The organism is Exiguobacterium undae DSM 14481, assembly GCF_000620805.1.
Taxonomy (GTDB): Bacteria; Bacillota; Bacilli; order Exiguobacteriales; family Exiguobacteriaceae; genus Exiguobacterium_A; species Exiguobacterium_A undae.
Map to the genome: position 1 here is coordinate 1,641,194 of NZ_KK211187.1, position 111,726 is coordinate 1,752,919.

Annotated in this window: 128 protein-coding genes and 1 pseudogene (2 of these 129 only partly in view); 55 read left to right on the top strand and 74 right to left on the bottom strand. The window is 48.0% G+C overall.

Annotation, left to right across the window (positions count from 1 at the left end):
• Positions 1-391, bottom strand: partial view of a hypothetical protein gene (locus P397_RS0109080; RefSeq protein ID WP_028106275.1) — the 5' portion only. Its footprint begins 86 nt before the window's first position; the window shows 391 of its 477 coding nt (coding positions 1-391); its start codon is at positions 389-391; its stop codon lies off the left edge, out of view.
• 15 nt (positions 392-406) lie between these two features.
• Positions 407-562: a hypothetical protein gene (locus tag P397_RS17980; RefSeq protein ID WP_167331057.1), complete on the bottom strand. Its 156-nt coding sequence runs from the start codon at positions 560-562 to the stop codon at positions 407-409.
• Between the two features lie 181 nt (positions 563-743).
• Between P397_RS17980 and P397_RS18080 the strand changes: the two genes are divergently transcribed.
• The 5 genes from P397_RS18080 (at position 744) to P397_RS0109105 (ending at position 11,545) form a co-directional block, all read left to right on the top strand.
• Complete coding sequence (locus P397_RS18080) at positions 744-2,111, top strand: sensor domain-containing diguanylate cyclase (RefSeq protein ID WP_051523951.1); 1,368 nt, start codon at positions 744-746, stop codon at positions 2,109-2,111.
• Positions 2,062-3,075, top strand: coding sequence for a putative bifunctional diguanylate cyclase/phosphodiesterase (locus P397_RS18085; protein ID WP_051523952.1), 1,014 nt, complete (start codon positions 2,062-2,064; stop codon positions 3,073-3,075). The genes P397_RS18080 and P397_RS18085 overlap by 50 nt, the downstream gene beginning before the upstream one ends.
• Positions 3,076-3,384: 309 nt before the next feature.
• The gene (locus P397_RS0109095) at positions 3,385-3,996 is read left to right on the top strand and encodes a hypothetical protein (protein ID WP_026832980.1); all 612 of its coding nucleotides are present in this window, start codon (positions 3,385-3,387) and stop codon (positions 3,994-3,996) included.
• Positions 3,997-4,070: 74 nt separating this feature from the next.
• On the top strand, positions 4,071-7,832 hold the full coding sequence (locus tag P397_RS0109100) for an FtsX-like permease family protein (protein ID WP_028106276.1): 3,762 nt from the start codon (positions 4,071-4,073) through the stop codon (positions 7,830-7,832).
• A 17-nt stretch (positions 7,833-7,849) separates the two neighbouring features.
• Positions 7,850-11,545 carry an ABC transporter permease gene (locus P397_RS0109105; protein WP_028106277.1) on the top strand — a complete coding sequence of 1,232 codons (3,696 nt, stop codon included), beginning with the start codon at positions 7,850-7,852 and terminating at the stop codon, positions 11,543-11,545.
• 39 nt (positions 11,546-11,584) lie between these two features.
• Here P397_RS0109105 and P397_RS0109110 read toward each other — a convergent pair whose 3' ends face one another.
• The 3 genes from P397_RS0109110 to P397_RS0109120 form a co-directional block, all read right to left on the bottom strand.
• Positions 11,585-12,547, bottom strand: a complete 963-nt coding sequence (locus tag P397_RS0109110) for a DMT family transporter (RefSeq protein ID WP_081776967.1) — start codon at positions 12,545-12,547, stop codon at positions 11,585-11,587.
• Positions 12,548-12,653: 106 nt separating this feature from the next.
• Positions 12,654-13,103 carry a hypothetical protein gene (locus P397_RS0109115; protein WP_028106279.1) on the bottom strand — a complete coding sequence of 150 codons (450 nt, stop codon included), beginning with the start codon at positions 13,101-13,103 and terminating at the stop codon, positions 12,654-12,656.
• Positions 13,104-13,163: 60 nt separating this feature from the next.
• Positions 13,164-13,466, bottom strand: coding sequence for a putative quinol monooxygenase (locus P397_RS0109120; protein WP_028106280.1), 303 nt, complete (start codon positions 13,464-13,466; stop codon positions 13,164-13,166).
• A 117-nt stretch (positions 13,467-13,583) separates the two neighbouring features.
• Between P397_RS0109120 and P397_RS0109125 the strand changes: the two genes are divergently transcribed.
• On the top strand, positions 13,584-13,931 hold the full coding sequence (locus P397_RS0109125; RefSeq protein ID WP_028106281.1) for a hypothetical protein: 348 nt from the start codon (positions 13,584-13,586) through the stop codon (positions 13,929-13,931).
• Between the two features lie 10 nt (positions 13,932-13,941).
• Here P397_RS0109125 and P397_RS0109130 read toward each other — a convergent pair whose 3' ends face one another.
• From P397_RS0109130 to P397_RS0109145, 3 genes are all read right to left on the bottom strand, one after another.
• The gene (locus tag P397_RS0109130; protein WP_028106282.1) at positions 13,942-14,262 is read right to left on the bottom strand and encodes a hypothetical protein; all 321 of its coding nucleotides are present in this window, start codon (positions 14,260-14,262) and stop codon (positions 13,942-13,944) included.
• Positions 14,263-14,597: 335 nt separating this feature from the next.
• Complete coding sequence (locus P397_RS0109140) at positions 14,598-17,066, bottom strand: FtsX-like permease family protein (RefSeq protein ID WP_028106283.1); 2,469 nt, start codon at positions 17,064-17,066, stop codon at positions 14,598-14,600.
• Positions 17,063-17,809, bottom strand: coding sequence for an ABC transporter ATP-binding protein (locus P397_RS0109145; protein WP_028106284.1), 747 nt, complete (start codon positions 17,807-17,809; stop codon positions 17,063-17,065). Before P397_RS0109145 ends, P397_RS0109140 begins: the two co-directional genes overlap by 4 nt.
• 243 nt (positions 17,810-18,052) lie before the next feature.
• Here P397_RS0109145 and P397_RS0109150 point away from each other — a divergent pair, with 243 nt between their 5' ends.
• Complete coding sequence (locus P397_RS0109150; RefSeq protein WP_028106285.1) at positions 18,053-18,670, top strand: CPBP family glutamic-type intramembrane protease; 618 nt, start codon at positions 18,053-18,055, stop codon at positions 18,668-18,670.
• Between the two features lie 114 nt (positions 18,671-18,784).
• Here P397_RS0109150 and P397_RS0109155 read toward each other — a convergent pair whose 3' ends face one another.
• The 5 genes from P397_RS0109155 to P397_RS0109180 all read right to left on the bottom strand — a co-directional run bounded on the left by P397_RS0109155 (position 18,785) and on the right by P397_RS0109180 (position 21,913).
• Complete coding sequence (locus P397_RS0109155) at positions 18,785-19,555, bottom strand: ABC transporter permease (protein ID WP_026832990.1); 771 nt, start codon at positions 19,553-19,555, stop codon at positions 18,785-18,787.
• The gene (locus tag P397_RS0109160) at positions 19,552-20,256 is read right to left on the bottom strand and encodes an ABC transporter ATP-binding protein (RefSeq protein WP_028106286.1); all 705 of its coding nucleotides are present in this window, start codon (positions 20,254-20,256) and stop codon (positions 19,552-19,554) included. The genes P397_RS0109155 and P397_RS0109160 overlap by 4 nt, the downstream gene beginning before the upstream one ends.
• Positions 20,257-20,364: 108 nt before the next feature.
• Positions 20,365-20,739: a YciI family protein gene (locus tag P397_RS0109165; protein WP_028106287.1), complete on the bottom strand. Its 375-nt coding sequence runs from the start codon at positions 20,737-20,739 to the stop codon at positions 20,365-20,367.
• A gap of 257 nt (positions 20,740-20,996) precedes the next feature.
• On the bottom strand, positions 20,997-21,461 hold the full coding sequence (locus P397_RS0109175) for a GNAT family N-acetyltransferase (RefSeq protein WP_028106288.1): 465 nt from the start codon (positions 21,459-21,461) through the stop codon (positions 20,997-20,999).
• Positions 21,462-21,475: 14 nt separating this feature from the next.
• The gene (locus P397_RS0109180; RefSeq protein ID WP_035414136.1) at positions 21,476-21,913 is read right to left on the bottom strand and encodes an NUDIX domain-containing protein; all 438 of its coding nucleotides are present in this window, start codon (positions 21,911-21,913) and stop codon (positions 21,476-21,478) included.
• Between the two features lie 159 nt (positions 21,914-22,072).
• Here P397_RS0109180 and P397_RS0109185 point away from each other — a divergent pair, with 159 nt between their 5' ends.
• The 4 genes from P397_RS0109185 (at position 22,073) to P397_RS0109205 (ending at position 24,960) form a co-directional block, all read left to right on the top strand.
• Complete coding sequence (locus P397_RS0109185) at positions 22,073-22,543, top strand: GNAT family N-acetyltransferase (RefSeq protein ID WP_028106290.1); 471 nt, start codon at positions 22,073-22,075, stop codon at positions 22,541-22,543.
• A gap of 21 nt (positions 22,544-22,564) precedes the next feature.
• Positions 22,565-23,134 (top strand): hypothetical protein, encoded by a 570-nt coding sequence (locus P397_RS0109190; protein WP_152539594.1) that lies wholly within the window; start codon positions 22,565-22,567, stop codon positions 23,132-23,134.
• Positions 23,135-23,371: 237 nt separating this feature from the next.
• Positions 23,372-24,055: an ABC transporter permease gene (locus tag P397_RS0109200; RefSeq protein ID WP_028106292.1), complete on the top strand. Its 684-nt coding sequence runs from the start codon at positions 23,372-23,374 to the stop codon at positions 24,053-24,055.
• Positions 24,056-24,057: 2 nt separating this feature from the next.
• Positions 24,058-24,960, top strand: a complete 903-nt coding sequence (locus tag P397_RS0109205; protein WP_028106293.1) for an ABC transporter ATP-binding protein — start codon at positions 24,058-24,060, stop codon at positions 24,958-24,960.
• Between the two features lie 120 nt (positions 24,961-25,080).
• Here the strand turns inward: P397_RS0109205 and P397_RS0109210 are convergent, their stop codons facing one another.
• Positions 25,081-26,730 carry a M3 family oligoendopeptidase gene (locus P397_RS0109210; protein WP_028106294.1) on the bottom strand — a complete coding sequence of 550 codons (1,650 nt, stop codon included), beginning with the start codon at positions 26,728-26,730 and terminating at the stop codon, positions 25,081-25,083.
• Positions 26,731-26,977: 247 nt separating this feature from the next.
• Here P397_RS0109210 and P397_RS0109215 point away from each other — a divergent pair, with 247 nt between their 5' ends.
• The 4 genes from P397_RS0109215 to P397_RS0109230 are packed head-to-tail and all read left to right on the top strand — an operon-like array spanning position 26,978 to position 28,642.
• The gene (locus P397_RS0109215; protein ID WP_028106295.1) at positions 26,978-27,184 is read left to right on the top strand and encodes a helix-turn-helix transcriptional regulator; all 207 of its coding nucleotides are present in this window, start codon (positions 26,978-26,980) and stop codon (positions 27,182-27,184) included.
• Complete coding sequence (locus P397_RS0109220; RefSeq protein ID WP_035414138.1) at positions 27,181-27,876, top strand: DUF3169 family protein; 696 nt, start codon at positions 27,181-27,183, stop codon at positions 27,874-27,876. Before P397_RS0109215 ends, P397_RS0109220 begins: the two co-directional genes overlap by 4 nt.
• Positions 27,877-27,893: 17 nt before the next feature.
• Positions 27,894-28,205, top strand: coding sequence for a hypothetical protein (locus P397_RS0109225; RefSeq protein WP_028106297.1), 312 nt, complete (start codon positions 27,894-27,896; stop codon positions 28,203-28,205).
• A complete protein-coding gene (locus tag P397_RS0109230; protein WP_235183968.1) occupies positions 28,199-28,642 on the top strand; it encodes a hypothetical protein in 444 nt (147 codons plus the stop codon). The genes P397_RS0109225 and P397_RS0109230 overlap by 7 nt, the downstream gene beginning before the upstream one ends.
• Before the next feature lie 34 nt (positions 28,643-28,676).
• Here P397_RS0109230 and P397_RS0109235 read toward each other — a convergent pair whose 3' ends face one another.
• On the bottom strand, positions 28,677-29,189 hold the full coding sequence (locus P397_RS0109235; protein ID WP_028106299.1) for a GNAT family N-acetyltransferase: 513 nt from the start codon (positions 29,187-29,189) through the stop codon (positions 28,677-28,679).
• Positions 29,190-29,303: 114 nt separating this feature from the next.
• On the opposite strand from P397_RS0109235, the gene P397_RS0109240 reads away from it, so the two are divergent.
• Positions 29,304-30,509, top strand: a complete 1,206-nt coding sequence (locus P397_RS0109240; protein WP_028106300.1) for an MFS transporter — start codon at positions 29,304-29,306, stop codon at positions 30,507-30,509.
• A 45-nt stretch (positions 30,510-30,554) separates the two neighbouring features.
• Here P397_RS0109240 and P397_RS0109245 read toward each other — a convergent pair whose 3' ends face one another.
• Positions 30,555-30,734: a hypothetical protein gene (locus P397_RS0109245; RefSeq protein WP_028106301.1), complete on the bottom strand. Its 180-nt coding sequence runs from the start codon at positions 30,732-30,734 to the stop codon at positions 30,555-30,557.
• An 85-nt stretch (positions 30,735-30,819) separates the two neighbouring features.
• Here P397_RS0109245 and P397_RS0109250 point away from each other — a divergent pair, with 85 nt between their 5' ends.
• Positions 30,820-31,308: a hypothetical protein gene (locus P397_RS0109250; RefSeq protein ID WP_051523958.1), complete on the top strand. Its 489-nt coding sequence runs from the start codon at positions 30,820-30,822 to the stop codon at positions 31,306-31,308.
• 41 nt (positions 31,309-31,349) lie between these two features.
• Here P397_RS0109250 and P397_RS0109255 read toward each other — a convergent pair whose 3' ends face one another.
• Positions 31,350-31,997 carry a hypothetical protein gene (locus P397_RS0109255; protein ID WP_028106303.1) on the bottom strand — a complete coding sequence of 216 codons (648 nt, stop codon included), beginning with the start codon at positions 31,995-31,997 and terminating at the stop codon, positions 31,350-31,352.
• A 151-nt stretch (positions 31,998-32,148) separates the two neighbouring features.
• Between P397_RS0109255 and P397_RS0109260 the strand changes: the two genes are divergently transcribed.
• Positions 32,149-32,442, top strand: a complete 294-nt coding sequence (locus P397_RS0109260) for a hypothetical protein (RefSeq protein WP_028106304.1) — start codon at positions 32,149-32,151, stop codon at positions 32,440-32,442.
• 22 nt (positions 32,443-32,464) lie between these two features.
• Positions 32,465-33,352, top strand: coding sequence for an NAD-dependent epimerase/dehydratase family protein (locus tag P397_RS0109265; RefSeq protein WP_028106305.1), 888 nt, complete (start codon positions 32,465-32,467; stop codon positions 33,350-33,352).
• A gap of 31 nt (positions 33,353-33,383) precedes the next feature.
• Here the strand turns inward: P397_RS0109265 and P397_RS0109270 are convergent, their stop codons facing one another.
• Both P397_RS0109270 and P397_RS0109275 read right to left on the bottom strand, forming a co-directional pair.
• On the bottom strand, positions 33,384-33,731 hold the full coding sequence (locus P397_RS0109270) for a DUF3147 family protein (RefSeq protein ID WP_035414141.1): 348 nt from the start codon (positions 33,729-33,731) through the stop codon (positions 33,384-33,386).
• Positions 33,712-34,122 carry a MarR family winged helix-turn-helix transcriptional regulator gene (locus P397_RS0109275; RefSeq protein ID WP_028106307.1) on the bottom strand — a complete coding sequence of 137 codons (411 nt, stop codon included), beginning with the start codon at positions 34,120-34,122 and terminating at the stop codon, positions 33,712-33,714. The genes P397_RS0109270 and P397_RS0109275 overlap by 20 nt, the downstream gene beginning before the upstream one ends.
• 88 nt (positions 34,123-34,210) lie before the next feature.
• Here P397_RS0109275 and P397_RS0109280 point away from each other — a divergent pair, with 88 nt between their 5' ends.
• Both P397_RS0109280 and P397_RS0109285 read left to right on the top strand, forming a co-directional pair.
• Positions 34,211-34,579 (top strand): hypothetical protein, encoded by a 369-nt coding sequence (locus tag P397_RS0109280; protein WP_028106308.1) that lies wholly within the window; start codon positions 34,211-34,213, stop codon positions 34,577-34,579.
• 114 nt (positions 34,580-34,693) lie between these two features.
• Positions 34,694-35,335 (top strand): hypothetical protein, encoded by a 642-nt coding sequence (locus P397_RS0109285; RefSeq protein ID WP_028106309.1) that lies wholly within the window; start codon positions 34,694-34,696, stop codon positions 35,333-35,335.
• A 45-nt stretch (positions 35,336-35,380) separates the two neighbouring features.
• Here the strand turns inward: P397_RS0109285 and P397_RS0109290 are convergent, their stop codons facing one another.
• The 4 genes from P397_RS0109290 to P397_RS0109305 form a co-directional block, all read right to left on the bottom strand.
• On the bottom strand, positions 35,381-35,815 hold the full coding sequence (locus tag P397_RS0109290; protein ID WP_028106310.1) for a DUF4362 domain-containing protein: 435 nt from the start codon (positions 35,813-35,815) through the stop codon (positions 35,381-35,383).
• Between the two features lie 13 nt (positions 35,816-35,828).
• Positions 35,829-37,121, bottom strand: a complete 1,293-nt coding sequence (locus tag P397_RS0109295) for a globin-coupled sensor protein (RefSeq protein WP_028106311.1) — start codon at positions 37,119-37,121, stop codon at positions 35,829-35,831.
• A 172-nt stretch (positions 37,122-37,293) separates the two neighbouring features.
• Complete coding sequence (locus P397_RS0109300) at positions 37,294-37,806, bottom strand: SRPBCC family protein (protein WP_028106312.1); 513 nt, start codon at positions 37,804-37,806, stop codon at positions 37,294-37,296.
• A complete protein-coding gene (locus P397_RS0109305) occupies positions 37,796-38,152 on the bottom strand; it encodes an ArsR/SmtB family transcription factor (RefSeq protein WP_028106313.1) in 357 nt (118 codons plus the stop codon). Before P397_RS0109305 ends, P397_RS0109300 begins: the two co-directional genes overlap by 11 nt.
• A gap of 142 nt (positions 38,153-38,294) precedes the next feature.
• On the opposite strand from P397_RS0109305, the gene P397_RS0109310 reads away from it, so the two are divergent.
• Positions 38,295-39,161, top strand: a complete 867-nt coding sequence (locus tag P397_RS0109310; protein WP_028106314.1) for a LysR family transcriptional regulator — start codon at positions 38,295-38,297, stop codon at positions 39,159-39,161.
• Here P397_RS0109310 and P397_RS0109315 read toward each other — a convergent pair.
• Positions 39,143-39,769, bottom strand: a complete 627-nt coding sequence (locus P397_RS0109315) for a hypothetical protein (RefSeq protein ID WP_028106315.1) — start codon at positions 39,767-39,769, stop codon at positions 39,143-39,145. The two genes, P397_RS0109310 and P397_RS0109315, sit on opposite strands and share 19 nt — an antisense overlap.
• Positions 39,770-39,889: 120 nt before the next feature.
• Between P397_RS0109315 and P397_RS0109320 the strand changes: the two genes are divergently transcribed.
• Complete coding sequence (locus P397_RS0109320; protein WP_028106316.1) at positions 39,890-40,657, top strand: SDR family NAD(P)-dependent oxidoreductase; 768 nt, start codon at positions 39,890-39,892, stop codon at positions 40,655-40,657.
• Between the two features lie 85 nt (positions 40,658-40,742).
• On the top strand, positions 40,743-41,555 hold the full coding sequence (locus tag P397_RS0109325; RefSeq protein ID WP_028106317.1) for an SDR family NAD(P)-dependent oxidoreductase: 813 nt from the start codon (positions 40,743-40,745) through the stop codon (positions 41,553-41,555).
• A gap of 70 nt (positions 41,556-41,625) precedes the next feature.
• Here the strand turns inward: P397_RS0109325 and P397_RS0109330 are convergent, their stop codons facing one another.
• From P397_RS0109330 to P397_RS0109340, 3 genes are read right to left on the bottom strand one after another with little or no spacing between them, the layout of a single operon-like run.
• Complete coding sequence (locus P397_RS0109330) at positions 41,626-42,744, bottom strand: ABC transporter permease subunit (protein ID WP_028106318.1); 1,119 nt, start codon at positions 42,742-42,744, stop codon at positions 41,626-41,628.
• Positions 42,741-43,862, bottom strand: a complete 1,122-nt coding sequence (locus P397_RS0109335; RefSeq protein ID WP_028106319.1) for an ABC transporter permease — start codon at positions 43,860-43,862, stop codon at positions 42,741-42,743. The genes P397_RS0109330 and P397_RS0109335 overlap by 4 nt, the downstream gene beginning before the upstream one ends.
• The gene (locus tag P397_RS0109340; RefSeq protein WP_028106320.1) at positions 43,859-44,740 is read right to left on the bottom strand and encodes an ABC transporter ATP-binding protein; all 882 of its coding nucleotides are present in this window, start codon (positions 44,738-44,740) and stop codon (positions 43,859-43,861) included. The genes P397_RS0109335 and P397_RS0109340 overlap by 4 nt, the downstream gene beginning before the upstream one ends.
• A gap of 155 nt (positions 44,741-44,895) precedes the next feature.
• On the opposite strand from P397_RS0109340, the gene P397_RS0109345 reads away from it, so the two are divergent.
• The gene (locus P397_RS0109345) at positions 44,896-45,945 is read left to right on the top strand and encodes a phosphotransferase (protein WP_028106321.1); all 1,050 of its coding nucleotides are present in this window, start codon (positions 44,896-44,898) and stop codon (positions 45,943-45,945) included.
• Between the two features lie 31 nt (positions 45,946-45,976).
• On the opposite strand, the gene P397_RS0109350 is transcribed toward P397_RS0109345, so the two are convergent.
• Both P397_RS0109350 and P397_RS0109355 read right to left on the bottom strand, forming a co-directional pair.
• Positions 45,977-46,966, bottom strand: a complete 990-nt coding sequence (locus P397_RS0109350; RefSeq protein WP_028106322.1) for a hypothetical protein — start codon at positions 46,964-46,966, stop codon at positions 45,977-45,979.
• 24 nt (positions 46,967-46,990) lie between these two features.
• Positions 46,991-47,977: a hypothetical protein gene (locus P397_RS0109355; protein WP_051523959.1), complete on the bottom strand. Its 987-nt coding sequence runs from the start codon at positions 47,975-47,977 to the stop codon at positions 46,991-46,993.
• A gap of 274 nt (positions 47,978-48,251) precedes the next feature.
• Here P397_RS0109355 and P397_RS0109360 point away from each other — a divergent pair, with 274 nt between their 5' ends.
• Entirely contained in the window at positions 48,252-48,599 is a 348-nt protein-coding gene (locus tag P397_RS0109360; protein WP_028106324.1) for a hypothetical protein, read from the top strand.
• A gap of 121 nt (positions 48,600-48,720) precedes the next feature.
• Positions 48,721-49,233 (top strand): GNAT family N-acetyltransferase, encoded by a 513-nt coding sequence (locus tag P397_RS0109365; RefSeq protein ID WP_028106325.1) that lies wholly within the window; start codon positions 48,721-48,723, stop codon positions 49,231-49,233.
• A gap of 119 nt (positions 49,234-49,352) precedes the next feature.
• On the opposite strand, the gene P397_RS0109370 is transcribed toward P397_RS0109365, so the two are convergent.
• Entirely contained in the window at positions 49,353-50,615 is a 1,263-nt protein-coding gene (locus P397_RS0109370) for a polysaccharide deacetylase family protein (protein ID WP_035414143.1), read from the bottom strand.
• Between the two features lie 189 nt (positions 50,616-50,804).
• Between P397_RS0109370 and P397_RS0109375 the strand changes: the two genes are divergently transcribed.
• Positions 50,805-52,220, top strand: coding sequence for an NAD-dependent succinate-semialdehyde dehydrogenase (locus P397_RS0109375; RefSeq protein WP_028106327.1), 1,416 nt, complete (start codon positions 50,805-50,807; stop codon positions 52,218-52,220).
• A gap of 608 nt (positions 52,221-52,828) precedes the next feature.
• Here the strand turns inward: P397_RS0109375 and P397_RS17610 are convergent.
• From P397_RS17610 to P397_RS0109395, 5 genes and pseudogenes are all read right to left on the bottom strand, one after another.
• Positions 52,829-53,350 (bottom strand): winged helix-turn-helix domain-containing protein, encoded by a 522-nt coding sequence (locus tag P397_RS17610; RefSeq protein ID WP_051523961.1) that lies wholly within the window; start codon positions 53,348-53,350, stop codon positions 52,829-52,831.
• Positions 53,351-53,355: 5 nt separating this feature from the next.
• Entirely contained in the window at positions 53,356-54,591 is a 1,236-nt protein-coding gene (locus P397_RS0109385; protein ID WP_028106328.1) for an MFS transporter, read from the bottom strand.
• 269 nt (positions 54,592-54,860) lie between these two features.
• Positions 54,861-55,079: pseudogene (locus P397_RS18180) on the bottom strand (transposase); the annotation flags it as partial.
• 352 nt (positions 55,080-55,431) lie between these two features.
• Positions 55,432-57,444 (bottom strand): Na+/H+ antiporter, encoded by a 2,013-nt coding sequence (locus P397_RS0109390; RefSeq protein ID WP_026833030.1) that lies wholly within the window; start codon positions 57,442-57,444, stop codon positions 55,432-55,434.
• Positions 57,445-57,526: 82 nt separating this feature from the next.
• Entirely contained in the window at positions 57,527-58,414 is an 888-nt protein-coding gene (locus P397_RS0109395; RefSeq protein WP_028106329.1) for a helix-turn-helix transcriptional regulator, read from the bottom strand.
• 84 nt (positions 58,415-58,498) lie between these two features.
• Between P397_RS0109395 and P397_RS17255 the strand changes: the two genes are divergently transcribed.
• Positions 58,499-59,020, top strand: coding sequence for a dihydrofolate reductase family protein (locus P397_RS17255; RefSeq protein WP_035414146.1), 522 nt, complete (start codon positions 58,499-58,501; stop codon positions 59,018-59,020).
• A gap of 94 nt (positions 59,021-59,114) precedes the next feature.
• Here P397_RS17255 and P397_RS0109405 read toward each other — a convergent pair whose 3' ends face one another.
• The 4 genes from P397_RS0109405 to P397_RS0109420 form a co-directional block, all read right to left on the bottom strand.
• Positions 59,115-60,038: an NAD(P)-dependent alcohol dehydrogenase gene (locus P397_RS0109405; protein WP_028106330.1), complete on the bottom strand. Its 924-nt coding sequence runs from the start codon at positions 60,036-60,038 to the stop codon at positions 59,115-59,117.
• A 101-nt stretch (positions 60,039-60,139) separates the two neighbouring features.
• Positions 60,140-61,360, bottom strand: coding sequence for a cation:proton antiporter (locus P397_RS0109410; RefSeq protein ID WP_028106331.1), 1,221 nt, complete (start codon positions 61,358-61,360; stop codon positions 60,140-60,142).
• Between the two features lie 3 nt (positions 61,361-61,363).
• Positions 61,364-61,864, bottom strand: coding sequence for a cation:proton antiporter regulatory subunit (locus tag P397_RS0109415; protein ID WP_026833034.1), 501 nt, complete (start codon positions 61,862-61,864; stop codon positions 61,364-61,366).
• Positions 61,865-61,900: 36 nt separating this feature from the next.
• The gene (locus P397_RS0109420) at positions 61,901-62,119 is read right to left on the bottom strand and encodes an AbrB/MazE/SpoVT family DNA-binding domain-containing protein (protein WP_026833035.1); all 219 of its coding nucleotides are present in this window, start codon (positions 62,117-62,119) and stop codon (positions 61,901-61,903) included.
• Between the two features lie 201 nt (positions 62,120-62,320).
• Between P397_RS0109420 and P397_RS0109425 the strand changes: the two genes are divergently transcribed.
• From P397_RS0109425 to P397_RS0109435, 3 genes are all read left to right on the top strand, one after another.
• Positions 62,321-62,779, top strand: coding sequence for a DUF2975 domain-containing protein (locus P397_RS0109425; RefSeq protein WP_028106332.1), 459 nt, complete (start codon positions 62,321-62,323; stop codon positions 62,777-62,779).
• A 96-nt stretch (positions 62,780-62,875) separates the two neighbouring features.
• Complete coding sequence (locus P397_RS0109430; protein ID WP_028106333.1) at positions 62,876-64,087, top strand: MFS transporter; 1,212 nt, start codon at positions 62,876-62,878, stop codon at positions 64,085-64,087.
• A gap of 32 nt (positions 64,088-64,119) precedes the next feature.
• Positions 64,120-64,782: a hypothetical protein gene (locus P397_RS0109435; RefSeq protein WP_028106334.1), complete on the top strand. Its 663-nt coding sequence runs from the start codon at positions 64,120-64,122 to the stop codon at positions 64,780-64,782.
• Between the two features lie 44 nt (positions 64,783-64,826).
• On the opposite strand, the gene P397_RS0109440 is transcribed toward P397_RS0109435, so the two are convergent.
• Positions 64,827-65,432, bottom strand: a complete 606-nt coding sequence (locus tag P397_RS0109440) for a GNAT family N-acetyltransferase (protein WP_028106335.1) — start codon at positions 65,430-65,432, stop codon at positions 64,827-64,829.
• Positions 65,433-65,523: 91 nt separating this feature from the next.
• Here P397_RS0109440 and P397_RS0109445 point away from each other — a divergent pair, with 91 nt between their 5' ends.
• The 4 genes from P397_RS0109445 to P397_RS0109460 are packed head-to-tail and all read left to right on the top strand — an operon-like array spanning position 65,524 to position 66,599.
• Positions 65,524-65,727: a hypothetical protein gene (locus tag P397_RS0109445; protein WP_051523965.1), complete on the top strand. Its 204-nt coding sequence runs from the start codon at positions 65,524-65,526 to the stop codon at positions 65,725-65,727.
• Positions 65,728-65,740: 13 nt separating this feature from the next.
• The gene (locus P397_RS17925) at positions 65,741-65,914 is read left to right on the top strand and encodes a hypothetical protein (RefSeq protein WP_156508408.1); all 174 of its coding nucleotides are present in this window, start codon (positions 65,741-65,743) and stop codon (positions 65,912-65,914) included.
• 13 nt (positions 65,915-65,927) lie between these two features.
• The gene (locus tag P397_RS0109455) at positions 65,928-66,116 is read left to right on the top strand and encodes a hypothetical protein (RefSeq protein ID WP_028106337.1); all 189 of its coding nucleotides are present in this window, start codon (positions 65,928-65,930) and stop codon (positions 66,114-66,116) included.
• A gap of 12 nt (positions 66,117-66,128) precedes the next feature.
• Entirely contained in the window at positions 66,129-66,599 is a 471-nt protein-coding gene (locus tag P397_RS0109460) for a GNAT family N-acetyltransferase (protein ID WP_028106338.1), read from the top strand.
• Between the two features lie 38 nt (positions 66,600-66,637).
• On the opposite strand, the gene P397_RS17615 is transcribed toward P397_RS0109460, so the two are convergent.
• The 6 genes from P397_RS17615 to P397_RS0109485 all read right to left on the bottom strand — a co-directional run bounded on the left by P397_RS17615 (position 66,638) and on the right by P397_RS0109485 (position 71,936).
• Positions 66,638-66,940 (bottom strand): hypothetical protein, encoded by a 303-nt coding sequence (locus tag P397_RS17615; RefSeq protein WP_051523966.1) that lies wholly within the window; start codon positions 66,938-66,940, stop codon positions 66,638-66,640.
• Between the two features lie 84 nt (positions 66,941-67,024).
• Positions 67,025-67,171, bottom strand: coding sequence for a hypothetical protein (locus tag P397_RS17930; protein ID WP_156508409.1), 147 nt, complete (start codon positions 67,169-67,171; stop codon positions 67,025-67,027).
• 12 nt (positions 67,172-67,183) lie between these two features.
• Positions 67,184-67,855 carry a 5'-methylthioadenosine/S-adenosylhomocysteine nucleosidase family protein gene (locus P397_RS0109470; RefSeq protein ID WP_028106339.1) on the bottom strand — a complete coding sequence of 224 codons (672 nt, stop codon included), beginning with the start codon at positions 67,853-67,855 and terminating at the stop codon, positions 67,184-67,186.
• Positions 67,856-67,884: 29 nt separating this feature from the next.
• Positions 67,885-68,382 (bottom strand): hypothetical protein, encoded by a 498-nt coding sequence (locus P397_RS0109475; RefSeq protein ID WP_028106340.1) that lies wholly within the window; start codon positions 68,380-68,382, stop codon positions 67,885-67,887.
• Between the two features lie 168 nt (positions 68,383-68,550).
• Complete coding sequence (gene bglA, locus P397_RS0109480) at positions 68,551-70,011, bottom strand: 6-phospho-beta-glucosidase BglA (protein ID WP_028106341.1); 1,461 nt, start codon at positions 70,009-70,011, stop codon at positions 68,551-68,553.
• Positions 70,012-70,037: 26 nt separating this feature from the next.
• Positions 70,038-71,936 carry a beta-glucoside-specific PTS transporter subunit IIABC gene (locus tag P397_RS0109485; RefSeq protein ID WP_028106342.1) on the bottom strand — a complete coding sequence of 633 codons (1,899 nt, stop codon included), beginning with the start codon at positions 71,934-71,936 and terminating at the stop codon, positions 70,038-70,040.
• 168 nt (positions 71,937-72,104) lie between these two features.
• On the opposite strand from P397_RS0109485, the gene P397_RS0109490 reads away from it, so the two are divergent.
• The 3 genes from P397_RS0109490 to P397_RS0109500 are packed head-to-tail and all read left to right on the top strand — an operon-like array spanning position 72,105 to position 73,740.
• A complete protein-coding gene (locus P397_RS0109490) occupies positions 72,105-72,815 on the top strand; it encodes a GntR family transcriptional regulator (RefSeq protein WP_028106343.1) in 711 nt (236 codons plus the stop codon).
• A 13-nt stretch (positions 72,816-72,828) separates the two neighbouring features.
• Positions 72,829-73,275, top strand: coding sequence for a hypothetical protein (locus P397_RS0109495; RefSeq protein WP_028106344.1), 447 nt, complete (start codon positions 72,829-72,831; stop codon positions 73,273-73,275).
• A gap of 24 nt (positions 73,276-73,299) precedes the next feature.
• Positions 73,300-73,740, top strand: a complete 441-nt coding sequence (locus tag P397_RS0109500; protein ID WP_028106345.1) for a hypothetical protein — start codon at positions 73,300-73,302, stop codon at positions 73,738-73,740.
• A 45-nt stretch (positions 73,741-73,785) separates the two neighbouring features.
• On the opposite strand, the gene P397_RS0109505 is transcribed toward P397_RS0109500, so the two are convergent.
• Positions 73,786-74,139 (bottom strand): hypothetical protein, encoded by a 354-nt coding sequence (locus P397_RS0109505; RefSeq protein WP_152539595.1) that lies wholly within the window; start codon positions 74,137-74,139, stop codon positions 73,786-73,788.
• 330 nt (positions 74,140-74,469) lie between these two features.
• Between P397_RS0109505 and P397_RS0109510 the strand changes: the two genes are divergently transcribed.
• Complete coding sequence (locus tag P397_RS0109510) at positions 74,470-75,855, top strand: MFS transporter (RefSeq protein ID WP_026833053.1); 1,386 nt, start codon at positions 74,470-74,472, stop codon at positions 75,853-75,855.
• A gap of 56 nt (positions 75,856-75,911) precedes the next feature.
• Here the strand turns inward: P397_RS0109510 and P397_RS0109515 are convergent, their stop codons facing one another.
• Positions 75,912-77,216 carry a hemolysin family protein gene (locus tag P397_RS0109515; protein WP_026833054.1) on the bottom strand — a complete coding sequence of 435 codons (1,305 nt, stop codon included), beginning with the start codon at positions 77,214-77,216 and terminating at the stop codon, positions 75,912-75,914.
• Positions 77,217-77,554: 338 nt separating this feature from the next.
• On the opposite strand from P397_RS0109515, the gene P397_RS0109520 reads away from it, so the two are divergent.
• From P397_RS0109520 to P397_RS0109530, 3 genes are all read left to right on the top strand, one after another.
• The gene (locus P397_RS0109520) at positions 77,555-78,607 is read left to right on the top strand and encodes a TIGR04086 family membrane protein (protein WP_028106347.1); all 1,053 of its coding nucleotides are present in this window, start codon (positions 77,555-77,557) and stop codon (positions 78,605-78,607) included.
• Between the two features lie 103 nt (positions 78,608-78,710).
• Positions 78,711-79,289, top strand: coding sequence for a TetR/AcrR family transcriptional regulator (locus tag P397_RS0109525; RefSeq protein ID WP_028106348.1), 579 nt, complete (start codon positions 78,711-78,713; stop codon positions 79,287-79,289).
• Positions 79,290-79,319: 30 nt separating this feature from the next.
• Entirely contained in the window at positions 79,320-80,504 is a 1,185-nt protein-coding gene (locus P397_RS0109530; protein ID WP_028106349.1) for an MFS transporter, read from the top strand.
• Between the two features lie 65 nt (positions 80,505-80,569).
• Here P397_RS0109530 and P397_RS0109535 read toward each other — a convergent pair whose 3' ends face one another.
• The 5 genes from P397_RS0109535 to P397_RS17985 all read right to left on the bottom strand — a co-directional run bounded on the left by P397_RS0109535 (position 80,570) and on the right by P397_RS17985 (position 83,982).
• Positions 80,570-81,184: an HAD-IA family hydrolase gene (locus tag P397_RS0109535; RefSeq protein ID WP_028106350.1), complete on the bottom strand. Its 615-nt coding sequence runs from the start codon at positions 81,182-81,184 to the stop codon at positions 80,570-80,572.
• Positions 81,169-81,684 carry an NUDIX hydrolase gene (locus P397_RS0109540; RefSeq protein ID WP_235183971.1) on the bottom strand — a complete coding sequence of 172 codons (516 nt, stop codon included), beginning with the start codon at positions 81,682-81,684 and terminating at the stop codon, positions 81,169-81,171. Before P397_RS0109540 ends, P397_RS0109535 begins: the two co-directional genes overlap by 16 nt.
• A gap of 16 nt (positions 81,685-81,700) precedes the next feature.
• Entirely contained in the window at positions 81,701-82,588 is an 888-nt protein-coding gene (locus P397_RS0109545) for a PhzF family phenazine biosynthesis protein (protein WP_028106352.1), read from the bottom strand.
• A 23-nt stretch (positions 82,589-82,611) separates the two neighbouring features.
• Complete coding sequence (locus tag P397_RS0109550; protein WP_028106353.1) at positions 82,612-83,682, bottom strand: flavin monoamine oxidase family protein; 1,071 nt, start codon at positions 83,680-83,682, stop codon at positions 82,612-82,614.
• Between the two features lie 123 nt (positions 83,683-83,805).
• Complete coding sequence (locus P397_RS17985) at positions 83,806-83,982, bottom strand: hypothetical protein (protein ID WP_167331058.1); 177 nt, start codon at positions 83,980-83,982, stop codon at positions 83,806-83,808.
• A 202-nt stretch (positions 83,983-84,184) separates the two neighbouring features.
• Between P397_RS17985 and P397_RS17265 the strand changes: the two genes are divergently transcribed.
• From P397_RS17265 to P397_RS0109575, 3 genes are all read left to right on the top strand, one after another.
• Positions 84,185-84,793: a Pr6Pr family membrane protein gene (locus P397_RS17265; protein ID WP_051523968.1), complete on the top strand. Its 609-nt coding sequence runs from the start codon at positions 84,185-84,187 to the stop codon at positions 84,791-84,793.
• Between the two features lie 133 nt (positions 84,794-84,926).
• Positions 84,927-85,136 carry a helix-turn-helix transcriptional regulator gene (locus P397_RS0109570; protein WP_026833061.1) on the top strand — a complete coding sequence of 70 codons (210 nt, stop codon included), beginning with the start codon at positions 84,927-84,929 and terminating at the stop codon, positions 85,134-85,136.
• Positions 85,133-85,609 carry a hypothetical protein gene (locus P397_RS0109575; protein WP_028106354.1) on the top strand — a complete coding sequence of 159 codons (477 nt, stop codon included), beginning with the start codon at positions 85,133-85,135 and terminating at the stop codon, positions 85,607-85,609. Before P397_RS0109570 ends, P397_RS0109575 begins: the two co-directional genes overlap by 4 nt.
• Here P397_RS0109575 and P397_RS0109580 read toward each other — a convergent pair.
• Entirely contained in the window at positions 85,600-86,034 is a 435-nt protein-coding gene (locus P397_RS0109580; protein WP_028106355.1) for a GNAT family N-acetyltransferase, read from the bottom strand. The genes P397_RS0109575 and P397_RS0109580 overlap by 10 nt on opposite strands.
• 83 nt (positions 86,035-86,117) lie before the next feature.
• Here P397_RS0109580 and P397_RS0109585 point away from each other — a divergent pair, with 83 nt between their 5' ends.
• Complete coding sequence (locus P397_RS0109585; protein WP_028106356.1) at positions 86,118-86,654, top strand: GNAT family N-acetyltransferase; 537 nt, start codon at positions 86,118-86,120, stop codon at positions 86,652-86,654.
• Positions 86,655-86,680: 26 nt separating this feature from the next.
• Here P397_RS0109585 and P397_RS0109590 read toward each other — a convergent pair whose 3' ends face one another.
• From P397_RS0109590 to P397_RS0109625, 8 genes are all read right to left on the bottom strand, one after another.
• Positions 86,681-87,202: a YusW family protein gene (locus P397_RS0109590; RefSeq protein ID WP_051523970.1), complete on the bottom strand. Its 522-nt coding sequence runs from the start codon at positions 87,200-87,202 to the stop codon at positions 86,681-86,683.
• Between the two features lie 72 nt (positions 87,203-87,274).
• Entirely contained in the window at positions 87,275-87,694 is a 420-nt protein-coding gene (locus P397_RS0109595; protein ID WP_028106358.1) for a universal stress protein, read from the bottom strand.
• A 17-nt stretch (positions 87,695-87,711) separates the two neighbouring features.
• A complete protein-coding gene (locus tag P397_RS0109600) occupies positions 87,712-89,175 on the bottom strand; it encodes a SulP family inorganic anion transporter (protein ID WP_028106359.1) in 1,464 nt (487 codons plus the stop codon).
• 196 nt (positions 89,176-89,371) lie between these two features.
• Positions 89,372-91,033, bottom strand: coding sequence for an FAD-dependent oxidoreductase (locus P397_RS0109605; RefSeq protein ID WP_028106360.1), 1,662 nt, complete (start codon positions 91,031-91,033; stop codon positions 89,372-89,374).
• 19 nt (positions 91,034-91,052) lie between these two features.
• A complete protein-coding gene (locus tag P397_RS0109610) occupies positions 91,053-92,357 on the bottom strand; it encodes an arsenic transporter (protein ID WP_028106361.1) in 1,305 nt (434 codons plus the stop codon).
• Between the two features lie 104 nt (positions 92,358-92,461).
• Positions 92,462-92,779 (bottom strand): ArsR/SmtB family transcription factor, encoded by a 318-nt coding sequence (locus P397_RS0109615; RefSeq protein ID WP_028106362.1) that lies wholly within the window; start codon positions 92,777-92,779, stop codon positions 92,462-92,464.
• Positions 92,780-92,799: 20 nt separating this feature from the next.
• Positions 92,800-93,222: an arsenate reductase (thioredoxin) gene (gene arsC / locus P397_RS0109620; RefSeq protein WP_028106363.1), complete on the bottom strand. Its 423-nt coding sequence runs from the start codon at positions 93,220-93,222 to the stop codon at positions 92,800-92,802.
• 63 nt (positions 93,223-93,285) lie between these two features.
• Complete coding sequence (locus tag P397_RS0109625) at positions 93,286-93,768, bottom strand: GNAT family N-acetyltransferase (RefSeq protein WP_028106364.1); 483 nt, start codon at positions 93,766-93,768, stop codon at positions 93,286-93,288.
• Between the two features lie 111 nt (positions 93,769-93,879).
• Here P397_RS0109625 and P397_RS0109630 point away from each other — a divergent pair, with 111 nt between their 5' ends.
• Together P397_RS0109630 and P397_RS17270 are read left to right on the top strand one after the other, a co-directional pair.
• A complete protein-coding gene (locus P397_RS0109630; RefSeq protein ID WP_028106365.1) occupies positions 93,880-94,326 on the top strand; it encodes a MarR family winged helix-turn-helix transcriptional regulator in 447 nt (148 codons plus the stop codon).
• Positions 94,327-94,359: 33 nt separating this feature from the next.
• Positions 94,360-95,622 (top strand): NAD(P)-binding domain-containing protein, encoded by a 1,263-nt coding sequence (locus P397_RS17270; protein WP_035414149.1) that lies wholly within the window; start codon positions 94,360-94,362, stop codon positions 95,620-95,622.
• A 113-nt stretch (positions 95,623-95,735) separates the two neighbouring features.
• Here the strand turns inward: P397_RS17270 and P397_RS0109640 are convergent, their stop codons facing one another.
• Together P397_RS0109640 and P397_RS0109645 are read right to left on the bottom strand one after the other, a co-directional pair.
• Positions 95,736-95,993 (bottom strand): hypothetical protein, encoded by a 258-nt coding sequence (locus P397_RS0109640; protein WP_028106366.1) that lies wholly within the window; start codon positions 95,991-95,993, stop codon positions 95,736-95,738.
• Complete coding sequence (locus tag P397_RS0109645; RefSeq protein ID WP_028106367.1) at positions 95,983-96,558, bottom strand: GNAT family N-acetyltransferase; 576 nt, start codon at positions 96,556-96,558, stop codon at positions 95,983-95,985. The genes P397_RS0109640 and P397_RS0109645 overlap by 11 nt, the downstream gene beginning before the upstream one ends.
• A gap of 175 nt (positions 96,559-96,733) precedes the next feature.
• On the opposite strand from P397_RS0109645, the gene P397_RS0109650 reads away from it, so the two are divergent.
• Positions 96,734-97,492 (top strand): bacteriorhodopsin-like, encoded by a 759-nt coding sequence (locus P397_RS0109650; protein ID WP_028106368.1) that lies wholly within the window; start codon positions 96,734-96,736, stop codon positions 97,490-97,492.
• A 54-nt stretch (positions 97,493-97,546) separates the two neighbouring features.
• On the opposite strand, the gene P397_RS0109655 is transcribed toward P397_RS0109650, so the two are convergent.
• Together P397_RS0109655 and P397_RS0109660 are read right to left on the bottom strand one after the other, a co-directional pair.
• A complete protein-coding gene (locus P397_RS0109655) occupies positions 97,547-97,984 on the bottom strand; it encodes a hypothetical protein (protein WP_028106369.1) in 438 nt (145 codons plus the stop codon).
• A 109-nt stretch (positions 97,985-98,093) separates the two neighbouring features.
• Positions 98,094-99,800 carry a methyl-accepting chemotaxis protein gene (locus P397_RS0109660; protein WP_028106370.1) on the bottom strand — a complete coding sequence of 569 codons (1,707 nt, stop codon included), beginning with the start codon at positions 99,798-99,800 and terminating at the stop codon, positions 98,094-98,096.
• A gap of 170 nt (positions 99,801-99,970) precedes the next feature.
• Here P397_RS0109660 and P397_RS0109665 point away from each other — a divergent pair, with 170 nt between their 5' ends.
• Positions 99,971-101,023 (top strand): C45 family autoproteolytic acyltransferase/hydolase, encoded by a 1,053-nt coding sequence (locus P397_RS0109665; protein ID WP_028106371.1) that lies wholly within the window; start codon positions 99,971-99,973, stop codon positions 101,021-101,023.
• Positions 101,024-101,075: 52 nt separating this feature from the next.
• Here P397_RS0109665 and P397_RS0109670 read toward each other — a convergent pair whose 3' ends face one another.
• Genes P397_RS0109670 through P397_RS0109700 form a run of 7 tightly spaced genes read right to left on the bottom strand, consistent with a single transcriptional unit; the run spans position 101,076 to position 107,065 of the window.
• Entirely contained in the window at positions 101,076-101,549 is a 474-nt protein-coding gene (locus P397_RS0109670) for a GNAT family N-acetyltransferase (RefSeq protein ID WP_028106372.1), read from the bottom strand.
• Positions 101,550-101,567: 18 nt separating this feature from the next.
• Positions 101,568-102,155, bottom strand: a complete 588-nt coding sequence (locus P397_RS0109675) for a GNAT family N-acetyltransferase (RefSeq protein WP_028106373.1) — start codon at positions 102,153-102,155, stop codon at positions 101,568-101,570.
• 51 nt (positions 102,156-102,206) lie between these two features.
• Positions 102,207-102,959, bottom strand: a complete 753-nt coding sequence (locus P397_RS0109680; RefSeq protein WP_026833087.1) for a VLRF1 family aeRF1-type release factor — start codon at positions 102,957-102,959, stop codon at positions 102,207-102,209.
• 14 nt (positions 102,960-102,973) lie between these two features.
• Complete coding sequence (locus P397_RS0109685) at positions 102,974-104,143, bottom strand: hypothetical protein (protein WP_028106374.1); 1,170 nt, start codon at positions 104,141-104,143, stop codon at positions 102,974-102,976.
• A 15-nt stretch (positions 104,144-104,158) separates the two neighbouring features.
• Positions 104,159-104,995: a YitT family protein gene (locus P397_RS0109690; protein ID WP_028106375.1), complete on the bottom strand. Its 837-nt coding sequence runs from the start codon at positions 104,993-104,995 to the stop codon at positions 104,159-104,161.
• 12 nt (positions 104,996-105,007) lie between these two features.
• Complete coding sequence (locus P397_RS0109695; protein ID WP_028106376.1) at positions 105,008-106,138, bottom strand: M20/M25/M40 family metallo-hydrolase; 1,131 nt, start codon at positions 106,136-106,138, stop codon at positions 105,008-105,010.
• Between the two features lie 15 nt (positions 106,139-106,153).
• Complete coding sequence (locus tag P397_RS0109700) at positions 106,154-107,065, bottom strand: cation transporter (RefSeq protein WP_235184024.1); 912 nt, start codon at positions 107,063-107,065, stop codon at positions 106,154-106,156.
• Positions 107,066-107,298: 233 nt separating this feature from the next.
• On the opposite strand from P397_RS0109700, the gene P397_RS0109705 reads away from it, so the two are divergent.
• Positions 107,299-108,441 carry an AI-2E family transporter gene (locus P397_RS0109705; RefSeq protein WP_028106378.1) on the top strand — a complete coding sequence of 381 codons (1,143 nt, stop codon included), beginning with the start codon at positions 107,299-107,301 and terminating at the stop codon, positions 108,439-108,441.
• Here the strand turns inward: P397_RS0109705 and P397_RS0109710 are convergent.
• Positions 108,391-108,957, bottom strand: a complete 567-nt coding sequence (locus tag P397_RS0109710; RefSeq protein ID WP_028106379.1) for a DedA family protein — start codon at positions 108,955-108,957, stop codon at positions 108,391-108,393. The two genes, P397_RS0109705 and P397_RS0109710, sit on opposite strands and share 51 nt — an antisense overlap.
• Before the next feature lie 54 nt (positions 108,958-109,011).
• Between P397_RS0109710 and cls the strand changes: the two genes are divergently transcribed.
• From cls to P397_RS0109730, 3 genes are all read left to right on the top strand, one after another.
• A complete protein-coding gene (cls, locus tag P397_RS0109715; RefSeq protein ID WP_028106380.1) occupies positions 109,012-110,451 on the top strand; it encodes a cardiolipin synthase in 1,440 nt (479 codons plus the stop codon).
• A gap of 437 nt (positions 110,452-110,888) precedes the next feature.
• Entirely contained in the window at positions 110,889-111,434 is a 546-nt protein-coding gene (locus P397_RS0109725) for an HAD-IIIA family hydrolase (protein WP_028106381.1), read from the top strand.
• Between the two features lie 58 nt (positions 111,435-111,492).
• Positions 111,493-111,726: the 5' portion of an NUDIX hydrolase gene (locus tag P397_RS0109730; protein ID WP_028106382.1), read on the top strand. It continues 168 nt past the right edge of the window; only the first 234 of its 402 coding nucleotides appear in the window; the start codon lies at positions 111,493-111,495; its stop codon lies beyond the right edge, outside the window.

A 111,726-nucleotide genomic window follows, 5' to 3' on the forward strand; every position in this document is an offset into this window, starting at 1 on the left:
GTTCAAGGATCGAATCGGTCATCAAGAGTGCGACGGCGAGTACAAGATAAATGCCGATGCTGGTGAAAAACGGCAGACCGAGATTCAAGACGACCGGCAGGAACAGACCGACCAATACGATGAAACAATAATCAATCACGTATTGAACTTGAATGATCCGCTTCATGTTCCGATGTTCCGTCAGTGCCATATCCCGGTTCACTTCTTGTGAGTGGAGCCGGGCAATCAGTACCAAGGCAACGACGAGCACGGCAAACGGCCAGTAGGCACCTCGGTTGGCGACGACCAATACGATACTTATCCCGTACAATAAGGCACTCAGCAACCGTTGTTTCATCAGTCGGCGTTTTGCTTCCTGAATAAAGCGGGTGCGTTCTTGTTTATTTTTCATACCTCGTTTCTCCTCTCACCAGGACGGCGGGTCATTTCGATGATGGATGTCCAGTTCGTGGTCGTTCGAAGTGTACTCCCGGTCGTCCAATGTCCGTTCACGATAACCGCGTCTTGCTGCTAAAATCGTGACGGCAACTCCAACTACAGCGAAAATTCCAATAAAGATCATCTTTATTCCCCCTTTTTGGATATCATCTCCTTAGCATTTTATTCGATTTCACTGATTGATTTTCCTTTATTTGTTTATTTCGTCAATGAATTGAATAAATAAGTTTTCAAGAATAACTTAAAGGGTAATTTGAATATATCTTTAATTCAAATTACATACTGACGAGGTGATTCTATCCGTTATGTCCAATCATTCGATGCATTCCCATACTGATTTTTTACTTATTACACTGTCCTATCTGATCGCTGCAACTTCTGCCTACATCGCGATTGAACTCGCCCGTCGCGTCAACCGGGCGGCACCGAGGTCAAAACACCTGTGGCTGATTGCCGGCGGTTCGGTTCTCGGGCTGGGCATTTGGTCGATGCATTTCGTCGCCATGCTGGGACATAAAACGTTAAACGAAGCTACTTATTCATTTCCACTTGTCTTTTTGTCGGCAGTCATTGCCGTCGTCGGTTGTATCCTCGGCTTTTACATTGTCTCGCGCGGCATGTCCCGGCAGTCTTTTCTCGTCGGCGGCTTTTTGATGGGCAGTGCGATTGCCGGCATGCATTACGTCGGCATGTATGCGCTCCAAGGAATGACACTCCAGTTTCATGCAGGATACGTGTTGACCTCGATCTTAATTGCCATCTTCGCTTCCTGGACGGCATTGTGGATCGGCTTCTTTTCGAGTTATGCAAAACAGGACATGCTCGTTCAAACCAAAGTCTTTTTCGCCTTTGTCATGGGTGTCGCCATCTTCGGGATGCACCACGTCGGCATGATGGGACTTGAATTTCAGACGGTCGCTTCTTTTGAAACGAATCGGGTCATCGAACCGACTTTGCTCGTAACACTCGTCTCCACCGTTACGTTGTTTCTGTTCCTCGCCTTTTTTGCCAGTGTTCTGCTTGACCTGCAGCTCCGGAAGCGGGATTTGATTCAGGCTACGATTCTCGAATCGACGGAAGACGGTGTCGTGACGACGAACCGGGAGGGACAACTTCAATATGCGAACTCTCGATTCCATGCGTTTTTCCCGATTTCCAATACCTCATTAGCAGCGTATCATCCAAATCTTCGACCGGACGTGCCGGAGCATACGAAACAGATTATCCATGTAGAGGATCAGATTCTTGAAGTGGTCAATCATCCGCTCCAAGGTGAAAAACTGGACCAAACACTCTGGTTTTTCCGGGACGTGACCGACCAAACCACCTCTCTTCAACTGATTGAGCATTTAGCTTTTCACGATCGGCTGACCGATTTACCAAACCGGGACAAGGTGGGTCTTTATATCAACGAACAGATCAAACGTCAGATTCCGATCTCCTGTCTCTACATCAGCATTGACCGCTGGCAGTTTTTAAGTGACATGCTCGGTCACGCCGGGGTCAATCATCTGCTTCTGCAAATTTCCGACCGATTACAAAAGACGATTCATCCGCAGGACGTGTTGGCCCGGATTGAATCTTCCGAATTTTTGATTGTCCTGAGTGACGAGCGAAGCAGCCTTGCGACACAAGGCAGAAAAATGTTACACGGCTTTAGCACAACCGTTTGATATTGACGGCACTGTCATTTCCCTGACAATGAAAGCCGGAATCAGTCATTATCCGGAAGATGCAACGACGTCGGAAAACTTGATGTATTATGCCAAGTTGGCGCTACATGCCTCTTTTCATACCACACAAACCGCTATTAAGGAATTCAAGATTGAAACGCGGGATGAAATTCTCCGGACTGTTCAAATCGAACAGTATTTAGCTCAGGCACTGGATCAAAACCAGTTTGAAATCGTCTTTCAACCAAAGATTTCGGCGGTACAACAAAAAATGACAGGCGTCGAAGTGCTAGCCCGGTGGACACAGTCAGAACTCGGTTTCGTGTCCCCTGCCGAATTCATCCCGATTGCTGAAAAAACAGGTGCCATCCATGCGCTTGGTGACTGGGTACTGCGGACAGCCTGTCTGCGCTGGGTCGCATGGAAAGAAGCCGGTGTCTCTCCCTTCTCCATTGCCGTCAATGTCTCACCGCTCCAATTTGCCAGTCAGGAATTCTTGCCGCGGCTTGAAAAGATTCTGCTAGAAACTCATATGGATCCTGCTTATCTTGAGCTGGAAATCACAGAATCTGCTGCCTTGTCGTACGAAACCGCCACTTATGAGAAGTTGGCAACCATCCAAGCCCGTGGCATCCGGGTATCACTGGACGACTTCGGCACCGGTTACTCGTCGTTTACCCAACTGCGTTCTCTGTCGGTTCAACTGCTTAAAATCGACCGTTCCTTCATTACGTCCCTGTTTGAGGAAAAAAATCAGCAGGCGATTGTCCAGTCGATGATTCAACTGGGACATAATCTCGAGATGGAAGTATTGATTGAAGGTGTTGAGACAGTGGAACAAGCGGACTGGCTCGCTCGGGAAGGTTGCGATTACTTTCAGGGGTATTATTTCAGCCGTCCGTTGACAGAGACTGCGTTGATGGACTATTTAACGGCAGACTCGATGGATGAACACATCATGTAAGCCTGTTCTCGTGTTGTTTGACTCACAGACCTCAACTTAATCATGTCAGCACCTGCTTCTATCTCATTAAGTTGAGATAGAAGCTTTTTCTATGACTAGAGTACATAGGACTTCCGGACCGCATCTCGTCCTCTTTAAGCATCGATTTAGAAACGCGTAAACAGTTCACTAGTTCCATAAAAAAGGGAAATATGTTCTTCGTATTCTGAAGAATTATTACGAAATCATTGCATTTGGGAACAATTAACAGTATATTTTGTTTAACTATTCTGATAATTATTACCAAACTTTTTTAAAGGAGCGTGTCCCATGAAATGGTCTGCCAAGAACAAGCTTTCATTGATCACTGCATCATGTCTTGTCGTCGGTACTTTCGGATTGGTTGCTTCAACGACAGATGTCTTTAAAGATAGCACTTCCTCAATTACGTCGGTTGCAAGCGAAAAAAAACAAGCGGGCGTCAGTCAAACGATCACACCGAAAACACTCTCGATTGCCAAACTGATGAAACAAGGTCTTGTCCAAACCTACCCAGGAGATCCTAATCTCGCGAAATCGGCGTTCCGTGTCGACCGTTTGTTAAGTGCTCCACCCAAGTCATTGAATTTAGTGGCAAAGGACGGACATCGGTTTATCACGGTTCCTTTTATCATGGAAGATACTTCTCATCACGATGGTGGGTACAGCGTGTATAAACCCAACCGCTTTACACTGAAAGACGAAACCGGAAAAGAATACGAATCCGTCGATTACGTCAACCGGAACGAAAAAGCATGGAAAAATACCCATCAGTATTTTGCCCCGTACCGTTCACAAGTGGATGTCGTCTATCAAGTACCAATTAACAAAAAAACCTTTGTTCTGTTTGCCTCAAGTGATGCATTCGCTAAAACACATACCGTTAAAATCGAAGTCGATTAACTTCAACACGCTTGATGCTTCCATGGCGTCAGGTGTGTTTTTACTTACATGCATGCCGAAGGAGTGTGATTGAAATGATTTCTTTTATTTGGAATTCCTGGTGGCGCAACAAGGAGTGGTTCATCCTGCTCCTCGTCGGTGTCCTGATTGTCAGTACCGGACTCAGTTATCTGATCGGGACGACGCAAGCGAGCAACGGCACTGTCGTTGATGAACTGCAGAAACGCTGGGGTTCCTCCTATGATATCGTCGTTCGTCCGCCGGACAGCCGCAGTGTGACGGAAGACTTAAAGTTGCTTGAGCCGAACTATATGAGCGGTCTCGACGGCGGCATCACGATGCAACAGTACAAAACAATTCAAAAAATTTCCGACGTTGAAGTCGCCGCACCGATTGCGATGATCGGGAATTATTATGCGGATGCCCAGATTGGGACATTCGATTTCAAAGAACAAGGCATCTATAAAGTCATCATTCAAGACGTTCAGGATACCGGTTTACAGAAAGAACAACAGTCCAGTTCATCCTTCTTAGGTGCCGGATGGTCTCCTTCCGAGGGGGATGGCTTGAACCGGGATATTTCACCGCAAGCCTTAGGAAAACAACCGCTGATGGAGTTCGGCAGTGCAACGATGCTTGCCGGAATTGATCCGGAAGCAGAAGCAAAACTCGTCGGTCTTGACCAAGCAACCAAAAAAGCGACACACAGCCGTTATTTCACAAAAGACGACATCGCGACAGATAACGGAGACGATGTATGGAATATCCCGTTGATTTTAAATAGTCACGAATACGTCGATGCCTACCGGAAATATCGTTACGAAAAAGTAGACATTCCTTTGGTTAATGATTCGATGACCGAGACAGTCAATGCCATCATGAAAAAAGGTGGCGCATCGTATCTGAAGACACTTCCGGTGCAACCCGCTAAGGTGTACAAGATCACGACGAGCGAAACCTCGAAAGAGCTCGTCAACGATATTTTAAAAGGAACGGTCCCGTCTAAACCAACCGGAAGCTTCGATTGGATGTATTTAAAACCGTCTGCCGTCGAATACCAGACACTGACCAGTCCCTATGCTACCCGTTGGCCGTTTGCGTATCAGGTTACACCACAGGAAGTGCCGAAAGATGTCCTGCTGGCAAAACGGACGATGTATCGAAAAGCTCGGTCGTTTGGAGATACATCGATTAATTTAAAGTCTGTGCCTAAAATGAAGTTGAATTTCATCGGTGTCTTTGACCCACAAAAACTGAACATTTCAAAGGATCCGTTAACCGAGCTTCCGATGGAAACGTACTTCCCGGCGAAAGCCCAATGGGTCATGGACAAAAACGAACGTCCCGTTAATCCGGTCCGCGACGTTAAGCCGACGAATGATCCGTATGACTTCCTGACGAAACCGCCGTCGATGCTGACGACACTGGATGCGGCGTTTAAGCTCCGTGGTGATAAAGCCATTTCGGCCATTCGGGTCAACGTCAAAGGGGTCGAAGCCATGAATGCGACAAGCGAAAAAAAATTGCAGGCTGTCGCTCAAGAGATTGAAGACAAGACGGGACTGATTACCGATGTGACACTTGGTTCCTCCCCGCAACTCGCCCTGACCTACCTGCCCGGCTTAAAAAATGAATCTGCTTTAGGTTGGGTCCAGCAGCCGTGGATCAAGCTCGGTTCCTCGATGGCGATTTTTCAAGAGGCGAAAGTCGGCATGAGCGGTGTCATCGCGAGTGTGATTGCGGTCGCCCTCGTTTATGTCTTCAGCTCGAATATTATTTTGCTGTATGCCCGTAAAAAGGAATTTGCGATTTTACTGTCGCTCGGCTGGCGTCCGCGTCAGTTGTCAAAGCTGCTGTTTTTGGAAGCGACGCTACTCGGTACCTTCGTCGCCCTGATTTCCTGGACGATTCTCGGGTCCTTCTGGCTGACGACGGATCATCCGATTGCGCTTGGCCGGATTTTGCTGATTGGTCTCGCCGGTCTGTTGATTTACTGGGGCGGGACGCTTGTTCCGATGGCTCTGATCCGCCGTATCCAGCCTTTTGAAAGCATGCGCTCCGGCGAAGTCTCAAAAGGCCGTCGGCTCGTCCGGTCGCAATCGATTTTCGGGATGAGTCTCAATCAGTTGTTCACGTACTGGCAACGGACGTTGCTGTCAGTCGTCGCGATTGCCCTGCCGACGAGTCTGTTCATCTTCTTCCTCTTCGTGACATTCCGGCTGAAAGGCGTCTTGTATGCGACCTGGCTCGGCGAGTACGTCGCGCTTGAAGTCGGTACGATGCACTACGTCGCAATGGCAGTCGCACTCTTGATTGCCATCCTGACGACAACGGAAATCATGTGGCAAAACGTCAATGAGCGGAAACCGCAACTCGCTGTCTTAAAAGCAACCGGTTGGCGCGACGGTTGGATCCGGCTCCTTGTCCTGACGGAAGGCATGTTAACCGGTTTATTCGCCGGTCTGATTGGTCTCCTGATTGCGCTCGCCATGATCGGATACGTCTACAATCAGTTCCCGATCAACGAGCTCTTGTTCCTCAGCGTAATGCTGTTCATCCCGGTCGTGACCGGCGTCCTCGGTGCCCTGTTACCAGCACAACGGGCCGTCCGGATTACGCCGAATGCGGCGATCGGCAGTGTCGCCGTCAATACCCAGGCGACGGAACGCCGCTTTAAACTGGCCCTTGGCACGATCGGCGTCGCCTTGGTCGCCGGCGTTACGAGCCTGTTCCTGTTTGCTGCAAACGAAGATATCACGCAAACACCAAAACAGGCGCAGGATAAACCGCCTGCCGTTCAAACGACAGGTGCGAAAATCGCTGATTCAAAACAGACCGAGTCGAAGAAAAAGACGGCGGTTTCGCAGACGGAAACCGATAAAAAAATCAAGAAGCTGATGAAAAAAGGCATGGTGCAGACGACTCCGGGCGGCGAACAGATCAGCAATCAGTTCTTTTATGTCGATCCGCTGATCGAGACACCAAAAGAACTGGATTTACAAGAAAAACCGGGTTACCGTTTTGTGACGGTTCCGGTGACCATGCAGGATAATCAGGACCCCCGCTCAAAAGGGTCCGTCGCCAACTACCGGCCAAGCACTTATGCGATGACCGCTCCTGACGGGAAAGAATACTTGCCGGTTGATTATGTCAATCATAATGAAAAAGCCTGGAAGTTCAGCTATCAGTATGTTTCGGGCGAAAAATCACGTGTTGATCTCGTCTATCAAGTACCGGAAGACGAAAAAGTATTGGTCCTGTATGCATCGGATGATGCATTCCCGAGAACGGTCACGGTCAAAATCGACTTGGATGCCGCACCCGGTGCTGATTCCAAACCGAAGCAAACACCAAAAACCGTCAAACAGGATTCCGGTGCCGTTCAAGAAATCATGAATCAGGCGATGGTCCGCACGTTCCCCGGTGATCCGGAGCTGAAGAAAGCGATTTTCCGGGCCGGTGCTTTGTTGCCGGAACCGCCGAAAGAGTTGAAACTGCCGGCGTTGCAGGATGAACAGTATGTCACCGTACCGGTTATCTTACGCAACTATACAGCACCTGAAGGCGAAGGATACGGCACGTACCGCCCGAACCGCTATACGCTGACCGACGCTGATGGCACCGTCTATGAGTCCGTCGATTATGTCAATCACAATCCGGACGTCTGGAAATCCGGTTACCAGTACTTCTCTCCCCGTGCATCCCGCGTTGACCTCGTCTTCCAAGTGCCGGAGCAGGACAACACGTATGTCCTGTTCGCCAAGGACGAAGCGTTCGCGAAGTCCGTCGCTGTCAAGATTGAGGTGAAGGCAAGCAAGGATAAAACATCAAATTGATCTGAAGGAGGCTTTTGATGCTGAAATTCATCTGGAATTCCTGGTGGCGCAACAAGGAGCGGTTCATCCTGCTCCTCGTCGGCGTCCTCATCGTCAGTACCGGACTCAGTTATCTGATCGGGACGACACAGGCCAACAACGGCACCGTCGTCGACGAACTGCAAAAGCGTTGGAAGTCATCGTATGACATTGTCGTCCGTCCTCCCGGCAGCCGCAGTGTCACGGAAGATTTAAAGTTGCTCGAGCCGAACTATATGAGCGGACTTGACGGCGGAATCACGATGCAACAATATCAAACGATACAAGAGATGGCCGATGTCGAAGTCGCGGCACCGATCGCGATGATCGGCAACAGTTCGACCGGCGGAAATCTCGGGACACATACGTTCGAAAACGAAGGCATCTATAAACTGACCATCACAGACCGGCAGGATACCGGTTTAAACGTCGAACAGTACTCGTCCGCGACCTACATCGCAGCCGGCTGGGAACCGTCCGGTGATGCGACAAATGCCGGCGTCACGCCGATGCCGCTCGGCAAACAACCGCTCTATGAATTCGGCAGCAGTACGATGCTTGCCGGAATCGATCCGAAAGCGGAAGCCCAGTTGATTGGTCTTGACCAGGCGACGTTCGCTGATACGTACAGCCGGTATTTCACAAAAGACGACCGTCCGAGTGTCGTCGATGAAGTCGGGACCGTCGCCATTCCGGTGCTGTTGAATGAACGCGAGTATGTTGACGCGTCCCGCATCTATACGTACGAAAAACTGGACGTCCCCTTACTCAACGACTCGATGAACGAGACGATTAAGGATGTGACGGAGCGCGGCGGCAAAAAATATCTGGAGACGCTCCCGGTGACGTCCGACAAAGCGAAAAAGTACACCGTCACGACGCAACAAATCCAAAAAAAGTTAGTGCAGGATATTCTCAGCCATGCGCCGGCTGTCACGGATGTCAGCCAGTCCAACTGGATGGCGTTGAAACCTTCTCCGATTACCTATCAGCCGATCAAAAGTCCGTACGCCTCCCGTTGGCCGTTTACGTATCAGGTCGAACCGAAGAAGGTCAATCCGGATTCGTTACTCTTCAAACGAACGATGTATCGGGAAGCGCGGGAATTCGGCAGCTCCAGCGCGGACTGGAAGCGGCTCAGGCTCGATTATATCGGTGTCTTTAATCCGAAAAAATTGAATGTCTCAAAAGATCCGTTAACGGAATTGCCGATGGAGACCTATTTCCCGGCGAAAGCCCAGTGGGTCATGAACGCCAAGGAACAACCGGTCAATCCGGTCCGTGATGTCAAACCGTCCAATGATTCCTATGACTTTTTGACGAAACCGCCGTCGATGCTGACGACGCTGGATGCAGCATTTCAAATTCGCGGTAAAAAAGCGATTTCCGTCATCCGTGTCAATGTCAAAGGTGTTGGCGCAATGAACGAACAGAGCGAGGCCAAATTGCAGGCGGTCTCCAAGGAAATCGAGGACAAAACCGGTCTGATCACGGACGTCACGCTCGGTTCATCCCCGCAACCGGCCTTGACCTATCTGCCTGGACTTGAGAAACAGGCGGCACTCGGTTGGGTACAGCAACCGTGGATCAAACTCGGCTCATCGATCAGCATCTTCCAGGAAGCGAAGGTCGGGATGAGCGGCGTCATCGCCAGTGTCATCGCGGTCGCCCTCGTTTACGTCTTCAGTTCGAACATCATTTTGCTCTACGCCCGCAAAAAAGAGTTTGCGATTTTACTGTCGCTTGGCTGGCGTCCCCGTCAGTTGTCGAAAATGTTGTTCCTTGAGGCCACGCTTCTCGGGACGCTCGTCGCCCTGATTGCCTGGTCGATTCTCGGGACGTTTTGGCTGACGACGGATCACCCGATTGCCCTCGGCCGGATTTTATTGATCGGTCTTGCCGGTTTGTTCATCTATTGGGGCGGGACACTTGTTCCGATGGCGCTCATTAGCCGGATTCAGCCTTATGACAGCATGCGGTCCGGAGAAATTTCAAAAGGACGCCGGTTCGTCCGTTCCCAGTCCGTTCTCGGGATGAGCCTCAATCAGCTTGTCACGTATTGGCAACGGACATTTCTGTCGATTGTCGCCATCGCCCTGCCGACCAGTCTGTTCATCTTCTTCCTGTTCGTGACGTTCCGCTTAAAAGGGGTGCTTTACGCCTCCTGGCTCGGCGAATTCGTCGCCCTTGAAGTCGGCACGATGCATTACGTCGCGATGGCCGTTGCCCTCTTGATCGCCATCCTGACGACGACGGAAATCCTCTGGCAAAACGTCAATGAACGGAAATCGCAACTGGCGGTCTTGAAAGCAACCGGTTGGCAGGACCGGATGATCCGTCAACTTGTGTTAATGGAAGGTCTGTTGACCGGTTTGATTGCCGGGATTGCAGGACTCCTCATGGCCCTGTTCCTGATTTTAAAAATGTACCATCAATTCCCGTCAGCTGAACTCGGTTTCCTGAGTCTGACGTTACTGATTCCGGTCGCGACCGGTGTCATCGGGGCTTTGTTACCGGCCCAGCGTGCCGTTCGGATTACACCGAATGCCGCCATCGGCAATGTCGCCGTTAATTCCAAGACGACGGAGCGTCGCTTCCGGCTTGCCCTTGGAACGATTGGCGGAGCGCTTGTCGCAGGCGTCGCTTCCTTGTTCCTGTTTGCGACAAATGAAACCGAGCCACAACCGGTTGCGACCAAAACGGCTGAAACACCAGTCATCACGACAACCGGCAGTAAAATCAAAGATGGCTTGACAGGGGCCAAACGCGGCGAACCCAAAATCGCCGGTTCTTCCGATGCTGTTATCAAGAAATTGATGGCGAAAGGAAGTGTCCCGACGTTCCCGGGCGATCCAGCCTTAAAAGACTCATATTTCTGGGTCGGTCCCCTGTTGAAGGAACCGCCGGCGTCGTTGAAGCTCGAGGAAAAAGTAGGTTTCCGGTATATTACCGTTCCTGTTTATTTGAAGACGGAAGGAGCACCGGACGAGAGGACGTACTACTTCCCGAATCGTTTCCAGATGTTTGATAAAACTAATACTCCTTACGAACCGGTCGATTACGTCAACCGGAACGATGCCTGGCAACGCGGCATGGATTACACGGTGAACAAACGATCACACGTCGACCTCGTGTATCAAGTACCGGAAGACGAAACCGAGTTTGTCCTGATTGCTTCCGGTGCGGCCATCAGTAGATCACGGGCTGTTAAGATCGAAGTCAGTCCGCCGCCGAAAGCATTGACGGATAAAGAAGAACAAGCGGTCAAACAGATGATGAACAAAGGCATCGTCAAGACCTATCCAGGTGATCCGCTTCAGAAAAAAGCAGTGTTTCATGTGGATGCTCTGTTGCCGAATCCTCCGAAAGAGTTGAAGTTAAAACCACGTAACGGCTACCGTCTCGTCACATTACCGTTGATTTTTCAGGATACATTTGACGATTATGACGGAAGTTCCATGGATTACCGGCCGAATACGTTTACGTTACAAGCGCCGGACGGAACGGAGTATGAACAAATCGATTACGTCAATCGAAACGAAAAAGCGTGGAAGAATGGATTCCAGTATTATTCACCGTTTCGTTCGCGGATTGATTTTGTTTATGAAGTGCCGGCCGATCAGCATGTTTTCGTCATGTATGCGTCAAGTCCAGCCTTTCCGAAACCGACAACCGTCAAAGTCGAATTGGACTAAAACATGCTCCCTTCCGTCAGTGGAAGGGAGTATGTTTGATTAGAGCCGGATCAGTACGATGCCGACAATCATCAGACCAAGACTGAACAGTTGAACACCGGTGACCGGCGTTTTCGCTGCGCCAAACCATCCGAAACGGTCAATTAACAGGCTGCCGGTCAGAAGGCCGATTGTCACGATGACGACAGCAACGCCTGTTCCGACGAGCGGGACAATCACAGCATTCCCGGCGATGAACAAGGCACCGATCAACCCGCCGATCCAAATCCACCACGGAGTCGGAAGTGACCGGTTGAACTGCCACTTTGTCCGGACGATCACGTTTACAAGCAATAATGTCACCGTGCCGACGATAAAGGAAATCAACGCTGCTTTAATGGCGGAATCGAGCACCACACCAAGATGTCCGTTAATCGCGGCTTGGGCGGCACTCATCATTCCCATGACGACACCGAGAATTCTCCAACCGTAAATGGTCGAATCGACCGGCTTTACCTGTTCCGGATGCCGGCGTTTCGCGAGCCAATCGCCGAGCGCAACCGTTCCGACGACACCAAGTAAAACAAATCCCGCACCGATTAGCCGTGTGGACGAAAGCGGTGTGGAATTTGTAGAAAACCAACCGAAGTTGTCAATCAGCAGCCCCATCAGCACCTGTCCAAAAATCGGCATGATCACCGTCTGGACACCGCCGATTCGCGGGAAGAGCAGAATGTTTCCGGTTAAAAAGATGACACCAAGCACGCCGCCGATCCAAATCCAGCCGGGTTCCGACCAAACGCCCGAATTCAGACTGAAATTGCGTTCGACGAACAGTGTCAGCACGATCAAAAAAACCGTCCCGATGCTGAAGGATAGCAAGGACGCAAGGAATGGTGAACCGACGATTCCACGCAGCCGTGTGTTAACACTCGTTTGAACGGGAACGAGGATCCCGATAATTAATCCAATGATAATGGCCAGAATAAGAAGCCCTCCTTTTGTACGAGTCGTCCCTATCATATGTCAGAGACGGACGGGAAAGCGATTTGCCTGCTTATGTCGTCAGTTGAACACAAGAAAAAGTATCCGGCTATCGCGGATACTTTTTTGCAACCGAGGAATTTCATTACCGGTATTCGTTGCTTAACGGCTGTTCCGGGTCGGCTTGTCTAACGCGGTGATCTAAGTTGGTTTCAACGACGACTGTCATTATGATTATTACCGAACTAGCCAAATACCAATATAATATGTGCAAATCAGAAACATCCGCCACATGTGGGATCACGAAAAGAGTCATCGCTATACTTATGAGGACAAAACTAGTAACGTAACGTAGTTGAATCCACTGTTTGGCTTGTTTCATGTTTGTTATCCGACAGATTTCGAGACACTCTTTTCGTGAAGATACACCGAAAAGAATCAAAGCGAAAACAATCGGAAAAGTCGACCACATAGGCTGATTGGTTAAAAATAGGATTAGGAATCCAATCGCTGCAAAACAGGCAGAGACCACTCGCACTGGTTTTATCTGCTTACGAATGGTCTGAATGATTTGGATCCGTTCTTGTTTGTTCATCTTCTCACCTCATAAGGGATTACGCGTACTGCTAATAGAAGTTCCCTCTTTTTGGAAAAATTATACCAATCCTTTGCCCCCGTGCGGCTGATCTTCAAACATTCGCTCGACCTGTAACAGAATTGGTCGCGCCTGTTCAATCAACTGTCGCGTTGCCGGCAACTGCAAAGACGCTGCATGCGCCGCTTGGTCCGTCCAAATTTCCCGAACCATCACGGTATCCGATTCACCTGTCGTACTAACAGTATACTGCAGACAATCCGTCACGTACTCAAGAGACGCCGCTGCTTCTAACAGTAGTTCAATCAATCGTTCTCCCTCATCAGCTTGCGTCGTGAACTTCGTCCATAATCCGTAATACATCTTCTTTTCCCCTTTCATGACGTAATGACTGATTATTCAAATCAAGATTTCTGGGAACATTTAGGTGGAATGTACGTATACTAAGAATAACCTACATAATCAAAAGGAGAATATGTTTTGAAGAAACGTTTGTTTTTAGCGACCAGTTTGTATCTGCTCGTCATGATGATGACGATTTACGCCATTTTTTTTGAACAATCCGATTCTACTTTCTTACTGATCATCCAACTTGGACTGTTGATCCACTTCTACTTCCGGTACCGGATGTCATTCCTAGTACCTGATCAGGATGTTCCTACTGCACCATTTCGATTGAATGTCCTTCGAACCGTACTGATTGTAGCAGCCTTTGTCTCGTACATTGCGCTCGATACCGTGCCCCTCCTGCTCGCAACGGCTGTCGCTTTAGCGATTGCTGTGCCGACGCTTGTCTCCTACCTCCGTTTACGGATGCAGGAGGACTGACGCGTACGGTTCATCTTCGTTCCGGTAAGGAGCGGGTGCGTCCAATGAAGACGACCTGCTGCTTCGCCAGTCGAAAGACCTGGTATTCACCGCGTGGATCGGTGTTCAGCTGGACGGCAACCTGATGTCGGGCTTCTTTCGAAGAAGCCGTCTTGTCATAAGCAGACCGTACCGCAACGATCGTCTCTTTGCCATATTGCGCGGCGACATGTTTCGTCACCCGGGCACGTACGATTTGTTCAAACGTCTCATCCTGTTCCTGCTCAAGAAAAAACCAACCGATGCCGCCGATCATTCCTAATAAGAGTAGTGCCAGTACCGTCTTTCGCATTTCGAACGCCCCGTTTCCGTTTTGTTCTCTTTAGACAGAATTCGCTGTTCATTCCAGACCTCCTGCTTATTGAAGAAAAGCAGGAGGAGAAAGGAGGTCTTCATTTGTCTTCTCGCACTTTTCCTTTAGTGTTTCGCTTGTTATTGGCGGGATTGATTCTCGTCAATCTCCTGAACACCACCCTCCTTGATCTGCCGCGATTGACGCTCGTAACAAATATTCTACTTGTGCTGGTTGCATTCTTCTTTTTCGTCCGCTTGCTGAAAACTTCTCAGAATAAAAAAAATCCGTGAATCCATTCCTCTTTCAGGAATCGGGTTCACGGTTTTTTGTAATCATTGATTCAATTCTTCGACTAGATTCTCCTGGTTCCGTCTTGTCGTGAACCAGATCAGTCCAAACACCAACACGACAAGTCCGACAACCGTCATGTTGATACTCGTCAAGTCCAGTGCGATGTTTCCGCCATCGACGCGTGAAATCAAGAAGGTGGTGCCAATCCCGGTGACGAGTCCGAATCCGATGCCGCTACCGATGAAAATCAGCATTTGAATCAAAATCAAACGTCGGAGCGACGACCGGGTCAAGACCAACGTGCGCAACAATGCATACTCGCGTCGTTTCGTCGCCAAATAATTCAATAACGAATTGGCGAGACCAAACCAGACGGATACACTCATGACAGCCAGCGCGACGATGAAGACGATCCATCGTTCTTGCAGTTGCTGATTCGCCAGGTTGACGGACGTCTCATACCGGTTCAACTGGAGCGTCGGATAACGTGTCGTCAGTTCCTGCAACACGGCCTGTGTCTGCTCCGTGTCGGTTGCATCGATATACAGTGCACCAAGCCGGTCTTCAGAAGTACGGATCGACGACCGCCAGTCGAACCAGGCGTCCGTTGGTAAGTCCGGGTCAATCTGTCCGACTTCAAATTGACCAATCGAGACGGTGCCCGTTTCTCCATCGATAAAACGCCCCACCTCAAGACGGTCACCAACTTCCAATTTATTCGCTTGCGCAAATGCTTTAGAGACGATGAATTGATCGTTTTCTAAAGAGCGAACGGGTTTTCCAATTGCGTCAAGTTTTTCAAGGTCTGTCAATGCGTAATTTAAAGTAATGGTGTGATCTGATTTTATGATTTCAAGTCCACTTACCGGAGAAACGAATGTACTTTTTGCTTCCGGTAGCTCCTCTTCAATCGTCTGTGTCAGTTCAAGTGGATCAGCTTTTGTCCCTTCAATCAAGCGGCTTTTCAGGACCAGTTCCGTCGGATATTGTGTCTTCAGATAGGTCAGCTCATTTTGTTTAATTGTCTCAAGGAAGGTCGAACCGAGGACAACAACAACCAGCAGGATTTGGACGATCAGCATCAGCAACGCGTTTTTCCGTATTTGCGGCAAGACACTCCGAACAGCCACAAAGGTCGTCGGCCCAGCCACTTTTTGAAGCAACGGTTCAATTCGGACCAACAGCCGTTGCAGTAACAAGGGGGTTACGCTGTACATCATCAGAAGAAAACTGATAGTCGACACGAGATACCCACCGGCTCGGTGATTGTCTGTTTGCGCAAGAATCGTCGCATATAACAGCGCCCCTGCTGTGAGTGCGACGAAAATTTTAACGAAACGTCCCCGGAGCTTAGACGCTTTAGGTCCATCATGATTTTGACGCATGACATGGAGCGGCAGAATCCGCCGGTTGCGGTAAGCAGCAGCACTCAGCAATAAGAGAATCAACAGACTGCTGCCGATTGTAACGAAAAAGGCCAATTGCCCATCAAACGGAATGACCGCTCCCTTCAATGCAAATAGTTCCCGCCACTGTTCCTGCAAGACACTGTAAAATAATCCGCTTAATAAGAAAGCCATCAGAGCTCCGGCGCAGACAATCAGACTCGACTGGATCATGAAGATTTGGAACAATTGCCGCGTCGTCGCCCCAAGCGTCCGCATGGTGGCGAACTGATACCGGTGTTTGCGGAGAAAGACATCAAAATTCGTCATCAGGATAAACGCGGAGACGATTAAAATCAGTCCGGCAATGATGCCGACATAGCCCTGCATGGCCGAGACACCGTTGACGTTCGAAGTTTCGGTTTCGGCAAGTTCGACGCGCAGTCCAGATATGGCTTGTGTCAGTCGATCCGCATAGGCAACGACATCCGCGTCCTTTTTCAACTGAATCAAGACATATGTTGCAAGACCTTCTTGCCCGACGGTTGCATTCAATTCTTTGACATCCGCATACGACATCACTAGCGTATCCGGTGCTGCTCCGCTCGCTGATGCGTCCGGCAGAATTTCAATCACGTTGTACTTGTTACCTGCAATCGTGAGTGTCTGTCCTACTTTGACATCATAGGCTTTGGCCAATCCCGCATTCGGAATGACCTCGCCCCGCCCCACTGATTGCTTAAAACGATAGCGGCTTTTGGCGAGAGTATCATTTTTTGTCCCAATCGTATAAACATCCGCCGTCGTTTGTCCGGTGACCGTCAAATTCGTAATCCAAATCGGTGAAATCTGTCGGGTCTGTTGATCTCCTGTCAACCGGTCCAAAAAGGATTGATCGATGACATTCGTCTGTCCACTTTGATAGCCGACCGACAAGTCCATCTTGCCGTAGAGCCGCTCGATATCAGCTTGAACCGAAGCCTGACTTTGCGAAACGAACAAGACCATCGACAGGACAAGTAAAATCGAAATCAATACGCTGCCGATTGAGGTCAGAAGAATCATCGGACTTTTCCGGTATAATTTCAGTGCCAACCGGAACAAATGCTGTTTCTCCTGCTTCATACCGACCTCACGTAACGCTCGAACGTCTCCATGATGGGTCCAAGTTCTCCGGTCGACGGCTGATCGGCTACGATACGTCCGTCGTGGAAGTACAATACCCGGTCGGCGTAAGACGCGACCTGCGCATCATGCGTGACGAGCAGGATGCTGGTCTGTTGTTCTTTGTTCAGCGCCTTCAGCAGCGTCATGATTTCCGTCGACGTTCTGAAATCAAGATTCCCGGTCGGTTCGTCCGCCAAAACGATTGGCGGCTCTGCAATCAACGCCCGGGCAATTGCCACCCGTTGTTGTTGACCGCCCGACAGTTCGGTCGGCCGATGTTTCGCCCATCGTGAAAGTCCCACATGTTCGAGAAGGTGTTCTACGCGTTGTCGGATTGTCTTCGCATCCGTTCCGGCAAGCATCAACGGCAGTGCCACATTTTCTGAAACCGTCAAATCGTCGAGCAAATGGAACGATTGAAAAATAAAGCCGATGTTTTGTTGCCGGTACAAGGTCGCCGCCGGTTCCGTGAAGATTTCGCGTTGCGCTTCATCCCGCAATCGCAACGTACCGCTTGTCGGCTGATCAAGTGCTCCGAGAATGTTCAACAAGGTGCTTTTACCGGAACCGCTCGTGCCCATGATGGCAATGAATTCCCCTTCTTGCATCGAAAACGAGACATCGTCGAGTGCATGGACCGTCTCCATTCCCCGTTGGTACGTCTTTGTCATGTGTTGAATTTGCAGTAATGATGGTGTCATCCCATTCTCCTTTTTATGTATATTCCACACCTATAATACCATTAAAAGGATATTCAGCACTTGTGTAATTTAAAATGAGGATTCCAAGCATCTATTACTAGAAATTTAGTTTTGAACCTAAACCGACGTGGAATATCTAACCATATGTAGGATGACCTGCCTCTGACATGGATTTTGAACGTCTATTTCCTTCCTAACCCCACATCGACCATGCCCCTCGCGCTATGTAAGGAGGAACTGAATATGGATACAGATCGCACACAGACGATGCAGACGACGAACGTCCGTTTAATACTCGGAGCCGTTTTGTTGATCGCTGGATTTTATGCCCTCGCTTCTTTCAGCTGGGCCTGGTGGGGATTGTTCATCGGAGGTGGGCTGGCGTGGCTGATTGCTTTTCAGAGAGACAGTAAACTCGCCTTCTCCCGTCCACGCAAACTTTGGCTGATTCCTGTCGGCGCCATCGTCTATCTCGTCACTGCCACGCTGACCGGATTGCTTGCATCAGCAATCGGCTTTGATTGGGCCGCCAATCCGGGAGTCGGGCACCTGAATCAATTGATCTTCATGTTGCCGTTTATGCTGATGGGAGAAGAATTGCTCGGAATCGGCATTTTGGAAGGTTTGCGGAGTAAAGGACTGTCCTTCTTACTCAGTTCGCTGATCAGTGCACTTATTTTTGGCTTGATGCATGTCTTTTCCTACTGGGACGGCTCCGTCTTCTCGACAGTCGCCCACGTGCTTTTGCTTCAAGGTGTCGCCCGTTTAATCTTCAATTACGTCTACTTGAAGATGGGACGCAGTATCTGGGGTTCTTGGCTGACCCATCTCCTGGTCGATCTCATCGCGCTCGCCCGTTGAGACCACTTCACCACTCGCTCGAGTCGCATGAAATGTCTTATTTTTTTATACGACAAAGGGTGCCGGCTTTGATTCCGGCACCCCTTTTTGTATGCCCAGACAAATAGAACGCCTTTACTTATCTGCCTTGCGGTACGTCAAACCGATGAACTGTGACTTCTGATTAAACAGTTTCCGGTACGACATGTAACCGACGAGTACGGCGGACGTGGCTGCCGTCGTCAGCAACAGGAATAAAATCAATAATTGATAGAGGACCGCTTCCATCGGATTGGCTCCGCCGATGATCAGTCCGCTCATCATGCCGGGCAGTTGAACCAAGCCCATTGTCTTCTGCGCTTCAATCGTCGGAATCATGCTCGTCCGGATGGCACTCTTCAGACTTGTATCGATGGCTGTTTTGGTATCACCGCCGAGCGACAAGATGAGTTCGATGACTTCATCACCCCGTTCGACCTCATCCTTGAACTTATTGAGAAATAACAGCGACAAAATCATACAGTTTCCGATCACCATCCCACTGATCGGGATGACTTGCTGGGCTTCAAACGGAATGATGTTCAGTCCGAGCATCAGTCCCATCGTCAACACTTCGACCGAGACCAAGGTCGCGAGGACAATCCACTGGATACCGGGAATCCCGTCACCTTTACGGATGACGTTCAGTGTCGCTGCACCAATCATCAACAGAATCATCAGCAGGATATAAATCGGACTGTCGCTTTCAAACACAAACGTCAGGATATAGCCGATGATCAGCAGTTGAATGATCGAGCGGACAGTCGCGATCAGGATGTCTTTTTCGAGACCGAGTTTCAGTGTAAAGGCGAGAATCAGCGGAATCGCAATGAAAATCAAGGAAGTTGCCAACTGGACGTAACTCATGACAACTCCCCCTTTAGGAACGCCTGAATGTCCGAACGTGCTCCGTCCGGTTCAAGCAGCGAGACGTTGCCCTGCTCGAGCAGTTGTCCGTCCTTCAGGAACCAAACCTCTTCACTGACACGCCGCGCCTGATCGAGATCATGCGTGATCCAGATGACGGTCACTTGAAGTTCCCGTTGCAACCGTTGAATCAGCTGCTCGATTTCCTTGACCATCCGAAAGTCGAGACTGGACGTGATTTCGTCGAGCAACAACACATCCGGTCGATTAACGAGCGTCCGGGCAATCGCGAGCCGGCTCCGTTCACCGCCCGACAGTTCTTTGACCGGTTGGTTCAGGTCGACATGCAAATCGACCAATCCCAGTAAGCGATGGGCTTCGTCCGTCGCCAGCGTCTCGTGAAAAATTGTTTTTGGTAAGCTGAGGTTATCGCCGACCGTTCCCGGTAACATCGGCGCGCTTTGAAACGCCATCCCGATTTTTTTCCGGAGTTCAACGAGGTCCAGTTGTTCTAAATCTTCCCCACGGTAACGAACCCGTCCCCCGTCCGGTGAGATCAGCCCGTTCATCTGCTTTAAGCAGGTGGATTTTCCGGCACCACTTGGTCCGACGAGCGTCGTGATTTTGCCTTCCGTGAATCCTCCCGTGATGCCGCGGAGTATATGTTTGTACTGGACGTCTTCAAAGGTAATGATCGACACGTCTGCTTCACCTGACTTTCTGGTTTCTTTTGATCAGTTATGAAACAGGTATACCCGAAAATCACAAAAACATACAACGCATCGATGCGCTGTATGTTCAAAAACCGTCTATTTTGCTTCTTTTGGATCAATCAACGGCCGTACTTCCATCCGCCAGCCGTACTTCTGTGCTTCCGGTAACTGGGTCGTCGGATGAAGTAACGCCAAGTCGACAGCCTGCTCCAAATCATCCGCTTCAAAGACGATTAAACTGCCGATTTGTTCCGTTTTGTCCGGATCCGGTCCGTCCTGATGCTGAATCTGACCGTCGAGAATCCGGGCCCGTTTCGTTTCGGCTCCCGGATGCCATTCAGACAAAACGTTAAGCTTCGTAAAAAAGGTGTCGAGCGGTGGATTACACCGTTCCATGACGGCATCGAGCTCTTGCTGCGAGGACTGATTCATCTTTTCTACATCGTAGTAGCCGACGAATAAAAATAACATCCAATCCCTCCTAGTTTCAAGGCTTTCGTGACTCGTCGCTCCTACTTAAAAATACCCTGTTTTCAATGCAAATAATCGCGTTCAAAACAAAACACCTTGTCTCCAATGGAAACAAGGTGCCGCTTATTTATTGGCAATTTTACGTAATAAATACAGTGCGTAGATGGCTGCCGGGACGGCCATGAACTGAACAAACAAATGCAACAGCCCAAAGATAAAATTCAAGTCTGTATAATCCATTCATACTTCCTTCTTTCTTAATTTAATGATTTTGCGACGACTTGCCGCATCTTTTCAAAACCGAGTCGCTCGTAAAAAACATTGACTCCGTCGTTGCTCATCCAGTAATCGAGATCAATCTTATGTATACCTTGTTCAAGTGCCCGTCGCTCGACTTCAAGCAATAACTGACGGCCGAACCCTTGTTGCTGTTTGTCATCGACAATACAAAGATGATGGACACGGACTTTGGTATTGGCAAAGTTGAAGGCACTTTCCGGACGCCGGAGATATTCGATCCAGACGTAGCCGATCGCTTCTCCGTCCAGTTCCACAATTAAAAACTGATGTTGATCCTTCCCGACCATTTTCGCAAAAAACGCCCGGACCGTCGCAAAGTCGTACGGTTTAAAAAAGTCCGGCTGTTGCGCGACATGCGGTTCATGGACGTAGCGGTTCAGCCGGGCCAGTGTATCCAGATCCGTTGTTTCGATAATCTGCATGCGTGTCCCTCCACTCAATGGGTGATTTGTCCGTTGAAGACATACGGTACCGTCTGTTGCGTCGTCAAAATCTGTTCATATTCTTTCGACAAGTTCATGAACTGGACGGCGTCCGCAATCGTCACCCACGAAATTTCCTCAATCTCATCCGGGAAAATCGTACCGAGTTCGCCCCCGCGAATTTCGGACTGGAAAAAGAAGAACAGACAATGTTCATCGACTTGTGGGAAAAAGGCTTCGCTGACGTGCAACAGTTCCCCGACCGCGACGTCATAACCGGTTTCTTCTTTCGCTTCCCGGATTGCTGCTTCCGGCAACGTCTCACCCGCCTCGACCGTTCCCCCGGGCAGCGTGTAATACGAATACGACGGTCCGATGTTTTTGACCATCAGGACCTGATCCCGTGTCTCGTTTAATAAGACGTTATAGACGATATTTTTTTGGCGTGTCATGCTCATTCCCCCTTAAATCAATAGATGGTATTTTTTAACTTATCTACTATACCATAGTCTTTTTCAGGCGGGGACAGTCCTCTCTGAAAAAGGAAAAATAATTCCATGCGAATGACCTTATGGTAAAATAATCCCATTACGTCAAAAAGGAGGATTCGAATGATTCATTTGGAACCGGCAACCGACCGCGATGCACTAGCGTTATTTGAACTGCAAGTCGCAGCGTTCAGTCCCTTGCTTGAGAAATACCAAGATTACGACACGAATCCTGCCAATGAAACGATGGATCGGGTCTACGCGCGGATTCATCATCCGACGAGCACGTTCCTAAAAATCATCGCGGACGGACAGCTCGTCGGCGCAATCTGTATTCGCTGGAAAGAAGACGTTCATTTCCGGATCAGTCCGCTGTTTCTAGCACCGGAATCCCAAGGCAACGGATTTGCCAAACAAGCCATGCTGCTCGCGGAAGCCCGTTATCCGCAGGCTGAGACTTGGGAACTGTCGAGTCTTTTTGAAGAAACGAAAACGTGCCAGTTGTATGAAAAGATGGGTTACGTCGAAACCGGTGTCCGGAAACCGCTTACTGCCAACGCGACGCTGATCCAGTATCAAAAAATCATGACCTGAAAAAGGAGTACACGAATGTCGATGAAAAAAACAATATCTACTGCTTTATTGTCCATTGCACTGCTCGTTCCGTTGTCACCGGACGCGATTGCTGAGACAAAGGGACCGACGACGCAGCAAAAAAATGAGTTGTATCAACAATACGAAATCGTAATTGAATCCGTGAATCAACGTCATCCGGACGGTGAGCTAGAGTTAGCCCCGATCTATGCCTTTCGGGATGAAGACTGGCGTCCGGTCGAGGAGTTCAGAAAAATCGCCAAAAAGCGGAGTACGTTCAGAATCGCTTTGACATCGGATGAGAAACAGGCGGTCAAACCGGAACAGTCAAGTGAAATCAACGTCATAGCGGATATTACGACCGATTATAGTCAAAGTGCCGAACGTCAACTCTGTTCGGATACGGTCTCCGTTACGTCCGAATCTCGTACCAAAGGGACCTGGGTTCAAAAAGGCTATACAGCAACGCGAATCGATGCCAATCAAACCTACGAAATCAGTCTCGGCGGTTACTATACGATGGACGGAATCGTGACGGGACATATACCAACGATTGAATTCCATTGCGGACGGACCGGTGAAATCAGCTGAAGATGATGCAAACCTCCCCTTTCTTTTTATCCATGTTTACCGTAGAAGTAATATTGCGCCAATCTGAATACTGTACGTTACAAAAGTTAAAGGAGTGATATTCATGGAAACCATCTTTGTTGTTATTTTGACCGCCTTGACGTTATACGGACTGGGTGTAGTTGTTACAAAGGTTCAAAAAAAGTAAGGTGTTATATCTTTGTCGAATCGAAAAAATACATATACACAGGAGTTTTTATGCTTGCTATCTTAAAAAATGAGTTTTTCCATACGTTTAAAAGCTTTAAGTCTGTCGCGATTGTCCTGTTCTTTACCTTGACGTCGGTCGTGACCGCCTCTTATTTGACCAGCCATCCGGAATTACTGGGCAATTTCGACAGTCAAGCTGCCTATACCTCGAGCATCAAGTTCTTGATTTTCTTCTTCGGTTTCTTGTTTGTCTTTGCGGTTTCGCACGACATCATCAACCGTGAGATTGACTATCAAACCATTCGACTGCTCGTCAGTAAAACATCACGTTTTAATATCATCCTCGGTAAGTTTTTAGGCTCGTTTTTATTTTGGATTGGTGCCATTTCGATCAGTTTTTTGATTGTTTCCCTCTATGCCCGGTCGTGGTTTTTACTCGATTATCTGACGGTCTGCACCGTCCTGTTTTTCATCACGTGTTTAAACATCTTTTTATCGACATGGATTTCACGTCCCAGCATGACGATGTTCGTCGGAATCTTGCTCGGGATTCTCTGTCCGATTCTCGGATTTTGGGCTGCCTTTTCGAGCAACTGGTACTTGCTGCCCTTTAAGTATCTGTTGCCGTACTACTATGTCGTGGAATCAAACGGATATCTCGTCATACCGTTCGTGATCGGTATCCTGTTTCTCGCAGCATCTTATTTTATGTTCAACAGAAGGGATTTGTAATCATGCTCGCAATTGAAGTGAACGATCTACATAAACGTTATGCCGGCAACGACGTGTTGAAAGGGATTCAACTTCACGTCACACAAGGGGAAATCTTTGGTTTTCTGGGACGTAACGGTGCCGGCAAGTCAACGTTCATTCATATCTTGACCGGCATCACTCAACCGACGAGCGGCTCCTTCTCAATTTTAGGGAAAACTCATCACCAGATGGAGAGGATCAAACAGAAGATCGGCGTCATGCCGGATACGTCAAACCTTTACCAACATATGAAAGCACTCGACTTTTTAAAGTACATGGCCGCCTTAAAAGGAGATACCAGAAGTACAGCCGAGTTAAGTCAATTGCTGGAACAAGTTGGCTTACCTCATGTTGAAAAACAAAAAATCAAGTCGTTTTCCTTCGGGATGAAAAAGAAAATCAGTATTGCGCAAGCTTTGCTCGGCAATCCGGAACTCATTTTTCTCGACGAACCAACATCCGGTCTTGATCCGGAGTCCGCCATCCTGATTCAACAGTTGATCCTCACTTTAAAAGAGCAGGGCAAGACCATTTTCCTGACGTCGCATAATCTGACGGAGATCGAAAAAATTTGTGATACCGTCGCCATCATGACGGACGGGATGATTGCCAAAGTCGGTACGGTGGCACAATTAAAACATGCAGCGAAAGAGACGATCCACGTTCATCTCCGCACGAATCCCTCACTGGACGCGATGAGATTACAGGAATGCGGAATCAATGACGTCCAGTTCATTAAACACGATCAAGCAGTCAGCGTCATCGAAGTGAACGAGGAGGAAGTCATTCCACTCTTGATCGAACGATTGACCGCCCAGCGCGTTAAGATTTACGAAGTGAAAATCGAGGTCACCTCGTTAGAAGATGTTTTCATGGCAGTTTAAAGAGACAACCCCCACTTCCTGACACGGAAGCGGGGGTGTTTTTGTACACACATGAGTCAGACAGCTGCTTACTAGTACTCAGGAAATTAAATATTTCATGGTACCCGCATTTAAAAATAGTTAATGGTTTTTAAGATGTTGCAGCTTGTCAATTTCTTCTTGAACAAAACAAACGAGTGCTTGCATCTCGTGTTCAGAGACATCAAACGACACGCCCGCCAACGCGTAGACTTCTTTGACTGAATGTGTGCGGGTCGCGCGGAGCGCTGTTTTAAAAGCTTCGATGGTTTGTTGCGGTTGCGCTTTGTATTTCCGGTACATCTGTAAGGCCGCAATTTGCGCCATCGCGTACTCAATATAATAAAAGGGTGTCTCAAACAAATGAATGATGCTCAGCCACTCCTCCCCTTTCCACCTCGAGAGTGTCCTCCAGTCGATGGCGTTGGAGTCAAACCGGTCGCTTAAGGAGGCAAACTGTTCATTTCGTTCTTCAACGGTATGTGCTGGATTTCGATACAACCATTCCTGAAACTGATCGACGATGATGGTTTGAGGTAAAAACTCGATGACCAGCCTGAATTGCTCGAGTTTTGCCTTCCGGACATGTGCTGCATCTTCAATCGCCAGATGCCAAAACTCCATGGAAAGAAGTTCAAATGTCATCGCTGCGAACTCCGCTACTTCCATCGGGATTTGCTGAAAGTTGTCCGGCGCGTCTTTCATTAAATCATGATGGATCGCATGTCCCAGTTCATGAATGAGAATGACCACATCATCAAATGTTTGTGTTCGATTCATGAAAAGAAACGACGTTTCAGACTCCGGAAGGAATTCACAAAAACCGCCACCCGCTTTATGTGCTCTTCCTTCAAGATCTAGATGCTTTTGAGATTTAAGTTCTTCCAACACTTTATGAAAAGATGGATCCAGATTACTTAAAATTCTTCCGACCGTCTCCAGCAGACTTTCAACAGATGTACTTGCCGTCTCTTGGACGTCCGAATATGGAGAGATCCGTACATCCCACGGGCGAAGTTGTTGTTTCCCCAAAAATCTGGTTTGTTCCTCTTGAAATACTTCTTTCAGCGGCACGATATGCTTTTGGACAGCCAATGCCAGTCGCAGACATTCTTTCGAGGTATAATCAATCCGCCCCAATTCCATGAAGGCATATGCCACATAGTTTTCAAGTTCCAGATTTTTGGCTTTCTCGTGGCGTAATCGAATCAGCTCTGAAAAAATACTCTGAAGTGATTCGGCGTGATGTTGATAGGAAAGATGAATCGCCCGGTAGGCAGTCTCGCGTACATCTTCATCGGATTCAAAAAGTAATGCCGTTAAATCATGGATCAAGACAGCTTCTTCATCCATGGATTGCAGACTCCCGATTAATTGGATGTATCGGTTGATTTGTTCATCCTCTTGCTGACGGATCAAGATGTTTTTGTCTGAAAACGATGTTTGTTGGTGCATTAAAATGGTTTGCATTCGTGTATTTTCAATTGCTTCGCCGTGCTTCTCGAGACAGATGTCGTACAGTCTTTTTTTACAAACTGCCAAGAGCGGTTTGATGTCACGCTGCACTTCTTTCAGTCGGTCTTCGTATTGTTGATTTGATGTATCCCTTTGAAAATCAATCGATGCCCAAATGACCATTTCATCATACTTATGAATAAACGCTCGACTCTGTTCAATGAATCGAGGAAATGTGTCCGCACTCTTCATTAACTCATTAAAATCATTTTCTAGTTTGCGCTTTACGGTCTTCATCTGCTTCCCCCTTCATCGGTACGTACTCTATGATGAACAAATCAAGCACCTTAACCAATATTTGTTAAATCAATCATTATTCTATATATGACTATACGATTATTTGACGCCGTTTTCTAGTTCGTGAAAATCTGTCTCTGTCTTTTCCTGACAAGTTTTTTCTAGAATGACTAGTTTCATTATCTTTTTGACTATTATCGTTGTCATTAAGACAAGTATCGTTTACAATTCAAGTGAGGTGAAGGAAATGAAATCAAAAGTAAAGGAACTACGGGCACGCCATGGATGGAATCAAACAGAACTGGCAAAACGCGCCAATATTTCACGCCAGACAGTCAGTTTGATTGAGCGGGGGGAGTTCATGCCGTCGCTTCTGATCGCCACTAAAATTGCCCGGGTCTTCGAAACGACAATCGAGGATATGTTTCAATTCGACGAGGAGGAGTTACTGTGAACAAAAATCTACAGTTGATATTACGGATGCTTGTTGGCGGCGCTATTGGATTTTTCTTGATGTACTGGATGTTGAGCAGTCCGCTCGAGGGAATCGCCTTTTCAGAGTACAGCGTGTGGGTCAATGGCTTTTTGCTTGTTGTCATGATCGGTTTACTACTGTTTTCGCTGATTCGTTATCGGCAAATTCAACGCCTTCTTCACCAACCGTTGACGGGAGGCGCGGAAGACTCGGCTGATCAACAGATGTATCGCTGGTTCAGTGATGGCACACTGAGTTTAAACTTAGTGCTTCCGCTTAGTCTTGTATTGGTCAGTGTGAATTTAGTGCTCGATCAACAGCTTTCATTAGTCGTGACTGGCTTCGTCGTAATGGGTGTCGGACTGATTGGTTCGATCCGGTTTCAGACGCTGGTCCAGCACATGTATCCGGAACGGAAGCTTCCGGACATCAGTGAAACGGATTATGCCATGAAACTCCTCGCGGCATCGGATGACGGGGAAAAACACGTCATGCTCGAAGGACTGTACAAAACACATTCTCTTGTTAATATGATGCTGATCGTTGGAATCATCTTGCTGCTCTTCTACTCGCTGTCGACATCGAGCTCTCAGCTATTCAGCATTTTCGTCATTACATCCATCTTGATGGTCAGTAACGCAAAATATTATCTGACGATTCGTAATCGTTAAGAACAGGAGAAATCAGCATGCTTCGAAGCATTATTGCCGGTACGTTCACCTCTGTTTTGATTTCCGGTGTCTTGACGGATGTGATAATCGGGAACAGATCAAAACATCTTTTTTCGACCCGGCTTCGGTTTGTCATACAGGCCGTTTTGTATGTCCTGTCGGGCGTCTTGATTGGAACGATTTTAATCCTGACTTTTACGAAAGAGGCTTTTGACGTCCCGGTTTCCCTAACGACTGCCGGAGGTTCCGCCCTGCTCTACTATCTCGTAAATCAGCTGATTGAACGAGCCTTCCGGCATGTTCATAAAAAGGAGACTCCTATATGTTGAACAAAATGTTGAACAAATTGTTCGCTGCCGCTCTGACCGCAATCGCTACTTCCGGTCTGTTGACGTTGGTTCTATCCGTTTATGCATTTTTTGAAGAATCAGATGAAGATGTCTTTTCCGAGGCTTTCGATTATTTCCTCATCTATATGTTCTATTCGTTTCCCGTCATCTTCATTTCAGGAATTCTCGTCGATTGGCTGAAGAAACGATTCGTTTCATTCTTCCCTAAGCGCCGGAAGACAGTCCCTTTTTTATATGGTGTGTCAGGCAGTACAATCGCCCTGGTTATTCTTTTACTAAATCATGACGGAGCCGTTCGGTTCAGTGAACTGTTGTTCTTGCTGCCTTTCCTGATGCTTTGCGGCGCATCAGCGATTCTGTATTTTTGGATTTCGCATAGAATTCTCAAAAAATCGTTTAATAATCCTAAAAAATGACTCGCGGTTAAAACTACCGGAGTCATTTTTGATGTCAGTCGAGCATCGTCCGTTTGAACTGAATAAGCCTCATTCGTTGACCGTTCAGTTCGACTTCTACTGCTTTGCTTTCTTGTTGGAATCCGTTACCTGTCAGAATTTTTTGCGAAGCGATGTTTCCGTCCGTCGTTTTTGCTTGAATTTCCTTAATATCAAGTTTCCGACATTGTTCAATCAACAGCTGGACGGCCTCTTTGGCAATTCCCTTTCCCGTATGATTCTGTCCAATCCGGTACCCAAGTTCTGCCCGTTTCGTAGTTACATCCCGATCGACGAGATTGATGCGACCGATAATTTCTCCGCCTTCATCTTTAATCAGGTAAAAGAACGAAGTGCCATCTCGCTGTTCCTGCAAAAGCGACGCATGGCGCTGCTTAAACATCTCAGGCATGTAATAGTCATCTCCGCGTGACGGAATCGATTTTTCAAAATAAGTGCGGTTCTTGAGTTCAAATGCATATAATTCTTCTGCGTCCAGTGCCGTACAGGCCTTCAACTGAATTTTCATATCACCCCTCCTAACCCCCTAATTATTCCTTTCAAATTCCATATATTATCATTATAATCATATAAGATACGTTGTATCAATGCGTCGCCATTACTGGTCAAGTTAGGAAACAGCATGTTCATCAAACGAAATCATCATAATTTAGCTACTCATAACGTCCGTGTCTTTTATTTCATTACTTTGTTTGGCACGATCAATCTCCTCGATCCGGTCATCACCTTGTTTTATTTTCATCGCGGCTTGTCGGCATCTGACATTCTGATCATCCTCTTCATGTATTGTGCCGCCACGTTAGTATCGGAAATCCCGACCGGTGCCTTTGCCGACCGCTTTGGACCAAAAGCGTCGTTTTTAACCGGCAGCCTCATCAGTATTTTCTCAACCAGTCTGTTGCTGGTCGCAGACAATCTCTGGTGGTTTTCGATTCAGGGACTGCTGTGGGGATTATCAACGTCCTTCTTTTCCGGTTCAGACGATGCCTTGATTTACGAATCATTAAAGGAAAGCGGTCAGGAAAAGACGATGAGTCAGGTCATGGCGAAGATTTCGTCCGTCATGTTCTCCGTCACGATTTTTACCAGCCTGATCGGCGCCTATCTCGTCCGCGATTTAGCGGAAAGTCAGTTCCAATTTCTGATCCTCATCGGAATTCTCTTCAAAATCATCGAATTCTTGTTGATTTTCAGTCTGATCAATCCTAAATCGTTTGATCAGTTCCGGGACAACCCGTATACCCATGTTAAAAACGGTTGGCAGATCATCCGCCGATCACCGGATCTGATTAAAGTTTTTCTCAACTTTACGATAGTATTGATTCCATCTGTCGTCATTTTCGGAAAGTTTGAGCAACCGTATGTGACGGGAGCCGGACTTCCCGTTGCATGGCTCGGTGTTTTGTACGCAAGCGCTGCTCTACTCAGCATGCTGATCACCCGACATCTCGCGTGGCTGTTGCTCCGGTTTAAACGGACGACATTGATGCAACTGTCCGGCGTCGTCACACTGCTTGCCGTTACGTTGGCCAGTTTCTTGTTTGACAGTTTATGGATCGCCTTAGTGCTCTTTTTTGTCCTCCGGATGCTCCGGTCAATCCGCCAACCGCTTTATTCCGGCATCATCAACGAACATATCCCGTCCGGCAGCCGGGCAACGACGCTCTCGCTGCTCAATCTCGTCGATTCCGCGTTCGACTTAATCATTCTCGGAACGATGTCATTCGTCGCGACTCTCGGATTACCGGCCATCTTTATCGGGTGTGCTCTGATTATCGGAGTGGGTCTGTTGTTTCCGGTGCGGGAGGCGAAACAGCCGGTACAGTAAGGTCTCCTCCTCTAAGAATGAAGGCAGACAAAAAGACACAGCTGTTCACTGTGCCTTCGTCTGCTTCTCTCTTTTTCCAACCAACACAATCGTACAAAACAGAAAAATCGTGCCTAAACCGGCACCAACAAGCAGTGCCGAGTCAACGACAGGCCGAAGTGCAAGTCCTGCCATAATAGAAGAAGCATTTAGCAAAAGAAACATCGTTATGTAGTTTTTCTTCATTTTACATTTCCTCCCTTTTTCATTATTGTACAATTTAATGTATCGGTTTTACAAACAATTGTCTTAAAGAATGGACGTGTATGCTGTGTTTTACCGAAAAGTAATCGCCGCTTCTCTTAGCGGCTCCATCTTTGCGATTTTATTTGGTCTGTTCGTTCCATATCCGAACAGTCCTACTTCCAACTTGATTTGGCAGTATATATCAAGTGTTTTAATCAGCATTCCGGTCTACCTGATGTACAGTTTCCCGTTCATCCTGATTTACGGCGGGATCACTTCACTGCTCAGTGAGATCATCAGCCGACGTATGACCAAAAATCAAAAAGCCGAATTTGTTGTATTGGGTGCGTTGCATCTGGCATTCGGATCTGTTTTTTTCCTGATATTTAATCCTTACGCCGGTACCCTCAGCTTAGCTGCAGCATTCCTGTTTTTCGTGACAGATCGTTACTTACAGAACAAACGAGCTTCGTACCGTCTGACGCAAGCATTGATGAGTCTTGAAATTCCGATTGGCGTCTGGATTCTGTTCATGGGACTTGTTTATCTTCAAAGCATGTTGACTGGATTCTGAACAGGAGCGGACCATCTAACCATACAGGTGGTCCGCTCTTGTTAAAAGTATGTATTAAACCCGATCTCATCTTCCCGCAGTATTCCTTTTTCATTGATGTATTCCGTGGCCAGATTTCCGTGTCGGAGCAGTTTCTTTTTCTTTAAAGCTGTTGCCAGCCGGTTCAAATTCTTTTCTTCAGTCGGTGAGCGGTCCCGCTGCAGTGTAATCGTAATGAACGGTGGGATTTTTGCTTTCTCATACTCGCTTGACGATGATGGATCCAGCTTCAATTGTTGGACAGCTTCTTGATAGTACACTGCCTTGTATGCGGTCCCTTGACCGAAAATCGTTTCGACAAGCGGACGGATCTTTTCCGTCAGTGTCTGCGACCACAGTTCAGACAAGTAGGTATCCGTAACCTGTTTTGTCTGCTGATCGACATACACGAAAAAATCGATATTTGTCTTTAAATCATTCAGTTGCACGGCATAATCAAACTCGGAGTACCTGCCCGTCGAGTCGTAGAAGACGCCCGCTACTTCAGCCTGTTGAAAGTGTTTCGCGATGTATGATTTCGTCTCACGTACGACTCGATCTGCTTCCGGTTCGTCCGGTTCCCTGGACTGGACATACAGAAAAACAACCAGACCTACCATCACGACCATGACACCAAAAAGAATCAGTAGCTTTTTAGCAAATACGCTCATGTTACCCCCTCCTTTTTTCCCTAATACTACCATCCTAATTATTCAATTGACTAAATTCATCCATATTTTTCTTTCGTATTTCTTTTAATATCTCTACAATGAACATAATCCGTTTTTCTCTGAATACTTTTGATGAAAGCGTGGTGAAGACATGCGCCGCACCATTCGTTTACTGATTCTGGGTCTGTTCATAGTCTGCGTTTTATCCGGCTGTTCCCACGAGGAATATGTGATCGAAGAAATCCAAGGCGATCAGCTTTCGCTCGGTCCTGAGGAGCAGGATCCGGAAGCTTCGTACGCCTTGACCGAAGTCATGGTTGACGATCAGACGAAGATTGACGGTCGGACCAACCCATTATCCGTCTTAAAACCGGGGGACATCATCCGGTTCGAATACCGGAAAGACAAACAACCGCTCGTCGCAACGATCGAGCGGGTCAATTGAAAGAGGAAAGAAGGTCGATGATTTGAAACTGACAGGAAAACGCATTTTGGTGACCGGCGTCACCGGGACGCTCGGCGCGCGTGTCGCAAGACGACTTGTATCGGAAGCACTCGAAGTCCGCGGCTTGATCCGGAATCCCAATCAGCTTGCTGCTGTGGAGCAACTGGGTTTCACACCGGTCCTCGGTGACCTTACCGATCGAGCGTCGCTTCGACAAGCGATGGAGAAGATTGACTGGGTGATCCATTGTGCCGCCTATCTTGGGGAGGAGCAGGTCCTTGCGCATCAAGCCAACGTGGTTGGCGTCGAGCACTTGGCCGCTGTGGCACATGAAACGGGGGTACGCATCGTCCATATCTCGACGACATCCGTCTACGGAGAACCAGCGGACGGTCAGTTGACCGAGTCGTCGCCGCTCGCCGTTGACCATCCGGCACCGTACATCGAGACAAAAATCCGCTCGGAACGCATTTTGAACGAGTATGCAGCGTACGGACTCGACGTCCGCATTCTACGGTCCGGTGCCATCTGTGCCGAACACGATTCCTACTGGGGCGACCGCCAAGTCAAACGGATGCAGGAGGCGGAGATCGTGACTTGGGTCCATCCGGACGATGTCGTGAACTGGGTTCATGCCGATAATCTGGCCGAAATGGTGTACCTCGTCCTCACGCGCGGGCAAGCCGGTGACGTCTTCCATGCGGTCGACGCCAACATTCCGGAAACCGACTTTCGCATGCGTCTGATCGAAGCGTCGGGCAAGCCGTACCGCATCCCGAACCGGATTGCGGAGCATCCGACCTATTCGAACGACAAAATCGTCGCCCTCGGTTACCGGCCGATTCGTTCGTTTGAAGAAACGATGGAAGTATTGCTAGCATCGTTCGCGGTCCCCTCAACGCCTGAATAACGGATAGAAGTCTCATTCGATCTACACTTGTTTACAACCGACTCCACAATTGAGTGAGTTGTTGCTGCACGGTCCAAAACATCCACCAACATGCTCCGGCGCATATCAGGCTGAATAACAGTGATCCGCCCCGGCTCAAAAGCAGATACAATACCAACAACAGCAAAAATGTCGCCGGTAAGCCTGACAAGACACTTTTGACAAACGCCGTCACTTCCGTTTTGGATTGTCCCTGCTGGATGAGCCAGACCAGACTGATCAGACTTACGAGCGGCAGAGCAGCAATCACGCCACCGTACGACGGCGACCGTCGGGCCAGTTCTGTGACAAGACCGATGACAAGGGCACTCGACAAAATTTTAATCAGAAAAGCAGTCATCTGCCGCCTCCCGGAATAAGCGAAACGCCGCCTGAATGGCTTGTTGGTCTGCCGGTGACAACTGCGCTAAGACACGTTCGACCCGACCGGCATCCAGTTCGGTATGTGTTTTGACGGCTGTCCGTCCTTCCGATGTCAAACTGATTTGAACGACGCGTTGGTCGGTCTCGGAACGTTGTTTGACGATGTACCCCAGTCCTTCTAGTTTTTTGACATGTTCGGACGCGGTGTTCGGAGACAAGGCAAATCGTTTGGCAATTTCCTTCACCGTCATCACCCCTGCCATTTGAATCGTCTGCAAAATCCGGACGCTTTGGTGCGACAGGTTTTCCGCCCATGTTGGGTGCAATCGATAGTACAACCGGGCAAAATCCTCATGAATCGTTGACATCTTGGTCACTCCTTTTTATATCGTTACAACCGATTATATCGTATTTTACGATATAAAAACAAATCAGATTTGAAAGCGAGGTTTTTGTATGAAGAAACGTGCCACGTTATTACTCTTAGGCAGTATATGTTTGAGCGCAGGTTGTGCTACTGAAACCACGACGTCTACAACGGACTCGATTGCAGCCGAAGCCCGTCAAGATACAACAGCCGACTTGATTCGGGCAGACGACCGGGTGTATCAGCTCGACGGAACGGACGCGACCATCAAAAAAGACGACGTGACCTCCTTTTCGACGGTCAAAAAACAGGTGACTGCCAAACAACCGTTGACGGACCAAGCAGCAACGGACTGGCAAGCTGGAACGACGTTATATCGGGACGAAGAAGCAACGGGCGTGCTCTATGTTTTTAAGGGAACGACCGCTTATCGCTATACGGCGATTCCGGAAGGTTGACCTATTTTTAAAAAGACGTGGCCGAACCTTACGATTTTGTTAGTTCACTCCGTTACGTCGAGATGGTACACTAGCGACATTATGTTCCGACCATCCACTAAGGGAGACTTCTTGATGAGACAGACCACGCATACATCCACTTCCACCTCGACAACGAATCAAAAGATCATTCAATTGATCCAAGGCCTTTATCAGTTACATACGACACCCATGAAAGCGGCCCATTATCAAAAGCTGGCAACTTATTTACCCTATCCTTCTCTAGAGGAAATTGAACAACGGTTTGGATCCTGGACAAAACTACTGGAACAAGCCGGTATCGTCAAACCGATTGATTTATCAAACCGCGATCGTTTGACGCTGAACCGCTCCAAATCATCTCCGTCCCGAAAACGTTGGACCGTCGAAGAAAGCATTGCTTTTTACGTCGAGACGTGCGGCTCCCGTGTGACCATCCGGTCCTACTCCGAACTGCGGACCGCCCATCCACAGATGATGAGTGCGAACACGATCATCCGCCACCACGGCACCTGGAAACAGGCATTGGCACACTTTCAATTGTCCTCAAACGGCTTTTACTCGGACGAGGACTGTTTAAACGCCTTGCGCCAAGCCTATGAGAAAATCGGACCGGCGATAACGAGTCAGGATTATGTCCGCTTCGCCCGTAAGCAGCAACTGCCCTCGTTGACGTTGCTGATTGAACGATTCACGAGCTGGCGCGAAGCATTACGGATCCTGGAAGAGTCGCGTTAAAAAAAACGGTTGATCCTCACGCAAATGGAGGATCAACCGTTTTTTTCATTGTTCTGATTCTGCAACATCTGATACGAGGATTTCATGGTCCTCTCCTTCTTCGCAGTCGGTCAAGAAGACGACGGACCGTTCATTTTCCGTCCGCTTCTCGAGATTTTGACAGATTTCCTTGTTCCGGTCGTCCGTTTGCGAACCGTATGCGTCGCGTGACGAATCAAGCGAGTACGTGAACCGTTTGCCGTCATAGCTGACGTCCTCGAGGATTGCATCCCCTTCCGTCGTATAATTCGTAATCCGGATCGTGTCCTTCTCTTTTTCGTCGACGTGCTTCAGAAACGTCGCAAATCGATCCATGTGGTGCTGCTCCGGTGTCGTGACGATGTCTCCGTTTTTGACGGCTTCCTCCATAGAATAACTTTTCCCGCATCCGCCTAACGTCAACAAACAAAAACCAATTACGGCAAGCCCACGCCTATTCATTCCTTTTCCTCCTTTAGAGTGTCGTCGCAACAGTTTGTAAATCATCTGCCGTTTCGGCAATCGACTGGGCAATCCGTCGCATCCCTTCAATCGTTCCCGCGACTTGCTCCGTGTCTTGCGATAAGCTGACGATTTGTTTTGAAACATCAACAGTTTGACGGGAGATTGTCGTAAAGGCATGGACAACACGTGTCAGTTCCTCCGTCGTTTGCACGACTGATTGTTCTGTTCCGTTCATCCGCTGTGAGACTTGTCCCATTTTGGAGGTGATTTCCTGCGCGATACTTGATGCTTCGGAGGCGGAACGTTTACTCTCTTCGGCAAGCTTACGGATCTCCTGTGCAACGACAGTAAAACCACGCCCCATCTCCCCCGCCCGGGCTGCCTCAATCGAAGCATTCAGACTCAGTAAATTCGTCTGATCGGAAATGGCCGTGACCATTCCGGCAATTCGTTCGATTTCTTGCGATAAAAAAGCGAGTTGCGTCATCTGTTCCGTCGTCTGTGTCATCTCAGCGACGACGTGCTCAAACCGTTTGGTTTCCGATTCGACCAAATCGACGCCATCCTCTGCTTCTTTTGCGGCTTGGCTTAATTGCGTCGCAATCGTTCCCGTTGTCAGCGAAACCTGTTGGGCATGCCGTTCCATCTCTTGAAAACTCGCCGACGACTGTTCACTCATCGCCGCCAATTCTTCCGTCGATTTTTGGACGGCTTGACCGATCCGGACTTTTGCATCCGTGACCATCTGCCGCTCGTTTTCGATCGTATCTTCATACATCGTCAGCACGATTTGTTGTTCGAGATTAAACAGCTTTCCGACCGACCGGACAATCCGCACTTGTTCCGACTGGGGCACCGTGCTTGCCTCAACTTGTTGACTGAAGACGTTCAACACCTTTTGAAACGAAGCAATGTACCATTTATTATGTAAGCCGATCCGAACATGACGATCGGCAATCCGTTTTCGGACCGCTACATATTCCGGCGTCACTTGTCCGTCAAACATCTGCAAGATGTGCTTGGCAAGTGTTCCTTTTAAACGCTCCAGTGTCGAGTGCCGTTCGATCAGCTGTTTCAGTTCCGGCACCCGGACCAGTTCTGCATAAAAGGCGTCGACCATTTGTGGCATCCAGTCCGCGACATCGTGACGAATCAAACGGACAATTTGTAAATCTTCGACCGTCAGATCAATCAATTGAAGTTGTTCGGTCAATCCAGTCCCAGCTTCTAATCGGACAAAATCACGTTCTTGAACGATCCGTTCTGAGAACGTCATCTCCTGTTGCTTTGACCACCATTTCATCTCGTTGCACTCCTTCTCAGTCATCTCTTCTTGTATAACGGTTTCTCCGAACGAAAAATAAAGCGTTTTCACTCTAAAAAACCCATAATTATGATAACTTGTCAGAAAATACATTTCCCGTATCCTTGATAGCAAAAAACGATCCGTTGTCGACGGATCGTTTAGTAATGCCTCACATGGTTCGTTGTACCAGCCAGTCGTCGAGACGTTGGAGTTGTGACGTAAACCCTTCTTTCATCCCCATCTCAAGAACTTGTTTGACCGCTTCCTCCGTTTTAAAGTCAGACCGGAACACCACCCGGGTCCGATTGCCGACGGTTTCGAACGTTGTCTCGTTTTCACTGCCCGGTAATTCCTCCGAAATCATCCCTGACGCGTCCGAGAAATAGTCGGCGTGGGCATAACGATGCGGCGCGTCGATCTGCCGAAAAATCGCTTTGCCCCATGACTCCATTCCGTAAAAATCGCCTTGTGCGGGATCCTTGCAACGCATGCAGTAATGCCAGATACCGCCTTCAACAAAGTCGAATGTCGTAATTTCCGTCTCCCAACCCTCCGGTCCCCACCAGGCTTCGAGTTGTTCTTTTTGCGTAAACGCGGCAAATACCATCTCGCGCGGGGCGGCAAATGTCCATTCCATTTGTAGGACGGAACCATCCACCGTCGTTTTTAATTTATCCTCCATCTTTATTCACTCCTTCTGAATCGACTGATTTCTGCTGCTGTTCCAAGTACGCTTCAAGCCGGACCATCCGACTGACCATCTGCTGTTCAAACGATTGACTCCATGCAGTGATGCCTTGAAAGACTTCCGTCCTTAAATGATAGATCCGGCGGTTCGCGACCGGCTCCATCCGGACAATGTCCGCTTCGAGCAAAACCTTTAAGTGTTTCGATGTCTGTGGTTGATTCAACTGCAGTTGCACCGCAATTTCACCGACCGGTAACGGACCCGTCTTCAACAGTTCAACGATCTTCAATCGATTGGCATCGGATAAAGCAAATAACGTTCGTGCAAGCCCATCTGACATGATTTCCACCTCTTCTGTATCTATATACCCTTTAAGGAATATTCCAAACAAGGAATATATAAAATTGAGCGGAAAAGTTGTCTTTGCGAGCTGACGTACAGTATCGTCAAGACAGAATAACATGTAGAGAGAGTGAATTCTGATGAAAACCGAATGGCTTGAAGCCTTTCATGTCACGGCGGAAACATCCAGTCTGACGAAAGCGAGCGAGTTGCTGCACATGACGCAACCTGCGCTCAGTAAACAAATCAAAAATCTTGAACAAACCGTCGGAACTGCCCTGTTCACCCGGACGACGAGCGGTGTTTCGTTGACCCCGGCAGGAGACATCGTGTTTAAAGAAGGACAGCGGATCATCGAACAGCTCGACGAGATGCAACGGCAAATTGATCAATTGCAGGGACAGACGTCGTTTACCCTCGGTTCCTGGCCGAGTGTCGCCATGTCTTACCTGCCGCAACACTTTGCCAACCATCCATCGGTGGACGGTCCGGAACTCAAGATCAAGACGGCCCATACGTACATCGAGCTGATGGCCGGGCTGGAGCAGCATCAGTACGATGCCGTCTTGCTCGACGACCGGCAGATTGACCATCCGTATCCGTCGACGCACCTGTATACGGAACCATTTTTACTGTACTTCCACGAAGCCGACGAGCGGTTTGAAGGCTGTGTCGACGTCCGCTTTGATCAGATTGAAGCTTCGTCATTCCTGTCGTTGCCAATCGACTGTGACTCGACGAACATCTTAAAGGCGGCTTTCGCTGAGCGCAGCGCGACCTATACCATCGCGTCAGAAATGGAATTTGGCTCAAGCGTCCTCGGATTCATCCGGGCAAAACTCGGGATTGCGATTTTACCGGCCATCTTCCAGGATGGTCTTCCTCCGGAAATCCGAACCCTGCCGATCACCGGCTTCGACGTGACACGCGAACTGTCGCTTGTGACGCGGGATACAGAACACCACCAGACGTTACTCCGCCTGATTGGTCATCCCCGTAACCGTTGATCCAGTCGGATCCGAAGTGTGTCGATATCGGCACGGTCGAGTATCTGCTCGTTAATTTCACCGTATCGGACAACATGATACAGCATCGGATCAATCGTCAAATCAATCCGGTCATGCCAGTCCTTGAGGGTTTCTTCCGGGCGGCGCTTTAAGACGTCAGGCAATTGCCGGTCAAACGACAACATCAAGTGACGGACTTCGGACACGGAGTCCGTTTGTTTTGCTTGCGGACGCCAGATAGATGGAACCGGGACCGTTCGCAAAACCTGCGGATCCCCTTCTTCCGTTGGATCAAGCGTCTGTTTACGCCAGCGGTATCTGGATAACCGACGAAAAACAAAAACGGATAATCCGGCTGCGACCAGTGCTCCGACCGGTACCAAGATATCGGGCAAGAACAAGGAGGTCCCTTTGATCATTGGACCGCTCGGAAAATATTTAACTTTAATCGTCTGCGCCTTCAGTCCTTTACGCGGTTCGATCTGATAGTTGAATTCATAATCCGCCGGTTTATAGATGTATGTCTTATAAACATAACGTTCAAACGCAACCAGCGATGCAGCCAGTACTAAAACGGAGAGAATCATCAGTCCGAGCTTCCGTTGCATATTGCCCCTCCTTTTTTACCAAATAATAACATAAAGCTTGTTTGTTCATCAGTATTTTTCTTTCTTTTCAGTCAATTTCAGCGTACAGTGAAACTACACTGTCAGATGGGATGTGATCGTATGTATTTACCTTCTTTTCGACTGGATCAAAAAACCGTTCTCGTGACCGGTGCCGGACGCGGAATTGGTCGTGCTCTCGCCATCGGGATGGCGGAAGCCGGAGCGGATGTCCTGCTTGTTGCCCGGACCGAATCCGACTTACAGGAAACAGCGAAACAAATCGAACAGCTCGGTCGGCGCGCCTTTGTTTTGACGTGTGACGTGACGGACCGGACGCAGGTCCAAGCGACGGTCGACCGTGCCTATACATATGTCGACCGGATCGATGTGCTCGTCAACAACGCCGGGATGAATATCCGCTCGAAGGCACTGGATGTCACGGAAGATGAGTGGGAAACGATTCAACAAACGAACTTAAAATCGGCCTTCCTGTTTTCACAGGAAATCGGCCGTCGGATGCAGGACACAGGTGGCAGTATTCTCAACATCGCTTCGGTCGCAGGACATGTCGCGTTGCGGACCGGCGTTGTCTACGCGACGACAAAAGCAGCTTTGATTCAGATGACAAAAGTCCTCGCGCTTGAATGGGGTCCGAAAAACATCCGTGTCAATGCGATTGGTCCGTGGTATTTCAAGACGCCGCTGACGGAACCGTTACTCGCTGATCCCGCTTATTTGCAGGACATCGTTGACGTGACACCGCTCGGACGGGTCGGTGAATTGACGGAACTCGTCGGACCGGCTGTCTTTCTCGCGTCGGATGCCGGAACATACGTCACCGGACAAACGTTATTCGTGGACGGTGGGATGACGATTAAAGGCTTTTAAGGCGAGACAAAAAGGACTTCCGATCTTGATCGAAAGTCCCTTTTTTCTGTCATGTCCTATTTTTAAAGTGAGGTGGGAAATCTGTATGGGTGCTTTAAAAAGTAAAATTGCTGTTGTCACAGGTGCTTCACGGGGTGCCGGTCGCGGCATTGCTTATGAACTCGGACGAGCCGGAGCAACCGTCTACGTCACCGGACGCAGTACACAGGAAAGCTCCACCGACGATCGTCCGGAAACAATTGAACAGACGGCCGCCGGTGTCACGGCTCGCGGTGGTCACGGAATTGCGGTCCGCTGTGACCATACGGATCCGGATGATGTTGCCCGATTGGTTCAACAGATTCACGATCAGCACGGTCGGATTGATCTGCTCGTCAACAGTGTGTTCGGTGGTTCGGAAGCTTCGCTTCCTCCCGGACAGGGCAAACGGTTTTGGGAACGTCCGCCGGAACACTGGGACGCGATGATGGTCGCCGGACCAAAAGCCTATTTGCTGACGACACGGGCGGCTGTTCCGTTGCTTGAACAAAGTCCGGCTGCATTGATCGTTAATTTGACGTCGTTCAGTCCGAATCAAGCGGCCGGCAACTTGTATTACGATTTGGCGATGCAGTCGATCAACCGGATGACGTGTGTCATGGGACAGGAACTTCGAACGGCACGAATCGCAGCCGTCGCCCTTTGCCCCGGTTTCATGCGGACGGAACGAGTCGTGGACGCAGGATTCGGCAACCAGGCAACCGAGACCACCGCTTACGTCGGACGAGCTGTCGTCGCTCTGGCACAGGATCCGGATATCCTGCAACGGACCGGTCAAGCCTTATTCGTCTCGGAACTCGCCCGTGACTACGGCTTCTCGGATCAAGACGGTTCGCAGTCGGCTTCATTTGGATTATAAGTAAACTTTTATCGATTTACACAAGAAGGTTCGGCTTGGTCTCGCGACAGCCGAACCTTCTTGTATTTCATTATGCCATTCTCCGGCCAATTACCCGGTACATCAGTTTGATTAGAATGAGTGTCGTGATAAGTGTGACAACGAGGACGGCAATCGGCAACAAGACCGGATAACCGAAGACATTGACCGTCACATACTCCCGGAACAAAACGTAAACACTTAGAGCTTGTCCCTGTGTGAACTTCATCAGGTTCAACATGAAATCCGGTGTTTCTGTATTAAACAGAACCGTTTCAATCAGGAAAGGTCCGCCGACGATGAGTCCACCGAGGAATACAGCGACCACTGTCTGTTTGATCAACATCGACAGGAACGACAGGACGATGACAAGCGAAACGGCAATCACCCACTGATACAAGATGGAAATCCCGTATAATTCAGCGAACGTCAGCGGGTACGGTGAGTTGACGTAAGCCGCTTGAATCGGAATCTCCCAACCGGAATGCCCGCGGAAGAAACACAGCAGTTGAACCAGATTGTAGATTAGAATCGTCCCCGTTACCAGTGCGATGGATACCATCAGCTTGGCTGTCAACAATTGTTTTCTCCCATGCCGTGAGGAATAAAGATACGCCGCAACACCGGTCTGATATTCACTGGAAAAACTGACGGCTGTTCCGAGAATCAGAACCACTGCCAACAACGCATATCCACCGGTTCCTGAAAACGTCAGCAATTGATCAAACGTTTGATAGTTTCCGACCGGACGATAATCAATCGCTTCGGTCAAATCAGCTTGTAATGAGAGTTGCCGTTTTTCATATACAGTTGATGCCTCCTCTCCTTCCTGACGGAGCAAAGAGACATCTTTAGATTGCTTGTCATAAGCCGATGCAGCCTCGAGCACGTTATGATAGGAAGCATTTTGTTTCTTTTCTTCTGCCGTCGGATCCGTTTTTTTGACATAGGCTTCACTCCCGGCTTCCGCACGCGCAATCATTTCTGAAGTCAGTTCTCCTTCAAAACCTGTGTTGACGCGATCCGCCCACGGCCATCCCATGCGTTGAACGGAAAAATACAATCCGGCAATCAGGATGACCAGCAACAATAACCATAAAAAACGTTGCTGCAACAACTTGTAAAACTCAAAGCGGACAAGTTCCCGCAACGTACTGTCTGATTTTTTCATACGACTTGCCTCTTTCGACTAGTTTGATAAAGAACCTTCAATACAATCAGGGTCACGATCACCTGCACAAGCAGAATAGCTGCCGGCAGTAACAGCGGAATTCCGAGATTGATGGTCTGATACGTCTTAAACACTTCTCCGGTCAACAAGGCGCGGCTCGGAAAAAATAAAATCCCTTGCTCAAAAACTTTTGTTTCCGGAAAGAAGGTGCCCGAAATCACAAATTGGTAAAGAAGCGGGACACCCATTAAAATGCTCGACCAGAGAATCGCATGAATCGCCGTTTTGACGAAAAATGAGATTGCGAGCACCCAAATGCCAAGCACGATTAATACAAATGTCTGATAACCAAACGATACCAACCAGTATTGTCCGATGGAGAACGGATACGGTGAATTGGTCAAACCCTCCATCACTTGCATCGGAGCGGACCAATCAATCGTTCCAAAACGATACCAGGCAAGACACAAAATCCCGAGATGTACTACTAGACTGATGCCCGTCAGGAATATCGATCCGGCAAGCAGTTTTGCCGTCAGTAACTTCGTTCGACCGTTCACAGCGGGCAGTTGATATTGATCGACGCCCGAAACCCGTTCTTTGGAATAGATGAAAGCAATCAGTAACAGCAAAGGGAACAGCAGGACAGCAACGCCGGCTTGAGTCGTAAACGTTACTGCTTTTTCTGCCGGGATGTGGTACTGGATCGTGTCCAGATTGATTTGTTCCAACAGACTGGTATGTAAGGCACGATCCCGTTCTTCAAAGCCCGATTTGGCCAATCCGTTCGTTAAAGTTTCCAGCCCCTGTGCTTTTAAAATTTGGGCTTCTTCAATGTTAAACAAGTGGGCGAATGCTTTATTTTCAAACGAAACAACGGAATCAGGTTGTCCACTTAAATCATAGTTTTCATCATTGATTTTATTTGCGCGGTCATGTATTTTCTTAAATGTTTCTGCCGTCGCCGGACCCTCCCATGCTGCATACTTCGCGCGGACATTTGCTTCCTCTTCCGAAAAGACCGAAGGCATCAAGTACAGCAATAAGGCGGCGATGAACAGCATGGCAGGAATCGATGTGCAGAGTTTATACAATTCAAAGCGAATCAACCGGCTCATGCACTTTTTCCCCGTCCGTCCAAATGATACAAATACAAGTCTTCCAGTTGCGGCTCATCTTGGGCCGCCTTCGGATGCGGCATTTGGCTTGAAATGATTCGGACCCGGTTTTTACCTTGTCGCGTTTGTTGGATTGATCCGATTTGATACGTGTCTTGTAATTCGAGCAATTCCTGATCCGTCACATCAACGGTCCAGATTTCAGTCGCAATTTCATCCAACAGCTCATACGGATTGGCTTGTTTGATGATGCGTCCCTGCTTCATCAAAATGATTTCACGCGCAATCGATCCGACATCCGAAACGATATGGGTCGACAGCAAAACAATCCGCTTCCGGGCAATCGACGCAATCAGATTCCGGAAATGAATCCGTTCCTTTGGATCAAGGCCAGCTGTCGGCTCATCAATGATCAAGAGTTCCGGATCATTCAGCAACAATTGGGCAATCCCGATTCTCCGCTTCATGCCGCCGGAAAAGCTTTTCAACTTCTTATTGGCGTGTTCTGTCATGTTGACCGCTTCGAGGGCGGACATGACGCTTGTTTGGACATCTTGTTTTGGCACACCTTTGACGGTCGCGAGATAACTTAAAAATTTAGCGGCGGTAAAGTTGCTGTAGATTGGCGTGTCTTGCGGAAGATAGCCGATTTTTTCGCGGTACGCGTCAGCAAGCGGCGACATTTCTTGTCCGTCAACAAGAATTTTACCCGTTGATGGTTTAAGCAATCCTGCTAAAATCTTCATCAATGTTGACTTACCTGCCCCGTTTTCTCCGAACAACGCATAGACGCCCGGTTCTAACGTGATATTGGCATCCATCAATGCCTTTTTTCCATTCAGATATGTTTTTGAGGTGTTCTGAATCTCAATCTTCATTCCATTTGACTCCTTACGTTCATGATTTAATCTAGCATCTTACACATTATACAAAATTTGTATCTTTCAGTGTGATGGATTTCAAATAAATGTTTTTGCTATAATGGGTATTCTTTGAATTCAAATGAGAGCGTATGCAGAAAGGAGTTCTGACTATGGAACAGACCAAACCATTTACTTTAATCAATCAGGCAGTCATGAGTTACGGTCTTGACTTTCAATCCCTTGAAATTGAACCCGTCTCTTTCACAATCTACGGCAAACACGGAGATTTACACTACAAAATCCTGGTCGATGAACGTCCTTATTCGATTCGTCTGTTACCAAAAAAGCGTTATGTCAATTCTGATTTGTCCCACTCTACACCGGATCTACTTACAAAACAGTTGCGGTACACCGATTATCTGCGGGCACATGGTATTCCGTTCATGGAGCGCGTGGAGCCGTCACGGAATGGTCTTTTTACGACAATCACTGATCCGTCCGGACAAAATTGGACATGTTGTCTGTTTCACTGGATGGACGGACAACATGTGACGGCAAATACAGTACATACGGCGGCCCGGATGGGAACGTTAGCCCGTCGATTGCATGATGTTTCGCTGCATCAACACGATATCTGTTTTCCATACATTGACCATACGGTTGCCTATCAGCGTTGGCTCGGCGATTTACAACGGCTATCGATTTCACGGATGCCGGAACCGGTCCGAAATTTCTTGCAGGAGTATCTGAATCTAGCACAATTTCATCTCGACACCGCAAGACACTACAAATCTTCTTCACTTCAACCGGTCATCTCGACGGATTTAAATTCGCTCAATATCTTATGGAATCAGGGTCAACAAATCGTCGGAATCGTTGATCACGAACATATCGGCGCAACCGACCGCGTGCAGGATTTGGCCTGGCTGATCAAATGGTATGCCCGGACGGAAAGTATCGAATCGCATACTGTGTCCGGTCGTTTAGCGAAAATTTTACTGGCCCACTATAATTCGCCGACCATGCTCGTGCCGGAAGAGGATCCGCGGCTGGCTGCCTTGCTTTGGCTCTTGGGCTGCATGAATCTACATTTCGTCGAACGGACGAAACAGCTTGCGTTCGATGCAAAAAACAATCCGGGCGGTTATGAGCAGTTGCAGCTGCATTTGCAGACATACCGTGCAAGAGGTGAACAACTTTCCGGACTATTACGCAATTAAAAAAAAGAAACAAGTCACGGGACTTGTTTCTTCATAACACACGGAACGGACGGACGCTGTCGGATGGTTTTAAGCGATAGGTAGCAACCGGTTTAAAGTGGCTGTTCAGCGTCTTGACCCGGAATTCGGCCGTTTTAGTAATTTCTTCGAGGACATGGTACGTTTTCGTTTTCGCATCATACGCATAATCAATCAAATCATCTTTACTATCATATAAGACACGGACTTGTTTCGTCTTATGGTTGATTTCATACATCCGGTCCTGATTAAAGATCAGTTCGGTTTCTTTTGTAAGGGTTTGTGTTTTCTCGACCCCGCCTTTTACATGTTGATCCGTTGTCATCATTTTCGTACTACGCTGTTTTTTGACGTCATACGACAAGACTGTCAATTTTTCATTTTTTTCCGAACGGATGCCGTAAATCTTCAATTGTGAACCGGCTAGACGAATGTACTTGGCATAGATTAATTCTTTGATGGTCTCATGCTGGAGAGGCTTCAATGATGTTGGATCAAAGGTATGGAGTTTGATCGAGTAATCGACTCCTTTCATATGATCTGCCAGCACATACAATTTGTCACCGGTCACGATCAAATCTTTTCCGAAGCCGGTATAACGTTTTGATGCACCGATTTTCTTGAAATCCAATGTATATTTCGAGAGTGAAAATTGATTGATTGTCGACAAGCTCATCACGTAATACACATTTTTGTATTTCTTAATCCTCATCGTTGCCGGCTCAATTTGTTTGATGATCGTCTTACTATTTTTTAAATTGATGACACGGTCATGATACGAGCTGTATAACAGTCCGTCATGCAGACGATCAGCGCCTTTCAGCGCATAGCGCACTGTTTCAATCTTTTTGTTGCCGATATAGGTCTCGAATGTCGTGTGCGGCTGTTCGTAACTTGTTGAAACGACTTGATAGGTATCTTTTTGCGCTGCTACAGCGTGATTGAATCCAACAGTCATACTAACAACTGTTGCTGCCATCAGCAGCTTATAAGCTTTTTGCATAAGTTACACCCCTTCTTGAATTTTTCATAATACCTGAAACGGCATCATACGGGCAGTTGACTGAAACTTATAATCGGCAACCGGTTTGAAGTTGCTGTTCAGCGTCTTGACACGGAAATTACTTGTTTCGAAATTCCCTTCGAGGACGTGATAGGTTTTTGTTTTGCTGTCGTACGCATAGTCAATCAGTGCCTGTTTACTGCTGTACAGAACCCGGACCTGTTTCGTCTTTTGATCGACTTCGAGCATCGAATACATATTGAACACCAAATCCTTTGTCGACGATAACGCTTTTGTATCATTGACCCACATGACGGGTTGCTTGGATGTCAAAACGATTTTCCCTTGTTGTTTTTTCAAGTCATAAGACGCAATCGACAACTCTTCTCCTTCTTCTGTTTTATTGCCGTAAATTTTCAACTCATTACCGGCATGGCGGAAATGAAACGCAAAAACCATCGGCTTGATTTTCTCAAGATGGAGAGACGTAAAATGTTTAGTATCAAACGTATGTATTTCAACCGAATTCGTTTCCGCTTTCATGTTATTCGCCAGAACATACAATTTATCTCCGGTTACGATCATGTCCCGCCCATGACCGACAAATCTTTTCGTCTGGCCGATTTTTTTAAAATCAGACGTATATTTTGTCAGCGAAAATTCATTGATCTTCGACATGGACAATGCGTAATAGACATTTTTATACTTCGTGATCCGCAGTGGCGAGTCGGCAACTTTTTGGAGTGTCGTCTTGCTGTTTTTCAGGTTAATGACACGGTCACCGTAGGAGCTGTACATTAATCCGTCATGCAGACGGTCGACACTGCCTAATGTATAACGTACCGTCTCGATTCGTTTGCTGCCGATGAACGTCTCAATTTGAGTCAACGGCTGACTGTAACTTGTCGACGCGATCTGGTAGCTGTCTTGTTGTGCCGAGACATCTTGACTAAAACCGATTGAAGAACTGACAATCGTTGCTGCCATCAGCAGCTTGTAGCCTGTGTGCATGTTTTCCATTCCTCTCCACACGAACCGTATTAAGGTTCCATCAACAGTCCCGTATTTCAGACTTGCTATGTTCCCTTCATACAAATAATACCCATTTAATGGCACACGGTGAGCTGTGAATCATCAAATGGGTCAATCTGTTTTTTGAAATTCATTTCGGTGAGATAGCCCCAAGTTACGATGAGGCGTTTACCCCTTACATTATTTCCATATTAAAGGGTTATTTATTTATCGTATGTTATAATTATACAAATAATGATTTTGAGGAGTTCATATGAAAAGAATACTCGTCATTTTATTAAGTGGAAGTTTATTTGTCTTGGCTGGGTGTAGTCAATCTGATACAGAGAGCACTGGTAGTTATGCGATGATTGTAGTGGTGAATAACAAAGAATATAACGGAACAGAAGCTCAATTGGATACATCCAAGCAACTTGGGGAAGAAATCAACAAAATAATCAAGAAAACTAAAGCCAATGAGATGCCTCAAGGGAATAATCAATCGAATTACTTTCCGGTCGGATCGAAAATCTATTCCGTTAAGGGAACGGAAGATTATATCATCGTAAAAGACAAAGAAAATAAAAAGTGGCTTTTAGAAAAAGTGATGAATAGAGAATAGAAAATTTCTCTTTCATTACTTTTTTCAGTTGTAGTAATTATGGCTCCGCACTATCAGAATGTTCGCTACTTTAACGACTAAGTTCGATGAGAAATCTAAAAAACCGATTGGGGAAATCCGTATGATATTAAATGTTGATGTACATATTCGAGCGATGACCTCTCATGATTTTTATTTAATGGTGAAGTGGTTAAATAATCAGAAGGTATTAGAATTCTACGAAGAACCACCTTCCAAATTAGATGAAGTAATACATAAATATGTTCCTAGAATTAAAGGTGAGCATTATGTTACACCTTGTATTGTAGAGTACAAAAGCGAACCCATAGGTTATATGCAGTACTATAAAATTCAAGAAATTGATTTGGAAAAATATGATCTTCCAAAAAATCAAAATATTTATGGTATAGATCAATTTATTGGAGAACCCCAATTATGGGGCAAAGGTATAGGCTCCATGATGATTCAAATGATGCTGGAGTATCTTTGGAATGACAAAGATGCTTTAAAGGTCGTATTAGACGTTAAGAAAAATAATAAAAGAGCAATTTCAAGTTATAAGAAATGCGGTTTTACGCAAAATAAAGAGTTAAATCATGACTCACTTTTAATGGAATGGACAAAAGAAACATGAATTAACTTAATAACATTCTTCAATGAATATCTGGAAACAATTTAAAAAGGCACGAACGCTTATCTAACAGCGTTTCGTGCCTTTTCCTGTGAACCTATTGCAATCAAATGCAACAGAGCCTATTTTTTAAGAACCGGCCGCATCGGATCAAAAACGGTTTTCGCATCAAAGAACGGATCCAAAACGTTGGTCTTCCCGGCAATCGCTTGGCGGAGCCGGATTCCGTCGACATTGATCCGCGCCTGTCGGTAATAGTCTTTCCCCGCCTGCTTCCAGGCATGCTGCGAGGCATCCACGTTATAAAAATAGCGGAAGCCTTTTTGCGTCAAGTACCGGTATTTGTCGCCGCTGTACCCATGCCAGTCCTGAATGTCACTGCCGTACGGATAAATCAGCTGGCGGGTCGACCCGATCAGTGGCATGACGTCACGGTTGTAACGGTCCGTATCCGCTTGAATAGTCGCCAGACTGACCTTCCCGACTGAGATATGACCGTACGTGTGACTCGCAAACTGCCAACCGTCTTTTTTGAGCGCGGTTGCCGTTGCTTTCGCTGCTTGACGCGCCCGTTCGACTTTGGCTGACTTGCCGTACTGGGCATACGATGACCGGTAACCGAGGACACCGTTGTATCCGGTGATGCCGAGCACTCCTTTGGCGCCGCGATACGAAAAATCGGGATGTTGCGCAACAAACTGATCGACGACCGGAACGAGATCGTAGGCCCCATCTGCTTTACCGGTCATCGTGTTTGTGATCTGTCCGTTGTGTTCTCGTAACGTCGTCGCAAATCCGTCACCGGTCATGTATTCATAGTAATTGACGTCATCCTGCGACAGGACGAGCGGATGCTTGCCCTTCGGAAACGCGAGTGCCGTCTCTGTCATCCGTCCGTCTTTCCACGCAGCAAGATCCGTCGGTCGGACAAGGACGTAGTTCCGCTCGTACAGTCCACTCAGAATCCGTTTAAATTCGCCGAGCGTCACCATGTAATCGTCATAACCCCGCTCTTTCCGGTCTCCGTCAAAGGCACGCTTCGGCTCCGCAATCAACGAATGGAAAAACAGATGCGGCACGGCGGTTCCGCCTTTGATCGGAACGAGCTTTGCTTGTTTCGCCACGTATTCTGCCCGCTTTTGTTTCGCTTCCGCCGTCTGTAGCCGGTCAACAATCCGGATCGCCCGCCCGTAATCATACTGCGCGGCCATGCCGTCCGCCCGTTTCAGTTCCTGCTCTATGTAGGCCTCATCCGTCGCTTGCCGCTTTTTGGTCTGTTCCGTTCCCGTCTGCTTCGGTTTCACTACCGGTTTGACTGTCGGTTGACCACAACCGCTGACAAGCAAGATCCCAGTAAGACCAAGTCCGATCCATTTGCTGTTCATCTTTATCCCTCTCCTTTTTAGAAATCTGATTTCCCTTCTTAATTATATCCCTACCCGATTATTCAGTCGATTAACTATTTTACCGGGGCATTCCAGTTCGTTATGTCCCCCATCCAAAGCGGAAGTACACAAACCGGTCCGATGGGTGTTTAATAAGGGACGTAATGAAAACACACGGAGGTGCAACACATGATTGAACAAAACGTAATCAATGGAGTTTGGTATAACACAGAAGAAACGATTCCGGTCTTTAACCCGGCAACAAAAGAATTACTCGGACACGTACCAAGCAGCACAGCTGACGATGCAGCACGTGCCGTCGATGCGGCAAGTACAGCTTTCGTTGACTGGTCACAGCGGACAGCCGATGACCGCGCTGATAAAATTGATGCCTGGTACCGGTTGATTCAGGAACACCGGGATGAACTGGCGGATATCATGACACGCGAACAAGGGAAACCGTTCGTCGAAGCACGCGGGGAAATCGACTACGGCAATCAATATGTCCGGTGGTACGCAGAAGAAGCGCGCCGGATTTACGGCGAAACGATTCCGGCATCTGTTCCCGGAAAACGGCTCTTCGTCGAAAAAGAACCGGTTGGTGTCGTTGCGGCAATCACACCATGGAACTTCCCGGCGGCGATGATTACACGGAAACTCGCGCCGGCCCTCGCTGCCGGCTGTACGGTCGTGCTGAAACCGTCGGAAGAAACACCGTATACGGCACTTCGTCTCGTCGAACTTGCGATCGAAGCCGGTATTCCGGCTGGTGCTATCAACGTCTTGACGGGTGACGCGGCAACGATCAGCGGTGTCTGGCAAGCGGATTCGCGTGTTCGTAAAATCACCTTTACCGGCTCAACAGCGGTCGGTAAATTGATCATGCGTCAAGCAGCGGATACGATGAAAAAACTGTCGCTTGAACTCGGTGGACATGCGCCGTTCATCGTCACGGAAAATGCCGATCTCGATAAAGCCGTCCAAGGCGCCATCCGCTCGAAATTCCGCAACGGCGGACAAGCCTGTGTCGCAACGAACCGCTTTTATGTCCAGGCATCGGTTCTTGATGCCTTCACTGAAAAATTCGTCGCCGAAGTCAACCGTTTGAAAGTCGGCAACGGTCTTGATGCCGATTCGACAATCGGACCGTTGATCAATGCGAAGGCTGTCGCCAAAGTTAAAGCACACATTGACGATGCCGTCGCAAAAGGCGCAACGATTTTAACGGGCGGAACGATTGACGACTCTGTCGGTTACTTCGTAACACCAACCGTGCTCGGTAATGTCACGGAAGATATGATCTGCATGCAGGAAGAAACGTTTGGTCCACTCGCTCCGATCTCCGTCTTCGAAACACTCGACGAGGTCATCGAACGTGCGAACAACACACCATATGGTCTTGCGGCATATGCGTTCTCGGAAAAAATTGACGAAGCGCTTCAACTCGGTAAAAAACTCGAGTACGGCATCGTCGGCTTGAACGACGGTGCACCATCGGCTGCCCAAGCACCATTCGGCGGTTACAAAGAAAGTGGACTCGGTCGTGAAGGCGGTGTCTACGGTATCGAGGATTATCTTGAAGTCAAATACCTGTCACTCGGTTAATCACAAAATCGGGCCAACTTATAAGTCGTTTCAAAACCAATAAAATGGCCGATGATTCCTTCTTTCCACGGAATCATCGGCCATTTCTATTCAATTTTTTTATCAAAATTAGACGAGAATACTCCTACTTCTAAACGTTCAGGGCGAAGCCCTAGTGCAGGTGAGAGATGACTCCTCTTCGGGCAAGACGTGTCTTACGACACGTCAATTGTCGGACGCTTTTGATTTACACGGTCAAAAAGGATAACCATTTCTCCTGTAATATCCACAACGAAATATATCTTTTTTACTCTAGTAGATTTGTACAATATACCGGGGTCTGAAAACGAAAAACCCAAGTGGATGCACTTTAAAAGTGATTTCCATTTGGGTTTAATCCAAAGAGAGCAACCAATTTTTATATTCCGAAAAATATTAACTAGTAGAATGAACACTTAATATGTCTTTACCAAGGGTTCAATATAGTCATCAGAAAATAAGCTAAAGATATATGCAAAATACTTCATAAAATCCCCCAAAATTTAAATGGATTCTTATGGCTAAAAACTCCCTATTAACGAGGACACTATTAAAGTACCTAACACTTTGAAATTAATGAAAATACTTTATCACTTTTCTTTTATTGCTGTTACAGTCAAATCTATTGTTGAAGAATTTGGAGAAGTAGATTCATTTTCTTTTAGAAAATCTTCTATCAATTTGTGAAAATCTTCCCATTTTTCTTTGGTCAAAGAAACGCTTCCTAAGATAATTTTCACGCTATCTTCAAAACTCTCTTGTTGCAAATCTTGTTCCAAAAGATTAATCATTTTTTTTTGGCTTAACAAATAATAATGTAAAAACCTCTCGAAATTGTCTTGAAGATAAGTTCTATTGAGCACTATTTCTTCAGTGAATAAATGGTTGCTCGAGTATCCATTTTCAATTAAATTTCCTATTTGTTTCTGATCTTTGATTCGAAGAACATCAACATTTAAGAGCTTATTAATTTTGTAATATAGATTCGAAGAAGGAATATCAAGTTTTTTAGATAATTCTTTTCGCGTTAAAGTTTTATCAGCAGTTTCCTCAATAATTTTATAAGAAATATCATCAAATATTAATTTTGTTATTTCGTTTACACTTGACATTTATTTTACTCCTTAGAATACAATTTTAAATTCTCGATAGTCGGTAAATTTCTCAGACTAGGATTTAACAAGTAGAAGAATCCTATAATTATAAAGGATCCCGCTCCTAAATACATGGTAATTAAGGGAGACGTGTGAGATGCAATAACCCCGATAGCAACGGCTCCTATCGGAATAGCAATGAATAAAAAACTATCACTAATAGAAAGTACACGAGAGAGAAAGCGTTCTTCAACTGCATTTTGATTGAGAGTTAGAAAGACAATATTCATTATACCAAATGGAACCATTGATAATCCTAATAAGATAAATGTCAATACTAAAAATGGTTGTAAAAGAGCAGTTATCCATATAGTTGCCGTAGCTAGCGGTAAAAATATGAATACCGTCCCTATTTTAAATTTCATAAATAGAGGACTAAGTATACTACCAAGTAATAATCCAATTGAAACAGTAAACATTAAAAAGCCGTAGTACTTTGAGTTACCTAAAAAGTTTGCAAAGTCAGGTAAAATGGCGCCTATTCCACTGATCAAACCATTAGCAAACATAAATGGGAGCGTAATAATTAGTAGTTTACTAGAGATGAAATATGATAAGCCTTCTTTTAAATCAATTCTGTATTCTGATGAATTTTCTTTCTCAAACGTATTTTTAACTACATTCTTTTTCGAACTACTATATTTAATTTTTGTGAAAAAAAGACAAGCAAGTAGAAAAGTAACGGCATTGAACAAATAAATATCTCTAATCCCCACATACAAGATGATAAGGGAAAAAGCTCCAGTGATAATAAGACTTATTATTTCTTGCAAACTATTATTAAATGAATTAAATGGTCCGATGTTCTTTTTTTCCATTATTAACGGGACTATACTCATTTCAGCCGTACCTTGAAAATTCTCTACAAAAGCTAATAGCGTAATAACTACAAAGACTAAATAAACATTTTCAACGTTCAATATAATAGCTATTGGGATAATAGCCATAATTAAAAATTGAATTAGCTGAGAGTTTATTAAAATTTTTCTCTTGTCTGCACGATCAATGAGTGGACCAAATAAAAAATTGAAAACTTGTGGAATGGATATACAAGCAACCGCGGCTCCAGTAAATATTGTATTTCCTGTCAATTCATAAATATACCAGATGACTGCAATTTGATACAAACTATCTCCCAACGACGAAGCAGTGCGGCCAGCCAATAAGTATTTTGCATTGTGTTCTTGTATGAAATCCATAAATACCTCCAAAAAAATTATTTTTATCGATAAAATAAATTTATCAAATTAAATTTGTGTATGCAATCACTTAAATAAAAATTTTTTATTCGATAAAACTAATTATTTAAATTTGTTGAAATTAAATGTATTATTTAAATTATCAGAAAACTAGGAGGTGAAATTATATGAAGTTGTCTACAAAAAAAGCACCGAAAGATACAGTGCAGCACGACGGTTTGTCAAATTAAGCGCAACACTTCTTCGGAGAAGACCTCGTATGCGGTTTTCTAATCCAGACGCTTTCGTGGTCAATTGTTGATCCTAGAAAGCGCATGATTCAATTCTGTTGAGCTTATCATTCCGAAGTTCGTTCCCTTTGAAAAGAACTCACATAGAAGACCATTGGCGTTCTCATTGCCTCTTCATTGTTATGAAGAATATAGATCTGCGAAGTACATTGGGATACCGAGGTAGTCCTGTATCCGTTCATGATAGCTGAACTCCTTATCCTAATCCGTTGTCAAGGTGGATGGTCTCTAGTTAGTTGGACATAAACCTTAAGGTCAATTAGACTTAGGAAAATTATGAACAGCAGAGGAGAATCACCTTCATGAATAAATGGGAACGAAGAATTTTTAGCGATTCATTCAAACAACAGATGGTTCAACTCCATAAGAAAATTGTCTAATTTAGTGTTGACAATCCACCTTTTCAATAGCGAAACCTTTCGTCTGTACGTCACACAGTGTCACATAAGGAAAAGGAGGGAAATTCCCCGATACACTCCGGAAATCCCCCTCCTTTTGTTCATTTTTATCAAGAGACATCCTCACTTTTAAGTCAATCCTATATTTCCATTCATTCTACATACTCGTAAAGAACGACACTCTCAATATAGTGAATGAACCGGCGTAACTCTTTTTCTTCTTCTCCGGACAAATCGCCTTCCTTCGACATCGAAGCGATTTCTTGACGCTGGACTTCGATTGCCCGTAAACAGAGTTCTTCTTTTTGTTGATCGACGTCGGCTTTCCCGCCGACCGGTGACGACCAGCGGGTATGCTTAAAGCGTAACCGTTTGTAGAATTCGAGCACGCTTTGGACGACATCGACCGGATAATCGCCGCGGCATCCTTCGAGCCGGGCGATGACTTCACCCATGACCTGTTCGTACAGTTCGTGCTCGACTTGTGTCAGGCGGATCAACTGGTCGGACGACATGTTCGACCGTCTCCGTTTCCAAAGGATCTTCCGGATCGGTTGTGTCAGCCTGAACCGTGCCTCTTTGTCAATCGCTTCGCGTCGGTTGTCGATTGACCGGAAAACTTCTTTTTTCAATTGGTCCGGTGTCTCATGATCGGCAAGGAACTGTTTCGTGAAATCACGTTCCCACTGGACCGCTTCGAGACGCAGTTTTTTCAGTTGTTCATTGAAGTGAGTCAACTCTTCTTCACTCTTCTCCTGTGCCCGTAACAGTCGTAACATGACATGGTATTCATTTAACAAATCAAAGGCGACGGTCGAGTTTTCTTCGTTGACGACCTGCTTGATTTCCGTGATGGCGCGTGTCACCATCCGTTGTTTAAACGAATTCAGATCCAGTTCCGGTTGGGCATCTGCCTCTCCGCGGTTGAGCAGCGGCAAGAGGACTGTCGCCAGAACGAGTGTGAAGATGATGACGCCGGCCGCAAGGAAAATGATCAGCGACCGTTCCGGGAACGCTTGTCCCGAGTTCGTTAAGAACGGTAACGACAAGACCCCGACCATCGTGATTGTTCCGCGGACGCCGACGAGTGTCGTGATGACATCCTGTTTAAAGGACGGTTTTTGATGATCCGCTTTTTTCAGGAAACGGTGGTCGAACCAATTGAAGAACATCGTCCAAACCAGACGAATCAAGAGGATGACCCCACCGATTTCAATGACGAACAACATCAAGCGCCAGTTGTTGATTGCGTCATCGGCAAAGATTTCCCGCGTCGCTTCCGGTAACGTCAAGCCGAGTAACAAGAAGATGATCCCGTTTAAGATGTAGGCAATCATCGTCCAGATGTTGTCGGTCAACGTCTGCTCCTGGGCAAAAAACGTTTCTGTCCGTTCCTTGATCAAGGCGTGGAGAATCCCACCCGTAACGACGGCGATGACACCGGAGGCATGCAAAACTTCTTCGGCGACGAAGAAGATGATGAACGGCGTCAAAATTTGCAACAAGGCATAAAAGACGACATCTTCAATCCCTGTTCGGCGTAATTTCATCTTCAACCAGTTCATTGCGATGCTGATCGCCAGACCCACGACGGCTCCGACGGCGAACATGTAGATGAATTCGGTCGTCGCTTGTTGAATCGAAAAGTAACCGGTGACGACCGCTGCGACCGCATAACTGAAGGCAACCAGTCCCGACGCGTCATTGATCAACGACTCTCCGCGGACTAAGTTGAGAATCTGTTCCGGTATCTGGACCCGTTTCGCAATCCCGTTGACGGCAATCGGATCGGTCGGTGAAAGAATCGCTGCAAGCGCAAAGGCTGCCGCGAGCGGAATCACCGGCACCAGCCAGTTGATGAAGTAACCGCCGATGATCGTCGTCAGCAACACGAGGACGATTGCATTTCCGAAAATCGCAGCCCGCATCTTCCAGAGTTCTTCGCGCGGGAAATGTGAACTGTCGTTATAAAGGAGCGGTGCAATGAATAACAGCAGGAACCATTCCGATTCGACTTCAATCTTCAGCCCGCTGATTAACAATGCGGCAATCGTTCCGACGAGAATTTGAATCAAGGCGGTCGGGATGAAGCGAATGTAATGCCCGAGTACTTGCGTCAAGATGATTAAGGCAAGCATTAATAAAATCAGTGATAACGTTTCCATAGAAAACCCCTTCCATTCTTTCACTGTTTCTCTGGTTATATCGTAACATAATTTCTCACTGACTTAGGGGATTCTCCCCTTTTCAATCGTCATATGCCGCAAGCAACGCGTGCGCTTGGTTTTGAAGATCGTCGATCAGTGACGTTGGTTCCAACACCTTGACCTCCCGACCGAGCCCAAACAATTGCCGGCCGAGAAACGGTAATTCAGCAACAGAGACCGACCATGTGCGTTGTTCATTCAGCGGCAGGATTCCTTCAAGCAATCGTTCTCCGAGCGTTGTTAATTCCAAGCGGACCGTCACCTGTTCCCCTGCCTGTCCGTGTTGGTCGGCCTCTTCGAACGTCATCCGGTCTGACGGGAGGGTCGTCTGTTGCACCTGTTCCACCCGGTCGACCCGGTACTGGCGCAGCCCCCGGTCCGTCTGCGCGAGCAGATACCAGCGGTTGCGATCAAACGTCAGACCGATCGGATCGATTAGGATTGTCCGCCGACCGCTTGTCGTCTCGTACGTGATTTCGCCTTTGACTTCCGCCTCCATCAAACGCAGCAAGTCACGCGTCAAAGGAGACGGTGGCGTATCCGGTCGCGCAAAGCGGACCCGTCCTTTTAAGCGGTCCATCTTGGCTTCGAGATCAGACGGCAGTTCATGCAGATACCATTCGGCAAGATTGCCCCGCAACGCACCAAACGGCAAATCGGGAATCTGTCCGACCCAGTCGAGCATCAAAAACAGCGTGATGGCTTCCTGTTCCCGTAAGGCGAGCGGCGGCAACAACCGGTTCGGCAGGACACGGTACCCGCCGGTTGCTCCCCGTTCACTGTAAATCGGGTACCCGTTCGCTTCGAGTTCGAGCAAATCACGCTGGATCGTCCGCAAGGAAACTCCGCAGGCGTCAGCCAGCTCCCTTGCCGTCAGCAGTTGTTGCCGGTTCAGCAGACGCATGACTTTTAAATGACGACTTTTCATAAAAAATCCCCTCTTTAATTACGACATCTTTTGTCATGATTATACCGTAGACTAAGTATAGAACAAACAACAGGAGGAGTTACAATGACAAAAACCGTTTTATATATCGCCTGCAGTTTAGATGGGAAAATCGCCCGTTCAAACGATTCGCTCGATTGGTTGTTTGCCATCGAAGGCGACGGTGACAATGGGTACGCGACGTTCATGGAAGACGTCGGTGCCGTCATCATGGGTCGAAAGACGTTTGACGAAGTCTTGGTGCTGAGCGAAGAGTATCCGTACCCAAGCATCGACAACTATGTCTTGACCCGGCAACCGGGCAAACAATCGGAACACGCAATCTATACGAATGAACCGCTCGATGCCTTAATTGACCGGATCAGTCCGACGATTGACGGTAAGATTTGGCTCGTCGGCGGCGGTGAATTGATTCAAGAAGCGTTACGTTTGCAACTGATTGATCAGCTCGAATTGGCGATCGCCCCGGTCGTCCTCGGCAGTGGAATCCCGCTGTTTCCGGAAGGGACGCTTGAGACCAGCTTCCGGCTGACCGGTTGCCGTCCGTCCGGACAATTCATCATGGCAACGTATGACGTCTTGAAATGACCTGCCAGACAGAAAAAAACCTTTGAAACAATGCAGTTGATTCATGCATGTGTTCAAAGGTTTTTTCTTGAAAACGGTATTTCATTTTATCCGTTCAGCCATGATCGTCGGCAACCGACACAATGACATTGCCGTGCTTCTGTCCGGAATCGACGTAACGGTGAGCGGCGACAATCTCCTCAAGCGGATACACCGTATCGATGACCGCTTGGATCTTCCCCGCTTCAAACCACTCATTCAGCAGGGTTAAATCATCCTTCAGCGCCCGGGCGACACCTTGTCCGGCGACTGAACGAAACGCTCCGTCCGCCTTGACATGCTGCCGGGCTGCCCGTTTCTCCACCTTCCCGGACGCATCAAACACTGCGTCATATGTTGCCAGTTCAGTGTCGTAACCATCTGTCGTATAGTCGACGACGACATCCGCGCCAAGCCGTTTGACCAGTTCCGCATTCCGCCCGCTGCAGACTGCCGTCACATGAAGACCATATTGTTTCGCAATCTGGACGGCAATTGAACCGACGGCTCCGGACGCCCCGTAGATCAAGATCGTCTTCGCCTGCTCGAGGTTCAGTTTTCGGAAAAAATGCAGGACGGTCGTTCCGCCAAACGGAAGGCTGGCTGCTTCTGCAAAGCTTGCGTTGCGCGGCATCTGCTGGACACACTTGTTTTCCTTGATACAGGCATATTCGGCATACCCGCCAAAACGCATTCCGGTCAGGGCGTAGACCCGATCGCCGACCTTGAAGTTTTTTACCCGGTGACCCGTCGCGACGACTTCACCCGCTAAGACGACTCCTAAAATCGGCTGTCTCGGTGCGTTCCATCCGACGACGAGACGCATCGGGAGCTTTCCGGCTGCCGGGACGTCGAGCGCCCGCAGACGCCGGTCCCCGGAGTGCACGGCGGAAGCATGTACCTGAATCAGCAGATCAGATTCTTTCGGGACAGGCTGTTCGACCTCTTGTAACTTCAATACATCCGGCGGACCATAAGCAGTACAAATGACGGCTTTCATTGTATCCCTCCTCGTACAGATTGGTTACTTAAAGGAATACGACAGTGGAACCTTGAAAGCCTGCTTGATGCCTATCTGTTTTACCTGACAGACGCCAGCCATCATGCTTTTGGTTTAGTCTTTTTCGGTTTCGGTTCCGTCCATTTAAAGATACCGTTCATGAAGTTATAAATCCGTTTGGACTCCTTCGTCATCAGTGGTCCGAGGATTGCCAAAATCAAGACGTACAAGGCGGAGAACGGCGACAGGATGTCCATCAGTCCGCCGGCAATCCCAAGATTCGCGACGATGATTGAAAACTCACCACGGGAGACGATTGTCAGACCGATGTTCGATGACGCTTTGTGTGACAGTCCGGCTCTGCGTCCGGCAATCATTCCGGCGACGTAGTTCCCGACAATCGTGATGACGACGGCACCAAGCGCGAGCCACACGGCATCGAGCAGCATCGTCGGATCAATGCTCAGTCCGAAGCTGAAGAAGAAGATCGCACCAAAGAAATCGCGGAACGGGACGACGAGATGTTCAATCCGTTCGCCTTGATCCGTTTCTGAAAAGACGAGTCCGAGCAGTAAGGCACCAATCGCTTCCGCGACGTGAATCGTTTCCGAGAAACCGGCAACGAAGAACAGTGACGCAAAGACGACGATGATAAAGACTTCGTCCGAGGCGATCTTCAACATCCGATTCAGAAGTGGTGTCGCTTTGCGGGCGATGATGAAGAACAACAGCATATATCCGAGGGCAATCAGAATCGAGGTTAACGAACCGAGTAACGTGGTTCCACCGCCAAGCAGGAGTCCTGATAAGACGGACAGGTAGACAGCGAGGAAGATATCCTCGAACATGATGATACCTAGAATCAATTCCGTTTCCGTGTTCCCGGTCCGGCGCAAATCGACCAGGACTTTCGCCACGATGGCACTGGATGAGATCGTGATGATTCCGGCGATGATCAACACTTCATAGAGTGGGAATCCGGCGATGAAGCCGTACAATAGACCACCGGTAAAGTTGATCGAGAGATAAATCGTTCCGCTCGTGACGATCGATTTACCCGACCGGATCAACTTGCCGATCGAAAATTCCAATCCGAGATAAAACAAGAGGAACAGGACGCCGATTCGTCCGAGAAAACTGATGAACTCTGCACTTTCAATGAACTTGAAGTCTAGTATCCCGATTGTCGGAGCGTGCGGCCCTACGATCATTCCTAAAATGATTAAAAACGGAATGATCGAAAAATTCAATTTATTCGCAAGCAATGCTGCGATCGCCACTAAGATAAGCGCGGTACCAACTTCAAATATTAAATGATCCATCTATTATCCGCCTCCTTCGATAGAGAATAGGGCTTTCGTGATATGGCGGATATGTTGACGTTCACCGGACAAGACAATCGTATCGCCTGCTTCAAGACGTGTATCCGGTCCCGGATTCAATGATTTTGATTTATCGTGTTTCAGAACAGCGATGATCGAGATGTCATATTGATTGCGAACATCAAGTTCACCGATCGTCCGGTTGTTGACGGCGGAATCTTGCCCGATCTTGAACCATTCGATGACAAGATCGTCAAACGCCAGTTCAATTTTTTCGAGATCTTTCGGTTTGTACGCAAGGCCCCCTAAAATACCGGCCATCTGACGGGCTTCGGCGTCATTAAACGTCACGCTCGAGATGCTCTCATCAAAATCGTCGTCGTCATAATGGTGCATTTCCCGGCGACCGTCGTCATGGACGATGACGACCACCTTGTCTCCTCGAGTTGTGATGCCTTCGAACTTCCGTCCGATTCCTGGTAAATCCACTTCGCGCATATCCATCTGTAGTTCCTCCTTTAAATTGGTCAATCGTTTGGTTTATAGATGATGATTGGCTTTTTGGATGAGCGACTTGAATTTTTCGTCACTCAAGATATCTTGAAGGTCATGCAGCTGTTTTAAATCCGCTTTCGCCATGATGACAAACCCGTCTTCCTCGATGAATGCAACGCGATCTCCTTCCTCCACCTGTAACGCTTGTCTGATTTTTTTCGGGATCGTAATCTGTCCCTTGGACGTCAACTTGGATAGCTCCATTCCGAACTTCCTTCTTTCTTTTTCTGATTTTCCTTACTTCCTTACTTTCCTTATGTATAGCATAACATACTTCCAGTTTAATTCCGAGTACTTTGCTGTGAATTACTAAAAAAGAATCAATCCCCGTCGAAACCCTCCTTCAGACGGACAATCCTTCATCTGTGTTGTTCTATACTGAAAGAAAGAAAGGAGGGATGGATCATGGAAAAATGGCGTTTCGTTTATTTGCAATTTGTTTTCGCCGGAATCCTGATTAGTCTGTTCGGATTAGCGGGTGTCGCGATTTCGGTATTCATCAAAGGGGCCCAAAAAGGATTTGCGATTCCTTTTTTATTTGATAAGCCGGGCTATTTTATTTTGATGGCGGGTCTGCTCGCGTTTATCCCTTGTCTGATTGCCTTGATCCATATCTTGAAAATTCTTCGTTCCCTTAAATTGAACGCAACCGTTACTCCAATTGCCAATTCATTCGGGATCATCACAACATGTTGTTACATCATCAGCGCCGTCGCTCTCGGTTTGTTTCCTGTCATGTTCATCGTCGCCGACCGTGATGATGCGCCCGGTTTCATTCTTTTTGCTTTCCTACTGATTTTGGTTCCCTTTACGTTCAGCGTGATCAGTTCACTTCTGCAGTCACTACTTCAGAAACCGGATTGACGTTCAGAACAAGTATTCGATTTTTGGTATAGCACACCATGCTTACTTCCTGTATACTTTTGGTAAAATATGTATGGTTAAAGTGGGTGAACCATTGTGACTCGTGCTTCAATTCTTCTTGCTTCATTCGGGGTTTCACAGTTTGGTGATTTCATCTATCTGGTCGCGATTAACGTCTACCTTTATCAATTGACCGGTTCCGCCGCTGCGGTCGCCGGTCTTTGGATCATCGGTCCAATTGCTGCTCTGTTCATGAAATTTTGGGCCGGCAGTGTGATTGACCGAGTCGATGTCCGCCGGTGGTTAATCGGGACGGATATTGTTCGAGCGGTACTCGTCGCCCTGCTCCCCCTGCTGTCGACCTTACCGCTGATTTACCTGACGCTGTTTGCTCTTGCACTCGTTAAAGCGTTTTTTGAGCCGGCAGCGATGACTTACCTGACACAAATCGTTCCAGAAACCGGGCGCAAGTCGTTTAATGCGTACCGGAGTCTGATTACGTCGAGCGCTTTTTTGATTGGTCCGGCACTTGCCGGATTATTATTGCTCGTCGCGACACCCGGCGTGGCCATTTGGATCAACGCCATGTCGTTCCTCGTATCCGGTCTGCTACTCCTTACTTTGCCGTCTGTCCCGCTTGCGGCAGCTGTCCCAAGACTACAGCTCGCAGATCTGGCAACGGATTGGCGGACCGTGAGCCGCTTCAGCCGCACCGAGCGTTTCGTCAGCCTGATCTACATACTCGGTCTGTTGACGATGAGTCTTGCTCTCGCGCTGGATGCCCAGGAAGTCGTCTTTTTACAGACAGCCGTCGGTCTAACCACCACCGATTACGGATTATTAATCAGTATCACGGGAATCGGTTCTGTCCTCGGTGGCCTGACCGTCGCCCGTTTTGCGAACCGTCTGTCCTTAAAGACGTTACTCGTCAGCGGTTATCTGTTTGTTGCGCTCGGCTACTTGATTTACGCGACTGCCGACTCCTTTCTCATCGTGACGATTGGTTTTCTGTTACTCGGGTTTTTTAATGCATTTGCCGGAACCGGTTTCCTGACGTTTTATCAAAACAATGTCCCGGGTGAGCTGATCGGCCGCTTCACGAGCCTGTACGGTCTTGGTCAAAGCGTGTTACAAATCATGTTCATTTTAGCAATTGGTTTTACGGGTGACTTGTTCCCGCTTCGGTTCAGTATTGTCTCTGCCGCCGTTTTGCTTGCGGTACTGAGTCTCGTGCTGATGGTTAGCGTCCTGCGACCAAACAAGAGAGCATTTTTTCGAGAAGATCAGACAACAAAACAAATTTCTTAACTCATAGATTACATAAAAAGGACGTGCTTTTAATGAAGATTTTAATTGGACAACCGAAACAAGAAACACAACTCGAACAATTGCGACGTGAGATCGCTGCTCATCCTGACATCGATCTGCTGTTGTATCCGGAAGGCTATTGCCGACACACGGATCTTGAGACGCTTTGTCAACTCGCCAAACAGTATGCGACCATCATCGTCACCGGTTACCGTAACGCGAATCGTTTGGATCAGGCATTGATCATCAATGCATCCGGCGACATCGTGCTCGACCGGGCGAAAACGCCGGAAGCCGGTCCGCTTTATACACCGTCGACTGCCGTCATTGACGGGCAATCAACCGGTTATCTGCTCTGCCGCGAGATTTTTCTCGGACTCGATGGTCTGAAAAACGACACTGTTGATCTCATCTTTAACCCGATTGGGGTCGGAATGTTCAGCGAGGAACAATATGCGGACTGGTCGGGGGAAGCCCAGAAAATCAGCCGCCAGCAATCAGCACTTTTCCTCGGAACGAGTCACGCCGACGGCTCTTACCGCAATTGCGGCTTCTCGATTCCGACGGCATTTGCGTTTGACGCGACCGGGGAAGCCATCTTCCTTTCAAAAGATGATCCGCGGACACGGATTCTCGATACCGTGACGAAAACGGTTGAAATCGTAGATGTTTCTACCGTCGAGCAGACAATGTAATCAGAAAAACCCCCAATCCGGTTCGCCGGATTGGGGGTTTCGTCTCATTGATACTGTTTCGTATTGTACTCCGAACCTTGACGCATCGTGACGTACTCGTCACGTAACAGCGAATACATCTTAACGTCATGGAATGCTTCTTTGATAAAGATCAACCGGCGCAACGTTCCCTCGTACGTCATGCCGACTTTTTCCATCACCCGAGCGGAACCGATGTTGCCTTCCATGCACCGGGCCTGGATCCGTTCGAGTTTGAGTTCCTCAAAACCGTACGCCATGACGCATTCGACCGCTTCCGTGACGATGCCTTTGCCCCAGAACTGACGTGATAACGCATAACCGAGTTCCGCTTGTTTATTCTCATCCAGCAACAGATGAATGAAATCGATTGTCCCGATCATCTTGCCGGTTTCTTTCCATTCAATGGCCCACGGTGCTTCTTTCCCTTGCGCGTAGTTCGACAGGACGTAGTTCAAAAACTGCTCGGCCTGTTCGATTGTCTGATTGGCATTCCAGGTCACATAACGGGCAGTTTCCTCGTCTTGTGTATATTCGAATAAGTCATTGCGATCGCTTGCTTGAAGCGGCCGCAGGATCAATCGTTTGGTCTCAAGGACCGGTAAGTGCTGGTAAAATTCCGTTGTCGTCATGTCAGTTCCCCCGTTTCTTTTTACCATTATATAGAAAAAGTATCAGGAATGCGATACAGTGAAGTCAGAATCTTTTAGGGGGTGTTTTGAAATGATCCGAAAATGCACAGCCTGTCAATCGGATATGGTTGAAGATTGTGAAGTCCATGTCAAAGGAGCCATGTACGGTTTAAAAATTAAAATACCTGGATGGCTGTTCAGTAAAGTATCAGCTGAAGCAAAAGCTGCTGTCTGCCCCCGTTGCGGTCATGTTGAGCTGTATGTCGAAAATCCCGGTGAGTTCCTCACATCGTAAAAGGAGATGAACTATGTCAACCACAACCCGCATCGTCAGTCTCATTACGCTGAGTTCAATTTTACTGTTTCTTTTATGGATCACGGAGATCATTTCTCCGACACTATTCGTATTAGGATTTATTCCTCTTGCCCTTGCCATGTTATTTATCGGCATCTTCGAACTGAGACAAGTACTTACGTCATAACGAGGTGAAAAAAATGAGCAAACACCATCTATCAAGCATCCGCTTGTTGGTTATTATCACGATTACTACTCTTGTCTGTGTCTATGGTTTTGGTATGGAGCTCGGATACGGCATCGTCATCATTCCGGTCACGGTCGGCTACACGATTTACTTGAACTTCAAAGCAGCACAAGCCGAAAAAGTCGAGTCCGAACAGAACTAGGAGGAGGTATAGATGTCTCTGCAAATCACATCCCTGACATTCGATCAGGCAACAGCAATCCTGCACTGGACCTATCCACCCCCCTATGACTTTTACAATATGGAAGTGTCGGACGAAGCGTATGCCGAGTTACTCGACGGTTCCTATCAGGCGGTAGTCGATCAAGAGCAACTGGTCGGCTTCTTCTGTACCGGTCGTTCGGCTCAAGTTCCGGCCGGTCTTCCGCTCGGACTGTATGCTGATGATTATTTGGATATCGGACTCGGCAGACATCCCGACGTTACGGGACAAGGTACGGGTTTCGCGTTTTGTTCATTTGTCCTTGAAACAGTTAAAGCCGAATCATCTTTACCAATTCGTTTGACCGTCGCTTCGTTTAATGAACGGGCGATTCACCTGTACGAGCAGCTCGGATTTCGGCGCCAATCGACTTTTTCAACAGCTCACGCCACTTTTCTTGTTATGACACAATCCCGTATTTAAAACGCCATTCCGTCGTAATGCCGGAATGGCGTTTTTTGTTACTGCTGTGTTTTGTTCTTTACCGTTTCAACCGTTTGAAAGACATGCGAATACATAGCGGTGATGTGTCCTTTCGTTTTGACATCGTTGTATAACCCGTATGTCCAAAACAAGGTCGTTTTCCCATTCAAGTAACCGGCTGCATAATCTGTCGTTTCACCTGCTGCTTCCTTATAAGAAATCCAGTCTGCGATGAACGGCACGTGGCCCTTGTTCGATCCGATGAAAAATGTTGGAATTCTCATCTTCAGATAGATGTCAGCATACTCCCCTTGATCCGCTTCCAGTAACTTGTTCGGCATGATCAGTACAGCATCGAACGTTGAAGCGATTTGCTTACGATTCTTTAATTCACCGAACGAAATCTTCTTTAGACGGACGTTATCTTACCGGACTTCCGGTGTTTTTCCGATGTAGGCAATGTTCAACGGTTCACCCGTATACTGAGGAAAGTTTGGTTCGTTTGGCTGTCCGATCCCACCTCCACCGAGCATGAAGGTCAGCGGAATCAAACAAAGAAGTCGTTTTTTCATATTGCCACTCCTTTAAATAAATAACGGAAGATACTCGTCAAAAATCCGTGTCATGACTTTTGGTGTGTTTTCGATGTAGACGTTGATCTGTTCCCGGTTCGACTGAAGCGGATCAAGATCCGTCTCATCCGTCGGAACGTCCGAAATCCCCTTGATGATGATGCATTCGACTTCATTTTTCCGACAAATGTAGGCGATTGCCCCGGCTTCCGTATCAGCAACCGTGATGCCGTTTTCCTGCAGTTCCAGATAATCGCGCCACATGACGACGGCGCGGTCCGCCGTTCCAATCGTCCCGGTCCGACAATCAATGCCGTATTTCGCGACATCGATTTCAACGATGAACGACGGTTTCAGCAACGGTTCGACTTCCTTCACCGTACAGTCATATTGAACGGCACGATCCGGAATAATGATGTCGAGTACGTCAAACCGTTCATCGATGCCGGCGCACGTTCCGACGACGAGCACTTTTGTGATCGGAAAATGCGATAGCATGTACTGATTACCGCCGACACCATTCACTTTCCGGACACCGGTGCTGTAAAAAATGACAGGTTTTCCGTTGATTGTCCGGCAAAAGTATTCCCCGTACGGGTACGTAATCCGTTCCGTTTCTTGTACATGAAAGTAATCCAGCGTCGCCTCAAATTCCCAAACCGTCGCGACGCTGATACCCACCATCAAGCGATTCTTGGCATCCGTCTCCGAACTCAATCCCATTTTTCCTCTTCATCCATCCAAATCTGCCTCTTCAAATCAAACGTTTCTCCTTCGTCGTGGACATTAAAATAAGCTGGCAGTTGAACCTGCTCTCCACCGGCTTGTTGCCAACACGTGCTGAACCACTCCGTAAAGAGTTGTCGTTCCTGCTCAATCAAGATTTCTTCATGTTCCTCGTGGAATACATCAAAGTCATCCGATGACTTTGATGTAACGTGATAATACACCGCCTCATCGAGCATCGATTCACTGCCGGCAAAGCCCGGTGTCCCGGCTTCTTCAAACACTTCATTGGCTTCCCGGTCCATCGAAAAGAACATGATGGATAAATCATGCCGCGACGGTTCGATGAACGCAGAAAAATCTAGCAGCTCGACATCCGGTGCAAAGGTTGCCTCTGCGATTGTCTTCAAATTGTTGACCAGCACGTCTGTGTGTTGCGCAAGATTCGTTTTGATTGAAGCTAAATACTCATCTACTGTAAACATAGTTATAACCTCCAGTACTGTTCTGAATCACCCTTTATTTAGGATGATTTTTGGTTATCCATACAAATACTGGATAACGTCTTCTATATCATACGTCTTTTCGTTGTTCAGGCAAACTTTTTTTAGACACAAACAACCTCCACCCGCTTCGGATGGAGGTCTGTTTGATTAACGTTGTGCTGCTTTGTCATACGCCAAGTCTTGTCCGTTTGTCGCAATGACCTGTTTGTACCAGTCGAACGAATCTTTTTTCATCCGCTCCATTGAACCGTTGCCTTCATTGTCACGGTCCACGTAAATCATGCCGTAGCGTTTTTTCATCTCACCCGTCGTAAACGACACAATGTCGATGATGCCCCATGGTGTGTAGCCCATCAATTCGACGCCGTCTTCCGTGACCGCTTCCGTCAACGCCTCGATATGCGTCTTCAGATAATCAATCCGCGCTGCGTCATGAATCTTACCGTCTTCAATCGTATCGACGGCCCCAAAGCCATTTTCGACGATGAAGAGCGGCAGTTGGTACCGGTCATACAGACGGTTCAGGACGTAACGGAGTCCGACCGGATCAATCGCCCAGCCCCAGTCGCTCGACTGGATGTACGGATTCTCGACACCGTTTGCCAATCCGCCGTTAACGATGTTACCTGTATTGTTGACGGTCGCGTCGTGTTTGACGGTCGTCGACATGTAGTAACTGAAGCCGATGTAGTCGACCGTTCCGTTTTTCAGGATCTCGTCGTCACCGTTGAGAATAGGAATCTGATACCCTTCGCGTTCGAACTCTTTTAAGGCATAGTTCGGATAATAACCACGCGCCTGAACGTCCGGGAAGAAATAGCGCTGACGCATCGATTTTTCCGCCAGCATGACATCTTCCGGATGCGACGAGTACGGATAGATTGGGACGTGTGAAATCATCGCTCCGATTTGGAAGTCGGGATTGATTGCTTTTCCTTTCGCGACGGCAAGGGCACTGGCAATCAACTCGTGGTGACCAGTCTGATACATGACTTCCATCGCGTTTTCACCCGGCTCGACTTTGACACCGGAGTTCGTCCAAAGGAACAACGGGTTTTCGACATCCATCTTGTTGTTGATTTCGTTGAACGTCATCCAGTATGTCACTTTGTCTTTGTAACGTGTGAAGCAGACTTCAGCGAATCGCTCGAAAAACTCGGCGACTTTCCGGTTGCGGAACCCGCCGTATTCGCGGGCCAGGTGCAGCGGCATCTCGAAGTGCGACAACGTGATGATCGGTTCAATGCCGTGTTTTAATAACTCATCAAAGACATCATCATAAAACTGCAGTCCTGCTTCATTCGGTTCCGTTTCGTCGCCGTTCGGGAAAATCCGGCTCCAGCCGATTGACGTCCGGAGACATTTCAGACCCATCTCGGCAAACAAGGCGATGTCTTCTTTATAACGGTGATAAAAATCGATCGCTTCATGGTTCGGGTAAAACGTCCCGTCTTCGATCGTATCGGTGATCCGGCGGGCCACCCCGTGTTCACCTGCCGTCATGACGTCGACGACGCTTGGTCCTTTGCCGCCGGCGTTCCAGCCACCTTCAAATTGATGGGCAGCCAGTGCCCCGCCCCATAAAAAATCGTTTGGTAATGTCTTCATCTTCGTTTCCTCCTTGTATCTCTCTGTTATTTAACGATCGTTAAAATCGCTGTATTGGTTTCGACCGTTTCGTGTTTCCCGACGATCACTTCCGCATAACTCGACGCGTTCGTGACGATGACCGGTGTGATGGTCTGTAAGCCGTGCTGTTCGATGGCAGATGCGTCAAACGTCAATAGCGTTTGACCCGCGTCGACACTCGCCCCGTCTTCGACATGTAACGTAAACGGAGTCCCGTCTAGTCCGACCGTCTCCAAACCGACGTGAATCAAGACTTCGACACCGCTCGTCGACCGCAGACCGATCGCGTGTTTCGTCGGCGCAATCATGACGACCGTACCGGTGAATGGTGCGACGACCGTATTTCCGATTGGACGAATCGCGACACCTTGTCCCATCGCTCCCGATGCAAAAACTTCATCCGGTACGTCCGACAATGGCACGACTTGTCCCGCCAGTGGTGCTTGAATCGTTTCTTCGTTCGTCAACGTTGCACTGACTTCTTGTGCCGGAGCCGGTGTTGCCGGCGTCGTCGTCACCGGGACGACTTTCTCTTCGCCAAAACCGAGAAGTTGAATCAAGACGATCGGTAAAATCAAGGCAATCGCCGTTCCGATCAATAATCCGACGATCGAAGACGGATAGTCGGAACTGATGCCGTTGACGAGCGTCAATGGTCCCGGCAGACCGGCGTAAGCGAAGTAATACGGTTTGAAGAAACTCGCGACGACGGCTCCAACCGCGCCCGAGATACAGCCGTAGATGAACGGTTTCTTAAAGCGTAGCGTCACGCCGTAGATCGCCGGTTCGGTAATCCCAAAAATCCCGGTCAGACCGGCTGAGACACCAACCTTTTTCGTTTCCTTGTTGCGGGTTTTTAAAATGACACCGATGACGGCACCGACTTGAGCGATGACAGCAATCGTCTGATAGGCTTGGAACGAATCCCGCCCGTACTGTTCGAAGTTTGCCAGTACCATCGGCGTCACGCCCCAGTGAACGCCGAAGATGACGATGATTTGCCAAAAACCGCCGATGATCAGTCCGGCAAGAGCTGGTGCATTTTCGGCTAAATAGTTGTATCCGTTTGCAATTCCTTCCGCTCCAAGTGTCGTGATCGGACCGATGACGAGAATCGTCAGCGGCACCATGATGACCATGCTGAAGAACGGGACGAATAACGGTTTGATGACGTCATTGATCGTCCGGTTCAAGAACCGTTCGAGATAGGACAGCAACCAGACGAGGAACAACGGTGGCAAGACCGATGACGTGTAAGTCGTTCCTGATAAGGCGATGCCGATGAACGAAATCGATTCACCGGACGTGATCCGTCCGGCCATCTCGGCCCACGTCGGACTGACGAGTGCCGCACTACATGCAACAGCGATGAACTGATTGACTTTAAAGTGATTCGCTGCCGTGATCGCAATGAAAATCGGCAGGAAGGTGAACGGTGCCCACGAGATAAAGCTGAACACTTCATATGTTCCCGTCGCGGCAAAGTCTTTAAACACAAGTGAAATTAAGATGAGTGCCCCTTGCAGGATACCGGCTGCCGCCAAAATATAGACGAACGGTGCAAAGACAGCAGACATCGTTGCGATGATCCGGTTCAAGATGGTTCCTTTGGGTGTTTCGGTTCCCTGATCCGAATTCCCGTCCTTTAATGAAACAAGTGGTCGAAACGCTTCATAGACTTCCCCGACATGCTGTCCGATGACGACCTGGAACTGACCGCCTGATTCGACGACCGTGATGACACCCGGTAAAGCAGCGACCTGGTCTTTCGCCTTCGCATCTGATCGTTTCAACACCAACCGTAGCCGGGTCGCACACCGTGCGACGCTGATGATATTGTCCTCGCCACCGACCGCTTCCAAAATCGAATGCGCCAGTTGCTGATAATCCCGCACTTTACTCATCCCTGAACCCCCTTTATTCTGTTGACCCCAAATCGTACATCCTTATTATAATTGTACATGCACAATTTATCAATCCATATTTAATTTAATTATTCATATGTTTTGGTTCAAATCAGTCGTATGCTATAGTAAAAAAGTAGAACAATTACTGGAAAATGAGGGTGAACCATGCTGAAATACCAACAGACGGCGACGGAAATCGAAGCCTATATCGAACAACACGCATTACAGCAAGGCGATAAACTACCGGTCCTCGATCAACTGATCCGTCAATTTGCAGTCAGTAAAACGACGATGACAAAAGCACTGGAACTATTGGAGCGAAAAGGTACCATCTTTCAAGTCCGCGGCAGCGGGATTTTTGTTCGGAAGACGAATCGGAAAGGCTATATTGAGCTGTTTTCGACGCAAGGGTTTAAACAGAATCTCGTCGAGCACGACATCCAGTCCAAAGTCCTGTCGTTCGAGCTGATCCCCTGCCCGGAAGAAATCATCGAAAACCTGGGTAGCGCTCCCGGGGAAATGGTCTATGCCATCAAACGGATCCGTTACATTGACGGCAATATCATGTGCCTTGAAGAATCGTATTACCGGCAAACGATTGTCCCCTATCTGAACCGGGAAATCGTCGAACAGTCAATCTTCGAGTACCTCGAGATGGCGCTCGGACTGAATATCGGGTTCTCGGACATGTACATGCATGTCGGTAAGCTACCGGACGCGGTTGCAACACACTTGGAGCTCACAGCCGGCGATCCGGCATTGACGGTCGAAACGATCTTCCACCTGACGAACGGCCGGCCGTTCGACTATTCCGTCATCACCTATCATTATGAGCACTCGCAATTCGTCGTTCAGGCGAACGGCTTGTATTTATGAGGGGACTTCGCGCATGAATGAAGAAGTGCTTTTCTATTACACGATTCTCGCAGGCGGTTTTGTATTGACTTTATTTAGCGTGTTACTATTTTTTTCACTTCGTGATGACAATGAGGCGATATTCAAACATTATTTCGGGACTCTACTGATGTTGTTGTGCGGTGTAGGACTGATTGTTTACACTGTTCCCAGCTTGAAATACGTCGTCTACCATGATTATGCGACGACTAAAGGAGTCTGTAAGGTGGAGTACGATGATCAATCCAAACCGCGGACGATTGATCTTTACTACGACAAAACAGGCGACTATTTCAGTTTCTTGGATCGGGCAGACCTCGGCGCATACGGACCGGATGTCCCGTATACGTGTCACGTGACGACGACAAAAGATCATGAATTCGAGATTTCTTATCGGATTTACGATTTAAAGACAGATAAGTTATTGTATTCATCTGAATGATCGAATTGAAAAGGACGTGTATGAATGAATTCTGAAATCATCACTTATTTTTTCATTTTCTTGTTAGGTGTTTCATTTTTCTTACCGGCCTGTTACCTTTTGGTCCTTCATTTTGACAACAAACAGCATTCCTTTTTCAAAAAACTCAAATGGACAGGTATCCTATTAATCGGATTGCTGTGCCTGTGGATGACAATGCCGAGCTTCACCGAGATGGTATTTCGTGATTATCGTGTATTAGAAGGCTCCTGTGTTCTGGAACCGTCTGAATCAAAAGGAACATCGATCGATATCACCTTAACAGAAACCAACGATACGTTTTCTTTCCGTGACGCACCTGATCTTGAGGCTTACGGCAAGAAGGTTCCGTATTATTGCCGGGTTACAACGACCCGGAATCAGGCGTTCGAAATCAATTATCGGGTCTATGACAAAAACACGAAAAAGCTGCTCTATGCGAATTGAACAGTAAAACAAGCGGAGTTCCTGTGAATAGGAACTCCGCTTGTTTTACTGTTCGATGCCGGCACGTTCAGCCGGTTCAAGAAACAGTTCATCATCAAATGTCGTCAGTTCAATCATCCGGCCGTCTTTTTCATACCAGGCGGCCATTCCTTCCCGGTCGACCCACTTCCAGCCGGCTTGCCGGATCCGCATTTCGTATAATACGCCGGGTCCTTCGACTTCCGACACGAGATGCGTCTTGACTAATAAGCCCTCCGGCTTTTCCTCGACCGTTCCCGTCCGTGGAATCGGAAAACCGTTCACTTGTGACGTCTCAAACAGATAATACCAAGCCGTTCCGCTGATGATCACCACACCTAACAAACCTGCCAGCCACTTTCCCATGCGTCGCATATTCATGTCATCCTGCCCCTCTTCCTTCATCTATGTATCCATTTAATTTTACCAATCATTTCCTTACGTTCACCTCCTGCTTAGGGCGGATTCTTGACGGACAAACAAAATGAGAACGAATGAAAAACGTGTCATTTTTGTGAAAAGAAATGAAAAAAATTAATATTTTTTCATTTATCTTGACGACAAGACGTCTTCCTTACAGTCTCAACGGTTTGACAACTCCCGGCACAGAGCCGTTTTCAGTCATTTTCAAGTCGTTAAGTGGCTTAGCGACTTGACTTCATTTCTTACTATGTTACGATACGAACTTATTAAAGGGAGTGAACAGAACTTATGAAATTCAGAAAAGAAAAAGTCAATGTCGTCGACATGAAGCAAACCAAAAAAAGTGTCTACGCGACCGGAATTGGGAATGCGATGGAATGGTTCGATTTTGGTCTTTATTCGTATCTCGCAATCATCATCAGTCAAAACTTCTTTAGTGCCGTCGAGAACGATGAACTGAAACTCGTCTTTACCTTTGCGACGTTTGCGATCGCTTTTTTAATGCGGCCAATCGGCGGAATCGTCTTTGGACGCATCGGGGATCGGCTCGGACGAAAGGTTGTCTTGACGACGACCATCGTCATGATGGCCGGTTCGACCCTCATCATCGGATTATTACCAACGTATGATCAAATCGGGATTTGGGCACCGATTTTACTGTTACTGGCCCGGATTTTACAAGGTTTTTCAACCGGCGGTGAGTATGCCGGTGCAATGGTCTACATCGCTGAATCGTCACCTGATAACAAACGGAGTGCCCTTGGAAGTGGTCTTGAAATCGGAACACTCGCTGGTTATATTCTGGCGTCAATTCTCGCAACCGTCCTGTTCGTGACTTTATCCGATGATCAAATGGCATCATGGGGTTGGCGGATTCCGTTCATTTTAGGGGCACCGCTCGGACTGTTTGGTCTGTACTTGCGCCGCCATCTCGATGAGTCACCGATCTTCGAAAACGAAATCAACGAAAATACGGAAGAACCAGCGTCGTTCCGGGAAATCATCCGGGACCATAAACGCGATATCATCGTTTGTTTCATCGCTGTCGCGTTCTTCAACATTACGAACTACATGTTGCTGTCGTATATGCCGTCTTACCTGAATGAAGTCATGGGCATCTCCAGTTCAACAAGTACGATCTTGATTACCGGTGTCATGGTCATCATGATTCCACTCGCTTACTTCTTCGGTAAACTCAGCGACAAAAAAGGTAACCGGAACATCGTCTTGTTTGCCTTGGCAGGTCTCTCGATTCTGTCGATTCTCTCGTTCTACCTGATTGGTCTGAAACCACTCTTGTTCGTCGGAATCGGAATCTTCATTCTTGGCTTCTTCCTCGCAATCTTTGAAGGCACGATGCCAAGCCTGTTGCCAAGTATCTTTTATACGGATGTCCGCTACCGGACACTGTCAGTCACGTTTAATGTCTCCGTCTCGATTTTCGGCGGAACGACGCCGCTTGTCTCGACCTGGCTCGTCCATGCGACACAAAATCCGCTCGCACCGGCTTATTATTTGACGGCGGTCAGTGTGATCGGCTTCATCACGTTCTTCTTCTTCTTCAAGAGTACGTCAGGCAAGGCCTTAAAAGGTTCGCACCCGACTGTCTCGACAGAAAAAGAATTACACGCTGTCGCCAAAAAACCGGAAGATGCCTTATGGTGGGCAGAATAATTAAATGTTTCCATCAAAAAAAACGGTCTCTCTTATTCGAGGGACCGTTTTTAGTATTAGGAAATTTGTTTCAACACAAGTTTGACTTGCTGGATTTGGTAGTTCTCGACGTGCAACAGTTCAAGATCATACGTCTCCGTCTCAAGTGTTTCACCGACTTGATAGTCCGTTCCTTGCGCTTGGATGAAACCGGCAATCGTATCGATTTCCTCGGCGTCAGCAAACGTCAGGTTAAACCGTTCTTTTAAATCTGCCAGCAATACGGTCCCCGACAGATGATATTCTGTCTTCGAAACCGTCTCGATGTCGGCTTGTTCATCTTCGTCGAATTCATCACGGATTTCACCGACGATTTCTTCAAGCAAATCTTCCATCGCAATCATACCGGCAGTTCCGCCGTACTCGTCGATGACGAGTGCGATGTGGGAACGCGTCACCTTCATCTTCAGCAACGTTTCCTGAAGTGGTGTCATCTCGGACACAGCTGGTATCTCTTTCATATACTTCTGTAAGTCCCGTTGTTGATCGTTTGCTTGATCCGTCAAGACTTCCTTGACGTTGACATACCCGATGATCTTGTCTTTATCAAAATCCTCGATGACCGGGTAACGCGTGTATTGATTGTCCGTCATGATCTGTAAGACTTCGGCCCATGTCATGCTGAGCGACAGCGTCGTTACATTCATCCGCGGCACCATGATATCCTTCGTCACCCGCTCGTCGAACGCAAAAACGTTTTGCATCAACGCGAGTTCCGTCTGATTGATCTCACCGCTCTTGAAGCTTTGCGACATGATGATCTTCAACTCTTCTTCCGAGTGGGCTTGTTCGTGCCCTGCCGGTTGAACGCCGAACAGACGTAAGAAGATCCGGGCCGAACCGTTCATCACCCAGATGAAGGGATACATGATTTTACCGAACACATACAACGCTGGTGCAAGAAGTAAAGTCATCCGTTCTGCATACTGGATCGCCAGTGTCTTTGGTGCGAGCTCTCCGATGACCACGTGCAGGAATGTGACCGAAACGAAAGCAATCGTGTACGACAGGATCGTCGACAGCGCCGCTGCGACACCAAATTCATCAAAGACCGGTCCTAGCAACTTTTCGACGGTCGGTTTCCCGAGCGCTCCAAGTCCAAGTGCCGTGATCGTGATTCCGAGCTGACAGGCTGACAAGTAGTAGTCGAGGTCACTGGCGACTTTCTTTGCCAGGACCGCGCCCTTGTTTCCTTCCTGAATCATCTGATCAAGCCGCGACATCCGAACTTTTACGACAGCAAACTCCGATCCGACGAAAAATGCCGTCAATACGATCAACAATACAAGCAACGCCAAATTCAATACCAACAATATGTCCAATTCTTTCCCCTGAAACAGGGGGTCACCTCCAATAAAATAATTTGAATCGCTAAAATGATTCCATAATCTAAAACCGTACAGTAAAACGTTATAGTTTTTATCATAGCGGACCGGTTTCTGAATATCAACTGTTTTGCCTGCGGTAATGATGCGATTATTCTGAATAAACTGACTAAAGTTTCTAAAAGGAGTACTTTTGATACTAGGTTTGTTTGACCAATTTAGCGGCTATATAAGAGCTATGCACATCAACATCTCAAGTTAAAGCAGTTCAACACAAAGCTTCTTGAAGTCGAATGATGTTCGTAAAATCGTAAGTGGAGAGGTAGTGGATTTTTATGGAAAAAACAAGAAAAGGTTTCTCGTCGTACTTACGACCGGAAGCAGATGGTGCAGGTCGAAACATTTCCTGGAGTTCGATCATCGCCGGAGTCGTCTCATTTTTCGCACTCTTAATTACATTCAGTTTAATCGGTTCAGCAATCGGTCTCGGCGTCACCGACGTCACATCCAACAACCCGTTTGAGGGCGTCGGAATCGGTCTTGCCATCTGGGCAATTCTTTCATTACTCATTTCACTGTTTGTCGCTGGATTCGTTTCAGGTGTCACATCATCACGCGCCGGACTCGTTCATGGTTTTCTCACATGGTCAACAAGTGTCATCCTCTTGTTCGCCCTGCTGACATTCACGACAATCAACACGTTCCAAACAGTTGGTTCAGTGCTCGGAACAGTCGGCGGCGCAGCCGGTCAAGGGGTCGGTGCCATTGCTAGCACGACACAAGATGCGGTCTCTAAAGGATTCGGTTCAATCACAGATAACGTCTCAGACGTTGATACAAAAGAACTCGAAGGTAATGTCGATGAGATCCTTAAAGATACGGACATTCCTGAATTGCAACCAAACTACTTGCAAGGTCAGCTCGATGCCGTTCAAGATGACGCGACGCAAGCTGGGAAAGACGCGTTAACAAAACCTGAAGACTTCGACAAAATCGTCAGCGACCTTGGCGATTCGTTAACAGCTCGTGCAGAAAAAATCGAGAAATCCGTCGATGAAGATAAAATTGCAGAAGCGGTTGCTCAAAATACCGACCTCTCACAAGCTGAGGCAGATGAAGCAACACAAAACATTGTCGACGGTCTGAATCAGGCGACAAGTGAAACAAGCAAACAAATCGAAAATGCCAAAACAACGCTTGACGAAACATCAGCTGATCTGAAGAAAACAGTGGAAGATGTTCGTCAACAAACAGAACAAGCCACACAAACAGCATCAAAAGTTTCCATCTGGGGCTTCGTCGCTCTGATTTTAACAATGATCGTCACATCAATTGCTGGTATCACTGGTTCACGTGTCGCGACACGCGGTCGGATTGCCAACAAATAATGAATCATCTCGCCGAGGGTCCACGTGACCTTCGGCTTTTTTGTTTGACAATCGTTTTAAATCTGTTAGGCTGTTAACTAACGACCGTTAGGAAGGTGAATCAATGAAAGCGACTTTATTACTCCAGACCGCGTTGCGCCATTTTGCCCAACATGGTTACGAAGGGGCATCCTTACAGGAGATTGCGCAAGACGTCGGGATTAAGAAACCTTCGATTTATGCCCACTACCGCGGGAAAGACGAATTGTTTTTAACTGCGATGACGTATGCGCTTGAAACCCAAAAAACACATCTCGCCACGTACTTCATCTCGACCCGCCATCTTTCACTCGAACAGAGTCTGAAAGGTTTTTTTGATTGGTTTCTCGAAGAAAGCACCGAAAACGATCAACTGAAGTTCATTTTACGCATCGCTTATTTCCCGCCGGTCAAACTCGAACGGGAAGTCACAGGTTTAATCAATCCCTTTTTTGATACGATGCAACGTCACTTAACACGTCTCTTGCGGGAGCGTGACCGAACGGAACAAATTCTTTACTCCGACGACTACCAGAGTGCCGCCCTCGCCTACTTGACGGTGACGGAAGGAACGATGACCGAGTTCGTCTACAACGGGGTCGCCGCATATGAACGGCGTTTCACCGCCATATGGCCGATTTTTTGGCGGGGACTCGTCCGGTAACAAGTCAAAACAGAAACAGAGGATCCTATCATGCAAAACAATAAACTCATCTTAAGTACACTTTTACTCAATCTTTTCATCGCATTTTTAGGGATTGGTCTGGTCATCCCTGTTACACCGACGATCATGAACGAACTGAATATTTCCGGTTCGACCGTCGGGTACATGGTATCGGCATTCGCCTTTGCTCAGCTCATTTTGTCGCCGCTTGCCGGACGGGCGGTCGATAAATACGGTCGGAAACCGATGATCATCATCGGTCTGTTCATCTTCAGCATGTCGGAATTGCTGTTTGGACTCGGGCAGTCCGTTGAAGTGTTGTTTGCGTCGCGGATTCTGGGAGGCGTCAGCGCGGCCTTCATTATGCCGGCCGTCACCGCCTTCATTGCCGACATCACAACAAACGAAACCCGACCAAAGGCACTCGGCTACATGTCGGCTGCGATTTCGACCGGTTTCATCATCGGACCCGGCATCGGTGGTTTTTTGGCGGATCTCGGCACCCGTGTCCCGTTTTTCTTTGCCGCTGCATTCGGTCTCTTCGCGATGATCTTGTCCGTCTTTACGTTACGTGAACCGGAACGGCATTACGAAAACACGGTCATTCCGAAACAGAAAACCGGTTTCCGGAAAGTCTTTTCCCCTCTTTACTTCATCGCTTTTATGGTGTTGTTGATTTCTTCGTTCGGACTCGCTTCGTTTGAGTCGCTGTTTGCCCTGTTCGTCGACCGGAAATTCGGCTTCACGGCAAAAGACATTGCTCTCGCGATTTCGCTTGGGGCCATCGTCGGTGTCATCGTCCAGGTCGGACTATTCGAACGTCTGACGCGGTGGTTCGGCGAGATCCGCCTCATCCGTTACAGTTTGATTGGTTCAACCTTGTTGGTCCTCGTCATGACCTATGTGACCAGCTACTTGGCCATCATCCTCGTCACGATGGTCGTCTTCGTCGGCTTTGACTTGATGCGCCCTGCCGTCACGACCTATTTGTCGAAGATCGCCGGGAACGAGCAAGGTTTCGTCGGCGGGATGAACTCGATGTTTACGAGCATCGGGAATATCCTCGGACCCATCATCGGCGGGATTCTGTTTGATGTCGATCTCAACTATCCGTTCTATTTTGCGACGGTCATGCTTGCAATCGGGATCGCCTTGACGTTTGTATGGCGGGAACAGCAACCGACTGAACAAACGCTTGAACAAAAATCATCATAATGAAATAAGCCCGAACCGATTGTGTATCCGAGTAGGTATACGCAAGTCGTTCGGGCTTTTTGGGATTAAGTCTTAGCGCGCAGAAGCGCCGACAACTGGTTGAACGTCTGGATGGTATAGGTCGCAACGGTTGCTTTCGGAAGTCTCTCCGTAATGAGACACGTGTCGATTCCTGCACGCTGCCCCGCTAAGACATCCAGTTCGCGGTCTCCGATCATGATCGTTTCTGCAGGAGACAGATCGTATTTTTCCATCAAATAACGAATCGCCGATGGATCCGGTTTCCGGGCAAAGGATTGCTCCGCCGTCACGACTTCCCGGAAGACGTCCGTTAATTCTTGAGCCTGTAACAAGGCAAACGTTGATGATCCTCTGTGCGTCAGGATGTAGTTGTATCCATCGTGCTCTTGAATGAAGCGGCAGATTTTCGGAATGTCCGGAAACGGACGGACTGTTTGCAGTTCATCCTTTGCTTTCCTTGTTTTGTATTCTGAAATGGAATTGGGATCAAACCCATACTTTACATACGTTGTATTCGCAGAGATTTTCATCGTTTCGAGAATCGTTTCCAACGGTTCCTCCCGCCCCTGTTCCCGCAACATCTGTTGAAACACGGATGCCATGACGGGATACGTATCAAACAACGTCCCGTCAAAATCCCAAATCACATGCCGGTACATGACGCTACCTCCTGCTTTACGATCCAATCCTCGACGTGCATGACAGGCGTGGTTTCAGGATCCGTCAAATACTCAAAGGCTTTTAAGACGAGCGGCGAGGCGTTATCCGGATTGACCTGTTCTTGACTGACCCAGGACGAGCCGGTGGAATCCTGTCCGTCAAATTTGTCAGGTACCGTGCGTTCACCGGAAGTTTGGATGATTTTATAAAAGACACCAATGTGATGGAGATGCGACGCATGGTGCCAATCGGAATGAACGACGAACTCGAATGTCCCGAGTGCACGTTTCTGAAGAACCGTCAGTCCGGTCTCTTCCTGAAACTCACGATCCAGCGCTTCCGGTACGGTCTCAAAGTCTTCCAAGCTGCCGCCCGGCAGATCAAACCGGTTCGTGTACGGTCCCCCTTTTTTGTGAATGACAAGTAATTTTCCTTCATTGAAATATAATCCATATGTACCGAATGCACGGTGAAAGGTTTGTTGCTGGCTGATGATCAATCACTCCTGTCTATTTTTAAATATCAAGTATCAGGGATCCGGTTTTGACACACGTTCCGGTAATCATGACTTCCCAGTCTTGATTTTGTCGATTTGCCGTGACTTCAACTAAACCGTCCCGCCCGATTTCCTGTCCCTGTTCTATATAGATGGTTCGCTTTCCATCAGAAAGCGGATCGATGTACGTCACATGATACGCTCCCATGACACCACTCGCCGTCCCGGTCACCGGATCTTCTTGCGTTCCGGATTGTGTGGCAGAAAAATGCCTTCCGTGCATGTCTGCTTCAGGCATATAGGTTTCAAGACAAATCGGATGAATGGATGCTTCCGGAATTTGCGTTAAGACAGAAGCAAACCGTTTATTGTGAGGTTGCATGCCAAGGAAATCTTCTAACCGTTTGATTGGGATAAGCAACGTCCAGTTTCCCGTACTCCCGTACATGACCGGAAAGCGTTCATCCAGATGTTGATGCTGCAAGCCGATGCTCTCAAGAACAGGTGCGAGATCGCCATCAAATCGTAGAAATCGTGCTTTCTCCTGTCGCATCCGGACTTGAGTTCCTTTCCTCGTTCGCACCGTCTCGATCGTTAAGTGACCGACTTTCGTCTCGATCACCTGCCCAAGTTCGACAGAAGGCTCACGTTCTTGAAGTGCTGTCCATGCCGCGATTGTGCCATGTCCGCAGAGATTCATCTCCGCTTCTGGTGAAAAATAGCGTAACCGAGGGATAGGATGATTCAACTGACATACAAACGTCGTTTCGGTAAAACCAGTTTGTGCCGCAATACTTTGCATTTGTGCTGCGGATAATGTATCCCCGTTCAAAACAACACCAGCAGGATTACCTTTTCCAGGCGTCATCGTAAAAACATCGTAATGCAAGACCTCTACTCTTTTCATTCACTCACCTCATCACGTTGTTTTCAATTAAATGCAACCAACCAACGTTCGACCGATTGTAACGCCCCTTCCAAATGCCCTCCGAACGCCGGATCACTTTCCGTTCCGAGCAGCGTCACCCCGTCGCGCCATGGCTCTTCTAGCTGAATCGGGCGATACGCCGGAAAATCTGTCAATGGTGCCGCGTCCGCAACGGTTGCTGTCTCCGGCTCAGCGGCCCAGTCCTGATACAACACAGCAATCGGATGCCGGGCGGCTTCTCCGAACAACACCGCCAACTGCTCGATGACCCGTTGTTTGATTTCTGTCTCTCCTAATGCTGCGCGTTCCGTTGCCGTCAGACGGAAAAAACCAAATAATGCGCCGGGTCCCGTTTGCGGAGAAGCATCGTGTATTTCCTGCAAAATCCCTGACCAGCTGATCGCAAACCCGGACCGGTCCATCTGTTTCCAAAATGATGTTTTGTACACGACGACGATTTTAGCCTGTCCGGCCATCCAGGTCGGTGTCCCCTCCAACTGACGATGCACCTGTTCTGACAGTTCCGGACGCCAGGATACCTGTGCTGCAAGTCGTGGCGGAATTGTCACCAGAACATGATCAACCAGTTGGCGTACACTTGTCCCGTCCTGCTCGAACGTCAGTTCGACCTGATCGTTTTTAGTCAGAGCGGTGACACGACTCAACAGTTGAACCGTTCCCGGTGCGAGTCGGCTTGCAATCGCTTCTGTCAGTCCTTGCATCCCCGTCACGAGACGATGGGAACGCACCGTTTGGTCCTCCGGCAACCGGTGTTCCTCGATTTGACGCGGTGTCCGCTCAAGCACCATCTTCCCGTTTGTTGACTGGACAAGCGTCGGGAGGCACAGTTCGTCCACCAACTGCGTCATCAGCCGTTCGGAGTCCGGCCAATACCAGGTCGGACCAACATCAAAAGCATAATCCCGTCCTGCCTCGTTCAACGTTTTGGTCAGCACCCGTCCACCAATCCGGTCCCGTGCCTCGAAGACCGAAACGTTGTATCCTGCTTCTTGCAGACGCCAAGCGGCATACAGTCCGGTGATACCGGCACCAATAATGGCGATTCGTTGCATGGATCATCCCTTCTTTCCAGTGTTTTCCTCCTTTAGTGTACCGAAAATCCTTCCGACCGACTATTCCTGAATACCGATGGACAAAAAAACAGAGCGTCGCCTGGACGCTCTGCCTCCTGCTTCTTAAGATGATTGCGCATGCTGCCAGTCGTCTTCATCAAAGACCGACTGGACCCATTCGATGGACACAAATAATGATCGGGCGATGGCATCGTCGGATTTCCCGAGTTTACGCAGCGTATGGACGATTCGAATCCTTCGCTCTAATTCACGCTCGTCAGGTAACAATTCCGGCATCATGTCGGCGCCTCCTTTCTCTCTTTAAGCCAACCATCATCGTTTTGTCTAGATTACCCGTTTATCGACTGAATATTCCGATAATTGAATAGTTCCGATGATTTTTGATAAATTGTCTAAAAAAAGTAACAGCATCTTCTCGACAAGGAACTCCGTCTCAGCTGTCGAACACCATATTATCCGGTCAAAAAAGGAGTGTTCCGACATGTCTGCCTCTTCTCTTCGTATCGTCCGATTAGGTTTTGGTCTGCTTGGTCTTTTGGCCGTCAGCTATCAGTTTTATGCCAGCACAAGTCGACCCGGTTTCAATCCGGTCAACTACTTCAGCTATTTTACGATTTTAAGTAACTTGTTTCTTGCACTGGTCTTACTGATCACCGCCAGTTCCAACAAGATGTTTCAACGCGCAACCAGTGTCCGTGGAGCTGCGGCTTTGTACATGACCATTACCGGCATCGTTTACTTCGTATTGCTGCGGGGTCTCGAAGAAAGTTTACAAACACCGATCCCCTGGGTGAACACGGTCCTTCATTACGTCATGCCGCTTGTTGGGTTACTTGACTGGCTGCTGGTTCGATCGACGGTTCGTCTTTCGCGAAACCAACTGGTCAGCTGGCTCCTCTTTCCACTCCTGTATCTGATCTACAGCTTGGTTCGAGGGAACTTGACCGGTTTCTATCCGTATCCGTTCCTCAATGTCTCAAAACAAGGACCGCTCATCGTGACTGTCATCTGTCTCATAATCATGTTCGCTTTCATCATAGTCGGAAGCCTATTACGCTGGTTGAACAATCGCCGTCATTACGAAATATGATTCATATTTGATAAAAGGGATGATCCGCTCTTCAGATCATCCCTTTTTTTGATCAAGCCAAATGTAAAATAAACTTTACAAATTGTAAAGCAGACTATACAATTTACCTTATAATGGATGAAGGAGGTCCGAAATGAAACTGATCAACCGGGTCAAATCGTTGCGCAGCAGCAACGGATGGACACAGGAGCAGTTTGCTCAGATGATCGGAGTCACGCGCCAAACGATCATCTCACTGGAGAAAGGGAGTTACACCCCCTCATTACTACTCGCGATGCAAATTGCCCGTGTCTTCGAACGTCCTGTCGAATCTATTTTTTACTTAGAGGAGGAATCGGAATGAAACGTGTCATCATTCAATCGTGTTTAAATATTTGTATGTACTTTTTGGCTGCTTTTTTTATTAGCTCAATCCATGATCAACTTCAACTTTTTCAAAATGATCCAGTAAGCGGAACGGGTTTTAACCTGACACTCGACCTTTCAATCATCCTTCCGATTTTATTAGTAGCAATCGGTTTGTCCATTACTGGATATTGGATGCGGACAGATAAAAAAACGTCTTTTTCCAAATGGTCGTCGTCGACTACCGAGTTTTCTGATCAAGATGAACGTGAAGAGGTGATTACAGGAAAAGCAACACGTACATCCTATGTCACATTTTTAATTACGTTACCAGTTTTAATGATCAGTTTTTTGTTTTATGCTCCGCTGATGGCAACTTTTCCAAACTTCCCATTTTACGCCATTGCACTGGTCTTAACCGCCGGAACGCTCTCCTATATGACTGCTTGGGTGTACTACTATCAAAAGTGACTTTCTTTCGTCAACTGCTTCACAAAAAAGTACTGTGTTTGACCTTCCGTCGGATGATCAGCCAGACGACCATATTCCTCAAACCCAAGCTTTTCATAAAAGCCGGGTGCCTGAAAACTAAACGTATCGAGCAAAATCTTACTGCATGATTTTTCTTCCGCAAGCGATTCGATCTGTTCCATCAGCTGCTTTCCAACACCCTCCGCCCGTTGTTCCGGGTCGACCCATAGGAAATGAACCTGCAGATGGTTCCAGACATAGCTTGCAGTCACACCACCAAGGAGTTCCTCGTCTTCGTCCCATGCCAAAAAGCAATAGTGTTCCGATTCCGTATAGAGTGCTGCCGGGACGTGCTGGCGGTTATATGTAATCAATTGTTCCCGGATCCACTGTCCGTCTTCCGTTGTGCCGATCGTGATTTCCATCCATCAAAACCCCTTTTGAAATATTTTACAAATGTGTATCATCCTGTCATAATGATACCATTAATATTAAAGGAGCGAAAATCATGCAGACGACCCACCGACCGTTTGATGCCGACACCTATCACGTACGCTGTGCCACCGTATCCGATGCAGCCGAACTGGCGCGGTTACGTGTACAGCTCGATGCCGAGACCGAGCACTTTGATCGTTTTCCCGGCGAAGCAGTCCTCGATGAAGAAGCGTTTCGTACGATACTCACCGGTTCATCCACTGTCCCTGATCGGATTCTCGTCGTCGAACGGTCTGGTCAACTCGTGGCCTACAGCCGGTGTACAGGCTTTTCGTTACGTCGTTTTGCCCATAAAGCAGAATTCGGGATTGGTGTTCAAAAAGATCACTGGGGACAAGGCATCGGCAATCAGCTGCTGACGCAGACAATCGATTGGGTCAAGACTTCAGAGATCAAGAAAATCCAACTGTCCGTCATCGAGACGAATCACGGGGCGATTCGGTTGTATCAACGGCATGGCTTTCAAGAAGAAGGTCGATTGCGGCATGACCGGTTGCTTCAAGACGGCTGCTACTATGATACCGTCTTGATGGGCTTACAATTGATCTAAAAAAAGAGGTGCCGCGGCACCTCTTTTTACTTCTTGAATTCTTTTTCCGTTCCGTCGGCGAACTCGATCTCGACTTCAAGTCGGGTCGCATCCTGAATATCAAACACCTTCTCGATTTCAGCAATCGCATCATCGTTTGACGTGTTGGCATCGATGTTGAGTTCATCCAGTTTCGGATCAAGAATCTTCATCGCATCATTCCCTTGTGCACGTTCACCGTCCATTTGATAATCGGCTTCCGTTCCATCATTGTCCCGGTCATAGCTGATGTCGACAAGATCCATCGTATCCGCATCATCTGCCTCAATCGACAAACTGACGAATCCGTAGTCTTTATCTGCATTATCCGTTACCGTATCTTGATCTTGTGTATTTGACGAATCATCATTCATCGTACTGTCATCATTCGTGGAGTTATCATCACTCATCGTGTTGTCATCCGTTGTTGTCGTTTCCTCGACCTTTTCCGTTTCTTGGTTGTCTGAATTGCCGCATCCTGCCGCAAACAAGGCAAGACCCAGAACCGGTACTAAATAGGTTTTCTTCATTTAAAGACCCCCTTCTTTTTTTAATATCCCCACTTCAGGACTCGATGAATCAGACCAATGTGTTCTCATTCATTACTTGACGATCAAAACCGGACTTTTGACCCGTTTGGCAATCTTATGACTGACACTGCCAAGCACCATTTCTTGCAAACCGTTTAGTCCCCGACTGCCGATGATTGTTAAGTCGACCTGTTTCGTATTCGCATGGTCAACAATCACCGGACCCGGTTCACCGCGTAAAATCGTCACGTAATAGGAGACATCGGCTGCTTCGAGCCTTTCCTCGACCGGGGCGAGTTTTTTCCGCCGGGTGACTTCAATTCCTTCCGCCCCCTCCGCATGCAAGACATCTTCTTTGGCTTTCAAAAAATCAACGACGAAAACCACTTCAATCTTACTGTGCGCACTGAGGCGGGCAATCTTGATGGCTTCTTCTGTCGCACGGACCGAGTGTTCCGAACCGTCGACGGCTAATAAGATGTGTGGATACATATCAATCACTCCTGACCTTAATGGGTAGAAATCTTCGGCGTCGGATCGTTGTGAATCGCCAGACGATCGATTAACTTTTTACTCTCTGGATTTAAACCAACCATCTCGACGTGGTTCTGATTCGCCAGCAAACGGATCATCACCTTATCAATGGCACCGACAGCGGAATCATCCCAAATCTGGGTTGAACCAAAATCAATCAGAATATCCTGTTCGTTCCGTTCATAGTCAAACGAGGCGATGAAATGATCGACGGATGCAAAGAATAATGGTCCTTTCACGGTATAGACGATTTTCCCCGACTCGAGACGTTGTTTGACGTTAATCTTCGAGACTTTTGCGACAAAGAACAAGGCGCTTAAGATGACACCGGCGATGACACCAATCGAGAGATCGTGTGTCGCGACGACGATGCTGACCGTTGCGAGCATGACAAATGCATCGGCTTTCGGGGCTTTTCGGATATACGTAAACGACGACCAGTCAAACGTTCCAATCGAGACCATGATCATGATTCCGACGAGAACCGGCATCGGAATCTGAACGACCCAGTTGCCGAGGACGATGATCAAAAACATCAGGAACAATCCGGCAACCAGCGTTGATAAACGACCGCGACCACCTGACTTGACATTGATGACCGATTGACCAATCATGGCACAGCCTGCCATCCCCCCGAAGAATCCGGTGATGAAGTTCGCAATCCCCTGCCCCCGGGCTTCCCTGTTTTTTTCGCTTTCCGTGCCGGTCATATCGTCAACGATCGTTGCCGTCAACAAAGACTCAAGCAAGCCGACGATGGCGAGCGCCAATGAATAGGGAAAGATGATTTGAAGCGTCTCGAAGTTGAGCGGGACGTTCGGTAAGAAAAATGACGGTAATGAACGTTGAATCGCCCCAAGATCGCCGACCGTCCGTAAATCGAAGTTCAGGTAAATCGCCGCAATCGTCAGGACGACGATCGCAATGAGCGGTGCGGGAATCGTCTTAAAAAACCGGGGCAACAGATAGACGATGGCAAGCGTAATCGCGACGAACACATAGGTCATCGTTGAAATCCCGACAAAATGCGGGACTTGGGCCATGAAAATCAGAATCGCCAGTGCATTGACGAAACCAATCATCACGGCACGCGGAATGAATTTCATGATTTTGGCGACTTTCAAGACCCCGAATACAATTTGAATGATTCCGGTTAAAATCGTTGCGGCAAGCAGATAATCAAGGCCGTGCTCTTTGACGAGCGGAACCATTAAGAGTGCCATCGCTCCGGTCGCTGCTGATATCATCCCCGGTCGTCCGCCGACGAAGGCAATGATGACGGCGATACAGAACGAGGCGTACAATCCGACCATTGGATCGACACCGGCGATGATCGAGAACGCAATCGCTTCCGGAATCAATGCAAGCGCCACGACAATCCCGGCTAAGATATCTCCTCTGACATTTGAGAACCATTGTTCTCGTAAACTCATTTTCATTTTTTTCTTCCACCTTTCTGTTGAGAACTGTTCTTTTCTCAACATCCTGTCCTGTTTTGAATACCCACAGTCTAGCACCATTAGTTTCAAAAAGGAACAATTTTGGTCTTTTTATTTCAAAAAAATGTTTTAGCTCATACTAAAAAGGAGTTCATCCGAATCGATGAACTCCTTTTGCGTACCTTATTGATTTACGTCAGTCCGCCAAACATTTCTTGCAGTGTTGATAGTTTTTATTACCGCCGGATAAGTTACAGACATCCGTAAAACCTAAGTTTTTGAGCACATTTTGAGCGGCGTTCCCGGTTACCCCTTTGTTGCAATAAACGATTGTCGGCAACGTCGGATCAAGCTCTTTCGCCCGTGTCCGCAGTTCACCAAGCGGGATGTGAATCGCGCCGTCGACGTGATTTTTTTCGAACTGGGCTTTCGAACGGGTGTCGATGATTTGGAACGACTTGCCGTTTGCAACTTGTTCGATCAACTCATTTGGTGTCATCAAACGGGCTGTTTTTTTAATCGCATTGTCGAGTGCCATTCCGGTATAGAGCACCGGATCCTTTGTCGTCGCAAACGGCGGCGCATAGGCAAGATCGAGGTAGAACAAATCTTCCGCTTTCGCCTTAAACGTAATCGCTGTCGCGAGGACATCAATCCGTTTGTCGACCCCTTGCGGCCCAACGATTTGTGCGCCAAGGACCCGTCCTGTCGCCCGGTCGGCAATCGCCTTGATGACCATTTCTTTTCCGCCCATATATTCCGGACGATCCGGTTTAATATTGTGGAGAACTTCGATGTCGTATCCGGCTTCCCGCGCTTCTTTTTCCGTCAAACCGGTCTGTGCGACCGTCAGATCAAAGGCTTTGAAGATCCCGGTTCCAAGAATACCGCGGTGTTCCGCTTCTTCCCCGGTGATGACCATCCCGGCAATCCGGCCCATCTTGTTGGCGGTTGAGCCAAGCGGACGATAAATGGCTTCTCCGGTAATGACGGAGAAACTTTCGGCGACGTCACCGACCGCATAGACATCAGTCAGATTCGTCTGCATCTTCCGGTTGACGGCGATTGCGCCCGTCTGCCCGAGTTCAACGCCGATCTGTTTGGCGAGTTCCGTATTCGGTTTAACCCCGACTGACAGAATGACGAGGTCTGTCTCAATCGACTTGCCACTCTCGAGGGCAACTTCCGTCACACGCTCCGTCCCGTTGAATGCCGTCACCGATTCACCGAGCAACAGTGAAACGCCTTTATCTCTTAAATGATCAGCAACCCGTTCCGCCATGTCGCGGTCAAGCGGCGGCATGACTTGCGGCAGGCGCTCGACGAGCGTCACCTGAATCCCGCGGTATGTCAACTGCTCGGCCATCTCAAGACCGATGAAACCGCCGCCGACAATCGTTGCCGTTTTGGGATCATGAGCGTCGATGTACGAACGGATCGCATCGGCATTCCGGACGTTCCGGACCGTAAAGACGTTGTCGTGATCAACACCCTGTAAGGGCGGAACGATGCTTGATGCACCGGTCGCAAGCACCAGCGTATCGTACGTATCCGTAAACTTGTCACCAGTCGTCAGGTTAACGATGGTCGCCGTTTTCGTTGCGTGATCAATCGATTCGACTTCATGTCTTGTATGGATGTCGATGTTATAGCGTTTTTTGAAGAATGCGGCATCGCGCGGTGTCAATTCGTCGATGTCGGCAATCTCACCGCCGACGAAGTACGGAATCCCGCAACCGGAATAGGAGATGTCCTGATCGCGGTCATAAATCGTAATTTGTAAATCTTCACTGTTCCGGCGTGCTTTTGCACCGACCGATGTTCCGGCGGCGACTGAACCGATGATCAACAATTTCATATAAGTTTCCTCCTAAATATCAATAAAGTAACAAGCTGATGTATAACCCGAGTAACGTGATGGTCAGGGTCGGAATCGTCAGAATCGTTCCGATCTTAAAGTATTGGCCCCAGCCGATTTTGACACCTTTTGTCCGGAGAACGTGTAACCAGAGCAAGGTCGCCAGACTGCCGATTGGTGTAATCTTTGGTCCAAGATCGGACCCGATGACGTTGGCATAAATCAAGGCTTCCCGAATCGTTCCGGTCGCTTGACTGAGATCAATTGCCAGCGCATCAATCATCACGGTCGGCATATTGTTCATGACCGATGACAGAATGGCGGCGAGGAAGCCCATGCCGAACGTCGCAGCGGCCAGATTCGTCGCAAAACCGTCAATGACATCTGCGAGAACTTGCGTCAATCCGGCATTTTGCAGACCATAGACGACGATATACATCCCGAGTGAGAAGAAGACGATTGCCCACGGTGCGCCGGCGATGACTTTTTTCGTTGGTACGCTTGGTGAACGACGTGCCATCAACAGGAAGAACAAGGCAATGACACCGGCAACCAAACTGACCGGAATCCCGATGAGGTCACTCGTGAAGTAACCGACGACAAGCAGCACAAGCACGAACCACGATAACTTGAACATCCGCTGGTCCTTGATTGCTGTATGTGGGGCGACAAGTTGCGTCACATCATACGTCTTCGGAATACTTTTCCGGAAGTACAAATACAACACAAGCAGACTGCCGATGACGGAAAAGACGTTGACGAACACCATGCGTGACGCATACTCCGTAAAGCCGATGTCAAAGAAGTCAGCCGAGACGATATTGACGAGGTTTGAGACGACGAACGGCAGACTCGCCGTATCGGCAATGAAGCCGGAAGCAAAGACGTACGCCAAGACGACATAGTCCGGTAATTTTAAGTAGCGGACGATTGCGAGAACAATCGGCGTCAAAATCAACGCTGCGCCGTCATTCGCAAACAAGGCCGCGACAATGGCACCAAGCAGCGTCAGATAAACAAACAATTTGACACCACCGCCTTTTGCGATGCGTGCCATATGAAGCGCGGCCCATTCGAAGAAGCCGATTTCATCTAAAATCAATGAGATGATGATCAGGGCGATGAAGGTAAACGTCGCGTTCCAGATGATGCCCCAAACAGTCGAGACATCATCGAGATTCACAACGCCGGTCAGTAAAGCAATCATTGCCATCCCCATGGCGGAGTAGCCGATGCCGAGACCTTTTGGTTGTTTGATGATTAAAAATAACGTGATCAGGAAAATCCCGATCGCAAGTAGATGTGTGCCGGTCAATGCGTTCACTTCATTTCTGGATTAATTTTGTTCTCTGTTTTTCAACAACTGTTTACATTTTTACCACACATAACATTTCTGTTATATATAAAATATGCTCGTTTGCCCAAAACTCAGCAACTCTTCGGTGCCGGAACCGGTAATGGTTCCATCGAGGTTAAAATCGTCAACAACAAGTCATGCTGCGGATGATCCGGATTCAATCGGAAATAAATCCACTGCCGTTCACGCCGCTCCAGGATGATTTGCGACTGGCGTAATAATTTTAAGTGACGGCTGACGGCGGGCTGTGAGATATCAAACATCTCGACAAAATCACAGACACAATGTTCCCGGACGTGCAATCGCCGCAAAATTTCTAGACGTGTGCCATCGCTGAGCAGTTTTAAGAACTGACTCATCTCGTCAACACGGTTCGTCGTCTCGATCATAGCTATTCCTCCTTTCAAGTTCAGTTACTTGCCTCTTCATTAGCGAATCGTTGAATCCGTTCTCCGATTTGATCGCGAACCCGTTGGAAGACAGCCCATTGTTCCGCTTCCGTTCCGGTTGCGCGTGCCGGATCATCAAATCCCCAATGTTCTTGCCGGACGTGCGAAGGAATGACAGGACAGTTATCACGGGCATCCCCACACAAAGTGACAACGATCGTCGCCCGTTTCAAGAGATCCGAATCAATCAAATCGGACGTTTGCCCGGAAATGTCAATGTTTTGTTCCTGCATCGCCCGGACAGCTTTTGGATTCAAGCCGTGTTGTTCGATCCCGGCCGAATGGACGTCCCAGTCTGGCAAATAGTGTTTCGCGAAGCCTTCTGCGATTTGGCTCCGGCATGAGTTTCCCGTACAAAGAAAATAAATCACTGGTCGTGTCATGATTAGCCCCTCCGCTCTTTATATAACGATTGTATTATATAACGTATGGGTTATTCAATAGGTTTAATCCATCTTTCGACTTCTTCGCTCCAACAACAACGTATCCCGCCATCGACCAGCATGTTGCGCGATTTTTTCACGTCTGCCGACAATCCTGAATCCTGCCTGCTGTTGGATGGTCAGACTGGCTTTGTTTTCCGGGAAGATGTGTGACTGTAGTGTCCAAATCCCATGCTCCTCAGCAAAATGAATCACGTGCTGTAATAACAGCCTGCCGTATCCTTTTCCCCGTTCCGCCCGGTCGACATAAAGGCTCAGCTCTCTTACTCCCTGGTAAACGGGTCTTGCTGAAACGAGCATCATCTTGACCCAACCCACGACGACCGTCTGTTCCTCGATCACGAACACGTCTGCTTCTTTCATCTGCCGCCACCACTTCCGTTCATCAACATCCGTTTCAAAAGTGGCATTCCCTTCTTCCACTCCTTGCAAATAAATGTTGAACAGTTGTCGTCGATCATCTGCATTCATTTTCCGAATGATCATGATAAGACCTCCTTCGTCTATTACTAATTAGTTAAAAACAATTACTTGCAAATTGCAAATTAATCCATTATAACTAAGATAATCAATCACAAGACAAAGGAGAAGTTGCCCATGCAAGAACCCCGTGAAATTTTTCAGACGTTCACGCGTCGTTTTGGACTGTTGAATAAAAACTGTTGTTCCGTTCTGGATCAAGAGGTTTCGCTCGTCCAGAGCCATATCTTGTTTGAAGTATCGAAACACCCCGGGTCAGCGATGCAGGAAATTGCAGACTCATTAGGCATGGATATTACAACATTTAGCCGGCAAATCCAGACGTTGATCAAACGGGAGCTTGTTTTAAAATCCCCCTCTTCCGAGGACCGCCGGATTCAATTACTTTTTTTAACTCCACTCGGTCAACAGGTGGCAGACGGGATTGATTCTGAAATGAACGCTTACCTTGAAGAAATCTTTCAAAAGATGACTTCGTTTGAGAAAGCAACCGTTCTTCAATCTATCGAACTGTTAAACGATGCGATGCTCAACAGTGATTCCTGCTGTAAAACGTTATCTTAAAGTTTGCAAAATACAAATAAAAGGAGTGATTTTATGTCCACTCAATCGTTTTCTCATCCAATTTTCATCATCGGTGCCGGTCCGATCGGACTCGCTGCCGCCGCACACCTGTCTCACCAAGGTCTTCCCTTTTCTATTCTCGAAGCCGGTCCCGATATCGGTACGCATATCCAGACATGGTCACATGTCAAAATGTTTTCAAATTGGGAATACAACATCGATCCTGTCGCGGCTGCCCAATTACGTCAGAGCGGGTGGGAGCATCCGGAAGCAGAGGCTTTTCCGACCGGTCATGATTTACTCGAGTACTATTTACGCCCGCTCGCCGCCTTGCCGACCATTTCAGAAAATTTGTATCTAGAGTATCAGGTTATCTCGATTTCGCGTCAAGGCATCGATAAAATGACGACAACGGATCGTCAACTGTCCCCCTTCGAAGTCATCGTCCAAACACCAACGGGGCGACGCCGTTTTTTAGCCGCTGCTGTTTTAGACGCGACAGGTGTATGGGGGCAACCCAATTCCATGTTTAGCGCGGGACATCCGCACGATTCGCTCATCGAACGCGTCACGCATACGATTCCGAATTTCCGACAAGAAACCAATCGATACGCCAATCAACGTCTTGCGATTATCGGGAGCGGACATTCCGCTCTGACGGCATTAATGGGTGCGGTGGCATTAAAAAAAGACTATCCTGAGACGGACATCCACTGGATTATCCGTAAAACAGACGTAGTCGAAGCGTTTGGTGGAGAAGAGAATGATCAGTTGGCCGAACGTGGTCAACTCGGATCAACGGCACGTACTCTTGTCGAGTCTGGTCTCGTCACGGTTCATTCCGGTTTTAAAGTCGCGCAAACCGCATCGACAAACGAGGACATTTCACTGATTAGTACCGATCACCGACAGCTTACTGTACAGGAAATCATCGTTTTGACCGGAAACCGACCCGACTTTACATTCCTGCGTGAAATTCGGTTGGATGTAGACTTCATTACCGAAAGCACCCGTCAGCTTGCTCCGTTAATTGATCCCAACCTGCACAGTTGTGGAACGGTACGGCCGCACGGCGAAGCTGAATTACGACAACCGGAGAAAAACTTCTATATCATCGGTTCCAAAAGTTATGGACGCGCGCCTACCTTTCTTTTAACGACCGGTTATGAACAAATTCGGTCAATCGTCGCGCATTTAACAGGAGATACGATAAGCGCAAAACAGATCTGGTTGAAGTTGCCGGAAACAGGTGTTTGTCGGATTTCTGCAACCGAAGCATCATCCAGTTGTTGTTAGGATCCGTCTTACATTCTCAATTGGATACAGCAGATGATTTCGGCACAACGAAGGGAAGTGGATTTCGTCCACCTCCCTTTTTAAATTTTAAAAATCAAAGTATGTACAAGACGTTAACGGTTCTTTTCATTCGATTTTCTGGCATGAACAAGGTAAACGATTAAAAAATAGGCAAAGAACGCGGAAAAATAAAAAGTGATGAATTTGTTCATTTCCGTTGTATTCAGCCAGATTGATTCATCGTACATCAAACGTCCAGATGCCGTGATGACAACTGGATGCGTCGCAAGCGTCAGACCGATCAGGACGAATAAACAAACACCAAGATCATTGAGCCAGACTTGGGTGCTGCCTTTTGAATTACGAAACATATCCTTGTTCTCCTTTTGAAGTCAACATCGTCCAGTCTGGTCGCAGCAACGAAAAAATCCGTCCGTCGTACGATGAGCCGTCTTGATAAAGGTAACCGCGTAAAATCCCTTCCTCTTCAAACCCGAGTCGTTTTAACAGTTGAACGGATGCCTCGTTTTCTAAAAACGTCACGGCACCCATCCGGTGTAATGCCAGTGTCTCAAACGCATATTCCAACACAGCTTGAATCGCTTCTGCTGCATAACCACGCCGCCAGTGCGCAGGATCCAGTTCAAAGCCGATTTCTGCCTTTTTACTGTACAGGCTCAAATGATTCAGACCAAGCGTTCCGATGAACGTCCCGCTGTCACGGATCAGGATTCCCCAACGGATGCCTTGTTGCGTGTCATACGTCTGTTTGAAAGACGCAATGATGTTCAAAGCGTCTTGTTGCTTACGAAACGGATTCATTCCGTAAAAGCGGGTCACGTCTTCGTTTGCGAGAATATGAAACAGGGCCGGTGCATGTTCAGGTGTCACTTCCACCAGTGCGAGACGGGATGTTTCTAAAGTGGGAAAAGGCATATTGATTCCTCCAGTTGTGATGTTTTGATTTCGGTTTAAATCTTTCGTCTAACTTGTGTCTTTTCAACACGTCACCGTACATCACGCAACGGTTGAAGCACGTCATTGTTGCCGGTGTCGTCCTATACTAAATGTATAGAAGCGCGTGTTTTGTGTAATGAAGGAGTGACTGATCATGGAAGAAGTCAATTTACTCGTTCTTGCCACGCAGTATATGTTTTGGGTCGGATTCGTCGGAATGGCTGCCGGGACACTTTATTTCCTGGTCGAGCGAAACTCGCTTGCACCGGAATACCGTTCCACCGCAACCGTCGCTGCACTCGTCACCTTTGTCGCTGCCATTCATTATTACTTCATGAAGGATGCGGTCGGAACGTCCGGTCTGTTATCGGAAATCGATGGTTTCCCAACCGAAATCCGCTATATCGATTGGCTCGTCACGACACCGCTGTTGCTCGTCAAGTTTCCGTTGTTGCTCGGTCTGAAAGGTCGGCTCGGCCGGTCCTTGTTAACGAAACTAATCATCGCCGATATCATCATGATTGTCGGCGGCTACATCGGTGAATCCTCAATCAACATCGCCGGTGGGTTCACGCAACTCGGACTGTGGTCGTATCTGATTGGTTGTCTCGCCTGGATTTATATCATCTATCTGCTGTTTACGAACGTCACGAAAGCCGCTGAAAACAAACCGGCTCCGATTCGCGATGCCCTCTTAAAAATGCGGTTGTTCATCTTGATCGGTTGGGCGATCTATCCGATCGGTTACGCCGTCACGCTGTTTGCGCCGGGCGTTGAAATCCAGCTCGTCCGCGAATTGATTTACAACTTTGCCGATTTGACGAACAAGGTCGGGTTCGGTTTGATTGCCTTCTTCGCCGTCAAAACGATGTCGTCCTTATCGTCGCAAAAAGACAACACGTTAACCTCTTGACGAAAGGTTTGAACCAGTTTCGCCAGCAGGCGGAGCTGGTTTTTTTTGATTTAATTACTTGTGTTCTTCCAAGTGCTTAAACCCATCCAATCGATCATCCGGCGTGCTCGGGAATCCGCTTAATTCAACGGTTCCGTTATCCTCAACCGAATAGGTGTAGGTGGCGTCGGCTTCGTTGGCAAACACGACGTCAATTTTATACGGATTCAGGTGTTTGTATCCTTCTTTCCAGTACGGGACCGTCGTTAACGTAAAGCGTTCATCCGGATAGGTTTTCTCGAGATGTAACTCGACTTGTTTCGCATTATAGGAAACTTTCTGATCGACGAAATAAGGATGGACGATCAAGTAGACACCGTATGCGACACAGATGAGACCCGCGAGAGTGAACATCATTGCGCGTCCACGTGACTTCAGCTTTATTCCGAGCAGAACGATTGGCAACACGATTACAGACAGCAGTATCCATTCAATGAGTTCATGTGGTCCCATATCCGTACCCTCCTTTTCATTCTTTCTACACTATTACGGTTCCGTCTTCGAAATCCCTGCTTTTTCCAATGAAAAAAACAGGCATCCGTTTGGATACCTGTCTCACTCCTTATACTTGAAAACGACTTGATAATCGTTTCAAATCTTCCGCCATCGTCGCCAGTGATTGCGACGCCGATGAGATTTCCTGCATTGAGGCCATCTGTTCTTCCGTCGAAGCCGAGATGTTTTCCGTTCCGGCAGCCGTACTTTCCGTCACCGATTGAATCTCCCGCATGACGGCAGCAATCTGTTCACTGCCGGCGGCCATCTCTTGGACGGCACCGGATACTTCTTCGACTTGATCCGTCACATCCCCGATCGATCGTTCGATCGCTTGGAACGAAGCACTCGCTTCTCCGGCCACTTGAATCCCGTTCGTCATCTGTGCCGTCACCTTCTCCATCGACGTAACGGATTGCTCCGTTTCGCGCTGGATGACTTGAATCAAGCTTTCGATTTGTTTCGCAGCAAGTGCCGACTGCTCAGCGAGCGTCTTGACTTCCGCTGCGACGACTGCAAATCCACGTCCTTGTTCGCCGGCCCGGGCCGCTTCGATGGCAGCGTTAAGCGCCAACAGGTTCGTCTGCGCTGCAATCCCGGTAATTGAATCGGTAATCTGTCCGATTTCCTGCGACCGGTTGCCGAGTCCGACGATGACTTGCCCCAGTTCCGTGAAATCGGTGTTGATCCGTTCCATCTGCTGACCGAGTTGGCTGACGACTTGTCCGCCGTGCATGACTTTCCCCATCGCGTCACTCGTCACGTCCGTCATTTGTTGCGCGTTGCCGGCGACTTGGTTCACACCGGACGTCAAGTCTTGCACCGTCCGTGATGCACCGGACACCTGGTTCAATTGTTGACCGGCGCCACTGGCGATTTCCTCCATCGTCACGGCGACCATTTCCGTCGCTTTCGTCGTCGCTTCCGCATTGGTACTTAATTCGTCTGACGCCGTCGCCACATGTTTTGACGTGTCCGTCATTTCAATGATGACGTGGTGCAACTGTTCCGTCATCGTGTTGAATGATGTCGTCAATTGACCAAGTTCGTCTTTTGAAACGTAATCACCGCGGACCGTTAAATCACCGTCACCGGACTGTTTCATCCAGCCCTGCAGTGAACGGATTGGTTGTGTGATCAGACGCGTGATATAGATGGCGAGACCGGCAAACAACAGCAGAGCAATGATGAAAATCCCAAGCATGATGTAAAGTGCCTTTTGTTTTTCCTGCTGATTCATTGCATTGATGTCTTTTGCGTGTTTCGTCGTCGACATCATCAAAACCTTTGCGGCATCTGCCACTTGATCGCGCGCTGTACCAAGACTTTCCAAGTAAACGCGATATGCCTCTTCTTTTTCTCCTTGAACGGCCAGGTCCTGCACTGTACTCAGACCATTATCGTATGTAAGGACATTGTTTTTGAGTGTTTCAATCTGTTTCTGTAATTGTGCAGTCTCAACCGCAGTACGTTCGAATTTATCCAGTGAAGATCGGATTTGTGCTTGTCGTTGGTCAATTTGTCCCTGTAGTTCATCGAGGCGTGATGACTCCGTCGTCAGCATCATCTCGGTTAAAAACGAATCGAGCGCACGGGTGTCAATCCGGATTTGAGCTACTTCCTGTACCGGAATCAAATTTTCTTCGTACATCATCTCTGAAGCGTGAGCCATCTGATTAATGAAATAAAAACCTGCACTCGCCAATAACACCATGGCGACGATTGCTGTTGCAATCAATGATTGAATCTTTCTTCGAACGCTTACGTTTTTCATCTATGTATCCCTCCCTCTCTTTTATCGGTAATTCAGCTGAAAATTTCAGTGTTTTTTGATTTTTGAACCTTTCCGTTTCCATTAATGTGTTAGGTCGAGGTCTCGCTTACGACAAAAAATGCTGGATTCGATATAATCAGAATCATACAGAAACCAAAGGAGTGAACGCTGTGCAGTCTGTCTCAAACGAAATCACACAGTTCCGCGGAACGCATTATGAGTTTGGTCGCGAACAGGGGCGTTACGTGAAACGGAATGAACTGCTTTATAATCGCGAAGACAACTGGAAGATCCGGGTCCCGCGTTTTCAAGTCGATCCGGCAGAAACAAAAGAGATGTTTCTTCGATACGCCCCGCATATCTGGGACGAGTTACTCGGCTTGCAGGATGAACTGGAATTATCACTCGCCGATACATTGCTCCACTTTGGTCATTACCGGGTCGAAGGACCAAAAAGTGGCTGTTCGATCATGACCGGTGATAATTTCCTCGTCCGCAACTACGATTATCATCCGATGACATACGACGGCCGCTTTTCCGTCTTCCAACCGACCGACGGCGGTTCTGCCATCATCGGACCGGCTTCCCGCGTCACGGGACGAATGGACGGGATGAACGAACATGGTCTTGCGATGGGCTATAATTTCATCAACCGCCGCCGCCCGGGCGATGGTTTCGTCAGTTTCATGATCGGCCGGATCATCCTCGAGATGTGTACGTCTGTCGATGATGCCATCTCGCTTGTCAAAGAGATGCCGCACCGGGGATCGTTCAGTTACGTCGTCCATGACCGCTCGAACCGGTCATTCGTCATCGAGGCGACGGCACGGGATATCGAAGTCCGGGAAACGAATCTCTGTACGAATCACTTTGATTTGTTGCAACACGAAAACCGCTTCCACCTCGACGACTCGAAACGGCGGATGATGGAGCTGAAGACGCACCAACACATGATTCAAGATGCCGAATCAGCGTTCCGTCTGCTGAACGATTCCGATAAAGGTGTCTTTTCCGATCTCTACAGCCACTGGGCGGGGACAATTCACACGTCAGCCTATTTCCCGTCGGACATGAAAGTCTGGTTTGCGTTAGGAGGCGACCAGCAACCGGTCGAGTTTGACTTTAAGGACTGGCTGGCTGGAAATGACTTTACGCTCTCGCACATCAACGGTGAAATCGAAACGGATATTCAGTTCGCCAACACCCTTCAGACTTGGCGCTGAAGATGCTAAAACCCCTCTGTTGTCCAATTGGAACAGCAGAGGGGTTTGTTCGTCAGTTGACCGTCATCTCCATATGTAAATCTGTCGTGACGAATCCCGTTGTTTCATACAAATGAATCGCTCGGGTGTTATGGGCGAAGACATGCAACTTGATTTTTTTGATGTTCATCCGACGTGCGACCTGCTCGAGCATCTGAATCGCTTGCCGCCCGTATCCTTTTCCTTGATGAGCGTCTTCGATTTTAAAATCAAAGATGAACGCCGTCCGCCCCTGTATTTCCTCACTGACCTGAAACCAAATCATCCCGACCGGTGTCTGTTCCGTCTCGTCGATGATTGAAAACAGATAATGCTGTTTCGTTTGAATCCCGTCCGGCAACAACTCGGCATAGTCTGCCGTCGACCGGTCGACAGCCTCGACCTCCGCCCAGGTTCCTGCCTTGACCTTCTCTGCTGCGTATTCGTTGATCGCTTCCGGTAAATACGCGTCATAGGCTGATTCCGACATTTTTTCAAATTTGATCATCATCCATCCTCCTTTGTTTCAGTTCGAACGGGTGTCTGTCTGCAGATCGGTCCCGATAAATGTGCTTGACCAATCCCGTGCGAGCATCGCATAGACAGCCAAATCATGATAGGTACCGTACAGCTGTTCCGCATCGCGTAAGATGCCTTCTTGCTGATAGCCGAGTCGTTCGGGAATCTTTCGGCTCCGCGAGTTGCCGACCGCACATTCGATGACAACACGATTCAGCTGCAACGTCGTAAAGCAATAGTCCGTGACAAAGGAAATCACCTTTGTCATCAATCCTTTGCCGCGCCCGTTGCCGGTCAGGTAATACCCGATGGAGGTTTGGCGTAACGTCTGATTGATTTCGTGTAAGGCGACCGTCCCGACGAGTTCACCTTCAAAATAAATCCCGCAGGTCAATCCGTTGCCCTTCGCATAAGCCGTCAACCAGGCTGGAATGATCTCGTCCCGGTATTCATCCGGTCCGGTCGTCCCGTCAACCCAGCCGAGCCACTCCCGCAGATGTTCCCGATTGGCGTCGACCAGAGCATACAATGCCTCTGCATCTTGACGCTCAATCAACTTCAAACTCAGTTGATCCGTGATGTGGTGCATGAACATTTGTCTTCACTCCTTATGTAACGTCTAAAGCTATACTTTAGACGTTGACCGTCAAAACACCTGCTTGAGAATCTGTTGTTGGCTGGATTGGGACAAATTTTTATGAATGACTTCTTTTGGCTTCGTCGTTAACGCCTGTTCAAGGAAGTTCGCTTGCGACCGTTCCCCGATGACGACAATCTGTTCCCAACCGAGGGAACGATTCAATTTTTCAACCTCTCCCGACAGTTCCCGGTAAAATCGTTCCGCCTGCTTTTCGACCCGATCCCGGAAATCATCCGTTTGACTGCTGCTGGAGGCCCCACTGCGGCTGCTCCGTCCCTGATAACGCCGCCACTGTCCTGTATCAAGATCCAGTTCATAATCGTGTGTCGCGTCGACTTCGCCGAGCCGAACGTCGAGCACAGTCGCGGAATCCAGATTTGTCAGCACAATGCCGGTCCGCGGGAATTGTTGATCGAGCACTTCAAGTTGATTAAGATTCGGTTTTGCGTGATAACTGATTTCATCCGTCACATCGAGTTGCAAAAAATACACTTCATGAAGCGAGTCGTCGCTTGAGACAAAGGCGACGATGCTGCGGAGTAAACTCGTCCGCTCGTTATTGATCGCTTGTTCGAGTTTCGTAAAAGCCGATTCGACATCTTTTTTATTCTCCTGCTCCGTCAAGAGGCGTTTTTTCTCATTCCGTAAAATCGTTTCCCATTGATTCCGCTTATCCGGTGCCGTACTGAGATACACCGACAAGACGTGCGTCGAACCGTCAAAATCCTTTAGCCGTTTGATATCTTCTCCAAGTCCCATGATAATGCCTCCCTTTAGTAAATGAATGACGCTAATATACCGGTGATGAAAACGGATGTGATCGTGACCGTCGAGAAGCCGGCAACGACCATCTTTGGTAAAATTTCATCTTCGATGATCTGGACCTCGTCTTCCGTCTCCCCGATATTTTTAGCCGCTTCTTGACTGAGAATCAATGTACCTGGAAAACCATATAGTGACGTCAAACCGATTGCGATCGCCATCGGGTACGAATAACCGAGGAATTTCCCGGCAAGCATCGCGAACAACACGATCCCGAGTACACCCAAGATGAAGGCGATCAACAGTGGCACAAACAGTTCGACGAGATCCGCAAATGATGTGGTTGCGAGTGGTCCGAAGATGATCAATAGAATCGCGAGCATCATCAAACCGTACGCATCAATTCCGTTCAAGACATTCGGCTTCAAGACACCGGTCGCCCGTAAGGCAATCCCGAGTAATAAGGCGATGACAAACGTATTGAGCCAACCGTTCGTCAAGCCGCTCAGGAACGACGAGACGATGACGACGACACCGACGACAAACAACGTTCCGGCCGTCGTTTGGAACGGCTCCGGCAAAATCGTTTGTTTTTCCGCTGATTCCGCCGGATCAAGGACGGCTTTTTTCGTGATGCTGCCATCCCGGACGCCGTCCCGTATCCGTAACGCTTCCTTGCGCAGGATGACCGACGTCAGCGGAAAACCAATCAAGCCTTGCAACGCCGCAATCAAGACCGGAAAGACGGCGACCGAGATCAATCCGGCATTCAACGCTTGTTCCTGAACGATGATGACGGAAATCGTTCCGCCGCTGACCGCGGCAATCGCGCTGAGGACATAGTTCGTATCGAGGAACAGCCGACCGATCGTAAAGAGCAACACACTGATCCCGATCACCGCTGATACCCCGATCAGAAACGTTTTCCACTGCCGTTTAAATTCATCGAGACTGATGAGCGTTCCGAGATGGACGATGATCATCCCGACGACGGTTTGTCCGAGTGGCAGCAAAGAGGACGTCGGTAAGAGATCTTCCGGGAACAGGTTGGTCTTGAATCCGATTAAGAAGATGATGGAGGCAACAAATAAGGAAGATAATAAGGCCTTTGTTTTTTTCGAGATATAATCGCTGACCGTCCAGATGAGCATGATGATCGTAAAGGCAATAATCGGTTGCATACGTATTCCTCCCTTTTAAACGACCGGTTGGTAGTTAAACCCGAGACCATGAACGTCGGCGACATTGTAAACGATGATGAAGGAACCGCGGTCAATTTGGTGGATGGCCCGGATGACAGCGGCATATTCGGAACGTTTCATGACGACCATCAGCATTTTTTTCTGTTCTCCCGAGTAGCCGCCTTCAACAGTAAAGACGGTCATCCCTCGGTCAAGCGACGTCAGCAGGTAATTGCGGATCTCGTCCGCATGCAACTCACTCGTAACGAAAATCGCTTTTTTCCGTTCAAGCCCGATTTCGATATATCCCATCACAAAGGTCGTGATGACAATCGAGGCGACCGCAAACAAAAATTCTTCCAGACCAAAGACGAAGATGTTAAAGACGACAATCGTCGCATCGGTCAAAAAATAGCCGACGGACGTATTCAACTTAAAGTATTTGTGGAAAATCAACGGTGGAATCGTCGTCCCGCCGCTTGATGCTCCGAACCAATACAGCGTAGCGACTCCGATCGCAAACAACACACTGCCAAAGGCGACCGAGAAGAAGCGGTCGGAGACAACCATCGTTTCCGGAATGATTCCTAGTGCAAGAGGCAACATCAGACTGCCGAGAACGGACTTTAAGAAGACTTCTTTGCCTAAAAACACGAAGGCAAACAATAACATCAACAGATTGAGAACCAAGACGACAATCGAACGGTCAATGCCCAACACTTCTTCCAGCAGAATCCCGATCCCGGTGACTCCGCCCGCTGCGACATCATGTGGTCCTAAAAAGAGATTGATACCGGAAGCGAGGACAAAAATGGCCAGGATAATCAAAACGGTTTCACGAAACAGTTTCATCACCCGCCCCCCTTACGCTGACGGATCTGGGAAGGACGGCATCTGCCGGACCAGTTCCAAGGCAAAAACGACGGCTTGTTCGAACTCGGTGATTGGAATATATTCTTCGACCGTATGAATCTCTTCATAACCGATCGACACATTGACGACGACTTTGCCTTGTTCATTAAAAACATTGGCATCCGTCCCACCACCACTCCGTTCAAACCGGGCAGGACGTCCGATGGTTTCCAGACAGTGTTTGGCATGTGCGAGCAACGGATGGTTGTCTTCGAAATGATAGCCGGTGATGAGTGGTGTCGCCTTGAAGTCGAGTTTAGCGCCGAATCGTGTCACCTCCTCATTTAAAATCGTTTCGATTGCTTCGACCTGATCGAGACACTTTTGATGATCAAACGAGCGGACTTCCGCGACGAGCTCGAGGTGTTCCATGACGACATTCATCGCTGTCCCACCCTTCACCTGACCGATGTTCGCCGTCGTTTCGTGATCGATCCGCCCCAGTTTCATCCGGCTGATTGCTTGGGCCGCGACTTCAATCGCCGAAATCCCTTTTTCCGGCTCAAGTCCGGCATGTGCAGCGCGACCGGTCAGTCGGATATCCAAGCGGTACATCGACGGACTCGTCGTGATGATGCCGCCGACCGGACCGCCGTTATCAAGGACGTAACCAAATTTCGCCTGCAGCATCGACATATCGACCGCCTTTGCACCGAGTAACCCGACTTCTTCTCCGGCTGTCAGGATGAATTCAATCGGACCGTGCCGGATCTGCTGTTCTTTTAACCGTTTGACCAACTCCAGCATGATGGCGATGCCGGCCTTGTCGTCCGCACCAAGGATCGTCGTTTGATCGGACTGAATCCGTCCGTCCCGTTCAAGCGGACGAATGCCTTGACCGGGAGACACCGTATCCATATGCGACGAGAAAAAGACCGGTTCGATCGACGTGTCTCCGTCGAGCCGGGCAACGAAGTTATTGGCGCCCAGTCCTGTCTTTTCTTTCGTTTCATCTTCTTCGATGGACAGACCAAGCGCCTGAAAACGCCCGATCAAGTCCTGTTGAAACGGACCTTCCGCATAGGATACGGAGTCGATTTGAACCAGTTCCATGAATTCTTGGATCAGTCGTGTCGTTGACATCGGAGTTCCTCCTATTCATTCCGCCCATTTACGATTAGCCGTAAATGCGACGGTGAGCCACTTGGTTTGCGGCAACCACTCAAGTGCCGCGTCGATTTGTTCACGTATCAAATCTTGTTCCAGAATCGAATCGTAGCGGTAGTTTTTGGCGACAATCAGATCAATTTCGATGAAAATCAGACTGCCTGTCTTGGAAATCCGGAGGTACATATCATCAACTTCGTATTCCTCGACGATTGTAGCGACACTCTGTTTGATGTCGATCATCAACCGTTCACTCGTCGACATCCCCAGCATTTCCCGCATCGCTTGAACCATCTCCTTGACCGGATAACGGATCAAAAACAAGACGATCAGCATCAGCATGACCGGATCGACGTAACGGGCGACGTTTTCAAAAGACAACCAAGTCGCCATGCCGGCAATTCCGTAACCGACGACTGCACCGACGCCCATGATGACGGTCAGACGCCACTGTTCAACTTCCGCTGTTGCTAAAATCGAGCGTGCGGACCGGTTGAGTTGCTTCAGATGGCGGTACACGATAAGCGCAATCAAGGCACTGATTGTCAGATAGCCGATGACAAACCCCAGTTCAACCGGATCACCACCCGACCGAATGGTGTCGATGGCAGCGACAAATGCATAAATAAGTAGGAGAAAGACGATGAGATATTGAAAGAAAACAAGAATGGGTTCCAATGATTCTTTGCCAAACGGGAAGTGGACATCATCCTTGACGGTGATGAACCGACCACCTCGAAGCGAAAAAACACTTAAGACGACACTCAGCAGGGCGTAAAGTCCGTCAAACAGAACAAAGGAGGAAGAAAGAAGGAATCCGGCGGCAATGCCAAATACCGATAAGAAAAGAGAACTAAAGATGGAATGTTGCAACAACCGGTCTTCGATGACCGGATCTTTCACTTGCGCCAACCGCTTCACCTCCCTTAACGGAAGTGGCTTTCAGGTCTGCTGAACGATGACGGCATGACACATCTCTGAACAATGAATCGAAGTTAATTTATGATTACCCCTTTTTTGAAGCAAATAACAATTAAATGTGAAAAAGCACATATCTTTCAGAATTTTCACGCTATTTCCAGTGGTTTCGGGGAAAGGATACAACATGCCACTTATTTTCGAGGGAGGAGATTGCCTTGTCCGGATTGATTTCCAATCGTTCCTTTCGTATCGGTCTGTTCATCCTGCTCGTACTTGGCATCATCTATATGGCACGACAGGTCGACTTTCTCTTTTATCCGTTACTCGTCCTGTTTACGACGATTTTCACCCCGTTCATCATCGCCGGAATTTTATTTTACCTCTCCGTTGGTTTCGTCGATTCACTCGAACGTCGTCTCCGGTCGCGCAAACTGGCGATTTTTATCGTCTTGCTTTTGTTAGTGGCCCTTGTCATTTTGTTTCTCTTGACCTTATTCCCGCTGATCACGAAACAGCTTTTTGCCTTCATCAGTGCCGTCCCCGGTTTTGCTGAACGTCTGTACACACAATCCCTGTCGCTTTATGCCAAATACGGGACGTCGATTCCGTCACTCGAGAGCCAGTTTTCATCGGTCGAAAGTTCGATGAAAAGCGCGACCGCACTCCTAGGAAACGTCTTTTCCTCGATTGCCGGTTCCGTGCTTTGGCTGATTCAGTTGATTGCCTCGACCATTTTCACGTTGTTCATCGCCCTTTTTTTATACGTCTTCATGTTGGTCGACGGAAAAAAATTACCGAATGCGCTGGTCCAGTTCATCCCGATCAGTTACCGCAAGGAAGCCCTGCTGATTTTAAAAGACATGAACGGGACAATCCGCTCTTACGTCCGGGCGCAACTGATCGTCTGTACATTCGTCGGAAGTCTCGCGACACTCGTCCTGTGGTGGCTCGATGTCCCGTATTTCTTACCGCTTGGTCTGTTCATCTTCGCGACGAATATCATCCCGTATCTCGGACCGTTCCTCGGCGCTGCACCGGCTGTCCTGATCGGCTTCTTGGATGAACCGATCAAAGGTTTATATGTCATCATCGGCATCACGATCGTCCAGCAACTGGATGCCAATGTCATCTCCCCGCTCGTTCAGGGAAAATCGTTGAAGGTGCATCCGATTACGATTACGGTCGTCCTGCTCGTCGCCGGGCAACTGGCGGGAATTCTCGGTATGTTGCTGGCCGTCCCGTTTTATGCCGTCGCGAAGGTGACGGTGCTCAACATCATTAAACTCGCGCAACTCCGGAAAATGGCGTTACGGACGGACAAACCAGTTCCGGATCGTGTCCCGGAAGATCCAACCTAACAAGCAAGACAGGATCAGTAGTCCGGGTAACAAGATGACACCGCCATGAGTTGCCCACCATGTCGAAAAGCGGTTCAACAGACCGTAAGCGCCGAGCCGATTAACAAGAATCGTCCAGAGCAACGCATAGACGCCGGTTCCGGCTAACGTCACGAGCACATAGGGGCGAAACGGATAGGCGAGCAGTCCTGCCATATAATGAATCGGACGCCGGACACCCGGCAGGAAAAACGACATGGCAATGGCGACCGTTCCTTTCTCCTGCAAAATCACTTCGGCTTTCGCGAGATGTTTATTGGTCAATAACTTTCGAAAGAAGGGAAGTTCTCGAAAAATACGGGGAATGCCGTAAAACAGATTAAAACACACGAAACAGGCGGACCAGACGGATAAAAAAATCAGGATGAGTGCTTGATCCTGACGTAACCAGCTGCTGATTTGGCGGATGATCAACAAATCATCCGAAATCGGGATGAACAAGATACTCGAGATGAACCGGATCCATTCCGAAAACATGCTGTCTTCCCTCCCATCGAAGTCATTCTTTCTGAAAACGAGGTGTTCGTATTGATGGACTATACCCTAATCTTGCCGGTTTTGCTCTATGTTGTCCTGTTTGCCAACGTCGTTGCGGCAATCGCCATCCTGTTTTTCGAACGGCGTGACGTCAGTGCCACCTGGGCCTGGCTGATGATTCTCTTTTTCTTACCTGTCATCGGCTTTTTGATTTACTTATTGTTTGGCCGGTCGTTGAAACAAGAGACATTTTATCATGTCCCTGAAGCACGCCGATTGGCGCGCGAAGAAGAGCTTTCGGCGCAAGCGAACGACGATGTCCCCCGCGAAGCACCGCTTTACCCGTACCGGAAGTTGATTCAAGCAAACCGCTCGTCAGGAGCCCTGTTGACGGAAGCGACCGATGTCCGGACGCTGTTCGACGGTCATCAAAAATTTGATACGTTGCTCGCTGACATACAGAGCGCCCAAGTTGAAATCAACATTCAATACTTCATTTTAAAGCGTGATCCGCTCGGCGACCGTCTACTGAACGCTTTGTTCGAACAGGCAAAACGCGGCGTCAAAGTCCGGATTCTGTATGACGCCGTCGGCTCGTGGAAACTCAAAGCGAAGGACTTCGCGGCGTTCAAACAAGACGGCGGGGAAGTCCGCTCCTTCTTCTCTTCGCCGCTCGGTATCTTAAACCTGCGGATCAACAACCGGAATCACCGGAAACTCTGTACGATCGACCGGCAAATCGGGTACATCGGCGGCTTTAACGTCGGATCGGAATACCTCGGAGAAGACGAACATTTCGGCTACTGGCGGGATACACACCTCCGGGTCCTCGGTCCCGTCGTCGAAGAACTCGAGTTTCATTTCGAACAGGACTGGGACGCCGCAAGCAACGAGCGGACGGACTGGTCGACCGCCCCGATTCCACCGCTTGAAGTTGCGACGGATCGGATACCGGTTCAAATCGTGACATCCGGTCCGACGTCGGAAACGGAATATTTGAAAAACATGCTGATTCAGATGATTCATACGGCCGAAAAATCGATCTACATCCAGTCGCCCTACTTTATTCCCGATGCCAGCTTCATGGATGCCTGCCGGATTGCCTTGGCTTCCGGTGTCTCCCTCAAAATCATGATTCCGAACCAGCCGGATCATCCCTTCGTCTACTGGGCGACATATGCGGCAGTCGGCGAATTGATTCAACACGGGGCCGAAGTCTACACGTATGAGATCGGCTTCATGCATGCGAAGACAATTGTCGTCGACGGAAAAATCGCATCAGTCGGCACAACGAACATCGACGCGCGAAGCTTCCGGTTGAACTTCGAGATGAATGCGATTTTGTACGATACGACGATTGCGGAAGAACTCGAGCTGCTCTTTTTGTCCGACGTTGCCGACAGTGCCTTGCTGACCCGGGAAAAATATGCCGCCCGTCCGCGGATGATCCGCTTTAAGGAAAGTATCTCACGGCTGTTGTCGCCGATTTTATAAAACTGGCTCGGTTATGAATTGAAGAACTTCACTCGAAAGGAGAACTTGTAAAAATAGTCAAAATTATGAAATAATACTTTTGGAACTCATTTTAATTATTGGCTATTCAGCAATGAAAAGGAGGATGGATATGGGGATTTTGCTGATTGTGACAGTAGCGTTTTTGCCGATTTTTTATAATATGCACAAACGCTTGCGGATTTTAGAGGACAAACTTCGTGAATATGAGCGGTAACGGGTCAAATGAATTTCACTCATTAATTAACTCATTTGTCGCTAAACATACTTATTTTGATTGATTTTGAGTATGTTTAGCGCATTTGACTATGTTTAATGAGTTCATTTTCCTGCTAAACATACTCATTTGTTGTAAAAATGAGTATGTTTAATGGCATAGAGTGGCGTACCGAATAAATCAATGGTAGGAGATTAAAATGATGAAAAACATTGAAGCTGTCTTTTTAGATCGAGATGGAACCATTGGTGGTGGCTCTACAATTCACTATCCGGGAGAATTTGAACTGTTTCCTTATACTTCTTTGGAAATCAATCGATTAAAAAAAGACCAGATTCCATTATTTTCATTTACAAATCAACCTGGTATCTCCAAAGGGTTAGCAACCATAAAAGACTTCCAACAGGAATTGACGGGATTTGGTTTTGATGATGTTTACATATGTCCACACACTCCTTATGAAGGTTGCACGTGCCGTAAGCCTGATATCGGCATGTTATCGAAGGCGCAAAAAACTCATAACTTAAATCTAGAAAATTGTGTCGTCATCGGTGATCGTTGGACCGATATGCTGGCAGCTTCAAAAGCAGGATGCCTTAAAACATTAGTGAAAACAGGCGCAGGTGAAACTTCGCTTAATGATCATCATGACGAATTAAATAACATCTATATTGACTACACTGCAAGTGACTTAAAGGATGCCATCAGTTGGTTGTACAGCAAGTATTATTTAACTGACAGAGCATGAAACAAGATAGAGTATCGTTTGTCGGTTTTAAATTTTACATAAAGGTGGAGATTAGATAATGCCGAAACATTCACTCTCAGCAGGTGCCGTCGTCCTTGATGAACACGGAAAAATCCTGCTTATCAAAGGACCACAACGAGGTTGGGAATTTCCGGGTGGAATCATCGAACTGGGAGAAACGATCGAGGGCGGCATCATTCGCGAAGTGAGAGAAGAATCAGGCATTGATATTGAGGTGGTCCGATTTTGTGGCATCTATCAAAATGTAAAAGAACATGTTTGTGCGACATGT

Excerpts from the sequence above, each read along its gene's own strand:
- P397_RS17980 (WP_167331057.1), bottom strand. The coding sequence starts at position 562 with ATGATCTTTATTGGAATTTTCGCTGTAGTTGGAGTTGCCGTCACGATT.
- P397_RS18080 (WP_051523951.1), top strand. The coding sequence starts at position 744 with ATGTCCAATCATTCGATGCATTCCCATACTGATTTTTTACTTATTACA.
- P397_RS0109095 (WP_026832980.1), top strand. The coding sequence starts at position 3,385 with ATGAAATGGTCTGCCAAGAACAAGCTTTCATTGATCACTGCATCATGT.
- P397_RS0109100 (WP_028106276.1), top strand. The coding sequence starts at position 4,071 with ATGATTTCTTTTATTTGGAATTCCTGGTGGCGCAACAAGGAGTGGTTC.
- P397_RS0109105 (WP_028106277.1), top strand. The coding sequence starts at position 7,850 with ATGCTGAAATTCATCTGGAATTCCTGGTGGCGCAACAAGGAGCGGTTC.
- P397_RS0109110 (WP_081776967.1), bottom strand. The coding sequence starts at position 12,547 with ATGATAGGGACGACTCGTACAAAAGGAGGGCTTCTTATTCTGGCCATT.
- P397_RS0109115 (WP_028106279.1), bottom strand. The coding sequence starts at position 13,103 with ATGAACAAACAAGAACGGATCCAAATCATTCAGACCATTCGTAAGCAG.
- P397_RS0109120 (WP_028106280.1), bottom strand. The coding sequence starts at position 13,466 with ATGTATTACGGATTATGGACGAAGTTCACGACGCAAGCTGATGAGGGA.
- P397_RS0109130 (WP_028106282.1), bottom strand. The coding sequence starts at position 14,262 with ATGCGAAAGACGGTACTGGCACTACTCTTATTAGGAATGATCGGCGGC.
- P397_RS0109140 (WP_028106283.1), bottom strand. The coding sequence starts at position 17,066 with ATGAAGCAGGAGAAACAGCATTTGTTCCGGTTGGCACTGAAATTATAC.
- P397_RS0109145 (WP_028106284.1), bottom strand. The coding sequence starts at position 17,809 with ATGACACCATCATTACTGCAAATTCAACACATGACAAAGACGTACCAA.
- P397_RS0109150 (WP_028106285.1), top strand. The coding sequence starts at position 18,053 with ATGGATACAGATCGCACACAGACGATGCAGACGACGAACGTCCGTTTA.
- P397_RS0109155 (WP_026832990.1), bottom strand. The coding sequence starts at position 19,555 with ATGAGTTACGTCCAGTTGGCAACTTCCTTGATTTTCATTGCGATTCCG.
- P397_RS0109165 (WP_028106287.1), bottom strand. The coding sequence starts at position 20,739 with ATGTTATTTTTATTCGTCGGCTACTACGATGTAGAAAAGATGAATCAG.
- P397_RS0109175 (WP_028106288.1), bottom strand. The coding sequence starts at position 21,461 with ATGCAGATTATCGAAACAACGGATCTGGATACACTGGCCCGGCTGAAC.
- P397_RS0109180 (WP_035414136.1), bottom strand. The coding sequence starts at position 21,913 with ATGACACGCCAAAAAAATATCGTCTATAACGTCTTATTAAACGAGACA.
- P397_RS0109185 (WP_028106290.1), top strand. The coding sequence starts at position 22,073 with ATGATTCATTTGGAACCGGCAACCGACCGCGATGCACTAGCGTTATTT.
- P397_RS0109190 (WP_152539594.1), top strand. The coding sequence starts at position 22,565 with ATGAAAAAAACAATATCTACTGCTTTATTGTCCATTGCACTGCTCGTT.
- P397_RS0109200 (WP_028106292.1), top strand. The coding sequence starts at position 23,372 with ATGCTTGCTATCTTAAAAAATGAGTTTTTCCATACGTTTAAAAGCTTT.
- P397_RS0109205 (WP_028106293.1), top strand. The coding sequence starts at position 24,058 with ATGCTCGCAATTGAAGTGAACGATCTACATAAACGTTATGCCGGCAAC.
- P397_RS0109210 (WP_028106294.1), bottom strand. The coding sequence starts at position 26,730 with ATGAAGACCGTAAAGCGCAAACTAGAAAATGATTTTAATGAGTTAATG.
- P397_RS0109215 (WP_028106295.1), top strand. The coding sequence starts at position 26,978 with ATGAAATCAAAAGTAAAGGAACTACGGGCACGCCATGGATGGAATCAA.
- P397_RS0109225 (WP_028106297.1), top strand. The coding sequence starts at position 27,894 with ATGCTTCGAAGCATTATTGCCGGTACGTTCACCTCTGTTTTGATTTCC.
- P397_RS0109230 (WP_235183968.1), top strand. The coding sequence starts at position 28,199 with ATGTTGAACAAAATGTTGAACAAATTGTTCGCTGCCGCTCTGACCGCA.
- P397_RS0109235 (WP_028106299.1), bottom strand. The coding sequence starts at position 29,189 with ATGAAAATTCAGTTGAAGGCCTGTACGGCACTGGACGCAGAAGAATTA.
- P397_RS0109240 (WP_028106300.1), top strand. The coding sequence starts at position 29,304 with ATGTTCATCAAACGAAATCATCATAATTTAGCTACTCATAACGTCCGT.
- P397_RS0109245 (WP_028106301.1), bottom strand. The coding sequence starts at position 30,734 with ATGAAGAAAAACTACATAACGATGTTTCTTTTGCTAAATGCTTCTTCT.
- P397_RS0109255 (WP_028106303.1), bottom strand. The coding sequence starts at position 31,997 with ATGAGCGTATTTGCTAAAAAGCTACTGATTCTTTTTGGTGTCATGGTC.
- P397_RS0109260 (WP_028106304.1), top strand. The coding sequence starts at position 32,149 with ATGCGCCGCACCATTCGTTTACTGATTCTGGGTCTGTTCATAGTCTGC.
- P397_RS0109270 (WP_035414141.1), bottom strand. The coding sequence starts at position 33,731 with ATGACTGCTTTTCTGATTAAAATTTTGTCGAGTGCCCTTGTCATCGGT.
- P397_RS0109275 (WP_028106307.1), bottom strand. The coding sequence starts at position 34,122 with ATGTCAACGATTCATGAGGATTTTGCCCGGTTGTACTATCGATTGCAC.
- P397_RS0109280 (WP_028106308.1), top strand. The coding sequence starts at position 34,211 with ATGAAGAAACGTGCCACGTTATTACTCTTAGGCAGTATATGTTTGAGC.
- P397_RS0109285 (WP_028106309.1), top strand. The coding sequence starts at position 34,694 with ATGAGACAGACCACGCATACATCCACTTCCACCTCGACAACGAATCAA.
- P397_RS0109290 (WP_028106310.1), bottom strand. The coding sequence starts at position 35,815 with ATGAATAGGCGTGGGCTTGCCGTAATTGGTTTTTGTTTGTTGACGTTA.
- P397_RS0109295 (WP_028106311.1), bottom strand. The coding sequence starts at position 37,121 with ATGAAATGGTGGTCAAAGCAACAGGAGATGACGTTCTCAGAACGGATC.
- P397_RS0109300 (WP_028106312.1), bottom strand. The coding sequence starts at position 37,806 with ATGGAGGATAAATTAAAAACGACGGTGGATGGTTCCGTCCTACAAATG.
- P397_RS0109305 (WP_028106313.1), bottom strand. The coding sequence starts at position 38,152 with ATGTCAGATGGGCTTGCACGAACGTTATTTGCTTTATCCGATGCCAAT.
- P397_RS0109310 (WP_028106314.1), top strand. The coding sequence starts at position 38,295 with ATGAAAACCGAATGGCTTGAAGCCTTTCATGTCACGGCGGAAACATCC.
- P397_RS0109315 (WP_028106315.1), bottom strand. The coding sequence starts at position 39,769 with ATGCAACGGAAGCTCGGACTGATGATTCTCTCCGTTTTAGTACTGGCT.
- P397_RS0109320 (WP_028106316.1), top strand. The coding sequence starts at position 39,890 with ATGTATTTACCTTCTTTTCGACTGGATCAAAAAACCGTTCTCGTGACC.
- P397_RS0109325 (WP_028106317.1), top strand. The coding sequence starts at position 40,743 with ATGGGTGCTTTAAAAAGTAAAATTGCTGTTGTCACAGGTGCTTCACGG.
- P397_RS0109330 (WP_028106318.1), bottom strand. The coding sequence starts at position 42,744 with ATGAAAAAATCAGACAGTACGTTGCGGGAACTTGTCCGCTTTGAGTTT.
- P397_RS0109335 (WP_028106319.1), bottom strand. The coding sequence starts at position 43,862 with ATGAGCCGGTTGATTCGCTTTGAATTGTATAAACTCTGCACATCGATT.
- P397_RS0109340 (WP_028106320.1), bottom strand. The coding sequence starts at position 44,740 with ATGAAGATTGAGATTCAGAACACCTCAAAAACATATCTGAATGGAAAA.
- P397_RS0109345 (WP_028106321.1), top strand. The coding sequence starts at position 44,896 with ATGGAACAGACCAAACCATTTACTTTAATCAATCAGGCAGTCATGAGT.
- P397_RS0109350 (WP_028106322.1), bottom strand. The coding sequence starts at position 46,966 with ATGCAAAAAGCTTATAAGCTGCTGATGGCAGCAACAGTTGTTAGTATG.
- P397_RS0109355 (WP_051523959.1), bottom strand. The coding sequence starts at position 47,977 with ATGCACACAGGCTACAAGCTGCTGATGGCAGCAACGATTGTCAGTTCT.
- P397_RS0109360 (WP_028106324.1), top strand. The coding sequence starts at position 48,252 with ATGAAAAGAATACTCGTCATTTTATTAAGTGGAAGTTTATTTGTCTTG.
- P397_RS0109365 (WP_028106325.1), top strand. The coding sequence starts at position 48,721 with ATGATATTAAATGTTGATGTACATATTCGAGCGATGACCTCTCATGAT.
- P397_RS0109370 (WP_035414143.1), bottom strand. The coding sequence starts at position 50,615 with ATGAACAGCAAATGGATCGGACTTGGTCTTACTGGGATCTTGCTTGTC.
- P397_RS0109375 (WP_028106327.1), top strand. The coding sequence starts at position 50,805 with ATGATTGAACAAAACGTAATCAATGGAGTTTGGTATAACACAGAAGAA.
- P397_RS17610 (WP_051523961.1), bottom strand. The coding sequence starts at position 53,350 with ATGTCAAGTGTAAACGAAATAACAAAATTAATATTTGATGATATTTCT.
- P397_RS0109385 (WP_028106328.1), bottom strand. The coding sequence starts at position 54,591 with ATGGATTTCATACAAGAACACAATGCAAAATACTTATTGGCTGGCCGC.
- P397_RS0109390 (WP_026833030.1), bottom strand. The coding sequence starts at position 57,444 with ATGGAAACGTTATCACTGATTTTATTAATGCTTGCCTTAATCATCTTG.
- P397_RS0109395 (WP_028106329.1), bottom strand. The coding sequence starts at position 58,414 with ATGAAAAGTCGTCATTTAAAAGTCATGCGTCTGCTGAACCGGCAACAA.
- P397_RS17255 (WP_035414146.1), top strand. The coding sequence starts at position 58,499 with ATGACAAAAACCGTTTTATATATCGCCTGCAGTTTAGATGGGAAAATC.
- P397_RS0109405 (WP_028106330.1), bottom strand. The coding sequence starts at position 60,038 with ATGAAAGCCGTCATTTGTACTGCTTATGGTCCGCCGGATGTATTGAAG.
- P397_RS0109410 (WP_028106331.1), bottom strand. The coding sequence starts at position 61,360 with ATGGATCATTTAATATTTGAAGTTGGTACCGCGCTTATCTTAGTGGCG.
- P397_RS0109415 (WP_026833034.1), bottom strand. The coding sequence starts at position 61,864 with ATGGATATGCGCGAAGTGGATTTACCAGGAATCGGACGGAAGTTCGAA.
- P397_RS0109420 (WP_026833035.1), bottom strand. The coding sequence starts at position 62,119 with ATGGAGCTATCCAAGTTGACGTCCAAGGGACAGATTACGATCCCGAAA.
- P397_RS0109425 (WP_028106332.1), top strand. The coding sequence starts at position 62,321 with ATGGAAAAATGGCGTTTCGTTTATTTGCAATTTGTTTTCGCCGGAATC.
- P397_RS0109435 (WP_028106334.1), top strand. The coding sequence starts at position 64,120 with ATGAAGATTTTAATTGGACAACCGAAACAAGAAACACAACTCGAACAA.
- P397_RS0109440 (WP_028106335.1), bottom strand. The coding sequence starts at position 65,432 with ATGACGACAACGGAATTTTACCAGCACTTACCGGTCCTTGAGACCAAA.
- P397_RS0109445 (WP_051523965.1), top strand. The coding sequence starts at position 65,524 with ATGATCCGAAAATGCACAGCCTGTCAATCGGATATGGTTGAAGATTGT.
- P397_RS17925 (WP_156508408.1), top strand. The coding sequence starts at position 65,741 with ATGTCAACCACAACCCGCATCGTCAGTCTCATTACGCTGAGTTCAATT.
- P397_RS0109455 (WP_028106337.1), top strand. The coding sequence starts at position 65,928 with ATGAGCAAACACCATCTATCAAGCATCCGCTTGTTGGTTATTATCACG.
- P397_RS0109460 (WP_028106338.1), top strand. The coding sequence starts at position 66,129 with ATGTCTCTGCAAATCACATCCCTGACATTCGATCAGGCAACAGCAATC.
- P397_RS17615 (WP_051523966.1), bottom strand. The coding sequence starts at position 66,940 with ATGCCGAACAAGTTACTGGAAGCGGATCAAGGGGAGTATGCTGACATC.
- P397_RS17930 (WP_156508409.1), bottom strand. The coding sequence starts at position 67,171 with ATGAAAAAACGACTTCTTTGTTTGATTCCGCTGACCTTCATGCTCGGT.
- P397_RS0109470 (WP_028106339.1), bottom strand. The coding sequence starts at position 67,855 with ATGGTGGGTATCAGCGTCGCGACGGTTTGGGAATTTGAGGCGACGCTG.
- P397_RS0109475 (WP_028106340.1), bottom strand. The coding sequence starts at position 68,382 with ATGTTTACAGTAGATGAGTATTTAGCTTCAATCAAAACGAATCTTGCG.
- bglA (WP_028106341.1), bottom strand. The coding sequence starts at position 70,011 with ATGAAGACATTACCAAACGATTTTTTATGGGGCGGGGCACTGGCTGCC.
- P397_RS0109485 (WP_028106342.1), bottom strand. The coding sequence starts at position 71,936 with ATGAGTAAAGTGCGGGATTATCAGCAACTGGCGCATTCGATTTTGGAA.
- P397_RS0109490 (WP_028106343.1), top strand. The coding sequence starts at position 72,105 with ATGCTGAAATACCAACAGACGGCGACGGAAATCGAAGCCTATATCGAA.
- P397_RS0109495 (WP_028106344.1), top strand. The coding sequence starts at position 72,829 with ATGAATGAAGAAGTGCTTTTCTATTACACGATTCTCGCAGGCGGTTTT.
- P397_RS0109500 (WP_028106345.1), top strand. The coding sequence starts at position 73,300 with ATGAATTCTGAAATCATCACTTATTTTTTCATTTTCTTGTTAGGTGTT.
- P397_RS0109505 (WP_152539595.1), bottom strand. The coding sequence starts at position 74,139 with ATGAATATGCGACGCATGGGAAAGTGGCTGGCAGGTTTGTTAGGTGTG.
- P397_RS0109510 (WP_026833053.1), top strand. The coding sequence starts at position 74,470 with ATGAAATTCAGAAAAGAAAAAGTCAATGTCGTCGACATGAAGCAAACC.
- P397_RS0109520 (WP_028106347.1), top strand. The coding sequence starts at position 77,555 with ATGGAAAAAACAAGAAAAGGTTTCTCGTCGTACTTACGACCGGAAGCA.
- P397_RS0109525 (WP_028106348.1), top strand. The coding sequence starts at position 78,711 with ATGAAAGCGACTTTATTACTCCAGACCGCGTTGCGCCATTTTGCCCAA.
- P397_RS0109530 (WP_028106349.1), top strand. The coding sequence starts at position 79,320 with ATGCAAAACAATAAACTCATCTTAAGTACACTTTTACTCAATCTTTTC.
- P397_RS0109535 (WP_028106350.1), bottom strand. The coding sequence starts at position 81,184 with ATGTACCGGCATGTGATTTGGGATTTTGACGGGACGTTGTTTGATACG.
- P397_RS0109545 (WP_028106352.1), bottom strand. The coding sequence starts at position 82,588 with ATGAAAAGAGTAGAGGTCTTGCATTACGATGTTTTTACGATGACGCCT.
- P397_RS0109550 (WP_028106353.1), bottom strand. The coding sequence starts at position 83,682 with ATGCAACGAATCGCCATTATTGGTGCCGGTATCACCGGACTGTATGCC.
- P397_RS17985 (WP_167331058.1), bottom strand. The coding sequence starts at position 83,982 with ATGATGCCGGAATTGTTACCTGACGAGCGTGAATTAGAGCGAAGGATT.
- P397_RS17265 (WP_051523968.1), top strand. The coding sequence starts at position 84,185 with ATGTCTGCCTCTTCTCTTCGTATCGTCCGATTAGGTTTTGGTCTGCTT.
- P397_RS0109570 (WP_026833061.1), top strand. The coding sequence starts at position 84,927 with ATGAAACTGATCAACCGGGTCAAATCGTTGCGCAGCAGCAACGGATGG.
- P397_RS0109575 (WP_028106354.1), top strand. The coding sequence starts at position 85,133 with ATGAAACGTGTCATCATTCAATCGTGTTTAAATATTTGTATGTACTTT.
- P397_RS0109580 (WP_028106355.1), bottom strand. The coding sequence starts at position 86,034 with ATGGAAATCACGATCGGCACAACGGAAGACGGACAGTGGATCCGGGAA.
- P397_RS0109585 (WP_028106356.1), top strand. The coding sequence starts at position 86,118 with ATGCAGACGACCCACCGACCGTTTGATGCCGACACCTATCACGTACGC.
- P397_RS0109590 (WP_051523970.1), bottom strand. The coding sequence starts at position 87,202 with ATGAAGAAAACCTATTTAGTACCGGTTCTGGGTCTTGCCTTGTTTGCG.
- P397_RS0109595 (WP_028106358.1), bottom strand. The coding sequence starts at position 87,694 with ATGTATCCACACATCTTATTAGCCGTCGACGGTTCGGAACACTCGGTC.
- P397_RS0109600 (WP_028106359.1), bottom strand. The coding sequence starts at position 89,175 with ATGAAAATGAGTTTACGAGAACAATGGTTCTCAAATGTCAGAGGAGAT.
- P397_RS0109605 (WP_028106360.1), bottom strand. The coding sequence starts at position 91,033 with ATGAAATTGTTGATCATCGGTTCAGTCGCCGCCGGAACATCGGTCGGT.
- P397_RS0109615 (WP_028106362.1), bottom strand. The coding sequence starts at position 92,779 with ATGATCGAGACGACGAACCGTGTTGACGAGATGAGTCAGTTCTTAAAA.
- arsC (WP_028106363.1), bottom strand. The coding sequence starts at position 93,222 with ATGACACGACCAGTGATTTATTTTCTTTGTACGGGAAACTCATGCCGG.
- P397_RS0109625 (WP_028106364.1), bottom strand. The coding sequence starts at position 93,768 with ATGATCATTCGGAAAATGAATGCAGATGATCGACGACAACTGTTCAAC.
- P397_RS0109630 (WP_028106365.1), top strand. The coding sequence starts at position 93,880 with ATGCAAGAACCCCGTGAAATTTTTCAGACGTTCACGCGTCGTTTTGGA.
- P397_RS17270 (WP_035414149.1), top strand. The coding sequence starts at position 94,360 with ATGTCCACTCAATCGTTTTCTCATCCAATTTTCATCATCGGTGCCGGT.
- P397_RS0109640 (WP_028106366.1), bottom strand. The coding sequence starts at position 95,993 with ATGTTTCGTAATTCAAAAGGCAGCACCCAAGTCTGGCTCAATGATCTT.
- P397_RS0109645 (WP_028106367.1), bottom strand. The coding sequence starts at position 96,558 with ATGCCTTTTCCCACTTTAGAAACATCCCGTCTCGCACTGGTGGAAGTG.
- P397_RS0109650 (WP_028106368.1), top strand. The coding sequence starts at position 96,734 with ATGGAAGAAGTCAATTTACTCGTTCTTGCCACGCAGTATATGTTTTGG.
- P397_RS0109655 (WP_028106369.1), bottom strand. The coding sequence starts at position 97,984 with ATGGGACCACATGAACTCATTGAATGGATACTGCTGTCTGTAATCGTG.
- P397_RS0109660 (WP_028106370.1), bottom strand. The coding sequence starts at position 99,800 with ATGAAAAACGTAAGCGTTCGAAGAAAGATTCAATCATTGATTGCAACA.
- P397_RS0109670 (WP_028106372.1), bottom strand. The coding sequence starts at position 101,549 with ATGATCAAATTTGAAAAAATGTCGGAATCAGCCTATGACGCGTATTTA.
- P397_RS0109675 (WP_028106373.1), bottom strand. The coding sequence starts at position 102,155 with ATGTTCATGCACCACATCACGGATCAACTGAGTTTGAAGTTGATTGAG.
- P397_RS0109680 (WP_026833087.1), bottom strand. The coding sequence starts at position 102,959 with ATGGGACTTGGAGAAGATATCAAACGGCTAAAGGATTTTGACGGTTCG.
- P397_RS0109685 (WP_028106374.1), bottom strand. The coding sequence starts at position 104,143 with ATGCAACCGATTATTGCCTTTACGATCATCATGCTCATCTGGACGGTC.
- P397_RS0109690 (WP_028106375.1), bottom strand. The coding sequence starts at position 104,995 with ATGAAACTGTTTCGTGAAACCGTTTTGATTATCCTGGCCATTTTTGTC.
- P397_RS0109695 (WP_028106376.1), bottom strand. The coding sequence starts at position 106,138 with ATGTCAACGACACGACTGATCCAAGAATTCATGGAACTGGTTCAAATC.
- P397_RS0109710 (WP_028106379.1), bottom strand. The coding sequence starts at position 108,957 with ATGTTTTCGGAATGGATCCGGTTCATCTCGAGTATCTTGTTCATCCCG.
- cls (WP_028106380.1), top strand. The coding sequence starts at position 109,012 with ATGGACTATACCCTAATCTTGCCGGTTTTGCTCTATGTTGTCCTGTTT.
- P397_RS0109725 (WP_028106381.1), top strand. The coding sequence starts at position 110,889 with ATGAAAAACATTGAAGCTGTCTTTTTAGATCGAGATGGAACCATTGGT.